The sequence below is a fragment of the Ruegeria sp. CK1 genome (assembly GCF_056536545.1).
This window is the reverse complement of the sequence record NZ_JBQFPX010000008.1, coordinates 57,672-140,714: the sequence shown is the minus strand read 5'-3', so window position 1 is coordinate 140,714 and position 83,043 is coordinate 57,672. Positions and strand designations below refer to the sequence as shown.

At 53.6% G+C, this 83,043-nt stretch carries 91 protein-coding genes, 3 tRNA genes and 1 pseudogene; 34 read left to right on the top strand and 61 right to left on the bottom strand.

Annotated features, from left to right (window positions below):
- Positions 1–300: 300 nt before the first annotated feature.
- The 7 genes from ACR0L3_RS17270 to ACR0L3_RS17240 all read right to left on the bottom strand — a co-directional run bounded on the left by ACR0L3_RS17270 (position 301) and on the right by ACR0L3_RS17240 (position 6,504).
- A complete protein-coding gene (locus ACR0L3_RS17270) occupies positions 301–1,497 on the bottom strand; it encodes an NnrS family protein (RefSeq protein ID WP_480746989.1) in 1,197 nt (398 codons plus the stop codon).
- 70 nt (positions 1,498–1,567) lie between these two features.
- Positions 1,568–1,807, bottom strand: coding sequence for an NnrT protein (locus ACR0L3_RS17265; RefSeq protein ID WP_480746988.1), 240 nt, complete (start codon positions 1,805–1,807; stop codon positions 1,568–1,570).
- Entirely contained in the window at positions 1,804–1,986 is a 183-nt protein-coding gene (locus ACR0L3_RS17260) for a protein NnrT (RefSeq protein ID WP_480746987.1), read from the bottom strand. The genes ACR0L3_RS17265 and ACR0L3_RS17260 overlap by 4 nt, the downstream gene beginning before the upstream one ends.
- Before the next feature lies 1 nt (position 1,987).
- A complete protein-coding gene (locus tag ACR0L3_RS17255; RefSeq protein WP_480746986.1) occupies positions 1,988–3,877 on the bottom strand; it encodes a nitric oxide reductase activation protein NorD in 1,890 nt (629 codons plus the stop codon).
- 5 nt (positions 3,878–3,882) lie between these two features.
- The gene (locus ACR0L3_RS17250; protein WP_480746985.1) at positions 3,883–4,677 is read right to left on the bottom strand and encodes an AAA family ATPase; all 795 of its coding nucleotides are present in this window, start codon (positions 4,675–4,677) and stop codon (positions 3,883–3,885) included.
- Between the two features lie 3 nt (positions 4,678–4,680).
- Positions 4,681–6,030, bottom strand: a complete 1,350-nt coding sequence (locus ACR0L3_RS17245; protein ID WP_480746984.1) for a cbb3-type cytochrome c oxidase subunit I — start codon at positions 6,028–6,030, stop codon at positions 4,681–4,683.
- 21 nt (positions 6,031–6,051) lie between these two features.
- The gene (locus tag ACR0L3_RS17240) at positions 6,052–6,504 is read right to left on the bottom strand and encodes a c-type cytochrome (protein WP_480746982.1); all 453 of its coding nucleotides are present in this window, start codon (positions 6,502–6,504) and stop codon (positions 6,052–6,054) included.
- 119 nt (positions 6,505–6,623) lie between these two features.
- Between ACR0L3_RS17240 and ACR0L3_RS17235 the strand changes: the two genes are divergently transcribed.
- Positions 6,624–6,851, top strand: coding sequence for a DUF1858 domain-containing protein (locus ACR0L3_RS17235; protein WP_480746980.1), 228 nt, complete (start codon positions 6,624–6,626; stop codon positions 6,849–6,851).
- Here ACR0L3_RS17235 and ACR0L3_RS17230 read toward each other — a convergent pair.
- Complete coding sequence (locus tag ACR0L3_RS17230; protein WP_480746978.1) at positions 6,848–7,561, bottom strand: Crp/Fnr family transcriptional regulator; 714 nt, start codon at positions 7,559–7,561, stop codon at positions 6,848–6,850. The genes ACR0L3_RS17235 and ACR0L3_RS17230 overlap by 4 nt on opposite strands.
- 153 nt (positions 7,562–7,714) lie before the next feature.
- On the opposite strand from ACR0L3_RS17230, the gene ACR0L3_RS17225 reads away from it, so the two are divergent.
- The 3 genes from ACR0L3_RS17225 to ACR0L3_RS17215 are packed head-to-tail and all read left to right on the top strand — an operon-like array spanning position 7,715 to position 10,190.
- Positions 7,715–8,146 (top strand): pseudoazurin, encoded by a 432-nt coding sequence (locus tag ACR0L3_RS17225; protein WP_480746977.1) that lies wholly within the window; start codon positions 7,715–7,717, stop codon positions 8,144–8,146.
- A 60-nt stretch (positions 8,147–8,206) separates the two neighbouring features.
- Positions 8,207–9,424, top strand: coding sequence for a copper-containing nitrite reductase (nirK, locus tag ACR0L3_RS17220; protein WP_480746976.1), 1,218 nt, complete (start codon positions 8,207–8,209; stop codon positions 9,422–9,424).
- 16 nt (positions 9,425–9,440) lie between these two features.
- Positions 9,441–10,190: a formylglycine-generating enzyme family protein gene (locus ACR0L3_RS17215; protein ID WP_480746975.1), complete on the top strand. Its 750-nt coding sequence runs from the start codon at positions 9,441–9,443 to the stop codon at positions 10,188–10,190.
- Positions 10,191–10,480: 290 nt separating this feature from the next.
- Here the strand turns inward: ACR0L3_RS17215 and ACR0L3_RS17210 are convergent, their stop codons facing one another.
- Complete coding sequence (locus ACR0L3_RS17210; protein WP_480746974.1) at positions 10,481–11,425, bottom strand: helix-turn-helix domain-containing protein; 945 nt, start codon at positions 11,423–11,425, stop codon at positions 10,481–10,483.
- A 158-nt stretch (positions 11,426–11,583) separates the two neighbouring features.
- Between ACR0L3_RS17210 and ACR0L3_RS17205 the strand changes: the two genes are divergently transcribed.
- From ACR0L3_RS17205 to ACR0L3_RS17175, 7 genes are all read left to right on the top strand, one after another.
- Positions 11,584–13,326 carry an amidohydrolase gene (locus tag ACR0L3_RS17205; RefSeq protein ID WP_480746973.1) on the top strand — a complete coding sequence of 581 codons (1,743 nt, stop codon included), beginning with the start codon at positions 11,584–11,586 and terminating at the stop codon, positions 13,324–13,326.
- 59 nt (positions 13,327–13,385) lie between these two features.
- Positions 13,386–13,817, top strand: a complete 432-nt coding sequence (locus ACR0L3_RS17200) for a putative quinol monooxygenase (RefSeq protein ID WP_480746972.1) — start codon at positions 13,386–13,388, stop codon at positions 13,815–13,817.
- Between the two features lie 67 nt (positions 13,818–13,884).
- Positions 13,885–14,712 carry a hypothetical protein gene (locus ACR0L3_RS17195; protein WP_480746971.1) on the top strand — a complete coding sequence of 276 codons (828 nt, stop codon included), beginning with the start codon at positions 13,885–13,887 and terminating at the stop codon, positions 14,710–14,712.
- A gap of 143 nt (positions 14,713–14,855) precedes the next feature.
- Positions 14,856–15,647 (top strand): DUF3299 domain-containing protein, encoded by a 792-nt coding sequence (locus ACR0L3_RS17190; protein WP_480746970.1) that lies wholly within the window; start codon positions 14,856–14,858, stop codon positions 15,645–15,647.
- 370 nt (positions 15,648–16,017) lie between these two features.
- Positions 16,018–16,395, top strand: coding sequence for a hypothetical protein (locus tag ACR0L3_RS17185; RefSeq protein WP_480746969.1), 378 nt, complete (start codon positions 16,018–16,020; stop codon positions 16,393–16,395).
- Positions 16,396–16,397: 2 nt separating this feature from the next.
- Positions 16,398–16,673, top strand: a complete 276-nt coding sequence (locus tag ACR0L3_RS17180; protein ID WP_480746968.1) for a hypothetical protein — start codon at positions 16,398–16,400, stop codon at positions 16,671–16,673.
- A 207-nt stretch (positions 16,674–16,880) separates the two neighbouring features.
- Positions 16,881–17,609, top strand: coding sequence for a gamma-glutamylcyclotransferase (locus tag ACR0L3_RS17175; RefSeq protein WP_480746967.1), 729 nt, complete (start codon positions 16,881–16,883; stop codon positions 17,607–17,609).
- Between the two features lie 238 nt (positions 17,610–17,847).
- Here ACR0L3_RS17175 and ACR0L3_RS17170 read toward each other — a convergent pair whose 3' ends face one another.
- Positions 17,848–18,267: a DUF3010 family protein gene (locus tag ACR0L3_RS17170; RefSeq protein ID WP_480746966.1), complete on the bottom strand. Its 420-nt coding sequence runs from the start codon at positions 18,265–18,267 to the stop codon at positions 17,848–17,850.
- 414 nt (positions 18,268–18,681) lie between these two features.
- Between ACR0L3_RS17170 and ACR0L3_RS17165 the strand changes: the two genes are divergently transcribed.
- Complete coding sequence (locus ACR0L3_RS17165) at positions 18,682–18,768, top strand: winged helix-turn-helix domain-containing protein (RefSeq protein WP_480746994.1); 87 nt, start codon at positions 18,682–18,684, stop codon at positions 18,766–18,768.
- A 110-nt stretch (positions 18,769–18,878) separates the two neighbouring features.
- Here the strand turns inward: ACR0L3_RS17165 and ACR0L3_RS17160 are convergent, their stop codons facing one another.
- The 8 genes from ACR0L3_RS17160 to ACR0L3_RS17125 all read right to left on the bottom strand — a co-directional run bounded on the left by ACR0L3_RS17160 (position 18,879) and on the right by ACR0L3_RS17125 (position 26,288).
- Entirely contained in the window at positions 18,879–20,396 is a 1,518-nt protein-coding gene (locus tag ACR0L3_RS17160; RefSeq protein WP_480746965.1) for an aldehyde dehydrogenase family protein, read from the bottom strand.
- A 34-nt stretch (positions 20,397–20,430) separates the two neighbouring features.
- On the bottom strand, positions 20,431–20,775 hold the full coding sequence (locus ACR0L3_RS17155; protein WP_010442245.1) for a cupin domain-containing protein: 345 nt from the start codon (positions 20,773–20,775) through the stop codon (positions 20,431–20,433).
- Complete coding sequence (locus ACR0L3_RS17150; RefSeq protein WP_480746963.1) at positions 20,772–21,137, bottom strand: cupin domain-containing protein; 366 nt, start codon at positions 21,135–21,137, stop codon at positions 20,772–20,774. Before ACR0L3_RS17150 ends, ACR0L3_RS17155 begins: the two co-directional genes overlap by 4 nt.
- The gene (locus ACR0L3_RS17145; RefSeq protein ID WP_480746962.1) at positions 21,134–22,420 is read right to left on the bottom strand and encodes a nucleotide disphospho-sugar-binding domain-containing protein; all 1,287 of its coding nucleotides are present in this window, start codon (positions 22,418–22,420) and stop codon (positions 21,134–21,136) included. Before ACR0L3_RS17145 ends, ACR0L3_RS17150 begins: the two co-directional genes overlap by 4 nt.
- A 24-nt stretch (positions 22,421–22,444) precedes the next feature.
- Positions 22,445–23,506 (bottom strand): ABC transporter ATP-binding protein, encoded by a 1,062-nt coding sequence (locus tag ACR0L3_RS17140; protein ID WP_480746961.1) that lies wholly within the window; start codon positions 23,504–23,506, stop codon positions 22,445–22,447.
- A complete protein-coding gene (locus ACR0L3_RS17135) occupies positions 23,503–24,285 on the bottom strand; it encodes an ABC transporter permease (RefSeq protein ID WP_170666106.1) in 783 nt (260 codons plus the stop codon). The genes ACR0L3_RS17140 and ACR0L3_RS17135 overlap by 4 nt, the downstream gene beginning before the upstream one ends.
- Positions 24,285–25,139: an ABC transporter permease gene (locus ACR0L3_RS17130; RefSeq protein WP_480746960.1), complete on the bottom strand. Its 855-nt coding sequence runs from the start codon at positions 25,137–25,139 to the stop codon at positions 24,285–24,287. The genes ACR0L3_RS17135 and ACR0L3_RS17130 overlap by 1 nt, the downstream gene beginning before the upstream one ends.
- Before the next feature lie 78 nt (positions 25,140–25,217).
- Positions 25,218–26,288: a polyamine ABC transporter substrate-binding protein gene (locus ACR0L3_RS17125; protein ID WP_480746959.1), complete on the bottom strand. Its 1,071-nt coding sequence runs from the start codon at positions 26,286–26,288 to the stop codon at positions 25,218–25,220.
- On the opposite strand from ACR0L3_RS17125, the gene ACR0L3_RS17120 reads away from it, so the two are divergent.
- Positions 26,272–27,390, top strand: a complete 1,119-nt coding sequence (locus ACR0L3_RS17120) for a GntR family transcriptional regulator (RefSeq protein WP_480746958.1) — start codon at positions 26,272–26,274, stop codon at positions 27,388–27,390. The two genes, ACR0L3_RS17125 and ACR0L3_RS17120, sit on opposite strands and share 17 nt — an antisense overlap.
- 4 nt (positions 27,391–27,394) lie before the next feature.
- On the top strand, positions 27,395–28,693 hold the full coding sequence (locus ACR0L3_RS17115) for a nucleotide disphospho-sugar-binding domain-containing protein (protein ID WP_480746957.1): 1,299 nt from the start codon (positions 27,395–27,397) through the stop codon (positions 28,691–28,693).
- A gap of 378 nt (positions 28,694–29,071) precedes the next feature.
- On the opposite strand, the gene ACR0L3_RS17110 is transcribed toward ACR0L3_RS17115, so the two are convergent.
- Together ACR0L3_RS17110 and ACR0L3_RS17105 are read right to left on the bottom strand one after the other, a co-directional pair.
- Positions 29,072–29,275, bottom strand: coding sequence for a hypothetical protein (locus tag ACR0L3_RS17110; protein ID WP_058283652.1), 204 nt, complete (start codon positions 29,273–29,275; stop codon positions 29,072–29,074).
- A 236-nt stretch (positions 29,276–29,511) separates the two neighbouring features.
- Complete coding sequence (locus ACR0L3_RS17105) at positions 29,512–30,279, bottom strand: helix-turn-helix transcriptional regulator (protein ID WP_348539544.1); 768 nt, start codon at positions 30,277–30,279, stop codon at positions 29,512–29,514.
- 153 nt (positions 30,280–30,432) lie between these two features.
- On the opposite strand from ACR0L3_RS17105, the gene ACR0L3_RS17100 reads away from it, so the two are divergent.
- The 5 genes from ACR0L3_RS17100 to ACR0L3_RS17080 are packed head-to-tail and all read left to right on the top strand — an operon-like array spanning position 30,433 to position 35,227.
- The gene (locus ACR0L3_RS17100; protein ID WP_245218179.1) at positions 30,433–31,533 is read left to right on the top strand and encodes an ABC transporter ATP-binding protein; all 1,101 of its coding nucleotides are present in this window, start codon (positions 30,433–30,435) and stop codon (positions 31,531–31,533) included.
- A 34-nt stretch (positions 31,534–31,567) separates the two neighbouring features.
- Positions 31,568–32,731, top strand: a complete 1,164-nt coding sequence (locus ACR0L3_RS17095; RefSeq protein WP_093962198.1) for an ABC transporter substrate-binding protein — start codon at positions 31,568–31,570, stop codon at positions 32,729–32,731.
- A gap of 38 nt (positions 32,732–32,769) precedes the next feature.
- The gene (locus ACR0L3_RS17090; protein ID WP_480746956.1) at positions 32,770–33,621 is read left to right on the top strand and encodes an ABC transporter permease; all 852 of its coding nucleotides are present in this window, start codon (positions 32,770–32,772) and stop codon (positions 33,619–33,621) included.
- A gap of 7 nt (positions 33,622–33,628) precedes the next feature.
- Entirely contained in the window at positions 33,629–34,450 is an 822-nt protein-coding gene (locus tag ACR0L3_RS17085; RefSeq protein WP_010442232.1) for an ABC transporter permease, read from the top strand.
- 18 nt (positions 34,451–34,468) lie between these two features.
- Positions 34,469–35,227 carry an SDR family NAD(P)-dependent oxidoreductase gene (locus ACR0L3_RS17080; RefSeq protein ID WP_480746955.1) on the top strand — a complete coding sequence of 253 codons (759 nt, stop codon included), beginning with the start codon at positions 34,469–34,471 and terminating at the stop codon, positions 35,225–35,227.
- 235 nt (positions 35,228–35,462) lie between these two features.
- Here the strand turns inward: ACR0L3_RS17080 and ACR0L3_RS17075 are convergent.
- The 6 genes from ACR0L3_RS17075 to ACR0L3_RS17050 form a co-directional block, all read right to left on the bottom strand.
- Positions 35,463–35,537: transfer RNA gene (locus ACR0L3_RS17075), tRNA-Phe, on the bottom strand.
- 79 nt (positions 35,538–35,616) lie between these two features.
- Positions 35,617–35,799 (bottom strand): DNA gyrase inhibitor YacG, encoded by a 183-nt coding sequence (locus ACR0L3_RS17070; protein ID WP_480746954.1) that lies wholly within the window; start codon positions 35,797–35,799, stop codon positions 35,617–35,619.
- On the bottom strand, positions 35,796–36,818 hold the full coding sequence (locus ACR0L3_RS17065) for a ribonuclease E/G (RefSeq protein WP_480746953.1): 1,023 nt from the start codon (positions 36,816–36,818) through the stop codon (positions 35,796–35,798). The genes ACR0L3_RS17070 and ACR0L3_RS17065 overlap by 4 nt, the downstream gene beginning before the upstream one ends.
- On the bottom strand, positions 36,815–37,393 hold the full coding sequence (locus ACR0L3_RS17060) for a Maf family protein (protein WP_480746952.1): 579 nt from the start codon (positions 37,391–37,393) through the stop codon (positions 36,815–36,817). The genes ACR0L3_RS17065 and ACR0L3_RS17060 overlap by 4 nt, the downstream gene beginning before the upstream one ends.
- A gap of 11 nt (positions 37,394–37,404) precedes the next feature.
- On the bottom strand, positions 37,405–37,623 hold the full coding sequence (gene infA, locus ACR0L3_RS17055; RefSeq protein WP_005978431.1) for a translation initiation factor IF-1: 219 nt from the start codon (positions 37,621–37,623) through the stop codon (positions 37,405–37,407).
- 91 nt (positions 37,624–37,714) lie between these two features.
- Positions 37,715–38,590: a carbon-nitrogen hydrolase family protein gene (locus ACR0L3_RS17050; RefSeq protein WP_480746951.1), complete on the bottom strand. Its 876-nt coding sequence runs from the start codon at positions 38,588–38,590 to the stop codon at positions 37,715–37,717.
- 192 nt (positions 38,591–38,782) lie between these two features.
- Here ACR0L3_RS17050 and ACR0L3_RS17045 point away from each other — a divergent pair, with 192 nt between their 5' ends.
- On the top strand, positions 38,783–39,169 hold the full coding sequence (locus ACR0L3_RS17045) for an ankyrin repeat domain-containing protein (protein ID WP_480746950.1): 387 nt from the start codon (positions 38,783–38,785) through the stop codon (positions 39,167–39,169).
- A 53-nt stretch (positions 39,170–39,222) separates the two neighbouring features.
- On the opposite strand, the gene ACR0L3_RS17040 is transcribed toward ACR0L3_RS17045, so the two are convergent.
- From ACR0L3_RS17040 to ACR0L3_RS17000, 9 genes are all read right to left on the bottom strand, one after another.
- On the bottom strand, positions 39,223–39,816 hold the full coding sequence (locus tag ACR0L3_RS17040; protein WP_480746948.1) for a GNAT family N-acetyltransferase: 594 nt from the start codon (positions 39,814–39,816) through the stop codon (positions 39,223–39,225).
- Positions 39,809–40,207, bottom strand: a complete 399-nt coding sequence (locus tag ACR0L3_RS17035) for a ketosteroid isomerase-related protein (protein ID WP_480746947.1) — start codon at positions 40,205–40,207, stop codon at positions 39,809–39,811. Before ACR0L3_RS17035 ends, ACR0L3_RS17040 begins: the two co-directional genes overlap by 8 nt.
- A 2-nt stretch (positions 40,208–40,209) precedes the next feature.
- Positions 40,210–40,662, bottom strand: a complete 453-nt coding sequence (locus ACR0L3_RS17030) for an arsenate-mycothiol transferase ArsC (RefSeq protein ID WP_480746946.1) — start codon at positions 40,660–40,662, stop codon at positions 40,210–40,212.
- 3 nt (positions 40,663–40,665) lie between these two features.
- A complete protein-coding gene (locus tag ACR0L3_RS17025; RefSeq protein WP_480746945.1) occupies positions 40,666–41,145 on the bottom strand; it encodes a UPF0262 family protein in 480 nt (159 codons plus the stop codon).
- A gap of 328 nt (positions 41,146–41,473) precedes the next feature.
- The gene (hisD, locus tag ACR0L3_RS17020; RefSeq protein ID WP_480746944.1) at positions 41,474–42,775 is read right to left on the bottom strand and encodes a histidinol dehydrogenase; all 1,302 of its coding nucleotides are present in this window, start codon (positions 42,773–42,775) and stop codon (positions 41,474–41,476) included.
- Positions 42,776–42,835: 60 nt separating this feature from the next.
- Positions 42,836–43,354: a GNAT family N-acetyltransferase gene (locus ACR0L3_RS17015; RefSeq protein WP_480746943.1), complete on the bottom strand. Its 519-nt coding sequence runs from the start codon at positions 43,352–43,354 to the stop codon at positions 42,836–42,838.
- A complete protein-coding gene (locus tag ACR0L3_RS17010; RefSeq protein ID WP_480746942.1) occupies positions 43,355–43,831 on the bottom strand; it encodes a DUF2948 family protein in 477 nt (158 codons plus the stop codon).
- Positions 43,831–45,096 carry a UDP-N-acetylglucosamine 1-carboxyvinyltransferase gene (gene murA / locus ACR0L3_RS17005; RefSeq protein WP_480746941.1) on the bottom strand — a complete coding sequence of 422 codons (1,266 nt, stop codon included), beginning with the start codon at positions 45,094–45,096 and terminating at the stop codon, positions 43,831–43,833. The genes ACR0L3_RS17010 and murA overlap by 1 nt, the downstream gene beginning before the upstream one ends.
- A gap of 6 nt (positions 45,097–45,102) precedes the next feature.
- Positions 45,103–45,258, bottom strand: a complete 156-nt coding sequence (locus ACR0L3_RS17000; protein ID WP_480746940.1) for a hypothetical protein — start codon at positions 45,256–45,258, stop codon at positions 45,103–45,105.
- 83 nt (positions 45,259–45,341) lie between these two features.
- Between ACR0L3_RS17000 and ACR0L3_RS16995 the strand changes: the two genes are divergently transcribed.
- Both ACR0L3_RS16995 and ACR0L3_RS16990 read left to right on the top strand, forming a co-directional pair.
- A tRNA-Thr gene (locus ACR0L3_RS16995) sits at positions 45,342–45,416 on the top strand.
- 123 nt (positions 45,417–45,539) lie between these two features.
- On the top strand, positions 45,540–45,680 hold the full coding sequence (locus ACR0L3_RS16990) for a DUF6538 domain-containing protein (RefSeq protein WP_480746993.1): 141 nt from the start codon (positions 45,540–45,542) through the stop codon (positions 45,678–45,680).
- 57 nt (positions 45,681–45,737) lie between these two features.
- Here the strand turns inward: ACR0L3_RS16990 and ACR0L3_RS16985 are convergent, their stop codons facing one another.
- The 4 genes from ACR0L3_RS16985 to ACR0L3_RS16970 form a co-directional block, all read right to left on the bottom strand.
- Positions 45,738–45,938: a hypothetical protein gene (locus ACR0L3_RS16985; protein WP_480746939.1), complete on the bottom strand. Its 201-nt coding sequence runs from the start codon at positions 45,936–45,938 to the stop codon at positions 45,738–45,740.
- Positions 45,939–46,199: 261 nt separating this feature from the next.
- On the bottom strand, positions 46,200–46,769 hold the full coding sequence (locus ACR0L3_RS16980) for a TetR/AcrR family transcriptional regulator (protein ID WP_480746938.1): 570 nt from the start codon (positions 46,767–46,769) through the stop codon (positions 46,200–46,202).
- Positions 46,770–46,861: 92 nt separating this feature from the next.
- Complete coding sequence (locus tag ACR0L3_RS16975) at positions 46,862–47,602, bottom strand: SDR family NAD(P)-dependent oxidoreductase (RefSeq protein ID WP_480746937.1); 741 nt, start codon at positions 47,600–47,602, stop codon at positions 46,862–46,864.
- Positions 47,602–48,027, bottom strand: a complete 426-nt coding sequence (locus ACR0L3_RS16970; RefSeq protein ID WP_480746936.1) for a hypothetical protein — start codon at positions 48,025–48,027, stop codon at positions 47,602–47,604. The genes ACR0L3_RS16975 and ACR0L3_RS16970 overlap by 1 nt, the downstream gene beginning before the upstream one ends.
- A gap of 840 nt (positions 48,028–48,867) precedes the next feature.
- Here ACR0L3_RS16970 and ACR0L3_RS16965 point away from each other — a divergent pair.
- On the top strand, positions 48,868–49,476 hold the full coding sequence (locus ACR0L3_RS16965; protein ID WP_480746935.1) for a glutathione S-transferase family protein: 609 nt from the start codon (positions 48,868–48,870) through the stop codon (positions 49,474–49,476).
- On the top strand, positions 49,416–50,090 hold the full coding sequence (locus tag ACR0L3_RS16960; RefSeq protein WP_480746934.1) for a carbonic anhydrase: 675 nt from the start codon (positions 49,416–49,418) through the stop codon (positions 50,088–50,090). The genes ACR0L3_RS16965 and ACR0L3_RS16960 overlap by 61 nt, the downstream gene beginning before the upstream one ends.
- A 75-nt stretch (positions 50,091–50,165) precedes the next feature.
- Here ACR0L3_RS16960 and ACR0L3_RS16955 read toward each other — a convergent pair whose 3' ends face one another.
- From ACR0L3_RS16955 to ACR0L3_RS16945, 3 genes are all read right to left on the bottom strand, one after another.
- The gene (locus ACR0L3_RS16955) at positions 50,166–51,128 is read right to left on the bottom strand and encodes an asparaginase (protein ID WP_480746992.1); all 963 of its coding nucleotides are present in this window, start codon (positions 51,126–51,128) and stop codon (positions 50,166–50,168) included.
- Positions 51,129–51,279: 151 nt separating this feature from the next.
- The gene (locus ACR0L3_RS16950) at positions 51,280–51,834 is read right to left on the bottom strand and encodes a carboxymuconolactone decarboxylase family protein (protein WP_480746933.1); all 555 of its coding nucleotides are present in this window, start codon (positions 51,832–51,834) and stop codon (positions 51,280–51,282) included.
- Positions 51,835–52,361: 527 nt separating this feature from the next.
- Positions 52,362–53,276, bottom strand: coding sequence for a PhzF family phenazine biosynthesis protein (locus ACR0L3_RS16945; RefSeq protein WP_480746932.1), 915 nt, complete (start codon positions 53,274–53,276; stop codon positions 52,362–52,364).
- 82 nt (positions 53,277–53,358) lie between these two features.
- Between ACR0L3_RS16945 and ACR0L3_RS16940 the strand changes: the two genes are divergently transcribed.
- Positions 53,359–54,282: a LysR family transcriptional regulator gene (locus ACR0L3_RS16940; protein WP_480746931.1), complete on the top strand. Its 924-nt coding sequence runs from the start codon at positions 53,359–53,361 to the stop codon at positions 54,280–54,282.
- A 260-nt stretch (positions 54,283–54,542) separates the two neighbouring features.
- Here the strand turns inward: ACR0L3_RS16940 and ACR0L3_RS16935 are convergent, their stop codons facing one another.
- Both ACR0L3_RS16935 and ACR0L3_RS16930 read right to left on the bottom strand, forming a co-directional pair.
- Positions 54,543–55,298, bottom strand: coding sequence for an SDR family oxidoreductase (locus ACR0L3_RS16935; RefSeq protein WP_480746991.1), 756 nt, complete (start codon positions 55,296–55,298; stop codon positions 54,543–54,545).
- Positions 55,299–55,644: 346 nt separating this feature from the next.
- Positions 55,645–55,734: transfer RNA gene (locus ACR0L3_RS16930), tRNA-Ser, on the bottom strand.
- A 315-nt stretch (positions 55,735–56,049) separates the two neighbouring features.
- On the opposite strand from ACR0L3_RS16930, the gene ACR0L3_RS16925 reads away from it, so the two are divergent.
- The gene (locus tag ACR0L3_RS16925) at positions 56,050–56,553 is read left to right on the top strand and encodes a hypothetical protein (protein ID WP_480682936.1); all 504 of its coding nucleotides are present in this window, start codon (positions 56,050–56,052) and stop codon (positions 56,551–56,553) included.
- A 595-nt stretch (positions 56,554–57,148) separates the two neighbouring features.
- On the opposite strand, the gene ACR0L3_RS16920 is transcribed toward ACR0L3_RS16925, so the two are convergent.
- Complete coding sequence (locus tag ACR0L3_RS16920; protein WP_480746930.1) at positions 57,149–57,616, bottom strand: hypothetical protein; 468 nt, start codon at positions 57,614–57,616, stop codon at positions 57,149–57,151.
- A 235-nt stretch (positions 57,617–57,851) separates the two neighbouring features.
- Here ACR0L3_RS16920 and ACR0L3_RS16915 point away from each other — a divergent pair, with 235 nt between their 5' ends.
- From ACR0L3_RS16915 to ACR0L3_RS16905, 3 genes are all read left to right on the top strand, one after another.
- Positions 57,852–59,960 (top strand): alkyl/aryl-sulfatase, encoded by a 2,109-nt coding sequence (locus ACR0L3_RS16915; RefSeq protein WP_170676892.1) that lies wholly within the window; start codon positions 57,852–57,854, stop codon positions 59,958–59,960.
- A 93-nt stretch (positions 59,961–60,053) separates the two neighbouring features.
- Positions 60,054–60,572 carry a DUF1269 domain-containing protein gene (locus tag ACR0L3_RS16910; RefSeq protein WP_058284048.1) on the top strand — a complete coding sequence of 173 codons (519 nt, stop codon included), beginning with the start codon at positions 60,054–60,056 and terminating at the stop codon, positions 60,570–60,572.
- A gap of 81 nt (positions 60,573–60,653) precedes the next feature.
- Positions 60,654–61,232 (top strand): DUF3611 family protein, encoded by a 579-nt coding sequence (locus tag ACR0L3_RS16905; RefSeq protein ID WP_170621342.1) that lies wholly within the window; start codon positions 60,654–60,656, stop codon positions 61,230–61,232.
- Positions 61,233–61,294: 62 nt separating this feature from the next.
- Here the strand turns inward: ACR0L3_RS16905 and ACR0L3_RS16900 are convergent, their stop codons facing one another.
- The 4 genes from ACR0L3_RS16900 to ACR0L3_RS16885 all read right to left on the bottom strand — a co-directional run bounded on the left by ACR0L3_RS16900 (position 61,295) and on the right by ACR0L3_RS16885 (position 66,151).
- On the bottom strand, positions 61,295–62,155 hold the full coding sequence (locus tag ACR0L3_RS16900; protein WP_480683468.1) for a hypothetical protein: 861 nt from the start codon (positions 62,153–62,155) through the stop codon (positions 61,295–61,297).
- Entirely contained in the window at positions 62,156–63,850 is a 1,695-nt protein-coding gene (locus ACR0L3_RS16895) for a SulP family inorganic anion transporter (RefSeq protein WP_480683467.1), read from the bottom strand.
- Positions 63,851–63,898: 48 nt separating this feature from the next.
- The gene (locus tag ACR0L3_RS16890; RefSeq protein WP_217354426.1) at positions 63,899–65,899 is read right to left on the bottom strand and encodes an alkyl/aryl-sulfatase; all 2,001 of its coding nucleotides are present in this window, start codon (positions 65,897–65,899) and stop codon (positions 63,899–63,901) included.
- Positions 65,900–65,965: 66 nt separating this feature from the next.
- Positions 65,966–66,151 (bottom strand): hypothetical protein, encoded by a 186-nt coding sequence (locus ACR0L3_RS16885; protein ID WP_171122835.1) that lies wholly within the window; start codon positions 66,149–66,151, stop codon positions 65,966–65,968.
- A gap of 274 nt (positions 66,152–66,425) precedes the next feature.
- Here ACR0L3_RS16885 and ACR0L3_RS16880 point away from each other — a divergent pair, with 274 nt between their 5' ends.
- Positions 66,426–68,090 carry an alpha/beta hydrolase gene (locus ACR0L3_RS16880; RefSeq protein ID WP_480746929.1) on the top strand — a complete coding sequence of 555 codons (1,665 nt, stop codon included), beginning with the start codon at positions 66,426–66,428 and terminating at the stop codon, positions 68,088–68,090.
- Between the two features lie 58 nt (positions 68,091–68,148).
- On the opposite strand, the gene ACR0L3_RS16875 is transcribed toward ACR0L3_RS16880, so the two are convergent.
- From ACR0L3_RS16875 to ACR0L3_RS16865, 3 genes are all read right to left on the bottom strand, one after another.
- The gene (locus ACR0L3_RS16875; RefSeq protein ID WP_480746928.1) at positions 68,149–69,966 is read right to left on the bottom strand and encodes an SLC13 family permease; all 1,818 of its coding nucleotides are present in this window, start codon (positions 69,964–69,966) and stop codon (positions 68,149–68,151) included.
- A gap of 48 nt (positions 69,967–70,014) precedes the next feature.
- Positions 70,015–70,935 (bottom strand): ABC transporter ATP-binding protein, encoded by a 921-nt coding sequence (locus ACR0L3_RS16870; RefSeq protein WP_480746927.1) that lies wholly within the window; start codon positions 70,933–70,935, stop codon positions 70,015–70,017.
- Positions 70,936–71,309: 374 nt separating this feature from the next.
- A complete protein-coding gene (locus tag ACR0L3_RS16865) occupies positions 71,310–72,257 on the bottom strand; it encodes a DMT family transporter (RefSeq protein ID WP_480746990.1) in 948 nt (315 codons plus the stop codon).
- A gap of 360 nt (positions 72,258–72,617) precedes the next feature.
- Here ACR0L3_RS16865 and ACR0L3_RS16860 point away from each other — a divergent pair.
- Positions 72,618–72,764: pseudogene (locus ACR0L3_RS16860) on the top strand (IS481 family transposase); the annotation flags it as partial.
- 67 nt (positions 72,765–72,831) lie between these two features.
- On the opposite strand, the gene ACR0L3_RS16855 reads toward ACR0L3_RS16860, so the two are convergent.
- The 8 genes from ACR0L3_RS16855 to ACR0L3_RS16820 form a co-directional block, all read right to left on the bottom strand.
- Positions 72,832–73,029 carry a hypothetical protein gene (locus tag ACR0L3_RS16855; RefSeq protein WP_480746926.1) on the bottom strand — a complete coding sequence of 66 codons (198 nt, stop codon included), beginning with the start codon at positions 73,027–73,029 and terminating at the stop codon, positions 72,832–72,834.
- Between the two features lie 62 nt (positions 73,030–73,091).
- Positions 73,092–73,664, bottom strand: coding sequence for a hypothetical protein (locus ACR0L3_RS16850; protein WP_170336663.1), 573 nt, complete (start codon positions 73,662–73,664; stop codon positions 73,092–73,094).
- A gap of 378 nt (positions 73,665–74,042) precedes the next feature.
- The gene (locus tag ACR0L3_RS16845) at positions 74,043–75,164 is read right to left on the bottom strand and encodes an alanine/ornithine racemase family PLP-dependent enzyme (RefSeq protein WP_480746925.1); all 1,122 of its coding nucleotides are present in this window, start codon (positions 75,162–75,164) and stop codon (positions 74,043–74,045) included.
- A complete protein-coding gene (locus ACR0L3_RS16840) occupies positions 75,161–76,360 on the bottom strand; it encodes an N-acetyltransferase DgcN family protein (protein ID WP_480746924.1) in 1,200 nt (399 codons plus the stop codon). Before ACR0L3_RS16840 ends, ACR0L3_RS16845 begins: the two co-directional genes overlap by 4 nt.
- Positions 76,361–76,452: 92 nt before the next feature.
- Positions 76,453–77,217, bottom strand: a complete 765-nt coding sequence (locus ACR0L3_RS16835) for a hypothetical protein (RefSeq protein ID WP_480746923.1) — start codon at positions 77,215–77,217, stop codon at positions 76,453–76,455.
- 79 nt (positions 77,218–77,296) lie between these two features.
- The gene (locus ACR0L3_RS16830) at positions 77,297–77,650 is read right to left on the bottom strand and encodes a hypothetical protein (RefSeq protein WP_170329075.1); all 354 of its coding nucleotides are present in this window, start codon (positions 77,648–77,650) and stop codon (positions 77,297–77,299) included.
- Positions 77,651–77,653: 3 nt separating this feature from the next.
- Positions 77,654–77,962: a hypothetical protein gene (locus tag ACR0L3_RS16825; RefSeq protein ID WP_170329073.1), complete on the bottom strand. Its 309-nt coding sequence runs from the start codon at positions 77,960–77,962 to the stop codon at positions 77,654–77,656.
- A 447-nt stretch (positions 77,963–78,409) separates the two neighbouring features.
- Positions 78,410–79,162, bottom strand: coding sequence for a Crp/Fnr family transcriptional regulator (locus ACR0L3_RS16820; protein WP_170329072.1), 753 nt, complete (start codon positions 79,160–79,162; stop codon positions 78,410–78,412).
- A gap of 135 nt (positions 79,163–79,297) precedes the next feature.
- Here ACR0L3_RS16820 and ACR0L3_RS16815 point away from each other — a divergent pair, with 135 nt between their 5' ends.
- Positions 79,298–79,531 carry a hypothetical protein gene (locus tag ACR0L3_RS16815; RefSeq protein ID WP_170614873.1) on the top strand — a complete coding sequence of 78 codons (234 nt, stop codon included), beginning with the start codon at positions 79,298–79,300 and terminating at the stop codon, positions 79,529–79,531.
- Positions 79,532–80,401: 870 nt separating this feature from the next.
- Here the strand turns inward: ACR0L3_RS16815 and ACR0L3_RS16810 are convergent.
- Complete coding sequence (locus ACR0L3_RS16810; RefSeq protein WP_480746922.1) at positions 80,402–80,839, bottom strand: hypothetical protein; 438 nt, start codon at positions 80,837–80,839, stop codon at positions 80,402–80,404.
- 309 nt (positions 80,840–81,148) lie between these two features.
- Here ACR0L3_RS16810 and ACR0L3_RS16805 point away from each other — a divergent pair, with 309 nt between their 5' ends.
- Positions 81,149–81,877 (top strand): 3'-5' exonuclease, encoded by a 729-nt coding sequence (locus tag ACR0L3_RS16805; protein ID WP_480746921.1) that lies wholly within the window; start codon positions 81,149–81,151, stop codon positions 81,875–81,877.
- Positions 81,878–82,031: 154 nt separating this feature from the next.
- Complete coding sequence (locus ACR0L3_RS16800; protein WP_480746920.1) at positions 82,032–82,520, top strand: hypothetical protein; 489 nt, start codon at positions 82,032–82,034, stop codon at positions 82,518–82,520.
- The last annotated feature ends 523 nt before the right edge of the window (positions 82,521–83,043 follow it).

Genomic DNA, 83,043 nt, shown 5'->3' with positions numbered 1-83,043 from the left:
TCGGTTAAATGCGTTGCTGCATCCGCTAAGTCCCGACAAGCAAGAACGATGCAGATCAAGCTTGATCTGAAAGCGGAATTTGCGCCCATTGCGTTCAAGTTCGGTTTTGTCCGCACAGCGGTCATTGATGCACTAAGCAGCGAAAGACTGCTTTGAGCCCAACCCGTGAATTCAGAATATGCGCGGCATGCGCGCGCAGCGAAGACAATTCTGCGCCAGCGTAAGTCTGAATGCTTCGGTGCAGCATACGATCCAAACATTGGCAAAATAGAGTGACGAGACCCGGTAGCCTTAGTTTCGCTATTTTCCCGATCTGCATGCCTTTCGCCGCAGAAGCATTGGACCATAAACTAGGACAAACCCTCCGAAGGCCAGCAGCCAGAACACGCCGGAAATGGTGCTCAGGCCCAGATTGAGCGGGGTCAGAAACCGCATCAGCGCCGCTGCAAAGACGCATACAAAGATCGCAACCGTGGCCTTGCCCGCCGTCAATTCGTGGCCCGTGTGCCCCAGTGTGGCCCGGGTCATGACCGCCAGTGTCATCGCCCCGATGGCACCTGCCATCCACAAATGCTGTGCCCCCGCAGTGCCGGGATTGCCTATGATCTGGTCAAGACCAAGCGCGAATGCGCCGAGTGGAATAAAAGCATAGGACGCATGCAAGGCAAAAACCAACGGCTCTCTCAGCGTGTGGTGCCCCTGCCACCTGGTCAGCCGCATCAGGTGCAGTGCTCCGAACACCAGCAGGCAGAGCCCTGCCGTGACTGTATGCGGGGCCAGCGTCCAGATCGCCAGAAACGGCAGGCTGAGCAACAGCGTGAGCTTGTCGAAGAACTGCATCGGTGGGACAGGACGTACGGTACGCTGTTCGCGCACCAGCCAGTTGCGGGTAAAGGACGGAATGATCCGACCTCCAATGACGGCGATCATCATCACAGCTGTCGCCAAGCCCAACCGCAGTCCATAGCCCTGCGCCGCGTATTCACCGATAAGTGCTTCAAAGTGAAAGAGCGCATTGGCCAGCGCAAAGACCGTCAGCAATCCCAGCACAATCAGGTTCCGCCAGTTTTTGCCCGCAATGATTTCGCGCAGGATCAGACCGCCAAGCGCGACGGGGAAAGCGAGATCAATCACTGGAACAATCATGGGCGGAAATGCCTGCGAGAACAGGACGGCCCCGCGCCCGGCGCACCAAAGCGCAAAAAGCACCGCCAGCCGCCAGCCGACAATGGGCAGACGCCCGGTCCAGTTGGGAACTGCCGTCAGCAGGAAACCGGCAAGTACCGCGCCAAGATAACCGAAAAGAAACTCATGCGCATGCCATGACCCACGGTCGAACCGCGTGGGCAGGTCAAGGATCCCCGACAGAACTGCCAGCCAAAGACCCATGGCGACAATGACCCAGACAGATCCAAAGAAGAAAAAGGGCCGAAACCCGAAGCTAAAAAGAGCGAAAGCCTGCCAGCGGCGCATTTGTTCTGAAGATGCCTGTGCCATCATAAAGCTCTTGCTTGCGGTCTGTTGTTTTTTGATACTCTGCCGTCCGCGGGCCGGGTCCGTTGCAGTCTCATGCCTCTGCCCTTTTGTCGGCAACATCCATCAGATGGCGGAGGTGCCGCGCAAAGCACCATGTCGCAGGCACACCGACGATTGCGCCAATGAAGACCGACAAGCTGGTAGACAGCACGGGACCGCCTATCCAACTGAAGATCAGTGAGACAAAGAACACATTGACTGCTGCCGCGCCCGCACCGAACGGGTATAGCGCAACCGCGATTTTGGTTGTGGACCAGCCCTGCCCGGTCATCTGCGCGAGACCAACAATTGCACCGCTACCATGCTCAGAACAAGCGTGATGCAGGCAAGGGCGTACCAGAATTCCGCCGTTGCGGATTGCGCCTGTGGGATCGGGCGGTCGAAGCCTTCCGCGAAGAGGCGCGAGCCTGCTAGGACGAAGATGCCTGTGAGGGAAAGAAAGAAACGCATATCAGGTCTCCTGTGTCAGTGTTCTGTAGATGTCGGGCAGTGCGCGCAGCAAGCGTTCGGGTTTCGGCAAAAGCGTAAACCCACCGCGTCCGAAGATACGCGCGAACCAGTCCTGCCCATCTTCGTCGATCACCACGCCATGCAGGCCCTGGCCCGCAGCGCATGCCTCGCGCACGGCCATGTGGCTGTCTTCGATTCCGTGCTGGCCTTCGTAATGGTCCAGATCGTTGGGTTTGCCATCGGTCAACACGATCAGCAACTTGCGGACGCTCGATTCCTCGGCCAATTGCGCGCTGACATGGCGGATCGCGGCACCAAGCCGGGTGTAGTGGCCGGGCTTCAATGCGCCAATATTGGCGGTGATCGCCGGTGACATCGGATCTTCGAAGCCCTTGCAGCGAGTCAGGAACACTCGATCACGGCGCAGCGATGAGAAGCCCCAGATACCGCAGCGGTCGCCTGCCGCGTCGATCCCGGCGGCCAATGCCGCCATCGTGTCACAGGCCACGTCGATGACGCAAGTGTCGCCGATCGCCGCTTCTGTGGACCGCGACGTGTCGATCAGGAAAGCAACCGACACGTCGCGATCCATTTGCCGCGCGGCCTGCCAGATACGATCTGACCCGCGCCCGGTAGCCACCATGTCGGCACGTGCGGTCAGGACCGCGTCAAGGTCCAGCTCTGCCCCGTCAATCTGGCGCGGCTGCAATACACGGCGCGGGCGCAGGGCCTCAAACTGGCGGCGGACTTCGCGGACATAGCGCTCGTTTGGTGTATAGGTTTCTCCATCGGCTAGGGCCGGCGCATCCAGCACGCGGCAGTGATCTTTCATGTAGCTGCGCGACCGGTGGTTCCATTCCGGGTATGTGTGTTTGCCCGCCAGAGCCTCGTGATCTGCATCAGCCGGCGACAGGTCAAGATGCAGGCGCAGCCGCGTGGCAACCATGCTGTCATGTTTCGACAGGGTGATCCGGTCCTGATCCTCGGCCGACTTCTGAGCGTTTTCGTCATCGTCGTCATCGACGCTGCGGTTGATGTTCATTGATTCAACCCATGACAGGATCGATTCAAACCGGTGAATGATGAAGCTGTCCTTGCGGTTCTGCTGATCCTGATCTTTGCGTTCGCCCAGCTTGCGGCTGCTGAGAGCGGCATCGGGTGCCCGTGCGGCGGAATCGGCTTCGGCATCGTCGGCTGCCTGCCCGCCCGTGCCCGGGTGTTCAAAGCGCAGCCATATGGGGACAGGCGCGCATGGCATGTATCTGCGCGCGTCTGCACCTTTGGCATCAAGCTTGGGAGCCTCGCCACACAGCTGATTGCGGATCGCTTGTTCCACTGCGGCCTCTTGAGCGGGGCGGTGCATGTCCGGCCGGGAATCCGCACAAAACGCAGACATCACGAGGTAATGCTTCCGCAGTCCCGGGCAGGCCAGATAAGCCTTGTCCGCAGCCGCTGCATTCGCGCGAATATGCGCGTAATCCCGTGCGGGGCCTGGCGCACCCGGATCGAATGCACCGACCTCTCTCACAGCGGCAAGTGCCGTCAGCCAGAAAAAGGCAGCACGGTTCAGGTTCGGGTCGGGGAAGGCTTCCATGACGGGTGGCAATGCAAGCCGTTCGCCATCGAAACGCGCCACCCATTCTCGATCCCGCTCGGCCCCAAGCTTGCGGCGCATCACCTGCCGATGCTGCACGACGCTTGGTGCGACTTCGGCCAGTTCGACCCCTGGTGCCCCGCCGAGCGCGCGGAAGAGAACGGCAAGGCTGGGTCGGACTGAGGCCAGCGTGACGCCCGCTTCGGGGTATGTGACGTCAGCCCCGATCCCGCTGGCCATGTCGTGCCAGAGGTTTCCGACCGTCTCTTCGGGTTCCATGAGGTCGCGCAAGTGCATCGCCGTCACCCGTAGATTGTGCTGACCAGATCGCGCAGCGATTGCTGCACATCCGGCTCGTCGCTCAATGGTTCGATGACTGCCGCCTCAAGCGCCTGGGTCACCCCCATACCGCCAGCCATCAGTGTGGCGGCGTATATCAGAAGGCGGGTTGAGACGCCTTCATCAAGATCCATCCCGCTAAGGTTGCGGATATGGCCTGCCAGACGGACTAGCGGCGCAACACGTCCCGGCTCCAGCCTGCTTTCCGATGCGATCACTGCAATCTCGGTTTCCGTGTTGGGAAAATCGAAACTGATCGAAAGGAACCTTTGGCGTGTCGAGGGTTTGAGCCGCTTGAGCACGTTCTGGTAGCCGGGGTTGTAGCTGGCCACCAGCATGAACGCCGCAGGTGCCACCAGTTCTTCGCCCGTGCGGTCGATCATCAGCGTGCGCCGCGTATCCGTCAGCGGGTGCAGTACCACGGTGACATCCTTGCGCGCCTCGACCACCTCGTCGAGGTAACAGATGCCACCCTCTCGCACCGCCCGGGTCAGGGGGCCATCCGCCCAGACGGTTTCGCCCCCTTTGAGCAGATAACGCCCGATCAGGTCCGCCGCCGACAGATCGTCATGACAGGCGACGGTATAAAGCGGCTTGCCCAGACGCGCTGCCATATGTTCGACAAAGCGCGTCTTGCCACAGCCGGTCGGCCCCTTCAGAAGAAGGGGCAAACCATTGTCATATGCCGTCTCGAACAGCTCGCATTCACGCGCGACGGGCTGATAGAACGGCAGGGTCGGAGGAGTTTGAATGTTCATGGCTTACTCTCCGGGAACCGAGCTGGCCGAGCCGGGTGTGATGATCTCTTGCTTGCGCACGACCAGCATCGAGTAGATGAACAGCAGCGCTCCGATCACCACGGCGGCACCCGCGCCGAACCGCATCAGATAGAAGATCGACAGGGCGTCCTGCACATCCATGTAGTAGTCGCCGACCACCCGCTGCATATGGGTCTGGATGGTGCCCGCGAAGGTCAGCACGAAGGTCATAAACGCCATGCCGCCGGTCATCAGCCAGAACGAGGCCATGTTCAGCACCTGATTGTAAGGCGCCCTGCCCCGCAGCATCGGAATCGCATAGGTGAAGACCGCCAGGTTCAGCGCCACATAGGCCCCGTAAAAGGCAAGGTGACCGTGGGCTGCGGTGATCTGCGTGCCGTGGCTGTAGAAGTTGACCCCGTGCAAGGTGTGCAGAAAGCCCCAGACACCGGCGCCAAAGAAGGCCACGGTCGACGAACCCAGCGACCACAGCAGCGCAGCCTTGTTCGGGTGGTTCTTGCGGCCCTTCCAGACCATGACAAAGGCAAAGCTCATCATCAGGAAGAAGGGGATCACCTCGAAGGTGGAGAAGATCGAGCCGACCCACTGCCAGTAGCCCGGCAGACCGATCCAGTAGAAATGGTGCCCGGTGCCAAGAATGCCGGAAAACAGCGCGGTGGCGACGATGACATAGAGCCATTTTTCCACCACTTCACGGTCCACACCTGTCAGCTTGAGAAGCAGGAAGGCGAGGATGGCGGCCATTACCAGTTCCCAGGTCGCTTCGACCCACAGGTGCACGACGAACCACCAGTACATCTTGTCGAGGCTCAGGTTGTCCGGGTTGATGAACGCAAACACCCATAGCAGCGACAGCAGCCACAGGCCCATCAGCAGAACGTTAGTGATCGCTGTCTTCTTGCCCGCCAGAACCGTCATTGACACGTTGAACAGAAAGATCAGCGCTGCGACGAGGATGCCGAACTTGACCCACAGGGGCTGTTCAAGAAACTCACGCCCGCCATGGATACCCACCAGATACGAGCCTACCGCGCCCAGCGTCCCCACCAGAAGGATGATGAGTTGCAGATAGGCCAGCTTGACCGAATAGATCTCGCGCTCGGATTCCTCGGGGATCAGAAAATACGCCGCCCCGAAAAAGCCCAGCAGCAGCCAGACGATCAGCGCGTTGGTGTGGATCATTCGGATGATGTTAAATGGCAGAAGTTCAGACAGGAAGTTGGGCGAGACATAGATCCAGCCAGCCAGAAGCCCGCCCAGCACCTGAATGCCGAACAGGGCTATTGCGGCCAGAAAATAATAGTACGCAACTTTTTGAGATTGGTATTTCATGCGATTTCTCCTTCGTGCCGCTTAGCCAGCGTCATTGGGCGGCCAGCCCTGTGTGTCGGTCTGATCGGCCCAGCGAAGGAACTCAGCAAGGCCGCGCATCTCTTCTTCGGTCAGATCGAAATAGGGCATCTGGCGGCGGCCCTCGGCGCCCGAGGGCTGCGCCTTCATCCAGCCATCAAGGATTTCATAGGCGTCCTCGGGCGAATCCATGACGTCCCAGCGGGTCATGACATTGCCCAGCTCGGGGGCGAAATAGGCGCCTTCGCCATGCAGGCTGTGGCAGTTGATGCAGGAATGGCGTTCCCAGACATGTTTGCCCAGAACGACTTCTTCGCTGAGTTCCATGCCTGCGGTTGACGAATTAACCACGTAACGGTGGCTGTGGACGGTCATCGCCACGAAGATCACGACGAAAAAGATCGAGCCCCCGTAGAAGATGTTTCGCGCCCGCGATTTGGTTAAGATTTCAGCCATGCGTCGGCCTCCTTCAGATCGGGATGCCTATTGCTATCCCGAGCGAAGAAGGCACTGTTTGCGCCAGCGCAACGTTTGGAACGGTTCCAAGCCTAAAGTCGAGGGTGAGAGGAACCCCAATGCCTTGCCCGAACATTAGCGATCCAGACCTGACGCTTGCGGATCTTATGGCGCAATGGCCGCAAACAATTCGTGTTTTCCTAAAGCATGAGATGTTATGTGTCGGATGCCTTGTGAACCCGTTTCACACCATCTCAGACGCCTGTCTGGAATACGATCTGGATGAAACGGATTTTTTGGAAGAGCTGAAGAGCGCAATTTCCAACTGTGCCTTACCGGACGGCTAGCCTTGGCTGAGTTCAACCAGCGCGTGAGGATCACATACTTTGATGCGCTTGCGTTTGCTTTCAACGATACCCTGCTTTTCCCATGCGCTCAGCAATCGGCTGACCGTATGCAGGGTTGTCGCTGTGAGTTCCGAGAGATCCTGCCGGGTGATGGGGAAATCAATCTCAATCCCATCCTCCACCTTGCGACCCGTCTGATTAATCAAACGCAACATCGCATTGGCCACGCGTTGTTCCACCTGTTGCGTCGCAAGCTCGACAATACGGGTGTTCATTTCTCCTACACGGTGGCCAACCGTCTTGTAAGTTTCAGTGGCGAAGCCGTCATATTCGGTGACGAAAGTATCCCACAGTCTGGTGGGCCAGCTCAGCGCGATGGACTCCGTCGCCGTGACCGCCGTGGCCGGATAAGTCTCGCGCCCGATCGCCTTTGCAATTCCCAAAAGTTGACCAGCAGGGATATGCAATGCGGTGACCTGTTCACCGGTCTGCGTAACCCGCACCACTCGGACATAACCATCCAGCAACATAAAGAAACGATCGGCCGGGTCTTCTTCTTCAAAGATGTGCGCGCCCGCTTCATAGCGGCGCGAACTGGCCTGATCCAGAATCGTTCGGATTTGCCGACGATCCAGTTTTGAGAATGGTGGCAAATGCGTCAGCAGGCTTTCATCAAGCCGCGGCAATATTTTCTTGGCTGCTTCCATCATGGCTTACCTGATTTGGCATAATCACAGCCGCAAAACCAGATCGTAACGGTCAGTGTTTCCCGAAAACGCAGCAAACCTTGCGCCAGCGCAAATTGCAGATCGCAGAAATCAATAGAGTCAGGCCCAAGAGATCATTCAGGAAAGGACAATTCGATGATCCGCACGCTTACAACCAGCGTTGCACTGGCCACCCTGCTGGCCGGTGCCACCTTCGCGGAAACCTTCGAGGTGCAAATGCTCAACAAAGGCAGTGATGGCGAGCGCATGGTATTCGAACCGGCGTTCATCCAGGCTGCTCCGGGCGACACGATCAAGTTCATCGCATCGGACAAGGGCCACAACGCTGAAACAGCCAAAGGCATGCTTCCTGATGGTGCCGAGCCCTTCAAGGGCAAGATCAACGAGGAAATCGAAGTCACGCTGGATACCGAAGGCGTCTATGGCGTGATCTGCAAACCCCACTATGCGATGGGCATGGTGATGACCGTTGCGGTGGGGGACGTCGAGGTTCCCGAGGATTTCCTTGAAGGCCGCGTGCCGAAAAAGGCCAAGGCACGGTTCACCGCTCAACTTGAAAACTTCTGATCCCCAATGCGGCAGCGGGATGCTTACCCGCTGCACCCATCCGACCTCAAGGAGGATACCATGACCAAGTTCATCAACCCCGACCTTATGAAAACCAGCCGCCGCAACGTCTTGCGCGGCAGCGTGCTCGCTGGTGCCGCTGCAATGACGGGGGCCGGTGCAATGGCTGCATCGCGTACACCCAAACTGCACGGCATAAACACAGTCTCAAACAACATCTATCGGGTGGCGGGCAAAGAAGAGGCCACAACAGATGCCAAGCCTGCTGATTTGTCGGGCTACACCCGTGTGAAGCAGGAACTCGTACCCCCACCTTTCGCACCTGCACACGAGCAGGTCGCGACTGGCGGCCCGAAGATCGTTGAAATCACCTTGGAAACCGAAGAGCGGCTCATGGTCGTTGACGAAGACAATGGTGCCGAAATCTGGGCGCTGACCTATAACGGGTCTGTCCCGGGTCCGCTGATCATCGTCCATGAGGGCGACATGGTAGAGTTGACGCTGCGCAACCCGACTTCCAGCATGATGGAGCACAACATCGACTTCCACGCGTCGACTGGTGCCTTGGGTGGCGGTGGCCTGACCCATATCTATCCCGGCGAGGAATGCGTACTGCGTTGGAAGGCAACCAAACCTGGTTGCTTCACGTACCACTGTGCTCCGGGCGGCGACATGATCCCGTATCACGTCACGCACGGCATGAACGGTGCCATCATGGTGCTGCCGCGCGATGGCCTGAAGGACAAGGATGGTAACCCGCTGCGCTATGACAGCATCGCCTATTTCGGTGAGCAGGACTATTACCTGCCCAAGGACGAAAACGGCAACTATCGCACATACGAGGCGGCAGGCGACGACTATGCCGACAGCCTTGAAGTGATGCGTGGCTTGATCCCGACCCATTCGGTGTTCAACGGTGCCGTCGGTGCTCTGACCGGCGAAGGCGCAATCAAAGCCAAAGTTGGTGAGACTGTGCTGATGGTCCACAACCAAGCGAACCGGGACTCCCGTCCGCACCTGATCGGCGGGCATGGCAACTATGTCTGGGAAAGCTCGTTCACCGACGCGCCTCTGCAGGACATGGAAACGTGGTTCGTGCGGGGCGGCAGTGCGGTCGCGGTGATGTACACCTTCGAGCAACCGGGCGTCTACGCCTACGTCAACCACAACCTGATCGAAGGTGTGATGCTGGGTGCGACCGCTCACGTGGTGGTCGATGGTCAGTGGGACAATGCTCTGATGGAGCAGGTTGTCGCACCGCGCAGTTTCGAAACCTAAGAGAGGAGGAGGACCGATGTCGACCGCTGCAAACTCAGAGACAAGACCTGGTAAGACGTCCCTTCGTTTCGCCATCTTGGGTCTTGCGGCGGCAAGCATCGCCTGGGTCGCGCTCGCGCAGCGCGGCCCGGATCCAACCTATTTGCCCGCGATGGCCGAGCGGGCCGTCATTTTGCCGGACGGGCGTTCGGTCTACGTGCAAAAGTATGAAGTCACCGTAACCGAATGGAACAGATGCGCGGACGAGGGTGGCTGTCAGCTGACCTTGCGTGCAAGACCAGACCAGAACCCCGATACAACACCGGCAACCGGGCTGAGCTACGTGGACGTTCAGCAATATGTCACCTGGATCAATAAGAGGAGTCGTCACACCTTCCGACTGCCCACTGCTGAAGAATGGAATTCTTTGGCCGCCGCTGTTCTTCCCGAGAAACCCGATCCGATCTTTACGGACCCATCGTTAACCTGGGCATCCAGCTATCTCACTGAAGGCCTGGCCCCACGAGCGCTCAAGCCTCAAGGCAGCTTTTCTGTTTCCCCCGAAGGGGTCGCCGATCTCGACGGCAGCGTGTGGGAATGGACGAAGGAGTGCTACGACGGGACGGAAGATGGTACCTTTCCCGATCGCTGTCCGGCATTCTTCGTCGGAGGCGAGCATTTGGCAGCGATGTCTTATCTGGTCCGTGATCCCGCGCGTGGAGGATGCGCCGTCGGAACGCCTCCTGCCCACCTTGGGATGCGCCTGATAAGCGACACAGCGGTTTAAGCATGAGAGGAGATCTATGCGATCGTCCAATCAAGCTTTGCGCACGAGACGAGAGATTGATCGAACAAAATACTCGAATGACAGCTTCGGGCCGTTAAGGCCCAGAACAACGAACCTGATGCCGCAACTGCAAAGGCTTTCTGCGCAATCAAAAGCCGCGCCTGCACGGGTCCGTTTTGGCCGCAAACCAGACGTTCAGTCGATTTGTTTAAACGTCCGCTTCGAGCCCATAATAGACACTCAGCTAGGACGCGGCGAATGGCCGCCACGAGCCCGAGCGGACTCTCGTCTTACGAAACCCCTGTAGCCGAACCGTTTTTTGATCGACTCGCCGTTTCTATGGGCGTCTCACCGAAGAATTGGCGGTAGACAACTGATGTCCGGCCTAGGTGGCTAAAACCGGCTTCGCCGATGAGTTTCGAAACGACACCTTTCTCATAGGTGCTTTCCAGAAGAAGCGATCTTAGTCGATGCAACTGGACAATCGACTGGAACTTGCTTGGGCCAACACCAAGTTGTTTTTCAAAAGCCAAAAAGAGTGTCCGCCTCGATACCCCGAGTTCGCGACAAAGCTCTTGAACCGTTAGTTTCGTGCCAGCCGGGTTTTCCGAAAAATACTCTTCGGCCGCCACAACGGTCTTCCATTGACTATGGCTCGCTTTTTCTGCGGTCATTTGTGGTTCGGCACGGTAAAGGATTTCACCTGCCAAGTTTTCGAGGTTTACAAGGATGTCATTTAACATCCAAGCATCTGTCCCATCCGCGGTCGTTTGTTTGTGGCAAAGCCACTTCTCAATGCATCGGGCATAAGCATTCAGAGCGTCGGATCTGGACAGGCGGATGGGTGCGTTAAACGTTGCCCATCCACGCTTCTCGACCTGTAGCCACGGAACTTCCAGCAGGTATATCTGAGTGCCAGCTTCGGCCACGTAGTCATACCCTGTTGGCTTTTGCCCTTGCCAGAACACAAGAAACGGATCCTCATATAGAGTTCCCTGAAATCGAACCGGTTCGCCGTTTGGCAAGACTAAACCGAGGAAGACTGTGTTGCCGTGTTGAACTTCTTGGAAACGAATACGCGAAAAATATTCCTCGCAATAAAGGCTGAAACCATTGTGTTGGGCCATGCGCCAATTCAGCTTCGGACCCTGTGGAGAGAGAGCGAGCGCTTCGAGTTGGACGCCAGTGTAATCAGGCAGGTGTTCCACTGAACGTATTTTCTTGGACAGTAACATAGCGCCTCAGTTAACCCTTACTGCGACCAGCTCTGGCAGTAGCACATTGAAATTCAATTATTCATAATAGTTTGCACGATTCGGATAGCCAGGTTTGAACTCAGGTTACACTATCGATCTCGAACACAGAAAACCTGTCAACGTCCTCGGAGTGCCTCATGAAAAAGCTAACACTTTCCATTGCTGCGCTATTGGTATCATCAACGTCTCTCTATGCGCAGGCCGCCGATCTGGTCTTTACCAATGGCTCTGTTCTTACCATGAACGACGATGCGCCGACCGCGCAGGCCGTTGCGGTCACGGGTAACCAGATAAGCTATGTTGGCGATGTCGCGGGGGCAGAGGCGCTGGTTGGCGAAAACACCGAAGTTCTGGACTTGGGCGGGGATACCCTGCTGCCGGGCTTTGTGTCAGGCCACGATCACATCGTTGCATCGGGCTGGACGTCGCGCGGTGTAAGTTTGTTTGGAATTGAAACGCTTGAGGAGGCCTTGGCGGCCATCAAGGAATATGCCGATGCAAACCCCGACGAGGAGTTGATCCTCGGCTATGGGTTCAATCAGGTGGCTTATGGCGGGTGGCCCACAAAAGAAGATCTGGATTCGGTGGTTTCTGACCGTCCGGCCTTTATCCTCGACTTCACAATTCATGACGTTTGGATGAACTCCAAAGCGTTTGAAGCGGGTCAAGTCAGTCCTGACGAAGAGGATCAGGTGCCGGGCGTTATGTTCTGGCAGCGTGACGCGGAAGGCAACCAGACCGGTATCGGCATTGAGTTCCAGTGGGCTGCGGCATTTAGAAATGCAGGCGCTTGGGATCCGGCAGGTGAAATTCCTGACATTCAGAAAAACCTCTACGATCAGGCCGTCAAAACCGGAATTACAGCCGTGCACGTGCCTCTGATGGCTATGCCGACAGTTACCGATCTGTCGCTTGTGAAAGATGACGAAAAACTCGCACTGGCCCACCTACACGAACTTGAAAAGAACGGTGAGCTAACGATCCGCACCTTTGTTGCGACTGGTTTCAAGGACCCGACTGCCACTGCTGACGAAATCGTGGAACACACACTCGAGTTACGCGAGCAATACGACAGCGACATGCTGCGCATCTGGGGCATTAAAATCCATCCAGAAGGGAACTGGAGTTCAAAGACTGCCTGGATGCTGGACGATTACGCCGATGGGTCCGCGACGCGCGGTGCGGCCGCCATTGAAGGCCCAATGATAACTTCGGTCTACCTGCAGGCCAATCAGAACGGACTTCCGGTGGGCACTCACGTCGATGGATCACAAACAGTGCGCAACACGGTGGAAGCGATCATGACCGCGCGCGGAGCTGGCTATGACGTTCCGAACAACCTTTTGCACCACTATTTCTGGGTATCTGATCAGGACCACGAGACTGTTATCGAAAACGAGATCATGGTGAACACGACCCCACTTTTCCACGTTGACTGGGAAGCACAGGATGTAAACGCGTTGGACTTGTTGGGGCGCGCTAAGGTTGAGGCGATTTTTGCCCGCTATTCCTCGCTGATGGCATTGGGGCACAACGTGTCGATTTCTTCGGATGTGCCATCCGCGCCGATTGATCTGATCGGTCCGCTCCTGAACGTTGAAATTGCGATGACCTTGCAGGATCCGCTTAATCCGGACAGCAAACCGTTCCCGTTGTCACGAAAACCGGCCTCATTGGAAGAGTCTTTGAAAGCGGTCACGATCTATCCTGCGGCTCAGCAAGCGATGGAGGACAAAATAGGCTCCATCGAGGTGGGAAAATATGCCGACCTCGTCGTTCTAGATCAGGACATCACCGCAGTCGAACCGCGCGAAATCTCGAACATCAAGGTGTTGGGCACGCTAATGGATGGGCGGTTCACGCATCGAGACGGCATTTGACTGCTGGGGCGCACAACGCCCTTGGCCGTCTCGTGCAAACTCCGGATAGGAGGCCAAAAATGAAACGACTGGTTCGTTGTACAGCTTTTTGGCTGGTTGCAAGTTTTTCAATGTTGACTCAAGCTCACGCTCAAGCAGAGGAAGTTGCTTTTATCGCCATACTGAGCGTTCCGGCTGAAAACGCGCAGGCTTTTGATGCTTTGGCCAGAGACATGGTTGAGGCATCTGCCACCGATGACGGGCTTTTAGTTTACGAGTTCGCCCGAGTTGGCGAGACGGTGTACGGCTACGAACGCTATGTGGATGTGGCTGCCCACGCCCGGCACGAAGCGTTGATCGAGCCCTTCATTCCACAGTTGGTTGAGTTGGCGCAGTTCGAGAAGATTGTCACCCTATCGCAGCTTACGGATGACCATCAGGAACTGTTCCGAAGCATTGGGGCAGAGATTGGCCAACCAATTGCCGCCGCAGCGCAAGGGCCATCCAAATGAATGCGCGGTGGCCAAGAAGGTTCAGAAAAAACTGCAGACAAATCCAAGCGGAACACGGGAGCAAATGATGAAAAGCCGACTTTGCACTTGTGCTGTCGTCTTCGCTGGGCTGATGAGTTTTCAACCCAATGAAGTTCAAGCTTGTGACGCGGCCTGTCAGGCAGCGCGGAAGGCCGCGAACCCGCTTGCAGACACAAAAGCGCTAATCACCGACAACACGATCGCCTTCAGAACCGGGACGAATGACGACGACAGCTACAATTTTCAGCTACAGCCCGTCTATTCAGTTCCACTGACTGACGCCACATTGGTGCTTCGGGGAATTGTGCCGATTCAAGGTGTCCAACCCGGAGCCGTGTTGCCGCCTGGAATTGTCGATCCCTCGGAAGAAGATGATTTGACCTGGGGCATCGGCGATTCAACTGTGCAGGCATTCTATTCACCTACGCCGGGAGAAAGCGGAATCGCATTGGGCTACGGCGTGCAAGTTTCCCTGCCAACGCACACGAATGACGCCTTGCAAGGCGCAGGTTGGGGCGCTGGCCCTGCCTTTGTCATGTTTGGGCAAACCGGTGATTTGTCGTGGGGTGGTGTCATTGCCCATATGTGGGGCGAGAACGATTTCAACGTGACCATCCTTCAACCTATTTTGAACTATGGTTTGGGAGAGGGTTGGTACGTTGGGTACAACAACGTCGTTTCGTACAACTGGAATTCCGCAAGCAATGACGAAGCATGGGCAATTCCATTGGGTTTGACGGCTGGAAAAACGTCCATCATCAATGAAGCCAAAGGCACCGCTATGGATGTCAGTGTGGGATACTACACTCTAGAGCGCAAACCTGACGGCGGGCCGGACAGACAACTTAAACTGGGTTTGTCGTTCTTTTTTTGACGGGCACTTTGGAAGCATAATTCAAGAGACTGCTTTCAGCGACTGGGTGCAACAATTACGCGAGAGTGAACGATCCCTTGTATAGTCGACCTTGGCCGAAACTTGGCTTCGTCGCAACTAAGAGGAACAACTGGAGCTCTGAAATGACAAGCAACCTGATCGCTCTGGTAATTACAGTTTTTGCGTTCGCACACAATCAAGCTGCTCAGGCAGAGGTTGCCCAAGGCCCGCAAGAATCTGCTACCCAAATGTCTCCTTCAGGGGCAAAGCGTTTTGACATGTCTGAGCGCTTACTTGATTTGGCCATTGCCGCAAGCTCCAAAGCGTTAGATGAATCTATTCAGGAGCATGTTGCGGTAAGCTGGAGTGATTTGAAGCCAGCGCTAAAGTCTCTGGAAACGCCATTTGAATCGCTGCCAGATCCGTTGTTGAACGCTATGCGAACGCAAGTTCGTTGGCGAACATCCAGTACCAGTGAGCGCACTGATCCTGATCTAATTAAAGAATACAAGGCGGCCAATGGTGTTCTGTCCGCAAACGATGTCGACGTAGAAAAGCTAATGCTAGAGCGCCGAAAAGTCATTGCGCAAAACAACTCAATCGGGCGCGGTCCAAACTTAGAAAAACTGGGTACGACGATCAGGCTACCCGGGTACATAGTACCACTGACAATCGATGGAGGAGTTGTAACCGAATTCCTGTTTGTCCCGGTTGCAGGTTCTTGCGTTCATACACCTTCGCCGCCACCCAACCAGATCATTCATGTTGATTACCCGAAAGGCGTCGAATTCAAATCGATTTTCGATGCATTTTGGATCGAAGGTGAACTGTCAGATGAACGCAAAACCAGCGATGTTACGTTCTACGACGGCGCAACAAACGTGGAATCCATTTATAAACTCAACGCGCATATTGTTGAAGCATTCACTTATTGATCTCGGGGTAGCACATTCGCCAAAAAAACCAAGAGGATCAGTTGCTTTAGGACGTCGTTCTAAATTAACCCATTGAACGCGCGACTTTCCTTTGCCGCTTACAGTTAGCACAGTTGTTTGCTTCGGCTCCGTTTCCGTTCAAGAACATATTATTGACTCAATAAAGGCTCCAAACACTCGGCCCTTCCTGACGCACTCAAGCCGGACGGGTCATCGCCAAAATCTTCCGCAACCTTTCTGTAAGCTTCTATCATAAACTCTGGGTTTTCGAGGTCCCGTACTATGATACCAACTACCTCTTTCAGATATGGCTGTGAAAGTCTGGTATTGATGCTCATTTCTTCAATCAAAGGACACACGGGAAATGGCAATGCCAAAGCACGACCCGACGGACGACCAACGGCACATTGTCGAAGTTTTGGTTGCAGGCGGCACACCCAAGACCATCATCGCAAAGGCACTGGGCATCGGCATGAAAACACTGCAGCGGCACTATGCGGATGAACTGGAAACAGGTCTCGAACTGGCCAACGCCAAAGTTGTGCGGCGTCTATTTCGCTTGATCGAACAGGGATCTACGCCCGCGACGATCTTTTGGCTGAAGACACGCGCCGGGTGGAAAGAGGGGCAGACGGTGGAGATCGAGCAGAAAGAAACACCGCAAGCGTACGATTTCACGAGGCTATCTGATCAGGAGCGAGCGGACCTGCGCGTGAAACTCGAAACGGTCGTTGGAAGGAGGCACTGACCATGACGGAACAAAAAGAACGGTTTATACTTTCTGGTATGGTGGATGGCGAATTCTGTGTTGTCGACGAGACATACCACAGCAAGCCGGATCACAGTGTTTCGTTTGTGTCGTCAGGACGAACAATTCCAACACTTGAAGCTGCGGTCGGTCTTGCCAAAACAATCGATCCACGCGTTCGCAGGATACGTGTCATGACTTCAGATGCATTCGATCTGATGACACTGTGCATTTTCTGGCTAATCGACGGACGCTGGCAATCACGAACGCTTTGGTGATGCACACGCGCTGAGATTGCCGCTGGGGTGCATCCCGCCATTTGATGACATCACCCCCACAAAACAAGCATTCTGGCGGCCCTGGCGCGCCCTTGTTCGCAATGAGGCACATGTGCATTCGGAGTGCGTCGACACGCTTTTTCGTCGACGGCGCTCTTCAAAGCATTCTACGGTGGTCACGCGGCCAACATTCAACAAGACCTCTTTATGCCTTTTCCCGAACGTGTCTTTAAACACACTCCTGCCCTTCGCGCCCTGATCACTCCACCGGACACTTCGGAGATGCGCTTCGGTCTTGAACGGTTCGCTGAATTGGACAAGCAAGCCGAGGATGAGGGCTGGCCTGCAGGATGGCGCATGGACCACGACGACCGGGAAGCCAATCGCAAAACTGTGCTAGCTGGTCGATGGGATCAGGACCTTTGGGTTTTCGCCTATGGCTCTTTGATATGGGACCCAGCCGTTTATGTCGAAGAATATCGGCGTGGCGTTTTATCTGGATGGCGTCGCAGTTTTTGCATGCTTCTGGAAGGCGGGCGCGGCAGTCATGATCGCCCCGGGCTTATGGCTGCTCTTGATCAAGGTGGGCAATGTGATGGCGTTGTCTTCCGGATAGCAGCGGATTTGGTGGACCGCGAAACCAAGTTCATGTGGCACAGAGAAATGTTCGCGGGCGCTTACCGCCCTGTGTTTCTAGAAGTTGTAACCCCGCAAGGACCAGTAGACGCGCTAGCATTCGTCATGGACCAGACGAACCGCCGCTATGCGCCGCATTTATCAATCGACGAGTCAGCTCGGATGATCGCTGTCGCGGAAGGCGGACTTGGACCCAATTTCGACTACCTCCAGTCATTAGTCACGCACCTGAATGAGTTGGGCATCCGCGACGATGGCGTAAAACAGCTGCATGATTTGGCTTGCACGTATCGAAAGTAGCTTGGCCTAGCGTGCCAATTGCCGTGCGTCAGGACAGAAACTCTTAAGCGACACGAAAACATCACGTCCATCTGTAGTTTGGTGCGCGATCTACATTATCTGTTTTAGATCAATCCACTAAGCAAGATCAGACAGGACAAGGTTTCAAGCCTGGGTGACACATGGGTGACAATCTCTGTATTCCGATTGGTAGCATTACAAACCGCAATACCCCCGAACGCCCAGCCAAGATCTGACATCAGCCCTTGGCCAATGTATAAGCACCAGAAAGAAAGGCGTTCTTTAAATAGACCGGCAGCTTCTCGGGATACTCTTTCACTTCCTTCTTGGCGAAATTGGACAAAGCCACCGGATTGACGAACCTAGTGTGACATCCTTCTGTGAGTTGGATCAGAGTCTCGATTTTGAAAGAGACCGCTCCGCCTGCCATACGGCCTTTCTTTGCGCGCGTTTTGATCGCAAATGTTCCAACCTCGTTTTCGCGAGCAAACTCATCAAGCGCGGCCATGAATGAACGCAGATCTGCCTCGGATGTGTCATCCTCGAGTTCAATCCTTGTGGTTTTCGGTCGGAGCATCTCCACCTTGCCCTCGTCATCCAGGTCGACAACGGCAAGCCGAACCTCCTGTGCCGATATCTCGCAACCGCATACTCTCATATGTCATTCCTTTGTGTGACAGTTCCTCACTAACATTTTTCGAACCAGAATATATGCCACCTATACCGGTGTCCGCGCCCTATCACAGTCAACAAGCTTAGTCATTCAGATCCACAATGCTGGCATAAGACAAGACGGTAGAAGGCGGTCATGCCGCGCCTAAGAGCCCAAAAAGTCCAGCCAAGTCTCTCTGTGAGGTTGTCCGTAGGCGCCGAAAGGAATTTCTAAATTTTGAGTTTTGATCTTGCTTATCTTAACAAAGCGGACATTCACTCAGCTCACATCGAACTTCTGCTCCGCGGACGAAGCTGCCCTTGGGTGCCGCTTAATCAATGTCCGCTTTTGTTGTCGGCGGTGTAATCAAATGCTGCCTCCAGCTCTACACTCAGACTTGCGGCCAAATAAAAAAACTGCCTGCGTCGAAAGTTAGAAACTAATCCCGAAAAGCCGGAAATCATCAGAACCGTTCGCGGAATTGGATACTTGTACGATCCAAAGTAAACTTGATCGCTGTCAGCAAAACCAAGTTGGCCTGCACATTCAGTCAGTGATTGGCCAACGATCCGATTGTTTACCAAGGACGCAGTTCACGAACCGAAATCGACCTGGCGCTAGCCGGTGTGCTTTCTCCCGCCCTGTACGTCATCTGAATAGAACCAGTCGTCGGGATATGGATACCACCATTCCGCCTCCTTCGCCTTTGGATCAATCACGACCATCTTGGGTCGTCTGAAAGCCTCGAGGCCTTGAAGGCCTAGCGTGCGCCCAAGCCCAGAATTCTTGACGCCGCCAAAAGGCAAGGCATCGTTGTCCACGAGCGGGTTGTTGACCCAGACCATCCCCACCTGTAGCTTGTTCACCCCTTGAAATGCCTCGTCCAAGTCGCCGGTAAACAGGCATCCGCCAAGACCGAATTGTGACGCGTTTGCCAGTTCAAGCGCTTGGTCAAAGTCGCTAACTCGAATGACCGAGGCGACTGGCCCAAAAACCTCTTCCTGAGTTAGCGCCATGTCCGACGTCACGCCGGTCAGGATCGTTGGTTCGAAAAACCAACCCGGCCCGGCGTGATCCGGGGTACCGCCTCCTACCTCAACCACCGCGCCTTTCTCGGTTGCATCGCGCACCAGACGCTCGACCTTGTCGCGTGCCTCCTTGGAGGCCAAAGGTCCGATTTCCGCCACCCCCATTCCGTCGCCGATGCGCAGTTTCCGGGTTCGGGTCACGAATTCATCGACAAAACCGTCGTACACGTCATCCACTACAAAAATCCGTTCAGACGATGTGCAAACCTGACCCGACTGCAAAAATGCAGCGGTAACCGCACCGGCAGCAGCGACCGCGATGTCGGCGTGTTTACTGACGATCAGTGGATCGCTTCCCCCAGCCTCGATCACTGCGGGTTTCAGGTTCTCCGCTGCGGCCACTGCGACTGCACGACCTGTCGGCACGGACCCTGTAAAAGCGACCACATGGGTTTTGGGGCTGGCAATCAGCTGTTTGCCCACGTCTGCACCGCCCGGCAGGCAAGCAATCAGGTCTTGGGGCAACGCCCGAAAAAACTCCATGAACGCCATCGTGCACAAAGTTCCTGCGGGTGAGGCTTTCAACACTACACCGTTACCTGCCGCAAGTGATGCGGCCATCGACCAGCAGCCAAGAATGAGGGGGAAATTGTACGGAACCACATGCACGGACACGCCGTAGGGCTCGTATGTCTGATACTGAAAAGATCCAGTTTGCATCGTGCCGGCGATCTTGCCCGCGTCATTGCGCGCCATCTCGGCATAGTAGCGGAAAACCGGCGGGATGTTTGCAATCTCGCCGATCGATTCAGGGTAAGGTTTGCCCGTTTCCAATGTCATCAAGCGGGCGATCTCAGTCATGTCGCCGCTTTCGATGTCGTTGGCGATCTGGTGCAATACCCGCGCGCGAGATTTGCAGTCCATCGCAGACCACCTCCTTTGCGCCGCATTGACCCGGTCCAGGACCTGGTTCACGATCTGCGGCGCCGGCTCACCAAAAACCCCGACGGGCTGCAAGGTAGACGGGTTGATCAGAGTGGTCCCACCACCCTCCAATGGCACATGCTTGGGGTTGAGGTAGTAGGTAGATTTGAACGGGTCACGCATTGGGCAGCCCCCTTGTTTGACAGGCATTGCGCCGTTAGCGGATCATGTACACTTTCTTGACCGTCTCGTGGACAGTGCAAACGCCTTTCCAGTCCTGCGGAAAAAAGGCCGCCGTATCGGGCGTAATCTCAATTACCTCTCCGCTTTCATGGACATAGGTACAGCGGCCCTCCAGAAAGTGGCAGAACTCGTCCTTGGTGACGTGACATTCCCACTTACCGGGAGTGCAGACCCAAAGGCCGCATTCGGACTGGCCGTCAGGCCCCTTGTGGATCAGCTTTCCCGAGGTGCGGGATTGCCCTTCAATCATCGTCGGGATTACCCCCCAATCGACAAGATCAGTCTGCTGGAGCGGGTTTTGCATACGTGGCGTGGTCATGTTTCAGGTTCGCGATCCGTTAGGTAGTAGGTGTTGCGCAATGTTTCCTCGACCGTGCATTCCCCTACCCAACCGGCGGGGAATAGTACGGCCGTTCCGGGCGTAACTTCGATGCTTTCGCCTGCATCCGACCGATAGACCGCGCGGCCCTGCACAAAATAGCAGAACTCGTCACGCGGTATCGTTAGGCGCCAGCGGCCTGGAGTACAGACCCATGCGCCGATCTCCGGCCGGTTGTCAGGACCCTTGTGAACCAGCATACCCGATGAACGCGACTGGCCTTCAATCATGTCCGGCTGTAGCCCCCAGTCCGTGAGGTCGGTGCGGGTCGAAATTTCCGAAAGATGCGGGGCGCTGCTCATTCCGCGGCTTTCAGGAATTCGTCGAGAATACCAGCTGCCTTGGTCGGGCCATGCCGTGACTGCATGTGAGCAGAGGTTGCCGCCATCTTCGCCTGCATTCTTGGATCGTTGATACATTTGTCGAGGGCAATAGCCAATTCATCATCGGTCCAGTCGTATCGGTGAAGCCCGAACCCGTGGCCGGTTTCCTGAACACGGGTGGCGTTATCGTGGCCGTCCCAGACATAGGGCATAATGATTGCTGCTTTGCCGAAATATAGGCACTCGGTGAACGAGTTGTTACCGCCATGATGTATCACCGCGTCAACCTGCGGAATTACCGAAGGCTGGGGATACCAGCTCTGTATGTGCACGTTGTCGGGAATGTCTGTGTATTCGTCAATGTAATCCCCGACATTTACGAGCGCCCGGTAGGGCAACCTGGAAATGGTCGAAATGATCCTCTTTAGCAGGTCGGTGTCGCCTGCGCCAAGCGACCCGAAAGATACATAGAGAAGTGGTTTGTCATTGTTGGACTTAAACGATGGCACCTCAAACGGTTCTTCTTCGCGCACGCAACCTTCAAGATACTGAAACCGGTTTGGGTCCAGTGGGTTCTGCCGTTCGTACTTTGCCGGCTCGGGATAAAGCAGAAGGTTCATTGTGGGCGACGCTTCGAAAAACTCTCCAATCGGATAGGCGTCTTCGTTGCATCTGGCTAGGAACGCATTGTAGTCGTCGTGGATCGGCTTGATCACATCGTGGAACTTTGCCTCATAGGCCTCCATGCCCTCGCGGTCATCCACCCGGCAGCCCGATAAGTGCGGCGGCACAATCGGGTCCGGGATTTCGTTTTCGGAACATGAGATGATCCGCACCCACGGTACGCCGAACTGCTTGATGGCTGGGAACATAATGACATTATCCACGCAGATCATATCTGGTTTGATTTTTGCCAATACCTCGGGCAGATCTTTTTGCGCCCATTTCGCGCTGTCGACGATCGCCTCCCAGCAATCCTTGACGTAGTTATCGATCTGGTCAATCGGGGCTTTGCGAAAATTTGGGATGTGACCGTTGATGAAATCCTCCCAGAACTTTGCCATCGCCTCGGGTTCCATCGGCTCGGACAGGGCAACAGGATGCGCCTCAAACCCATAACCTTCATATACCTCGACAAAGCCGGGATCGCTTAGAAATACAGCCTTATGACCCAGTTTCTCGCAGGCCTGCGCGATGCCAACCGAATTCAGCGCAGGGCCAAAGGCAGCTTCGGGGAAGAAGGCGATGGTTTTCTGTGACATTGTAGGTCTCCGGTTAGATTTGGCTTAGCAGTTGGGAAGGATGCGGGAATGTTTCGCGTCCCATACGCAGTGGACATCCTGACCCGGCTGGATATTTTCACGGTCGGCTTGGCTGGCGGGAACGCGGGCGGAAAGGGTGCTCCTCCCACCGCGAACGCGCACATGCACACCCAGGTCTGATCCGTGATAGGCGACTTCTTCGACAGTGCCGGGAAGGCAGTTGCGCCCATCTTGAGGGGCGGTCTGCATCAGGCTGACCCGCTCCGGGCGCACAGCAATAGTGGCAGCACCGCGCAGCTCGGAAACGCCCCTCAGCATTCCCGCCCCGTGGACATCGACACCGCCGTCGACGGCGTTACCATCCAGAAAGTTCATCACGCCGATAAAATCTGCAACAAAGCGCGATCCGGGGTGTTCGTAGAGCTCGTGAGGAGTACCAACCTGCGCCAGCTTACCATCATGCAAGACCGCGATCCGGTCGGCCATGACCAAGGCCTCTTCCTGGTCATGGGTCACAATTAGAAATGTAATCCCCACCTCGTGTTGCAACCGTTTGAGCTCCAGCTGCATCTCTTCTCGTAGTTTCTTGTCCAGAGCTGAAAGGGGCTCATCCAGCAACAGGACTTTTGGCCTTTTGACCAGCGCGCGCGCCAAAGCAACCCGCTGTCGCTGCCCACCAGAAAGCTGATCCGGCTTGCGCCCGGCAAATCCCGAAAGCTTCGCACTTTCCAGAACCTCGGCCACTCTCGTGGCAATTTCGTCCTTAGGCAATTTCTCCATTTCTAACCCATAGGCGATGTTTTTTTCGACGCTCATGTGCGGAAACAAGGCATAGGATTGGAACATCAGGTTCAGGGGCCGCCTGCTGGGACGTATGTTTGTCACGTTCTGCCCGGCAACGATTACCTGTCCTTCCTGTGGCGTTTCGAATCCCGCCAGCGTCCGCAATAGTGTGGTCTTGCCGCAGCCCGATGGGCCCAAAAGTGCAAAGAACTCGTTATCGCGAATATCTAGTGAAACATTGTCGATCGCGGTCACCAAACCGTATCGCTTGGTTATATTCCTGAGTTGAACGCCTTGGTTCATCGGCTGAAAACCTCTTTGTCGGTACGCTGTGCGAAGAAGACCAGCGTGAATGAAACGAACATGACGATGGTAGCCATCGCATTGATTTCCGGCGTGACGCCAAATCGGATCATTGCGTAAATCTGCATCGGCAACGTGGTCGAGGATTGCCCAGCACCGGCGGTAAAGAAGGCAATAATGAATTCGTCCACAGACAGGGTGAAAGATAACAGCGCCCCGGCGATAACCCCCGGCGCGATGGCGGGTAGCAGGATGCGGCGAAAGGTGGTGAATTCGCTGGCCCCAAGGTCGGCACTGGCCTCAAGTATCGAATGGTCGAAATTGCGCATCCGCGTACGCACCACGGCGACAACAAAGGCTATGTTAAAGACGACATGGCTGAGGATGATCGAATGAAGCCCCAGCGTCATGTTGAGTAGGGTGAAAAAGGACAAGAGCGCGATGGCCAGAACTATGTCGGGGATGATCATCGGTGCGAACAGAACCGCGTCTAGAACTGAAGAATTACGCCGTGTCTCGACACCGACCGCCAAAAGCGTGCCGATTATTGTCGCCAGAACGGTCGAGATTAAGGCCACGATTAGCGTGTTGCGCGCCGCCGACAGTATTGGATCCGCGGTAAACAACTTGCCGTACCATTCCAACGAAAACCCGGTCCATACTGTTGGAAGTCCGGCCCGGTTAAAGCTTAACGCCATGAGCACAAGGATCGGCACATAGAGAAAGGTGTAAAACAAAACCAGGTGCAGCTTCAGGCCCATGTTGGATCGGTCCCGCATCAGTCCTGCTCTCTTTGTCCCGCTGCGCGATTGGTCAATACCGCCTGCGCGAACAAAAGCCCCATCATAATCGCAATCAGGAACATCGACAGCGTTGCTCCGAACGGCCAGTCGCGGGCGCTCAGGAACTGGTCATAGATCAGGTTTCCAACCATCTGAAGTCGCCCGCCTCCAAGCAAATCGGGCGTAATGAAATTGCCGATCGACAATACAAAAACAAAGACACCACCTGCCGCAATGCCGGGAACAGTCTGTGGCAGTATCACCCGGTAGAAAGTGGTCCAAGCGGGCGCTCCAAGATCTTCCGAGGCTTCTATAGTTTCGACATTTATGCGGTTAAGCGACGAGTAGATCGCCAGAACCACAAACGGGGTGTAGTTGTAGACAAGCCCAACGATCACCGCGAAATTGTTATAAAGCAGAGACAGCGGCTCATCGATCAAGCCTGCCCCCTGGAGAGTATTGTTGATCAAGCCCTCGCGGTTAAGCATCACGATCCAGGCGTAAGTGCGGATTAGGTAGTTGGACCAGAACGGCAGGATCACCAAGATCAGCAAACCGGTCTGCCAACGGCGCGACGCCAGCGTGATGGCATAGGCCGCCGGATAGGCGATCAGGATCGCGATTATCGTGGCCAGAAATGCGATCTTGGCCGAGCGTAAGAAGATCCCGAGGTAAAGAGGATCGGCGGCCCGCACAAAATTTTCAAACGTAACGACGTGGTCGATGCCGCCATAGATACCGCGTTCAAAGAACGCATAGGTAAAAATAAGACCACACGGCACCACCATAAGAAGCGCAAGCCAGCCTAGGCCCGGCCCCAGCAAGATCACCGATTTCAGTCGATTGGTCATATACTTGGCAATCTGTAGAGTGATGTCGTACAGGCCCGACCCTTTGTTCGGGTCGGGTTTTGCTCAGGGCTTGATCACTTACTGTGCGGCCATGATTTCGGTCACGGTCCGTGCAAAGGGTTTCTGGCCATTGCCGAGATCGCGCAACTGCTCGTACTTGGTAAGGTCTGCAGGCGACATTCCCATGTTCGGGAAGGTTTCGATCAAGGACGGGTCCAGTGCCTCCATCGCAGCCTTGTTCGGCGTTTTGTAAAGGATATTGCTCGCAACCCAGACACCGACGTCCGCGCCCAAGACATAGTTCACAAAGGCGTGCGCCGCATCTTTGTTTTCAGATGCATCCGCGATGACTAGCGCATCTACCCACAGATCTGATCCTTCTGAGGGTATCGTGTACTTGATGTCCGCGTTTTCACCGATGCCGTAGTTGCACCAGCCATCCCAGGCGTGAACCATCGTTGCCTCGCCTGATACCAACTTCTGATAAAAAGTTGCGTCGTCGTAGGCCAGCAGATCCTGCTTCGCCGCAACCAGCAGGTCCTTTGCAGCCGCCAACGTCTCATCCGACGTATCGTTCAGCGACTTTCCGAGGGTTAGCGCAGCAGCCCCCATTAGCCAGCGATCCGTCGAGAGCATTGTCACTTTGCCTTTAAGTTCGTCAGAGGGTTTGAGCAGATCGTTCCACGAAGTTGGCTCTGCCATCAGGTCTGACCGGTAGCATAAGCCCGTCGTACCCCAAGCGTATGGCATTGAATAGTTGTTGCCCGGATCATGGGCTAGTTCTTTAGCTTCGTCATACAGGTTAGAGGCATTCGGAACCTTGTCGTGGTCGATTGCGGCCACCAACCCCAGGTTGTTTAACGCCTCGGCAAAAGGCGAAGAGACGAAAAGAACGTCGTAACCCTTGCCTCCACCGGCTACGACTTTGCCCATGATTTCTTCGTTAGTGCCATGCACAGAGAGCTCGGCATCGATACCGGTTTCCTTGGTGAAATTCTCCAGCAGGTCCGGCGGCATGTAACCGTCCCAGTTCGAGATAACGATTTTTTCTGCTTGGGCCGCTCCGGCGAATACGCTGAGTGAGCAGGCCGCCCCGGCGGTGAGCCAAGCAAATGGCATACGGAACGAATTGGTGAACTTGTTGGTCATGTCTTCCTCCCTTGACATTCGCGCTCGCTTCTGGGGCGAGATATATGATGCAATCACGGTATTTTTTGATGAAATAAAACTCAACAATTTTTTGAATCATTTTTGTATGGCCCGGAGAAGCCATTTAAGATACCGTTTTTATTGTATATTAACTGGGTATGACGAAAGCCGCCTTCTTATGCCGCAAAGCAAATACTTGAAACTTGCACAAAAAATACTGGATGTTGCGATGGATCTCGATTTGCATCAGGGCGACAGACTGGTGGAAAAAACCCTTGCTGATTCGTGCAGTGTCTCTCGCACTCCGGTTAGATCCGCATTGAGGCTGCTGGAAAAGGAGGGGATGGCACGCAAAGCGGCAGAAGGCGGGTTCGTCCTAGAATGCGAACCCGAAAAGGGGCATTCGATACTCAACCAGCATGCGGTCGGAGCAGGTGTGGATCTCGCAGGTGCCATCCTACGAGATCGCGGCGCCCGACGCCTGGACGGCGCCATCAATGTCACAGACCTGATCCGCAGATACTCGGTTTCCCGCAGCGCTGCACAGCGTGCACTCGAAGCCCTGCTGGCCCAAGGCGTAATTCAGAAAGCCGAAGGTCAATCCTGGGTTTTCACGCGCATGCCGGGAGACCGCTCCGGACGAATAGAGAGCTATGAATTTCGTCTGATACTGGAACCGCAGGCCATTCTGTCCGACGGTTTCAAGGTGGACACCAAGCGCGCCGATCTGGTCCGCAGCCAGACCGAAGCGCTTCTGGCGCAGTCGGAAAACTCTTTCAATAGCCTGGATTTCCAAGACGCGGATCTTGCCTTTCACAAGCTCATCGCTCGATCGTCCGGAAACCAGTATCTTGCTTCTGCTCTCATGGCCCATCATGGGTTGCGCCACCTGCCAGGCGGATCATTCGGTATGATAGACTTTCGGATGAGGCAGGCGCTCGATGAACATCTGCGTATACTTGATTTCATCGAACAGGATCATTTCGATCTTGCGGCGGATCAGATGAGGGTGCACTTGCGGCTTTCAATGCACCAAAGGCCCAGCGTCGCCAATCGTGGTGCTCCGGCGCTAGTCCAAGCAACCCGCGGGTCAATCCGGTGAGTGAATGATGAACCGCAAGGAAGCACCCGTAATCGCTTTTTTCCCCGAAGCTAGTTTTGGGGCTGCACTGAATTGTGTGGGGATCGCTCAGGAACTTCGCGCAATGGGTGCACACCCCGTTTTCCTGACCCACGGTGGCTTTGGTGGCGTATTCGCAGATTACGGTTTTGACGAGTTCGCCATCCCTGTTCAGTCAGAGTTGACAGAAGAGGAAACTCAGACCTACTGGCAAGAATTCCTGAGCCATCATCTGCCGCATTTTAACATGCATCCAACTGACCAACTGACCACCTATGTAGAGCCCGTTTGGAACGCAATCGTCGAGACCGCGGAATCGGTCGAACAGGGGTTGGAAACGGCGCTAGAGCGGATCAACCCAGATGTCGTCGTCCTCGACAACGTCATCATGTTCCCGGCCATCGTACGATCCGAGTGCCCATGGGTCAGGGTTATTTCTTGCGCGGAAACCGAGTTGCCAGACAACTGCCTACCGCCGTACCTGTCCGGTCTGCCGGCATCTGACGCTGCCGGGTGTGCGGCATTCCGAGACCAGTACCTGGAGACACTTGGCCCAATTCATGCTCGCTACAACAAATTTCGCCAGGATAAGGGGCTTGAGCTATTGCCTGAAGGTGAGTTCCTAGAAACATCACCGCATCAAAACCTTCTTTTAGCGCCATCTATCATTCGCCATGATCGTGATCAGGTGCTGGACTCTGGACAATTCACCTTTCTCGAAGGCTGCGTTCGCCAGGAAGGTCCTTACCGTGTACCTCAAATGCCCCGTAACGACGGGCCTCTGGTGTACGTGAGTTTTGGTAGTCTGGGTGCCATGGATGTCCCATTCTTTGAGAGCCTGTTCGACGTATTCAAGACAATGGACATGAGGTTTCTAGTCAATGTCGGGGCCCAAATCGATGCCTATTCCAGAGTCCCAGACAATGTTCATCTGCAGGAATGGTTCCCGCAGCCTTCCGTGGTTGAACAATGCGATCTGTTTATTCACCACGGCGGCAACAACAGCTTTTGCGAAGCGCTGTATTTCGGGGTCCCGTCGCTGATCCTTCCCTATTGCTGGGACGGACACGATAACGCCCAGCGGGCAGTTGAGACCAGTGTCGGACTCAGGGTAAATCGATGGGATTGGACACCGGAGCAGTTGGATAATACGATTAACCAACTACTTGGGGACGCGGAGATGAAGGCCCGGCTGGCTGCGAACTCAGAGATCATGCAGTTGAGAAATTCGGTTCAGTTAGCTGCTCAGAAAATTCTGGATTGTGTAAATCCTAACCGAGTCTAGGTTATTCCCGTCGGTCATCCGTTTTATCATGAAGGATGGAAGGGTGCATCGCAATGACCTCTAAATCACTGAACCTAAAGTGTCGGTTTGGGCTCTAAGCCGTCATCTGACACTTTCAGTTGGGCTTGCAGGCCTCTCGATGGCGTCCAAGGTCGGTTTGGCGGACAAAGCGGTCTGTGGTTCTCCAATCAAATCGGCCGACCTTGGGTTTACAGTACACGGTTGTGGAGAGTGAGAAGGATTAGTTGTCTTCACTTCCGGAAGTATAGTGTCTCAATTGGCACCCTTATTGCATGCTGAGCAGGACGTTATGGCTCACGAGCGTCCAGATACCCTCCGGTTAAGCCCTTTTGAGTGTCAGATGGTATCGTCCCAAAATTAGGTTGTTGGTTGTTCGGGTGCATCACCCAGAGCCAGCAGCAAAAGAATAGCCAAAAGGGGTGATCCAACCAGACCGATCAGGAACCAGATCAAACCAGACCGGTTGCGCCGCCCTGCCATCGTGATCGGCAGGATATAAAGCCAGATCACGACAACCAGCAAGATGAGCATAAAAATCAACTGGATAACTGGTGCGTCCATGAAATTTTGCCTTTCGTATCTTGACGCCATTTTTAAAACGGCTGATCCGGTTAGATAGACAATGGCCCGAAAGCGTTTTCGGGTATTAATTTAGCCCAACATGGGTCCCGGGCGTCCCAACCCTCTCCCTTTGGGTTCCTTGGCTATCAGACAGTGCCGTCCAAATGTTTGGTGTTTTCCGGGTCACAAGGTAGCAAGGTCGGCAAAACGGATAAAGTGGGTGTTCAAGGAACCTTTTAAAGTGCCTTTTCAATGAACTTTGAAAAAAGCTCACCCTGCGAATTGATCCTAAGTTTCGCGTAAATGTTGCGTCTGTGGATGCGGACTGTGCCTGGAGAGATGCCGAGAATTGTGCCGACAGCTTCTGCCGAATGGCCCTTCAACGTGAACTCAACGACTTCGCGTTCTCGTGGTGTCAGAACGCCATCGCCAAATGCCTGGAAAGCAAGATCGACGCGACGACTAACGCCATTCGCTGCGGCGCCGCGGGCCAGTGTTGGAAAGTCACTCCAATGTTTGCAACAGGCTGCCCGAACGAGCGGCCATAGAGCGTGCAAATGACGAATTTCCTTGGCTGAAAAAGGCTTCACTGATCGCATGAGCGAGACCACAACCATCCCAGTGCTCGGGATATCGATAAAGTAGCCAATCTCCTCTGCTAACCCAGTCCTTTTGTAATAGCTGCGATAGTATTCGCCCTGATAGAACCTGTCCGGTGCGATATCGCGCATGCGGTACAGACCCGGTGTTATCGGTTTTGTCGCGGCCAAAAAAAATGGATCAAGTACGTAGGGCCCTGCTTGGTAATCCTCAACAAAAATACGCCGTTTGCTTTTGGGAAAATCGTCGTGAAGGTCTATAGGCGCTTCGGTTCCGACATGGCCAAACACCACCGTAAAATCGAATGGTGCGACCTGCCGCAAGCCATCTGCCAAAGCACATGGAAATTCTGGGGTTCCGATCTTCTCCACGACCCTGCCGGCCTCTTCCATCCAATCGTACACGCGCCGCTCCAGATTTTCGAAAAGCACCTCTATACCCCAATTGTGGTATATACAGTTATTCCGAGTTATTGTTACTTTTTCCTTGTTTGAGTGGTATGCCAACAAATGCCAAAAAATCAAGCAAAAGGAAAACGGCAGTATATGAGCTTTGACATGAGCGTCACCATGCAGACGATTGCGGAACTCCGAGGAGTGACCAAGACCTTCGGGAATGTGGTCGCCGCCAAAGACCTGAATCTTTCCATTGGGAAAGGAGAGTTCCTGTCGTTCTTAGGCCCATCTGGTTGCGGCAAAACCACTGCGCTTAGAATGTTGGCAGGTTTCGAGAAGCCAACCGAAGGTCAGGTGTTGCTCGATGGAGAAGTCGTCAACGACTTGGATGCGCACCATCGCCCAGTCAACATGGTGTTTCAGCACTATGCTCTTTTTCCTCACCTAAGCGTGTTCGACAACATCGCGTACGGCCTGCGCCAACAACGACCACGCGTAGACAAACAAACAATCGCGACAAAGGTTGAGCAAGCGCTGGAAACTGTCCGTCTTGGTGGGTTTGGCCCACGTCGCATCTGGGAGATGTCTGGTGGTCAGCAGCAACGCGTCGCTTTGGCGCGTGCGATCGTAAACGAGCCCAAGCTTTTGCTGCTTGATGAACCAATGGCTGCTCTGGATCGAAAGCTTCGAAAAGAAATGCAGTTTGAACTGCAGAACCTGCAACGACAACTGGGAATAACTTTTGTCCTCGTCACGCACGACCAAGAAGAAGCGCTTTCAATGTCCGACCGAATTTGTGTGATGGAAGGCGGCAGTATTGTGCAGGTTGGCAGCCCACGCGAACTCTATGACATGCCCCGCAGCCGCTACGTGGCTGGATTTGTAGGCACCTCAAATTTCTTTGATGCAACTGTGACTGACTCAGCAGCCGACCAAATCACTGTGCGTTTAGCGAGTGGCCAAAAGGTGCGCGGAACTCCGGAGATTCCAATAGATGCAGGGCAGGAAGTGTGCGTTAGTATCCGTCCTGAACAGATCACGCTGACCCGCGCGCTACCCACAGCTGAAATCGCTCTGCCAGTTACCATTCAAAATCGGATCTTCCTTGGGGAGCACACAGAATACCTTGCGCGCAACGAAGCACTGGGTGATTTCCACGTACTTGTGCCAAGGCAAGCGGAATTGAACGAGGGGACGTTCAATGCAGGAGAGCAGGCCTTTGTTTCATGGGGCGAAGGCGCACTGCTGATCCTGGAAAAATAACAAATCCCGCAATCCAACAACAGAGAGGTTCACAATGACCAAGGATAATGGGACTATTTCCAAGCAAAAGTTCATGGAAGAGCTTCGCCGGTACCAAAAGGGTTCGGTTACACGGCGACATTTCTTAGGCGTGACAGGTCTTGGGATGGCAACGGCCGTTCTGGGCACGGCCATTCCTGGGTTGCGTCCACGCCCGGCATTTGCTGCCGGGGACATTGGCGACCGAGTGATCCTCGCCACATGGCCGAACTACCATGACGAGATGAACTTCGAAGCCTTCACGGAAGCCACTGGCGCCCATGTTCAGGTCAATGTTTTTGGCTCGAACGAAGAGATGTTGGCAAAACTACAGGCTGGAGGGTCTGGCTGGGACGTTTTCGTTCCAACCAACTACACGATCACTACGTATGTGGGTGAAGATCTGATCATCCCGCTCGATACGTCCAAACTGCCAAACTACGACGCAGGTTCATTCGAACAGCGCTTTTCCGATGCCGGTTCTGTCGATGGCCAGCTTTACGCGGTGCCAAAAAACTGGGGCACGACTGGCTTTGCAGTGAACACCAGCAAGCTTGACGGCGCTCCGACTCCAACCACATGGAAAGAGTTCTGGGACCTTACTATGGAAGGTTACTCAGGCCGGACAATGGTGCATGATTACCAACTCACCACCATCGGTAATGCCCTGAAATACTTCGGCTACTCCTTCAACTCGGTCGATGAGAAGGAACTGGCGGATGCCGAGAAATTGTTGCTGGATGCCAAACCGCATCTGTTTGCAATCTCGTCGGATTATCAGCCACCGATGCGTAACGGTGACGCCTGGATGACAATGTGCTGGACAGGTGACGGCAAGCAGATGAATGTCGACATGCCTGAAATCGCCTACGTTCTGGGAACTGAGGGCGGTGAGCTCTGGTCCGACTACTACGCTATTCCTAAGGGCGCACCCCATATGGATGCCGCTTATGCCTTGATCGACTTCCTGCTGAACCCGGAAGTTAATGCGAAAGAAGTCCTCGCTCACGGCTATCCATCGGCTGATGCTCGCACCAATGCGTTGCTGCCGAAGGAACTACTGGAAGATCCGATCCTTTATCCGGCAGCTGACCTTCTGAATGCACTCGAGTTCGGCGCGGCGGCTACACTAACCGATCCAAACCGTGCCGAGTTGCTCGCCCGCTTCAAGTCGGCCTAAGCGGCAAGGCCGCCAATATCGGAAAAGACGAGGACAAAATGACCGAACGAGGCAGAAAAGCACTGTTGCTGGCTCCAGCAGGAATATGGCTTTTGGTAATGCTAGCCCTTCCTCTGCTGGTCGTCTTCGTCTTTTCCTTTGGCGAACGGGGTGCCGCCGGAGGCTACGTTCCAGCGTTCACGTTGGAACAATATGCCAACCTTCCTGCGCGATGGACGGCGTTTAAGAACACTTTGATCCTTGCACCTCTGGGGACTATCGCTGCGTTGGTAATTGCCTACCCGCTCGCCTACTTTCTTGCGGTGCGTTGTTCACCAAAGTGGAGAACTTCGCTGTTGATCCTAGTGATCGTGCCGTTCTGGACATCGATCCTGATCCGGTCATACGCTTGGATTTTCATCCTTGGGGGGCGTGGCTTGCCCGCTTTACTGGAGTCGATCGGCATCGATGATATCCGCCTGATAAATACGCCGTTCGCTGTGCTTGTCGGGATTGTCTATGGGTATCTACCTCTGATGGTTTTCCCGATTTTTGTAAGCTTAGACAAACTGGATAAACGCCTTCTGGAAGCATCGGCTGATCTCGGCTCTACCCCATGGCGTACGTTCCGTCAGGTGACACTTCCTTTGTCGGTACCTGGTATCGCAACTGGCTGCATGCTGGTCTTCATCTTGCTGATGGGCGAGTTTCTGATCCCAGCGATCTTGGGCGGCGGAAAGGTCTTTTTCGTCGGAAATGCGCTGGTGGACCTGTTCCTGCAGTCTCGGAACTGGGCGTACGGATCGGCGGTCGCAATGACTCTGGTTGTCGTAATGCTTGTCACTGTCTCAATTTACATGAAATTCGTCTCGCGCCTGGGTGGCCAGCGCGAAGATGTCTCGCTGATGTGAGGGTCCGATGCGCTTATACGCGATTTGCGTCTACCTTTTTCTCTATATTCCAATCGGCATCATCGCGCTTTTCAGCTTTAATGCCGGACGACACGCAAGCCAGTTCATGGGGTTCTCGACTCAATGGTATGGTAAAGCGCTGAACAACCCATTTGTAATGGACGCGCTCGAGACCAGTCTGCTTGCGGCATTCATAACTGCTTGCCTCGCATCCACTCTCGGAACCATGGCGGCCATCGCTTTACAAGGGGTTAAGGGATGGCTCCGAACTTTGTTTGATGCGATGATTTATATTGCAATAATGATACCCGGTATCGTCATCGGCATCGCGACACTCATTGCCCTGGTCACCGTATTCGGCTGGCTAAACCCGCTTCTTGCAAGCCTATGGCCCGATGGAGCAAATCCCCCGCAACTTTCCATGGGGATGCCCACGCTTGTCGCCGCACACACCATGTTCACAATGGCGCTGGTCATAATCATCGTACGTGCAAGGCTATCGGGTATGGACCGCGCGCTCATGGAAGCTTCGGCTGACCTCTTTGCGACGCCCTGGGGCACCTTTCGACAGGTGACCCTGCCGTTGATAGCACCGGCAATTTTGGCAGGCTTCCTGCTCAGCTTCACTTTCTCATTTGATGATTTCATCATCGCGTTCTTCGTAGCTGGCTCAGAAACAACCCTGCCAATCTACATATTCTCATCCATCCGGCGCGGCGTAACACCCGAGATCAATGCCATCGGCACTATGGTTATGGGCGCGTCGCTCTTGTTGCTCGTAGCAGCGCAGCTGCTTTTGCGCCGAGGCGCCTCAAAATCGAATAATTAAATAAAGGAGCCAAGTGACATGCGGCTTGCAGGTAAGGTCGCGCTCGTGACGGGCGCGGGATCAGGAATTGGTCGGGCGGGTTCAATGGCAATGGCACAAGAGGGTGCGCATGTTGTGGTAACCGATCGCGATGCAACCCTTGCTGAAGTCACTGTGGCCGCGATCGTAGCGCAGGGAAATCAAGCATCTGCCATACAGCTTGATGTGACCGATGACGATGCCCTTACCAGAACCATAGACGAAGCAGTTAAAAACTTCGGTCGGCTTGACGTGTTGCACTCTCACGCTGGGTTGCAGATCGAAGGAACGCTGGAAGAAGTGGAACCAGATGGAATGGATGCTTCTTGGGCATTGAATGTCCGCGCTCACTTCATTGCCGCGCGTGCAGCCGTCGCCCATATGAAATCACAAGGTGGAGGCAGCGTGATCGTCACGGCCTCCAATTCTGGGGTTCAATATGACCGGGGTATGATCGCCTATGCGACTACAAAGCACGCTGCTGTTGCGATGGTCCGGCAGATGGCAGCCGACTACGCTGTCCATGCAATCCGTTTCAATGCCCTATGTCCAGGATTTGTAGACACCCCTTTCAATGCAGGCTTCGAAAAGCAGATGGGAGGCCGTGCCAAACTGGAAAGCTACATCGAGCAGGCGATCCCCATGAGTCGATGGGCGACAGTTGAAGAGATTGGCCATGGGATCGTCTATTTAGCTTCAGATGAATCCGCTTTTATGACGGGGCAAGCCCTGGTTATCGATGGCGGTGAATGCATTTAGTGATGGGTTAGACCGCTCAAGAGAATGTCTATCGCCGCAATTCATTTTGGCGAGCACATTTAAGTCCGCTTTGGGCTCCGAGCAGTCCTTCGCTGCGGTGTCCATCAATGTCTGCTTACAAGAAAACCAGGTGCAAAACTCGTCAGCTGTCACCCAAATTGTCACCCAAACGCGAAAACGCGCTTCGCGTTGAACGCGCGGAATGCGATAAGTATCTGTTTTTGTTTAATTTAAATGGTGCCCGGGGGCGGAATCGAACCACCGACACGAGGATTTTCAATCCACTGCTCTACCCCTGAGCTACCCGGGCACGGGAACGATGTTTATCGTTGGGTGGAGGCCTTCTATGACTTGCATCAAGCAGTGTCCAGAGGCTTTTTTACATTTTTTCAATGCGGGCGCGATTGCTCGATATTACCCTCGTTGGACTCGCTATCCAGGTCCTCTTCGCGCTGCGATGGAACGGCATATGATCCGTTTAGCCACTTGGCCAGATCGATGTCAGCGCAACGTTTCGAACAGAATGGGCGGAACTTGGTCACGGTTTCTTCACCACAGATAGGGCAACTCATTTCAACACCTCCGCCAAAGGAACGCGGCCGCGTTTGCGCTGCAATTCGTAATGCCCCAGCGGAGTCCAGCCGACCAGCGTAGTCTCAATCCCATCGGCCTTGAAACCAGCGCGCAGAGCGGATTCGAACCCGCGTCGATCCTTCTTTGGCATAGGGGCAAGATCCAGCGTGACCTGCCCCCCAAGGCCGCGCACGCGCAGCGCACGGGCCAACGCTTTGGCGCATGCGAAATTTGCTTTTGTGCCGGCAGCGAGGGACGTATCAGAACCAGTGTTAACGTCCACAGCAATCAACGCACGCGTGGGTTGGATATACAGGTGACCTCCGCCCGACAGCGGCTCGGAGATCCCGCGCGCCACGTCCAGCGCATCAAGTACTCCTTGCTCTTCGAAGCCTCCGGCTTTTGTCACAACCTCAGCCGGATCGGTCCAGTCGCGCCAAGCCAGAACGTGGGGGCCGTCGCCTTCAAGCAAAAGTTCAGGTTCAGTGCCGGCGTCGTTGACGACCTGATCGGCATGAGCCAGCATGGCGCTGATGTCCTCGGCAATCTCGCCCGCATCCTCACCCAGACAACAAGAGCGTAGGATCAATCCGTGGGTGCTGCCGTCCATGCATTCATGCGCGATTTCCAAAAGGCGATCACGCTCGTCTTCGTCACGGATAGATCGTGAGATATTCAGACCGGGCGCATCAGGCGTAACGATTGCGTAGCGGCTTTTGAACAGAATCCGATCGGTGACCGGCAGCGCCTTGCCTGGCTCGGCATAGCCTGTGACCTGCACCAGCAACATGGCGCCGGGGGCAAGCCCCTTGACTTGACGCAGAAAGGCAGGGCCATCCGGTGTGGTCAAGAACATGCCGCCCTGCCCTTTAACCGGACGGTCGGCGCGGGCGCGATAGATTGTGCCCGGAGCAGGAGCGTCTGAAGCGATCAAGAAATCGTCCAACTTACCATCCACCATCAAGGCGGCCGCTTCGCGATTTTCGATATGATCCAGAACGATTGTGCGACCCTTCATGATACCTCACGATATAAAGGATAACCGATTCCCTGCAAAAGAGCGGCTGTTTCCGAAAGGGGCAGGCCAACAATGCCGGTGAACGAGCCGGATATCCATGGGATGAAGGCCCCAGCCGAACCTTGAATGGCGTAGGCACCCGCTTTGCCCTGCCAATCTCCAGTCGCCAGATAGGCGTTGATCTCAACATCCGACAGCCGCTTGACCTTGACCCGCGAAACCACGTCGCGTTGCAGCACCTGATCGCCGCGCCGCACGGCCACCGACGTAATCACGCGGTGCCGTCGACCGGACAGGGCATGCAGGAATTCAGCGGCCTGGCCTGCGTTTTCGGGTTTTCCCAAAATGCGGCGACCAAGTGCAACGGTGGTGTCCGCACACAAGGTGACATCGTCGCTATCTGCCTGAACCGCTTGCACCTTTGCACGCGTTATGCGGCTGCAATAGGGCACCGGAAGTTCGCCCTTCAATGGCGTTTCGTCAATATCTGGGGCGCGTATGGCATCGGGCTGCACGCCAAGCTGCGACAGCAGGTCCAGCCGCCTTGGGCTGCCCGATCCTAAGATAAACGCCATTACGGCAGGCGTTACTTAAAGCGGTAGTTGATCCGACCCTTGGTCAGATCATAAGGGGTCATCTCGACCTGAACTTTGTCGCCGGCCAGAACACGGATGCGGTTTTTGCGCATCTTGCCTGCCGTATGTGCGATGATCTCATGGCCGTTTTCCAGCTCGACCCGAAACGTCGCATTAGGCAGGAGTTCCTTCACGACACCGGGAAATTCGAGCGTATCTTCCTTGGCCATGTTGTCTCCATCATTACGTTACGCTCGCAGAATCTGCGAGGATGTGCGCTTAAATGAGCTTATTTTGGGCTTATTTCAAGGCCAGAATCACCTAAAGCCGGGATATTGTGACTGAATTGACTCTGGGGGATTGCTCCTCCCAATGGGTTCGGTTCAGCACGTTCCCGTCCACGCGAACCTCGGCAATTGCCGAAAGGTCAATATCGGCATAGGTCCATCCAGACTGATTCAAGGTGCCCTCAGCAAATACTCCGGTCGCAGGAAAACCTTTGTCGGGCGGACCGAAAATACCGCCAGTGCCAGTATTCATGTCCACGGCTTCGGACCATTCATAGTTGCCGACCAGAGATGCCATCACCGTAACACATTGATTTTCCAACGCTCGCGACATCGCTCCGATGCGAACCCGCCAATAGCCGGCTAGTGCCTCGGTGCAAGAAGGCACAAGGATCAGATCGGCATCCTGTAGGGCACGGCCCAGCAGGGGGAATTCGCTGTCATAGCAAATCAGAACACCTATTTTACCCAACGCGGTATCGAAAAGCTTTAGCGGACCGCCCGGCGCAATGTCCCAGTCTTCGCGCTCGAACCGAGTCATGATCTGCTTGTCCTGATGGTTTTGACGACCATCCGGCGCGTAGAGAGCGGCGCGATTCACTGGACGCCCCGAACCCTCCAAAACCGGGGCGGATGACCCAAGAATGTAAAGGTTGTATTCCTGCGCTAAACGCTGATGCAGGGACTGAGCGTCACCCATCCGATCTGAAACTGCCCGGATCGAATTCTCCAGATCAGCTGCCACTTCGGCCCCATCCAACGTCGATAATTCCATCGCACCGTATTCGGGAAACACCAAAAGATCGGTCCCCTGCCCTGCGGCATCAGACACCCAATGGTTCAGCTTGTCCTCATACTGTGCCCAGCTATCGAGCCAGTCCAGATTGTAGGCGGCGGTCGCGACTCTCATGGCGGCGTTTCCAATTGTGATCTGCTCGGGCGACCTTAAAAGGTTCACCCTCAGCCTGTACAGCCCAACGGCACCGCAGTATGCCCAAAACACTGTTTTACCTAACACGCAAATATGCAAAGTATCCCAAATGCTTGTCTGAATTCACCGAAGTGAGCTTCCGAAACAAAACAGACCAACAGGAATGCCAAAATGGCAAAAAAACCAAAGACGCGGGAAACACTGGAAGAAATCCTCGCCTCGTGCTCGGATTCGCTGTTTCCGGACAAAATGGGCAAGGCGCCCGTGACAATTCACAGTCGCGATGCTGACGGCGACACGCCGCTGCACGTGATGCTGTGGCGCGACAACACCTACGCCATCATGCAGCTTATTGAAGCAGGTGCCGAAGTAAACGAAGCTGGTGATATGTCCGAAACGCCTCTTCATATCGCAGTGAAAAAGCAGAACCTTGCTGCAATCGAGGTATTGTTAAAAGCTGGAGCTCACACGTCTTGTGAGTCAGAATTTGGGCAAACTCCTCAAGACTTGGCAGAACAGCTAGGCGGAGATGTTCTGCGCTTGTTCAAAAACTACTGAACGATTGATGGTTCGCTTACCGCTGCGGTTTGTTGACGTGACGGCCTGTGCTTTCACAGGTCCCTGATCCAGAACTGCAACGGCTTAAGTGTCTCGCCCTCTTGACCGATGTCCTTCCACGAAAACTGTGCGATCACACCGGGTAAAGGCGCGTAACCCCGCGCGCGCCAAAAGGCATCCAACGGTCTGTAGTTTTCCGGTCGCATCGGGTGGTTCGTTGGACGTTGAACACCGCAGAAAGCGCATTTGGTAAAGCCAAGGCTGCGGGCGTGGGCCTCGCGCAAGTCGAAGAATTTATGCCCAACGCCTTGTCCGCGATAACGTGGCAGCAATACGGATTCTGCGCAGTAAAAGATTTCGGACAGGTCAAGCCCAGAGCCGTCGAAGGCAGTAGCAAAATCGTCGGCGTGATCGGTCAAAGGCGCCCCGGTTGACGCGCCGACCAAAGTGTCGCCTTCAAACGCCCCGACCACGATCGCTTTGTTGCTGTCACGATAAGATTGTAGGTATTTCCGCTCGTATTCCAGATCACCATCGTAGAGATACGGCCACGCCCGAAACACTTCGATCCGCAGGCGCGCAACATCGTCCAGAGCGGCCTCCAGCGCCGCTCCGATCACGGGGCGGACGGCAGTAATCTTAGTCACCAGACACCTGTTTGGTCCAATCGGCTAAGTTGTAGAAGGTAGTCACACGGGTGATTTTACCGTCCTTCAGATCAAAGAACGACCCTGCGGGTAAACAATAGCTTTGTCCGTGGGCCTCTGGCAAACCTTCGTCGGTTTCCAGGTAGGTGCCGTTCACGGTGAATTCAGCCGCTGCGCGCGTGCCGCCTTCGGCCTCAAACACGACGATGCCGGTCAAGTTTTCGCGGTAGCAACGATCCATATGGGCGCAAAACGCTGCAAACTGCTCTTTGCCGACACGAATCTGGCCCTCATTTACGTGATGGGCCACGTCATCCGACAAACAGGCCAGCATGGTCTCAATGTCGCCCGCATTGAACGCATTGAAATAGGTTTTTACGGTCTGGTTCATGGTCACTCCGTAGGTTCGCCCCAGCGGTCTTTTAGATGTTTGATAATCTGATCGCGGGTCTGTCGGTAGTGATGTAGCTTTTGTTCGCGGTTCTCACCTAGTCCGGTAGGGTCCATTATTGGCCAATAATCGACATCTAGGTGAAAAATACGGGTCAGTTCCAAAGCTTTACGCTGACTGGCTGGCGATAACGCAACGATCAGATCGAACGAGCTGAGGTCGTCACCCCATTCCTGCATTTCATCGAAAGACCGCGATCGGTGGCGCGACAGCTCAACGCCGATCTCGTGACAGACTGTGATACAAAACCCGTCGATCTCAAGGTCGTTATGCACACCAGCGGACTGAACATAAGTGCCGGTGCCATAGAATTTTTTCATAATGCCTTCGGCCATCGGAGACCGAACCGAGTTGTGGTCGCAACAAAACAGGACCGACTGCGGCAGAGGCGTCACCCGTCACCCCCCGAAGTGCAGCACGCAAATCAGCGTGAACAGACGGCGGGAGGTGTCAGTGTCAATATCCGCCTTTCCTTCAAGCCGCTCCTGTAGAACACGGCTGCCCTCGTTGTGGATACCGCGTCGCGCCATATCTATGGTCTCGATTTGGCTGGGCGGCAAAGACTTGACCGCGTCAAAATAGCTTTCGCAGATTTGGAAGTAGTCTTTGACCACTTGCCGGAACGGCCCTAACGACAAATGAAACTCAGCAGCTTTTTCTTCAGCCTCGGTCGCGATGTCAAAAACTAAACGTTTGTCTCTGATCGACAACTGCAAATGATACGGCCCTTCTGGCACAGTACGGTCACCCCGTTGAGGTAGGGTAAAGCTGTTCTCTTCCAACAAATCATAGATGGCAACCTTGCGCTCCTGCTCGATCTCGGGGGTCGGCGGGGGCAGGTTTCGATCATCCAGTTCGATATGTGAAATGCGGCTCATGTTGTGTGCAGTCCGTTGAGGTTGGGACAGACTTAACCCAACCAAAAAAAATGAACAATCTGGGAATGCATTCGATCGACTGCACGCTCGGGTCAATCCAGTATTTTTTCAGCAAATGATCAAGCAACAAGCCCGATTTAAAGCTTTGCGTTGCTTCAGAATTCGCCGAAGCCACAAGCCGCATAAATGATTCAACATAACGCCTGCCACCCGGGCCGATCCAGTTTCGAAATGTCAGGATCATTCCACAAATTGCGTGAACGTGGCGAGCTTCTATAAACCAAGATAAGCGGCGCTGCTTTTTTGAACGGGTCGAGTACCCGAATGCTTAATCATTTAAACGTTTCAGCCGCGCCCCAACAGACAAACCATGTGCTTCCAAACTTTCCGACTGCGCCAGTTGCTCAGCTGCGGGACCAATCGCGCGCAGTGCTTCGGGCGTCATCTGACTGAGCGTTGTTCGCTTGAGAAAATCCATAACGCTGAGACCGGAAGAAAACCGTGCCGAACGTGCAGTGGGCAACACGTGGTTAGGGCCGCCGACATAATCTCCAATTGCTTCTGGCGTGTACTGGCCCAAGAAGATCGCACCTGCGTGGACGGTTTTTTCGCTGAGCGTTATCGGGTCGGCAACGCACAACTCCAGATGTTCAGGCGCAATACGGTTCGACAAAGCGGCGGCCTCGTCCAGATCGCGCACAGTGATGACGGCCCCAAAATCGCGCCAGCTTGCACCAGCGATGGCGCGCCGTTGCAAGGTTTCCAAACGTGCTTCGATCGCCTGAGACACGGCCGATCCAAACGCCGCGTCGTCGGTGATGAGTATCGACTGCGCGCTTTCGTCATGCTCGGCTTGGCTAAGCAAATCCAATGCGATCCAATCGGGATCGTTGTCCTTGTCAGCAATCACCAATATCTCGGACGGTCCAGCAATCATGTCGATGCCGACCTTGCCGAAAACCCGGCGTTTGGCAGCCGCAACAAAGGCGTTGCCCGGACCGGTAATCTTATCCACCGGCTTGATCGTTTCGGTACCGTACGCCAACGCGGCAATCGCCTGAGCCCCACCAATGCGATAGATCTCGTCTACGCCCGACAGTCGCGCAGCGAGCAAAACCAACGGGTTCACATTTCCATCTGGCGTAGGCACTACGATTGCTAGCCGCGCAACACCCGCGACCTTGGCCGGGATCGCGTTCATCAAAACCGACGATGGGTACGAGGCCAACCCACCCGGTACATACAGCCCAGCTGCGGACACAGCTGACCATCGCCAGCCAAGCATCGCCCCAGTTGCATCGGTCCATTGATGATCTTCAGGCATCTGCTTTTCGTGATACGCACGGATGCGGACAGCAGCCAGTTCCAATGCGTTGCGGTCCGTGTCCGAAACCTGAGCAATCGCAGCATCAATCTCTTCAGCCGAGAAAGCCAGTGTTTCAGGCGTCAACTCAAGCCGGTCGAATTTAGCGGTCAATTCAATGACAGCGGCATCACCGCGAAGGCGCACATCCTCGAGGATCTGCGCCACGGTGGCATCCACGTCCGGGCTATCTTCGCGCTTGGCCGACAGCAGCGCCTGAAAGGCTGCTTCGAACTCTGGCGACGTTGTTTCGAGGAAAACGGGCATTGTCAGGCACTCCGGAGCGTTTCACGGGGACATATCGTCCACTGGGATTGGCCTCAACCCTTAGTCCTTGGGTTGTAGCGATTTGCGCATCGCGAAACAGGAGACGTCACCACGCGCGCCGCATTGGCCTGTCAACTTCCACCCGTGACGCTCATAAAAGCCCTGGGCGGTTCGGGTCGCTTCCAAATGGAGATCTGAGTAACCGGCTGCAACCATCTCTCGCTCCATCCGGTCCAGCAAATCAGCTCCGATACCGTGGCCTGTGTGATCCGGGTCGATATAAAGCAGCGTGATTTCTTCGTTGCGCAGGCCTCCAACGGCGGCTATCTGCCCAGCACGTTCTGCCAGCCAGATGTGCGCGCCACCAGTGATCCAGACCCGGATCGTCTCAGGATCTTTGTTCAAGGTCCACTGCGCGATAGCCTGAGGATCATTATTGTGATCCGCGACGCAAAGCTGAGTGATCGAACGGATCAGCACCCGGCTTAGGTCAAACACATCAAAGACAGTAGCGCGTCGCAGCGTTACTTGGGCCGGGGTTTTTGAGAACACCTGAGATATGCCACGCTTGTTTTGCATCTATTCAGGATGATGTGGGGCTTGACCTGATGTGGCCTGATAAGGGCGCGTGACATCTTTGAGCGTTGCATCCAACGCTTCGACCTTTAGCCGAATGGCCCCATCTCCCGCCAAGGTCAGCAGAATTTGCCCTGCACCATCCTCACCGGCCTCAAAATCAACAGACAAAAGCGACATCACCATGTCCTTGTCGCTGCGGTCGATACCTTGGCTGGCCACGGACAGAACTGAATCGAATACCAGCACGGATTGCACGCGTTCAAAGGGGCGGTCGCGGCGGGTGGCCGCGTCCTTATCTTCCCAACGGAAACGGTTCAACAACAGGCCGAACCGCCGCTGCGACGGGTGCCAGGTCATCTCGGTAATCGGAAACACGGCATCCTGCGTCAAGGTCGAGATCACCTGCAGATCATCTGCATCCTCGGCCCCCAGGTTCAGCGGGGCTTCGCGCCCATCGTGAAAACTTGCGTCAGTCATTAGCTCTTGATCCGTTCGATTTTGGCACCCACACCTTCCAGCTTGCGCACCACATGCTCATATCCGCGGTCCAGATGATAGACCCTGCTTACAGTCGTTTCCCCTTCGGCTGCCAACCCGGCCAGTATCAACGACACCGAAGCCCGCAAGTCTGTCGCCATTACAGGTGCACCCTTTAAACGCTCTACGCCCGTGACTGTGGCCGTGCCTCCGTGCACTTCGATATTCGCGCCCATGCGCACCAGTTCAGGGGCGTGCATGAACCGGTTTTCAAAAATGCGTTCTTCCAGAACTGCGGTTCCTTCGGCCGTGCACATCAATGCCATCATTTGCGCCTGCAGGTCCGTCGGAAAACCGGGGAACGGTTCAGTCACCACATCCACCGACGTTAAACGCCCATTTTTGCGGGCCACCTTCAAGCCGCTGTCGGTTTCCGACACGCTAACACCCGCAGCGTCCAGCTTTTGCGCAAAGGATTCAACCAGCGACATGCGACCGCCCAGCAGCTCGACTTCGCCACCACAGATGGCGGGGGCCAGCATATACGTCCCCAGTTCAATCCTGTCGGTCACAACCTGATGGGTCGCGCCATTTAGACGGTCGACGCCTTGGATTTCGATGGTTGAGGTCCCCTCACCCGAAATCTGTGCCCCCATCTTACGCAGGCACTCGACAAGATCGACGATCTCGGGTTCGCGCGCGGCGTTCTTCAGAACCGTCGTGCCTTTTGCCAGGGTGGCCGCCATGACAATGTTTTCTGTCGCGCCTACGGACGCAAATCGCATCTCATGCACCGCGCCTTTCAGGCCCCCGGGTGCCTCGGCATGCAGATAACCGTCTTTGAGCTCAATCTTTGCGCCCAGTGCCTCAAGCCCCTCAACGTGCAAGTCCATAGGGCGTGCGCCAATCGCACAACCACCGGGCAGAGACACCACCGCTTGCCCAAACCTTGCCAGCAATGGGCCCAGCACCAAGTTTGACGCCCGCATCTTGCGCACAATGTCGTAATCCGCCGTCTGGCTTGTCAGGTTATGGCTGGACATCGCGATAACCTGCCCATCCTGCAACGATGAAACCTCGGCCCCAAGCGATTGTAGCAATGCGGTCATGGTCTTGATGTCGCTCAGCCGCGGCGCGTTGGTTAGCGTCAGCGGTTCTTCGCTCAGCAAGGTTGCGGGCATCAGCGTCAGACACGCGTTCTTAGCGCCCGCTATCGGTATCTGACCGTTCAACGGACCGTTGCCCGTTACCAGAATCGAATCCATCTGCTCTTATCCCTCGTCCTTATCGGCATTGTCGGTTTGCGCCGCTCGCGCTTTGGCCTGCGCCTTGCGCCGCGCCATATTCGACTTCAACGCAGCTTTCAGCCGCTCTTCGCGCGCCTCTGCGGATTTGCCTTGTTTTTTTGGTGTATTTTTATCTGTCATGATCTTTCTCTACAGGAGGTGAAAAAAACCGTCCAGACACCCTTGCGCCGCGTTTCGTTTGAGTCTAATCACCCGCCCACAGCGCTGCTGTAGCTCAGAGGTAGAGCACTCCCTTGGTAAGGGAGAGGTCGAGAGTTCAATTCTCTCCAGCAGCACCATGCTTCCCCGTACACATTAGAAAACTACGCCAAACCAAAGGCTTACGTCGCCCGACTCCTATGCAGGAGTCCTACACAGTGAGCCTGACAATGCCCTAACCGACCAAAGACAAGAATAGCGGTATTTTTTACCTTCGGGTGCGCGTTCCGGCTGATTTGACACGACTCACTGGGAAAGCCGAGGTAACAACATCGCTTCGCATCCGAGAACCAGCAGAAGCGAAAGAGCGGCTTAGATCGGCAGTAGCGTCAAAAGCGGTTTGATCTCACCAGCTAAATTGCCACCTGTTTTTCGGGAAGCGGTGACGACCAGTGGCGCGACTACGACTTGCGAATAAAGTTGATTATCACCGCCCCCACACAAACCATGAAAGCCCCACCTATGGAGGCTCCAATGGCCTGAGCGATACCTGCTGAAAAGTTATCTACATGCGTGTTTCCTATGGCAACTTGCGCCCCCAAGAGTGCAACCCCGGCCAAGGCACCTACACTTGCCGCACGTTTTAAGCTAATTTTTTCCATTCTATCTTTCTCGTTGCCACCTACAGTACCCAGCCCGTCTGAGACGTGATTTGGCCGCTGGCGTCTCTAGGTGTTTGTATCGACCAACGGAAAACCGAGCGCAACCAAGAGCGTGTCCTGCGGCGATAACAGCGGCTCCTATGCCCTGCCTATCGGCATAACAAACACCAACGCAACGGTCGTGTGTGCATTCCCCATTTTTTATGCACAAGGCGGATTTGCAGCGCGCCACATTCACAAGCGCTTCGTTACGCAAACAGATCAGATTATCGCGCAAAGCCCCCCGATATGATCGTCTACAACCTTTTTCGGGCTGCGTGATCTGATCAGCAATCCAAGCGTGTACATGCCGTTTGCCAGCAGTCCCGCCTTCCGAGCATTATCGTCGTCAGACGAATTCGGTTTCGCTGATCGCAAGAAATCAGAAAAGGCATCCGTCAAAAGTTTGCGGTTTTTTGCAGCCAATTCTGCCGCCACTTCATCTGTCCCAGTGACCTCAACCATGCAGTTGCACACAAAACACCCAAGTGGTTCACCCTTGGGGGTCAGTTGGCGCATGGCAAGATCCAAAAATTTCCGGAAACCTTGCGCATTGGATTCCAGCTTTGAGATTTGACTGACGAGGGGCTTGGTTACTTCTTGATTGTACCGCTCGAATGCAGACAGAAACAATCCATGCTTCGACCCAAAGACAGAGTACAATCCGTAGTTATTGACGCCAGTACCAGCGATTAGGTCTTTAATAGACGCATCGTGGTAGCCTTTGCGCCAAAAGACCTCTAGCGCGTCTTCAACCGCTTTATCCGGATCAAATTCTTTTTGTCTTCCCATGGCACTATTCCGTTGGTTTTGATGCGCACTTACATCTTAGACCAGGAAACTTCCAGTTGGGGTCTGGCAGCACCGCCAGACCCGCAACAAAGTTACCATTTTTCCGCAAAGGGGCGGATCGTAGTTTCAAACGACCACGTGGTCTTATGCTGGTGCGTCAGGTGATAAATCTCCTCGGCGATACCGTCAGGATGCGCGAAAAAGTCTTCTCGCTCGTGCGGCCAGTCTTTCGGTGGTATTAGCCATCTTGGTCGATCTTCATCGCCTAGGCCCAACCAATTCACATCAATTGCGGCATCAATAGTCAGGTAACTGACATGGATTCCTTCTGGCCCCAAATCACGCGCCAGCGCCTCGCACAGGCTTCTTTGAGCAGCCTTTGTCGGAGCGAACAACGCATAGTTTGGAACGCCGCGCAGAGAAGCCGTGTTCCCGGTAGCCAAGATCGACCCACCGCCATTCGACACAATCTTGTCCGCAAAATAGCGTGCGAAAATCAAGAGTGCGGTCGTATTGACGCGGAAGTTTCTCTCAATATCGAGCGGTTCCAAGTCGCGGAACCGACCGAAGCTGTGCGACACTGCGTTGTGAATAAGGACCTTTGGACAGCCCAATTCAGCTTCGATACGCCCCAGGCATGCCTCAAACTGCTCCAAGTCTGAGACATCGCAAACGAAGGCGTGAACGCTATCGATCTCGCCCTCAAGTGCTTTAAGGCGCTTCTCGTTGCGTGCGATCATGGCAACGCGATAACCCTGCTCAACGAATTTTCGCACGGTCGCGCTGCCAGTCGCATCACCTACGCCGGTAATTACGCAAAGAGGCTTGTCCACTAGGACGCTCTCCTCATCCCTTTTTTCGAAGTGTAAGGCGCGCCGTATTTTTGGTTTGTCTCACCCTCAGTGATCACAGTCATGATTTCTGGATCGTATTCGTAGGTCCGGATCCACTGGCGAACACCCTGATCCTTGGGCATGTTCGAATGCGGCGACCGTGCTTTTTGAGTGTACTCAACCTCGACCATCCGACAGGCTTGACCGCCAAACCCGTAGGAATAATCGGTGTCTCCCGGTCTTACAAATCTAGCTTGGTAAAGCTTCCAGTACTGGCCATCATGCTTGAATATGGCAAAAGTCATCTCATGTGTGTCGTACTGCCAGTGCCACGTTTCGTCTTGGTAAATTTTTTCCCAATCAGCGTAGTGGCTGCCGTCGGCGAATGTTTGGCCTTCAATGACCCAACCCAGAGTGTCAGACATTGTCACAGTTCCTTTTCATAACGTTCGATATGAAAATAACGAAGTCGGGCCACAATTCAAGATAGTTTTCGCATTTTTTGCTTAACAGGTTGATGTGCATGATTACTTTCGGGAACGTGAAGCAAAGTTTCCCGTGCGATTTCGACCCCAGACCTCGGAGTCAAAACTCAGCATCAGAATCTGAAGGGCTGAATAGCCAGTGAACAGATTTCACAATTTGCAAAGACTAAAAATCCAGCCAAAGCAGGCACTGCATTGGGCGACAATACCGGGGAATAAGTGAGGCTTTCCCCATCAATTAAGAAACATGGCTCATTAGTCGGCGTTACGACCGCATGCAAAATCGGCGGATCACGACATTATCCTTGCTTTGCCGCAATGCTTACTACGGCTGCATTAGCATGTGCAGATTATAGCCGCGCAGATACAGATTGGGTGAATTGGCTTTGCATCCTGAAAACCAATTACTCAGGTAAATTTCAGCGTCCCAAGCCCATTGGGCTCGATTCTCTTGGGTTTAAATTAATGATCCATATTCATGGATTAATTAATGTTCTGCACGCTCCCGTTAGCCTATTATTAGGTCAATCCGAAGCTTTGGGTAATCAAGTTGATCGCAATAGCTCCCGGCATCACTTGACCTTCAGGCGTCGGATTACCGCTTCACTCTAGACTACCGCTCGTAGCTTTCAAACGACAGCGCACGAGCAACCGAAACCGAAAGCAGTGGCCCCGGCTGCTTATACACAAGCCCAGTATCCGGTGCCCGCAGGAAAATACTCTGGAACGAGCTGACAGACCAGCTCTGCGTTGGAACCGCCATTTGCAGGATTAGAAGACATGATCGAATTGTTGGGTTGGACGACGGGCAATACCTACCGCGTTCTGATCGCGCTGGAAGAAGCTGCGCTGCCTTACCGCGTGAAGGCGATCAACCTACGACAAAAAGAACAGCACGAACCCAGTTTCGCCTCGCTGAATTCAATGAAACAAGTGCCAGTAATCATTGATGACGACGGATTGGGGGGCGGCAGGCTAACGCTGACCCAATCGACCGCAATTCTACTGTATCTTGCTGAGAAATCCGGGAAACTGCTGCCCGAAAGTTTGCCCGAGCGTTTTCGCACTCTTGAGGCACTGAGCCTGGTAATGACCGACTTGGTCGCTCCGATTAACTTTGGCCTCAGCATGGAACGTGAGGAAGATACACGGGATGCGCTGATCTTCGGAGAGGCAAAGGCGATGAGCGCGGTGTCCGCCATTGAGAAGCGCCTAAATAGCCAACAACACCTAAGCGGAGACGATTTCGGAATAGCGGACTGTGCTGCTTACCCGATGATCAACTTGCTTGGAGCCGACAAGCTCAGCGAGTTTCCAGCAACTTTGAATTGGTACCGAACCGCGACACGCCGTCCAACGGTTCGCAACGCACTGAACGTGCAATTCTAACTTGGAGAAAGGAGACCATCATGTGTGGGGACCATCAAAACTTCGATGAATTCGCTTTTTCTAAACAACCAGGGTTCGACGAATCCGCTGTTCGAAAAGAATTCGCTAAGGCTGTGCCGCTAAAAACTGTTGTAGTGTATTGCTACGACCCTCGCATTGCCCAAGTACCGCAACTCGTTGCTGAAGAACTTGGCCAAACTCACCCTGGCGAAATCGTCACTGATGAGAATGGCAACAAAATAGCTTCCACTACGAACGTATTCGAAGTTTGCGTTGCAGGGGGCCGCGCCTTTGACGCCCTTCGCTCTGTGACAGTAGCCCAGCATCTGTTTGGCATCGAAAACGTTGTCATTGTGCATCACACGCATTGCGGTGCCACATCATTCACCAAAGATGGCATCATCGCTGCATATAAAGACGAACACGATGCGGATATCGAACCACTCTATCCCGCAAAAAGTATTTGCATCAGTGACTATAACGAGTCGCTGGAGCATGATGTGCAGATGATGCGGCAATCAGCCGGCACGCCCAAGCACGCCAACATCTTTGGCTACCTGTACGACATTGATGAAGAAAAACTGATCAAAGTCACAGAGTCTTTGGCTGCTTAAACCTGTGCCTGTGGCCATCAGTTCACCTGGTGGCCACAGTGCCCGTCTCTGGAGTTTCCAGCCAACCCAAAACGGCTATGCGTACTCCGCAAAATACCTTTCGATTTCTGCTGTTGTCGCACCATTCATAATGGCACCTGCCAGCAAAATCCTTGCTTTCTGAGGCGTAAGGTTCTGAGCACCAATGAGACCCTCAATCTCGTTTTGCAGCAATGCTGGGGTTGGACCAGTAATTGCGCGAGAGGACATCACAACCTGAACGCCGGAGGCTCTTGCTCTTTTCAGCTCACTACGCTGATCCGGGGTCGCGTATCCAGGTGCCAACCCTGCGACAACCAAGCCGGACACACCCGCCGCAACAGCTGATGTTATCTGAGCTCCGTCGGCACCGGCATATGACGGAATTATATCCACTCGTGGAAGGCACTCATCATCAGGCCACTCAAGCGTGAAGCTTTTGGTCTTTCGTTTACGCCTGAAAACAACAGATGCGCCTTCTATCGATCCTTCGGCTCCAGCCGGATGAGATTGAAACGCATTTAACGAAAAATTCGCCGTCTTCGAAACTTCCGGTGCAGCGTGGACCTGACCATCCATAACGACCAAAACACCGCGACTTCGGGCTTGTTCATGCGCGGCAACACTGAATGCGCCCCAAAGATTGTAGGCTACGTCTGACGAAAGTGTGTTGTGAGGTCGCTGAGCGCCTGTAAAAACAATCGGCAACTCAAAGTTCGAAAACAGGTCAATAGCAAAGGCGGTCTCTTCAAGTGTGCCGGTGCCGTGGGTCACCACTACACCATTAGCTGCGCTGCCTATTGAAGCCAGCTCTGCAAGCAAATCCTTCCAAAATTTCTGATCGACTTCTGTACTGGAGACCGGTTTGAAATTGGAGCACGTTATGTCAAAGGAATTCGCCAATTGAGGAAAAGTAGTCAGCAAAGCCTCGGCAGATAGCCTCTGACCTGACATAGGGTAATCCCAGTAGTCAGTCGGCGTTCGAGCTACGGCTGAGATGGTTCCGCCTGTGCCGATCAATCGTAGCTTTGGTCGCAAGCTCGCACCTCTCTCATCTGAATGTTTAGATTGACTATGTTTGTCCAGTACTTGCTAGTTCCTCAAGAGCTTTGAGCGGAAGTTCTGTTAAGCGCGGGCTTGGCGAGATGTACTCGCAAACCCGCGCCCAGTCTTAGCTAGCTTTCTTCAGAGCCGATTCCAGCAATGGTGCATAGCCTTTTTCCGCGAGCGATTTACCGACCATGCGGAAGTAGTTTTCGTTGCCTTCAATACCGAGAGCATCAACCAGACGGTTAACGTAGCTGAACAAAGAAACGACGTTGATCGCATCTTCGATAGCTTGCTCGCTCCAGCCTTCTTTGACCAGTTCGGCGATGTCACCCTCGCCTACTTCTTCTGGCTTGCTGGCTAGTTTTGCAGCAAACTTCAGCAGTGCAAGAAATTCAGGGCTAAGTTTGTCCGTGTTGGGTGCAGCCGCAAGCCCGTCAATGGTTTCCCAATCCACATTGAGAGCAGCCAAAGTCCAGCGGTGCGCGCCAACGCAGAAGTCGCAACCATTGATCCGCGACACATGCTCGGCAATCATTTCACGATCTGCTTTGGACAAATCAGACGGGCGGGTCATTACACGCTCGATAAAGTCCAGCATTGGGGCATAGAGCGCAGGATCTCTTAGAAAGACATCTGCAACACCGGGCATTCCCTTTGTGTAGCTCAGGTACGACATAGGATTTTCCTTTTCATAACGTACATTATGAATCGCATCTAATTGGGCTGTTGAAAAGTTTCAATGGCTGCGCACTGAGTAATCTTAATTGAGGTGTGTTCAGTAAAATTCAGGATTGAAACGGTGCTTTCAACAAGCCCGATGCCACACATCACCTTTTGCTTTTTGCGTTAAAATAGGTGGCAAAAACGAAGTGGCAGAATAACATGAAAGCTCGAATATTTTTCAGCGCCACTTTGCTAAACGTATGAAATTTCAGCCTGAAAACAAGAAGAGAAACCTCAACGGCCAAATCACGTTTTTTCGTCGCGCCTAGATTGCACATACCCGTCGCGTATAGCGCCTAGACACCTTCCCACTGCAAATAAATTTCACCGAATTAGGGGAATGTGGCGCTTGTCCGCGTACCATAGGATGCTTTACGTTACATTGGTTGATCTTAATTCATCTAACGACCTTGATCGCGCATCATACTGCAGCCAAGTGAGCAATCCCACTTAGCTGCAATAAACGTGACAAAACTCGTTTTAGCTGTAACGAATTTCCATCTCTTTCATCACACTACCGTAGCCACCGGCCATCAGGCTTGCGATCTTTCCGTCGTTGATCTCAAGGCTCACGGTGATAATGCTTGGAGACGCGGGCTTCATAAAATCGCCTTGAGCAATGGTCAGATCTTCCTGCTTCACTCCGATTTTATCGTACAGCAAACAGGCAAGTGGGCCAGCGGCCATACCTGTCGCGGATTCTTCATCAATCGCGTACCGGGGCGCGAACATTCTGGTTGTTGCACTTACCTCGCTCGACCCTGTGTCCATCGCAAAAACGTAATAGCCAATGAGGTCAAGCTTTTCGCTGATTTCGTTGATGGCAGATTGATCCGGTTCGATGTCTGCGAGGATTTTGGAGTCTTTCACTCCAACGACAACGAAACTGTTTCCAGTGTTCACCAAAATAGGCTCGCCATCTGTCAGAAGATCATCGCGGCTCAAGCCCAAAGAGTTCAGGACGTCCCCTTCGCTAACCCCTCTGCCGGCCCAACTTGAGGACTCTTCATACTTGGGCGCTAGCTGCTCCATATAAGCTGCGCCTTCACGCAGAATTATTCTCCGCGGGCCATCGACCGTTTCTTTGGACGTATTTCCGTCCTGTGCTCGATCGATCTCGGAAAGATAGCTGAACGTTGCGATTGTTGCGTGTCCGCAATGCGCAATACGGCGGTTTGGTGTGAAGAAATCCAGCTTGAAACCTTCCGTTTCCGACGCAGAAACGAACGCTGTTTCAGAAAGGCCAACTTTCTGAGCGATTTCAAGCATCTGTTGTTCAGAAAGATTGTCTGCATCAAGGACCACACCCGCGGGGTTGCCCCCATATGCGGCGTCGGAACCCGACGCAGGTGTCACAAACCCATTGACAATGCGTGCTGTAATGCTGTGTGTCATAACATCACCCTTTATTATGTTCAATTTAGAAAGTAATACTACTAATAAGAGGTATCCACTTATATATTCATAAGGATTAATTATGAATGAGTCACAGGAGCTTGCTCGGAAACTTGCTGCCAATGCTGATTTGTTGGCCGCTATTTTTGAACGTGGGACCTTTACCGGGGCGGCCGAACAAGTCGGAATTGCTCAGCCCGCCGTAAGCCAACGTATTCGAGGTCTGGAAGAGGCGCTCGCTACGCCACTATTTGACCGCACCACTCGCAAACTCAAACTTACACCAATAGGTGAAACAGTTTGCAAGGGCGCAGTCGAGAGCACCGCGCATTGGGAGAAAATCGTTGATAGCATTGAAGAACTTCGGAACCCACAAGCAATAAGGATCTCCGCGTCTTCCTCACTGGCGATGAAGTGGATAATTCCAGCTTTGCCCCGCTTGATGGCTGGCGGCATAGAAGCCGTGGTCAAGGCTGACGACGGTGTTGTTGACCTCCGTCAAGGGGGTGATCAGTTGGCTATAAGGTATGGCATTGGACCGTACCCAGGCAACCATAGTGAGGTGCTTTGCTCCTCTCGCCTAGTTCCTGTCGCCGGGCCGAAATCGTCCGTTCCGGAATTGGCAGAAGACACTTTCTCACTAAATCCAAAAATCTTGATCTCTGACAGTTCAGGCGCGACTGATGGGACTGAGTTTAGTTGGGCCAGTTATTTCAAAGCACGTTCGTGGGACGCAACCTTGCCAAGTGGAGGTCTAAATTTTGCGCGGGCAGATCTCGCGCTTCAGGCCGCAATTTGCGGTATGGGTTTTGCACTTGGTCGCACGCTACTGATTGAGGACGATTTGCAGAATGGCTTTCTAGTACAAATGGGAAAAAGTGTAGAGACCAAGGCCAAATACTGGATCGTGACAACAGCGTCGTTTTCTACCACGCCCGCCTACAAGATCGTACGTGACTTCCTGAAAGCGGAAGTTAAGCGCAGCCAAAGCAAATACAGTCTGTAATCGTGCGAGCCCAACAGTAAAGAGCGACCTTTGTGACCCTGACTTGGTGTTGGCTATACTAAGCAAGGTCATTTTTTCGCGCATTTGGGAATTCGAAGTCCGCGGCGGCATTGGCAAATGCAGACACGATGTAGCCCCTTACCAATTGCCGCGCTTTAGAGCGGTCACAGCCCCCAGTGGGAATTGACAACACAGCATCGCCCCGCCCGGAAATAAGCAACAGAATTGCCGTTGGCCGCGTAGCAACCAACGGCAAATATTCAAAGCAGTCGGGTTGCCATACCACCATCAACGGCTAGCGGAGAACCTGTCACAAAGCTCGCCCTGTCTGACAACAAGAACAATGCAGATTGAGCAACTTCCTTAGGGTCCGCCATTCGTTTCATGGGATGCAAACCAGCAATGAACTCGTGCGTTTCTAAATCAACACCAGCCATTTCAGTTTTTGTTCCACCCGGCAGAATAGTGTTGACCCGTACTGCCATAGAAGCGTGGTCAACTGCCAGAGACTGTGCGAGCCCGATCAATCCTGCCTTGGACGCAGCATAGGCACCCATTCCAGGCATTCCCCCATTGCTGTAGCCAACAAAACTCCCAGTGAAAACGATAGATCCCCCGCCTCGTTTCTCCATAGCAGGGATCTGAGCTTTTGCTGCGTAGTAGGCGCTGGTAAGGTTTGTTGAAATTACAAACTGCCAATTACCTGAATCCATTTCAGGAATCGGCTCCATGTCCCCTATAACGCCTGCATTGTTCAAAGCTCCATCCAGTCCACCAAAGTTCTGCTCGGCCAATTCAACAAGATCTTTGGAATATTCTTCATTTGTCACGTCACCTGCGAGATAGACCGCACACCCGTTGCTCTGCGTTATTTGCCCAGCGATCCTGCTTAAATGAGACTCTCGGCGGGCACCCAACACGACGTTAGCCCCTTCGGAAGCGAACAAAAGTGCTGCCGCAGCGCCTATCCCGCTGCTAGCGCCAGTTATGATGATGGTTTTATCTCTCAGCTCCATGGTCATGCCTTTCAATTGTTGCATGCCGTTCAGCTAGTGGATGTGGCGCGTTTTAAGCGACCCGATTAATGCGATTGTTCAGGAATCGAAATTGAATGCGCAAGAAACGGATCGCTGTAAATCCAACGATCGGAATCCAGCGCAAAGCTATATTGCTAAATCCGAAGTCTTGGGAGAAAAGCCTATGCGCAATTTAGATACGATGTACTTAGCCGCCAATGGATTGCAGTTGGGCATAACTGATTCATCCGTTGCATGAGGTGGCAACCAAGCGCATTTGGGATGGTGGTTTATTGGTAGTTATCGTAACTAGATTCTAAAAATACCATTTTAATTCTATGGTATATGGCGGAGACGAAGGGATTCGAACCCTCGAGACGGTTTCCCGCCTACTCCCTTAGCAGGGGAGCGCCTTCGACCACTCGGCCACGTCTCCGCCGACGGGTATATCCTTGCAAGCAACGGGAATACAAGGCGAAATTTCCATTTTGTGTCTCACTCCGGCAAAATTGCTGAACCCGTTGAAATTACGGTAAAACACACCGATTTACGTGGATTATGGGCAAGATTTGGACAATTTTTTCTGAGGCATTTCCCAGCGCCGAACCATCCAGCCGTCAGGTTCGAAACACCACAACACATCGAATCCCCATTCTGCATCGCCGCGCCGATTGAGAGATCATTATCTGCCAACGAAGAATTTCTCCTGTTTCGGTTCGAACCCATCTCCTCCGGGCATCGGAGGTAGCGCATGTCAAAACAAACGGAAAAAGGTGTGAACTGTGCTGGTACACAAGCTGAATATGATGCGCACAACTTAGCTATCGCCATTAGACAGAACCCTTCGCCGCTCTTGACCGTTCGTTGCTTAGCTAAGCGCTGGCGCTGCAGCCGATCTTCAGTTGAACGATTTCGCAAGCTTCATGGCCTGACGCCTGTTTCTGTTCCTGGTGAGCACCCCTGCTTCGACCTGCTCGATGTACTGCGGCTTGAAGAGGTAGACGATCCGATCTTGTTATGGGCGTTTGGAGGCAGTGAGGGCCGCAAAGTCCTTCTTGCACCGTTGCTATCAATCGAGGACCTGCGGTTGCTCGACCGGCGGTTTGTCAAGTGCCACCCGGAGACATTTCGACGTTTGGCGCGAAATGGTCAACGCCACGGTTTTAAGCTTGGGCGGCGATGGCTTTTCCGCCCGAACATCGAAGAAATTGAGCGTTTGAATTTTCTGAACTCAGGCAAGAGGGCTGGAAAATGACAAGACCATACAGCAGTGAACACATCCTGCTTCACGGCGCGACAATGAAGAAAACACCCAAAGGGATTTCCGGACGAAACACCATTGGGTGTTTTCTTCATTCATCCGCTCCTTTGCTTCACAAGCCAATTTTTTCGTCAAAACCAACAGAAGGCAAAGACCGTCGTTCTTTCGCGCAACGACGGTCTTTCCCCCTGATTGGAGACAAACAATGACAGCGAACGAACAAACTCAGCTGACACCTCCGACGCTTCGCGACGCACTGCTGGCGGCCAATGCCGGCGTCCTTGATCTGCCTCTTTCCTGATCCAGTTCACTAAAAATGGCTCTTGAGGACGATGCCGATGCTGATTTGTCCGTGGAACCGAGAACGGCATTGTCCGCAGCACCTTCGACCGCGGCACGGAACCGATCAACGGCAACTTCCAAGTCGCTCACAATTTTCAAAGCCGCGGTCCGGACATCGCTGTCTGCGGGCGAAATAGCCTTATTCAAGGCGGGTCTCAGCGTATTGGGCTCCAGAAATGATGGTGCTAAATCAGACGATCCGTCCAACAAGAAAGTGACCGCCGTTATCGTCGCAATTACTGGCATATCATAACTCCAAGCTGGTTCCCGAGGCGACTATGTCTGCCTTTTCGTACAGAATTTTAGCAACTTCCGGCCAGTACTCTTCCGGGATTGCCGCCTGCAATTGCCCCTGCAATACCAGCAGGTTATCGCGTTGCGAACGGCGTTCGGCGTCATATCTGTCTGAAACAGCTATCAACTCGGCACGTGATACCGAACGGTTGGCAGACAACTGATTAAATTCTTCAATAAAGGCCGCGTGCGCCCGGATCATTTGTGTTGAATTCGCCTCAATCTCCCGGGCAATCTGAACCAGATCTGAGCCATCATCAGAAGGTATCCGTTCCAACGCGGCTGCGAGCTCAGAATTTATGTCGCCGATCGAACTACTGCGGTCGAATGGGGCGCAACTTGAGTTGCAACAAAGAGAAGCAGCAGCGGCCAGATTTATAAAATCTCGCCTCGACAGAGAGGCATTGCAGGTAGCTGCCATCGTGTTTCCCCCTGATCTGTGATCCACCTATTTTTAGATCGCGTCCTTTGTTGTTGGGCTCACTGAAGACGGCCCAATCGTCAGAAAATACTCAGGTATTCAATACATCCGCGAGCCGTGCTGGATGTTGAGCCATGCAAGACTGCCTAAATCTTAATCGTAGCACAATGACATTTAAATGTTAGGATGTGAGGCAGTGCTTTTCAGACAGCTTGATCAAAAGGGGAAAAATTTGATGGCACCTAATCGACGCGACTTCATGAAAACTGTTCCTGCAATTGGGGCTGCCTTTGCGGTAAGTCCTACTTTTTTGTCGGAAGAAGCAGCAGCACAAACCACATCGACAGCCGCGCCATTAGAAGGCCACTTTCACCCTAAAGGAAAAGCACCGTCCGAGCACACGCTCAAAATCCTGGCCGAAGCGAAAGAAACACTGCCTTTCTCAGACACTCAGGACTTTGACGAAGTTGCCAAGGGTTTCATTGCCCAGATGCCGGAACCTCAAATAATGGCAGACGCGGGCAATGTCGCCTGGGACCGGGGCGCATTTGATTTCATCGACGAGCAAGACGAGTACGACAGTATCCACCCGTCATTGATGCGTATCAGCAAGCTGAATCAGAACTATGGTCTGTACGAGGTAATACCCGGCATCTATCAGGTGCGCGGGTTTGATTTGTCCGACATCTCATTCGTGCGCGGTAAAACGGGTTGGATCGCCATTGACCCGCTGGTTTCGGCCGAAACGGCGCGAGCCGCATGGGAATTGTTCTCGGAACACAAAGGCGAAGGGTTGCCGATTACGGCCGTGATCTATTCTCATTCCCACGGCGATCATTGGGCAGGCGTTCGTGGCATCGTTTCGCAGGAGGACGTCGATTCCGGGAATGTCGAAATCATTGCTCCGCGCGATTTCATGGAACACACAATTTCCGAGAACGTGTTCGCGGGCAACGCAATGAACCGCCGGCTATTTTACCAATATGGTCTGTTGTTGCCTGTGGCCCCGCATGGGTTCGTCAATCAGGGTCTCGGCAAGCGCGTTTCAGCAGGTGCCACTGGCCTGATCGCGCCAACCCGGATTGTCGAGGATGACATCGAAGAATTCGAGGTCGATGGTGTGCGGATGATCTTCCAGAACACACCCAACACAGAAGCGCCGTCTGAGATGAATACTTACATCCCAGACATGAAGGCCCTGTGGATGGCGGAAAACGTCACGGCCACGTTGCACAACATCTATACATTGCGTGGCGCGCCTGTGCGCGATGCACTTCGATGGTCAAAATACATCTCTCGTGCCCTGTTCCTGTTTGGGCAAGAGGCAGACGTCATGTTCGCTTCGCACCATTGGCCGCGCTGGGGCAATGACCGCGTGCAGCAGGTTCTGAGAGATCAGCGCGACCTTTATGCCCATATGAATAACCAGACCCTGCATCTGGCCAATCAGGGCGTGACGATTAACCAGATACATCACCACTATGAGCCGTCACAGGGTTTGCAGCAGACATGGCATACACGTGGCTATCACGGCTCACCTCAGCACAATTCGCGCGGCGTTGTTCAGCGGTTCCTTGGATTCTGGGATTGCAATCCCGCGACCCTGATACCGTTAGAACCAGAAGCTTCAGCTCCGCTCTACGTCGAGATGATGGGCGGCAAAGATCCAATTATGGCCAAGGGTTTGGAACTACACAATGCAGGGCAATATTTCGAAGCGTCCGAGATTCTGAACAAACTGTTCCTGTCGGATCCATCAGATCAGGAAGTAAAAGATTTGTTAGCAGACGTTTACGAACAGCTTGGCTACCAGCAAGAGAACCCGGGCCTGCGGAACAGCTTCCTGTCCGGTGCCTATGAACTTCGTTCTGGCATCCCCACCGGTGAAACGGCCGACACGTCCAGCCCAGAGGTGATACGCGCGATGTCGACTGAGCTGTTCCTTGATTTCCTTGCGATCAAGATGGACAGCCGCAAGGCCGAAGGCATCGAGTTTACGATGAACCTAAGCACACCCGACAATGGTGAGATGTTTGCGATCGAGCTGGCCAAGGCAACACTCACAAATGTCGAAGGTTTCGCCTTCGATGAGCCAGATCTGACTCTAACCTTGAACCGATCCGATTTGGAACTTGTGATGACCGGAGAGGCTGATTTCGAGGACTTGCTGGCCGACGGTCGCGCAACGGCTGATGGTGACGTCAGCGTTCTGATCAAACTCGCTGGAGCCATGGTTGAGTTCGATCCTCTGTTCGAAGTTTTGCCTGGGACAAGTACCGGTCCAACCGAGGTAGCAGAGGCCGAGCCGTTGCAGGCGGTGACTGGTCAGGTCGTTATCGAATGATGTTTTGCGCGGGTCCCTTCGGACCCGCGTTACCCACTTTTACACTCCAATACGATTTTAACGATGTAATCCAAATCACCCGAGGAGACTCCAATGGCTGATCTTGTTGTTCTTTCATTTGATGGTGTCGACAGTGCAGATGCTGTTTTGACAAAACTACGACAGCTCAAAAAACAGGAATTGATCGACCTGCTGGACGCCTGCGTCGTTGTGCGACCCGAAGAGGGAGACATACACATTAAGCAGTCAGTGAACATGACCCGAATTGGCGCCAGTACGGGCCTGAGCACCGGTGCAATAGTTGGTATGTTGGCCGGTATTCTTGTTCTCAACCCACTCGCCGGCATGGCAGTGGGAGGTTTGGCCGGGGCGGCAATGGGAGCGCTTGGAGGGTCCCTTTCCGATTACGGCATCAATGATGATTTCATCAAAGAACTGGGCGAGACCATCCAACCAAATTCATCGGCTCTGTTTCTGCTTGTCGCCAAGGCCACACCGGACAAAGTGATCGCCGAGATCGAACAATACGACCCGAAGATACTTCAGACGTCCCTATCGCAGGAACAAGAAGACAAACTCCGCGAAGCGCTCGCCGCTGCGCATAGCCAGTGATTTTTGATAGAGATCGGTCGCCAAGCCAAAGTGCGGACGACCTTCTTCAAATCATAGGGTTTAGGTTGGGAGCACTGCAATATGGTAGGCGAATCCGCTAATTGGCATGGGGAAAACACCGGGCGCGTCGCAGATGCGCTCGTCAAGCTTGGCCAGATCGGTTTCTGGGTTCAGCTGGTTTTTTTGATCATTGTCGTTGTACTGGGCGGCGTTGTCCTTGGCGTTGTCGGAGGTGGCGCAGGCGTGGGCAACGTGTTGTCCTTCTTGGGTTTGATCCTGCCCGCTTTCACCACATTTTGGTGTTGGCATTATTTGTCTTTGGGACGAAAGCTGAAAGAGACTGGAGATGACCCCTCAGCCGCCCGGCTTCAAAGTCGCGTGTGGATCGGCGTTTGGGTCGGAACGATCGGCGCTGTTCTGACAATTGTTTCATTGTTTGGAGCAGCTTTTGCGCTTCTGGTCACAATGCTGGCCAACCCTCAAGTTGGCTTGCAGATATCCGCAGCTGAAACCGGTGCCAGCCCCTACACGATTTCGGCGGTTGATGCAGTAAGCATCATGACCCTACTCTTAACGCTGACCGCTGAGTTGCTTGTTGTGGCGATTTCTTTGCGTATCGTTTTCCTGATCTCTCGTTCTCTGGGCGGAAAAGACGCCTGAATAGGCAATGCACTTGCTTTCGCGAAACCTTACCGAATTCCAGAGTAGGGCAGATAGTCGTGCTATGAGCCACCCAAAAACCGCTTGAACACGACCGAGGCCGGTAAAGCCATACAAACCCCGATCAGCGCAAAAAGCAGGATTGTTGGAATTGCCGGGTAAGATATTTCGGACTGTTCAGCAATATAGAGAGACAATCCTATGTTCCTCGCAATTGTTGCGATGGCAAGGCCCGCTCTTTTCGATCTGACCGGCCCCCCAAGCGTGTAGCCACTCGCTAACGCGACGGCACAAAGTATGACGACCGAAAACGCGGTGGCCCACCCAATTGCAAGTGATTGCCGTAGGTCCGTCAAAAGCGCCAGCGCGGTCAAAAGAGCGGCAAGGAACAAGAGATAAAGTCCCTTGGACACAATCGCCACCACCTTGTTGTGGCGATTTCGCAATCGCGGTACCGCGCGCGCCGATGCCCATCCAAGCACTGCCGGTAGAAAAGTCACCAGCCCGACCTGAGCGGCCACAGTACCCAACGAAACAGGAGTAGCCGCGACCTGGGGCAGATGACTAAATAAGAACAGCGCAAACGGCGTAAAAACCACTGCCAACAGAGCAAGAAGCAACTGCAATGACCCAACATAGTTGAAATCGGCGGCTGCGGCTTCGGACCGGCGCGTTGTGAGAGGCGCACCGGGTGCAGCGGCCAAGATGGCCAAACCCAGAGCAACCTCAGGACGCACGGGAAGCAAAATAATTAGAACGAGTGTTGCCAAAGGCATCACGACGAGAACTGAAATCAGGGAACGAAACAAAAGCGAAGTATCGGACAACAGCGCACGAATGCTTCCAACCTCTTGCCGGGTTCCCAGCCCATACATCTGAGCAAAAACGACAACACCTGTAAAAATCAACACGACTTCGGGCATCTATTTACGTCCTTCTGATCCCGAAATGCTGGATGACTGACTGCGTTTCGCATCGATCCAAATACGGGACTGTTCCATGGCATCATTCAGCGCCGCCCCGATTTCAGGTTGCTCCTCAAAGATGCTCTCTTGCGATAATCGCTTCAGCAGTCCGGTTCGTTTCAATTGCCCTTGCAACTTGTTGTTCACACCGGTCAAAACCAGCTTGCTGTCGTGATGTTCAAGCTCTTTAGAGTATCGGCTTAGCAATCGAATGATCGTGCTTCCCAAGTCGTCAACGTCACGAAGCACCAATAATACCACTGAATGGCGTCCCGTATCTGCTTCGGGCAACTGAGCTTCAAGAGCCTGCGCCGACGCAAAGAACAGTTCTCCGCGAATGCGAAGAACCGTAATTTCGCCTTCCTCAAGAGCGGTCGCACCAGGCCGCTCTATTGGGAAGCCCCCTTCGACCAAGGAGATCTGCCGAACTTCGATCTGGTTAGCGGAGCGCAGAATTTGAAGAACGAAAGAGATTGCGATGCCCAACAGGATTGCAAACTGCAGCGGCAATAACAGCGTTGCCACCAGCGTCGCAGTAAAACCAGCACGGGCCATCGTTCCGGTCCGCCAAATGACGGCAATAGACTTGGGTTGGACATTCTGCACGCCCACTACGAACAAAAGCCCACCCAGACCGGCCATGGGAACAAGCTTGACCATGTCCACGAACAAAAAGACGATCAATACCACTGTTACGCCTGCAAAGATGTTTGACCAGCGCGAACACGCTCCGGCCTGAACACTGACAGCCGTTCCCGACATTGACCCACCTGAAGGGATCGAACCAAACACGCTTGCTGTGAGATTGGCCGCGCCTTGGCCGACGAAATCACGCGAAGTATCTGGAAACCGCCCATCGGGGTTCGGATAGCTTTGACCAACACCGGCGCCCTGTACCAACCCGATCACTGCGATGGCAATGGCGGGCAGGATCAGTTCTGGAAAGTAGCTTAAGTCCGGCAGCATTGGCGTGGGCAAGCTTCGGGGAATGATCGCGACATCTTTCACCAGCACGATCGAGCCGCCTTGAAATAGCGTGGCCAACCCGGTTGTCGCACCCAGAGCAAGGATCAGCGAGAACTTACTTAATCGCGTTTGCTGGATCAGAAAAATAAGGACAATTGTGGCCACGCCGATAGTAACCGAAGCGGTATCGAAACTACGCCAGTTCAAAGCGGTATCGGAAAGGCGCAACAAATGATTTGGCTGTGCGCTCTCGAACCGAGTGATATCAGGAATAGAGCCAAGAATGATCAGAGCTGCAATACCGGTAATGAATCCTGTCATCACCGAGTTGGATACATATCGGACCAGCCGCCCCATACGCAGCAGTCCAAAAATCAACTGCACCATCCCAATCATCATAACCAGGCCAATCAATGCGCCGATCTTTCTATCGTCCTCAACCCCATACAATGCCTCACCGACGGCAACCGATAGTGCGCCAGTCGTTGATACATTCATAAAAACGGAACTGGTGAAGATTGCGCCGACGGGCATGGCGACCATTAGCGCGTAAAGACCAGCGACAGGGTTGACGGTCGCAAGAACAGCATTGGCCATTCCTTGCGGAACGTTGACGATTGCGAACGTGGCACCTGCGACAAGATCCGAAACCACGTTCCTGCGATCAATCTTCAACCCGTCAAGCATGCAGCCGCGATCCAGTATATTTTGGGTATTCGGCGCGGGAGCACCACATCACTCAGGCACCACGCCCTTCAGTTCTTCCGCGTCATAGGGGTCGTGTTCAATGGCTTGTTCATCACTGGCGCGTGTGCCCGGAAAGACTTCGTATTTTGGGTCGAAATCCACCAGCAGACTGGCCAGTGTTTTCAGAATGGAGGGGTCACCCGTGATCTGCGCGGATCCTTCGGCAATGTGTTGCTCAAAACTCTTCTCTCCGGCCAGAGTTTCTTCCAGCTTTGCGCGGTCAATCGCCAGCGTCAGGTCAGCAGTTTCAGCCTGATACCCCTTTGTGTTCGTTAACGTCGCGTTTTCCAGTTCGACAATAAATTCCTCTCCATTATCCGGAGTTCTCAGATTGATCGTAAACCTCAGCCCCTTAGCTTTTTCGCTATCGAGCCGGATTCCGAGGAAGTTCAGGAACAGCTCAGTCGACATGGCGCGCATAACGTCAGGATTGGTTGTTTTGACGGCCTGCCCGGAAGGGATACCGGATCGCAATTCAAAAGCCCCCGCCAAGAATGAGTTGCGAAGCCCAGGGTTTTCCTGCTGATAACCGATTTGCTCGAAGGCATCCGCGAGAAGATCACGAGCGACTTCGTTTTCGGGTTCGGCAAGCGCAACCTTGTTCAGAATTTCAGCAACCATCAAATAGTCACCAGCGTCGTACATTTCACGGCAATTGGCGACAATTGCCTCGGCCCCGCCCATCAGTCGGACGTAAACCGGCGCTGAGTTTTCCGGTGAAGGCGGAATCAGTGTTGCAGGATTACAGTCCCAAAATCCGAGGTATCGCTGGATTACACCACGGCTGTTATGCTCAGGTGAGCCATGGTAACCGCGAGCGTGCCAGTGTTTCTGAAGACCCTCGGGGACTTTGTAGACGTTATGGATTTGGTTGATTGTGACGCCGTTGTTTGCGTGATGAAGAACCTGATTGTTCATATTCGCGTAGATATCGCGCTGCGCCCGCAGCACCTCTTGAATCCTCGCATTTCCCCATCGCGGCCAGTGGTGCGCGGCGAACATAACTTCGGCCTCTTGACCAAATCGGTACAAGGCCTGCGCTATGTACTTTGACCAAACCAACGCATCGCGTACCGGAGCGCCGCGAAGGGTATAGATATTGTGCAAGCAGTGGGTGACATTTTCGGCCATCCACAAAGCCTTCATGCCGGGAATGTAGGTGTTCATTTCCGACGGCGCCTCAGTATCCGGCGTGTTTTGGAAAACCATCGGAATGCCATCCACCTCGAATTCCTCATAGTCTTTTGAGACGATCCGCGTAGGGGCAATCAGAGTCACAGCGCCACGTGATGCAGCCTGCCCCAGACCCTGTGTGACATAGCCATGTGGATCAACGGGTAGTAGAATACCGTACTGGTAATAAGCCCTGCGATTCATAGCGTTACCAGCATAAACGTTTTCGGACACCGTATTGTCCATGAAGCCAACGGGAGCGATGATTTCTACTTTGCCGGCCGCCACATCTTCTTCCGATATGATACCCTTTATCCCGCCCCAATGATCCACATGATTGTGCGAGTAGATCACAGCGGTAATGGGAAGCTCTCCGCCAATATGTGATCGAAACAGTTCCAACCCGGCGCGTGCGGTTTCCGCTGACACCATCACGTCGAAAACGATCCAACCAGTTTTCCCGCGAACAAAAGACATCTGGGACAGGTCGAAACCGCGGATTTGATAAATACCCTCGACGACCTCATATAGTCCGTAATCCTGGTTCAGCTTTGCCTGACGAAACAGCGAAGGGTGAATGCTTTCGTAGCTATCCGCCTCGTCAATAAAATCGAACTGCCCCATGTCCCACGCAACATTGCCTGCATCCGCCATGATTTTAGGATGCTCCATTTTTGCGATCAGACCGCGTTCGCATTCGTCGAAGTCGCGGGTATCTTCGAAAGGCAAGGCATCGTGTGCGGCCTCCAGAACGGATTTGGTGTGCTGTGACGGAGGATTGCCTTTGGCATGAAAATGTGGCCGTTCGCTGGGCATGATCAAATTGCTCCTGATTGTAATGAGAGATTCCTGAACAGAACCGATCCGTGAAGGTTGGATAGTTTATTCGCTTTGGGTTGCATCACCGCCGACGGGAGCGATCCGGGTCGCGCCCTCTGAACGAGTGAATAGATAGACCATGAACAGGACAAAAAGGACTGCGACAAAGCCTACGACGCCGGCCATACCAAAAAGCGGTGCCCGATGCCGTTCATTCTTGTCGTTTGGATCGGTGTTGTTTGACGACATGTTGATCTTCCCCCCGAATGATCATTGTTTCCAAATCCCCGATTGCACCACGTGATAGGTCGCACGGACACAACACGTGCCAATGCAAAGACTGGCATTCGGCAACAAAAGATAATGTATTCTATATGTAAGAATATCATTATGCTTAGGTTTTGTCGTGAATTTTGTGACGGGTCAGTTAGTCAACAACGTTCCTGGCTCGCGCCGCAAACTTCGCGAATTTCGTAGCTGAAGCAGGGCGGACCCAAGCCGTACGATAGGAAGGATGAGGGAAATGGTTCGGTTGCGCGCTTTTATTGCTGGATTGTCCATTCCTTGTTTTCTGCTTGGTCTGATTTTGTTTGCGGCGTCACTGACACCGTCCATGATCCCCCGAGGGCCGATGGCGCAAGGCGTTCTTGGTGGCCTGGTCATGTCGCTTGGATACTTGATAGGGAAAGTGATTGGCTTGATCTGGCTTGCAGCCGACCTGCCTGTAATTCCACGTAAGCTGGCTGTTCTGCGTGATGTGTTGCTTACGGGTACAGTACTGACACTCGCGGTCTGGTCGATCACCCTTAACCTTGAGTGGCAGAACGATTTGCGTAGCAAGATGGGGCTTGCAGCGGCCGAAACCCAATACCTGATGACAATGCTACCCATCGCTTTGCTCACATTTTCCGCCGCCTATCTGATCGGCAAATTGATTGAAGGCATGTTTCGATGGACGCGCGCTAAGTTCTATCGGTTCATGCCGCCAAGGCGGGCCAATATCCTCGGCGCTTTAACAGTGTTCACAGTACTGTTTATCTTAACTCGAGATGGCGTTTTCGATCGGGTAGTCGCTACGCTCGACGAAAGTTATGAGGCGGCTCAGGAACTTTTTGACACCGCGCCACCAAAGCCTGCCAATCCAAACAAAACCGGGTCGTCTGCCTCGCTCATCGATTGGGCGGCTATGGGCAAGCCGGGCCGCGACTTTGTCGAGACCGGGCCGGATGCGGAAGTTATTTCAAAATTTTCTGGCAGACCCGCTTTGGACCCAATAAGGGTTTATGTGGGTCGGGCAAATGCCGACACACCAATGGAGCGGGCGGAATTGGCCTTGGCGGAGCTGAAACGCCTTGGTGCATTTGAACGAAAGATCCTGATTGTTACAAGCCCCACCGGAACCGGTTGGATGGATCCGGGATCGCATGATCCCGTCGAATACATGCACAACGGTGATATAGCGACCGTAAGCGTCCAGTATTCCTATATGCAATCACCACTTGCTTTGGTTCTTGAAACCCGCACTGGCCTGGATCAGGCGACCGCTCTTATGGAAGTTGTGCATGACTATTGGCGAACCCTCCCGAAAGAAGACCGCCCCAGGTTATATGCGCACGGACTAAGTCTCGGGGCCTGGTCGTCGATGTATGCAACCAACCTGTTTCGTCTGGTTGGTGATCCTATCGACGGAGCGTTCTGGGCGGGGCCGCCATTTCCTTCAGACTTTTGGCAGCGTGTGCAGAATTCCCGACAACCGGGCAGCCCTTGGGTTTTGCCTACAATTGGTGATGGTTCGATTGTTCGCCACGCTTCCCACTTTGCGGATGCGTCTGAGGCTGCGGCTGATTGGGGCCAGATGCGAATTGTCTTCTTGCAGTATTCAAGTGATCCAATTGTCTTTTACGATCCGTTTTCCTTCTGGCGCGCTCCTCCATGGATGAAAGAACCGCCCGCGGAAGATGTTTCAGAACACCTTACATTTATACCGGTTGTGACCAAGTTTCAGTTGGCGCTCGATATGGCATTATCTTTCGGGACACCACCTGGACATGGGCATGCCTACTTTGCCGAGGATTACATAGGTCCGTGGGTACAGGTTACTGCACCCGAGAACTGGACTGAAAAAGACACAGAACGCCTCGTTGCTCACTGCGATGTTGGATTCCAGTATGGGTGTGTAAACAATTGACTTCACTTTTCCCCCGAAGTGTCAACTAAAACAACGACATAAATTAGGGAGTAAACCGTTAATAAGGGAACAGCATTGGAGCGATGACCACCGCGACAGTGCCGGTCAAAATTGTGAGTGGCACACCGAGTTTGAGGAAGTCAGCAAAACTATACCCCCCAGGTGCAACGACCAATGTGACCACAGGTGTTGAGATCGGAGTCGAAAATGACGCGGATGCAGCGATCAGAACACACAGCGCAACTGGGTATGGTGAAATCCCAAGTGCTTCGGCGGCTGAAATAGCAATCGGCGCAACAAGTACCGCAGAGGCAGTATTGGATAGGACTAAGCCCAATAGGGCCGTTAAAACAAAGATCGCCGCCATGACTGCGCGCGGACTGGCTTCTCCGACAAGGTAAAGCAGTTGGTCGACGATTATGTCCGATCCGCCCGTAGCTTGCAGCGCGTCGGCAAGTGGCAACATCCCGGCGATCAGAACGAGGCTTGGAAGCTTTACGGCTCGATACGCGTCTTCGGCGGAAAGAGTGCGTAGCAAGACTGCCGCTACCGCGGCCATCAGTACTGCAGTAGTTATTGAGACGAGTTCTGAGACCGTCAGGGCAACCATCGTGGCCATGATGGCAATCGCAGCCCAAAAGCCCTTAGCTGCCGGTGGGACGGATGTCCGCTCATTTGGGAAGGACAGAAGCACCAACATATCATGCCTTTCAACCGCACGATCCAAGTCTTCCCACGATCCGGCAAGCATAAGGCGATCGCCTGATTGCAAAACTGTAGTGTTGGGGTGTTCGACGGGCTCGCTGTTTCTCACCAGGCCAACAATCTCAATCCCTTTGGATTCGAACCCGGGTGCATCATGCATTTGTCGACCAATCACATTAGCCTCGGGGTGGATCAATACATCCGCAAGCCCCAACTGATCGATCCAAACAGCGCTTGATTTCTGAAAACCCAAAGTTTTGGCAAACAACGCATTGGTTGATAACTCCGCCAGTGCGTCTTGGGCTCCTCGAATGAAAACAATGTCACCCGGTAGCAGTTCCATACCTTCGCGAAACATGGCTGCAAGGTACTTTCCTTTGGCGCCAGGTCTCAGTCGAACGAGTATTGCCGTGCCACTTCCCGTCAGCTTTTCAACGTCCTCTGAGAGTATTTTGCCAGTGACCCTGAAAGTCGCGGAATGTACATCCAATCCAAACGTTTCCCACATACCTGCAAGCGTCGTTCCGGAAATTGCGAACTCTTGCTCACCAGGGGTCGACTTGGTTTTCAACCGATAGCGGCCCCAAAACAAGACAAACAGGACGGCAACAACCAGAACCGACGCGCCGATCAGAAAGAAGGAAAACAAACCGAAAGGTTGGTATCCCTGCGCGACCAACTCATCACTCACAACAAGGTTCGGAGGCGTGGCGATCAGGGTCAACATGCCACTTATCAAGGCGGCATAGGACATCGGCATCAAAAAACGAGCCTTGTCGTTTGCCGTTTCTTGAGCAATTCGCAGAATGACCGGTATGAAAATTGCGACGACGGCTGTTGAGCTCATAACGCTCCCCAGAAGTGCCGTGCTGATCATGATGAGCACCAGCAATCCAGTTTCACCACGACCACCGTGCCGCATGATGGCGTCCCCTACTGCGCGAGCAACGCCGGTTCTATCCAACATTTCGCCCAGCACAAGAAGGCAGGCGACAAGGATTACAACGCTGTTCCCAAAGCCCGATAGGCTCTCCCCAATTGTCAGCGTGCCGCTGAGGGCAAGCGCAAGAACAACTATCAAAGCAACGAAGTCATAGCGAACACGGTTGCTTGCCATCAGCACACCCGCGACGGCAATCAGAGCGAACACAAATCCGGCTTCATTCGTCATTATATTACCCCCTTCAAACGATAGGGCGTCTATCCATGCGTGCAAATTTCAGGTGGTCGCGTCAGCCATATCCACGCCTGCTTCCCGCAGCAGTTCAAATTTCACAGCTGTTGCACTGACCTGTCGATAAAAGGCAATCAGCTGCCGCGTCGGGCCCTGAAGACGTGTCAAACCTACGGTGGCGGCGACGACTGTGCCGACATCCGTATTGCCTTCCAGGACCTGCCAACCGCCCACAACAAGAACCCCCACCGTCCCGGCGCCGTTAATGGCACTGAGTACAAATTTCGAAGACAGCTTCCAGACGAATATCCGGGAACGGGTATCGTAGATCTCGTCAAATTTAGGAGTAATCTCCGCTGCCGAGCGATCAGGGTCAACAAGCCAGTTTGTGGCTTTGCGCAATGTGTGAACTCTGTCTGACACAAGGGAGTTTACGCGCGTCTGGACGAGAAGAACAATAAACACCTGAGGGATAATCATACCGATTGCAATCAGCCCCAGAGAGGGTTGATTGGCCGCAATATACCCGACAATCACAACAAGGGTTCCGGCCTGTACGATGGGTTCAGACAAGGCGCTACCGGAGAACTTTCCTACTTGTTCGGCTTCGGCCGACACCATTGTTGCCTTGGCACCGTAGGCAACTTTCTCGGAACCCGCCGGGTTTTCGCGAGACAGGTTGCAAATACGCTTGCGCAGCCTGCGGATCATGTCCTCGCCAAGGACGCTCGAAAGATACCCCAGCACCCATTTCAGCGCGAGGCTCAGGGTTATCACCGCGCCCATAGCAGCACCAAGCCACAGCAAGCCTCCGGGGCTTATGTTCTTTTCGGTCAGACCGTTCACGATTTCCTTCTGGTAGTTCAGTGGAAACGCCGCCAGGGCGGCAATGGCCAGCGACAGCAAGATGTTGACCACCTGACGATGTCCCGTAGTTCTCAAGATAGATTTGTAAAATTCGATCACTCGATCCCCCAAAGTCCAAGAGCACCTTTGCTTGAAGGTGCGGGTACATTGTTGTGACTGCACCCTAACACTCAATCCAATCTGAATATAAATCTACCTATTCTCCGGACTAAACGACTACGCTTGAGACGCTCGAATTTAGGAGCAACGAAATGAGTGCAACACGTACAGTGGGAATTGAGAGCGGCCGCTGAGGTCCAATCCTGGAGAAACGGAGCTGCACCAAATAGACGAGAGATCTCGAACACAATTTGGTGGATTGGTCGACTTACAGGTTGACCGGAATCTGAGATTAGTTCGAATGTCGGCTCTTGATGCTACAACGCAGAATGTGATTGAACGATGAGTGTCCGGAACGGGCCGGGCGAGTAGCCTTAGATTGGAGTTACGGCACGTACGGTGACCAGCTGCCTGGCCGCCACCCTTTCGCGATGTATCATATACAGCCCTGCACCGATGATGATGGCAATGCCAAGCAGGCTAAGCGTGTTCGGGAAATCATTAAAGACAAGATAGCCGAACAAGGTCGCTATCGGCAGCTCAAAATACTGCAGCGGTGCCAGCGTGACGGAAGGCGCAAAAGACAGCGCGTAGGTCATCATCATGTGGCTCACCGTCGCAAAAAAGCCAGCGCCTAAAAGCCACAACAACGCGATATCTGTCGGCCAAACGGGATCAAACAAATCAGAGCAGGAACCTTGGGCAATAATTAGAGCTGGAATGCAAAACAGGCTGGCGATCAGGCCGGTGTGGAATTGCAGGGTCACAGGGTGCACCCGACGCGACAATCCCCGGGTCAACAGAATGTAGAAGGCGAAGGCAATTGCCGTGCCAAGCGGAATAATGGCAACCGCGCCGAAAGCTGCGAAACTGGGCTGGATGACTAACAACACCCCGACAAACCCCACAAGCGCCGCGCCAACGCGACGCGGGCCGACGTCTTCACCAAGATAGAACTTGCCGATCAACAAGACGATGAAAGGGGCAATGAACACGATTGCCAGCGCATCGGCAAGGGGCATCACCCGGATTGCGGCAATGAAACAAAATGTTGCGAACACCAACAGCAATGAGCGGAAAACCAGCACCATCACCTGATCTTTCGCCACGCGCACTGACAGACCCATTATCCAGATGAAAGGCGCCATTAGCGCGCATTGCACCACAAACCGGGCAGCCGTAATCTGCCCAACCGGCACGCTGGTCGACGCGAGTTTCGCAGAAACGTCCAGCAAAGGAGCGGTTAGGCAAAACCCCAGCATCAGCGCAACGCCGACAAGGGTGCGATCCGGAGATTGGGGTATGGTTTCAGCAGAGGTCATCGTTTCATTTAGATATGTCGCCAAATGCGTGTCTGTTCTCAATACGACGACAGGCAAAAATCCCGCAATCCACGAGTTCGGGTTGAATTGGATATAGCGCTCGCGGCGAATGTCTCCTCTGACGGGCCGTACAGCCGCATCAGGTGGCAGGGTCAAAGGCAGCTAAGGGCCGTTTGCTTCTTTGGGACGCCAGGGCGGGATCCGGCCATTCGCCGCCAGTGCGATGAGATGGTGCCAGGACAGTGAGAGCGGACGTTCAGAATGGCCTGAAACCGAGCATCTCGCCGCACGACCGCATGGCAACTCCGAGTCCAACTCGGACATAGCATAATCGTTTTGCGTGCGCTCGCGGCGCAGATTTCGCTGCAAGCCGATCTGGAAGAATGGCTGCACCACTACAACCAAGAGCACACTCATCAGGGCAAAATGTGTTGCAGAAGAATACCCTTCCAGACCATGATCGAGAGCAAAGAGATCAGGAAGCAAAAGATCCGGAACCAAACTTAATCTGGCATACACCACAGGAAAAACGGCCAACTGTCAGATCACATCGGAACCACTACATGTCAGTACATCAGCGACGCCGAGCAAACCCAGGGCTTTCCGATACGCCATTTCGCCACGCGTTCAACCCCTTGCAGCGTCGACAAATCCGCTCTCCGAACCCTTCGCTCCAGAATGGAGTTCTGCAACGAAGACACGGGCGTTCTTGCGGCACGTCATTGTGGGCGCGAGCCATGATCGTATCTGCTTCGTCGTCGGAGTCTTCCATCAGTTCTTAGCCTCGATTTCTGTTTTGGTTTATACAGCGACTGGAAAAGAAAGTTCCGAGCCCTAAGCCTTGAGATTGAAGGAGCTGCCCATTTCAGTCTGTCCAATGGGACGGCCTGTAATCCGAGGGGTTTTAATAGGACGAACCGGCATTCCTTCGTTCTCAGCAGCTTGGACAGCGAAAGTATACCGAGAACCGTTTCCGCATCCTCGCGGTAGGGCTCGTTGATCTGATGATATGTCGTCTGCCTCAGAGATGAGCGACTCCGAGTAGAGGTGCCGAAGTTGAGTCTCTGAAACGCCATCCGCTTCCATAATCAATTGCACCATGGGATCGGCCAAAAGTTGGTCGAGCAAGAACTGCGACAACTGCTTTGAAGACAATTTATCCTTTGCGCGGGCTCTCTCCAAATCAGTAAGAGAAACGGTCAAGGTACGCGCCAGACCGGGGTAAGATTTCCGTGGATGCAGACAGATTAACACCGAGGCCTTCCAGGCTTCTGGGTCCGAATAATCTGGTGGTGCGGAAAGCTCAGTTTCTATGTCGTACTCGCCTGCCGGGAGTAATTCGTCGAAGCCAGGGAAAGTAAACGGCCTGGAAAAGACTGCGATTGTCTTGCTGATTATCTGGTTCATTTGGGTAATTCTCCTTTGCTGATACCGCTCGCTCGGAGATGCAGACAAGAACAAGCCACCCACTCCCGGCAGGGTATTATCAGTTTTGAGGTTTAGGCTTTGGTTTTTCGGGGACGACGTCAGGCGCTTCAGACGTAACTTCTTTTTTCGGCGCGTCCGCATCGTTTTCCTTCAGTGCGGCAGCCGCTCTGGTCGTCAGGTCTTTGAAAGACATCATTTTGATCCTTTGATTGTCCGCAACACCCACGAGCCCAGATAGGGTGTGAAAAGTGAATGCGGCTACGTCCAATATAGGGATTGGGTGCCTCATTTACTACGTAAAGCCGTAGAATAAGACGGATGGCTGAAGCAGAACCGAGGCGGCGGCACCTTGGCGCGCTATTTTCGATTCGAGTATGGGCGATCAGTGTTCGCTGCGTTGCAGTCAACCAAAGCGCTATCACCATGGAAGACTTTTGCTACATCGGGTGCAGCCATGCCGCGCGAGAGCGCGCTATACTTCATTCTCAGCTTCACCTCGCCACCAGGGCGAAGCAGCCAATTGGTGTTTTCTACAACGATATGATCACTGGTGGCTCCGACGAACGTGACGCCAGCAGGGAATATTAGACCCGTCGCATCAGTGTCCTGGAGTCCGATCGCAAGGATCGACCGAGTATTCGAAGGACTGTCTAAAGTCACACACTGCATTGAAGGTATAGGATAATTCATTTGCAAGGGATTTGGATTTGATTTGGTCTTCGTTTCGATCACTTCCGCCCAAAGCGTAAAAACATCTGTGTAAAGCCCGTCGATCGAGTATCCAGAAACGGGATCGGTACCCAGCAGGATGGCCTCACCCAGACGCAGGTTGTTGATCTTTCCGGTCGCCCCCTTGCCAAGCGCCCATGGCAAACTGGCAGAGCCGCCGCCTGACACTGTTTCCAGAGCGGGTCCACTTGCAAGTTCGGTGTCGGCGGCAAGCGACGAAAGCAATTCCATTGCTCCTGCAGAGGGTGCCACATGACCCAGACAGGCAAAATTTGCGCCAATCCCCTTCAGAGAAATCCCTTCCATTCTAAGAATTTGAGACACAGTGCTTTCAAGGTGTTCAGGCAAGATGCCATCCCGCATATCCCCCATTTCCACCATCAGGATAATATTGTGAGTAATGTTCTTCCCCAGCGCCTCGATGGCCAGGCTGGCGATAATGTCCATCTCAGTGTTGAAGCTGACATCGCAGTTATCAAGGACTTGCGCGACCTGGCTCAGCATGGGCGTTCGGATCAAGGATATGGAGCACGAGATTCCAGCATCGCGCATACGCATGATATTGCTGATCCGCGCGTCCGCCAGCCCTGTCACGCCACCTTCAAGCATAGCATTCGCAATCTCAGGATGACCGCAAACGGCTTTTGTCACACCTGTCACCGATATTCCGCGGGGTCTAAGGTGGTCTACCAGGAACCGTGTGTTGTACCGAATTTTGTCCAGATCAACGTCGATACGCAGCTTGCTCATTCAATCGTCGTAACACGTACGGGTTGCAAGCGCGGAAAGGCAGATAGAACCATATTCACCAAGTTTTTTGGAGGACGGTTCAATGCGTCAGTGACCGGGAGATACAATTTGCAGTTGTAGTCTGTGATGGCCTTTGAAATCTCAACATCATTCATTCCTTCATGGTTGATCGTCATGCCAATTACCTCTGTGTTCGCAAAAGCCTCGATCAGGGTGATTTCATCGCAAGGGTCGGGCATAGTCATGTTGGGAAAATCACATCGACGTTTTCGTTTAGGCGCGTGTTGAAGAATAACTGCATGTGGCTGACTGCCTCGCAGAATGAAGGCTGATGTGCAAAAAGCCGGATGGCTTAGCGCGCCCTGGCCCTCGATCACTATTACATCCGGGTGCTCACCCTCGGATGCCGCAACGACAGCGCGCTCAAGTTCGCCACAACAAAATTGCGGCGGCACCGAATCCATCGCGACACCATACTTGGCGCCCTGCATCAAACCAGTTTGGCCGGTGCCGACCAAAACTGTTTTGATCCCATGCGCGTTAAGTGCGCCTGTCAGGATTGTCGCGGTTGTACGCTTTCCAATTGCACAATCGGTGCCGAACACCGCGATGCGGATCGCCTGGACGTCTCCAATACTGCCATCTAACAGGCGCAGGTCGGGATTTGGCCGCGGCTTGCGAATGTCGCGTATCGTGACATCGTGAATTTTGGCAAATCCGGCGAGCTCCTTGTCATCGCTAAGAAATTCATGCAGCCCGCTGACGATGTTCATTCCGAGCGTTATCGCATCCACAACAACTTCGCGATCCTCAAGGGACATTCTGCCGCTGGCCGGCGCCATTCCGTAAATAAAAGTGTCAGGGATCGTAGCTTCATTAGCGACGGCGGCATCAAGATCATCGAAGATGGGAACCTGATTTGCGAAATTATCAAGCACTTTGCCACTGTCACAACCGCCATACGTGCTGTCGATCACCGAAAGAACGCGATAGGCCTGTGAATGTCGAACGAGACCATTAGCCGTCTTGCCATCGATCTTTGCGAAGTTTCCTTCGCAATACACAATTGCAGTCGGTGTATCTGTCACGAGTGTCTTGCGGTGAAGCTCTGGAAAAACTGCTTGTTCAGGCGCCAGCTTTTGCGCATCGCTGGCAATGAACTGCTTGGCATCCGACGCAATGGGTACGGGTTTCATATTTGTTCCTTTTTAGAGTGTGAAACGCGCGTCCTTGGTAAGGACGGGCAAAAATTGTGAAGTTTGGGAAAGTGGGCTTTCTGTCTGAATTCTCACTGGTTCAGAACACACAGCCCTTCTGATCGATGATAGTTTTTGTGGCATTGCCACCCATTGCCGGATCGGTCGATATGGGCATTTGCCGGTAACTCGATTGCGTTGCAGCGATCACCGGACGCCTCGTAGCCACGTTCGCATTTCCATCCAACTCCATGGATCGCGTCATCGTAGAAAGCATTTTCAGGCACAAACACGGCATCGCACCGTCCGTCGCGCTCAAAATACCCACGCTCGCACGTCCAGGGACGCCCGCTGGTTGATGCGTTCAGAAAAGCGTTTTCCGGCACCGCTACTGCCACGCATGCTTCTCCGTCTTTTTCGTAGCCACGGTTGCAACGCCATGCAGATCCATAAGTGCTATTCGTCAGGTAAGCATTATCCGGCACCACGATTTTCTGGCAGCTATCGTCTACTCTTGTGTATCCACGCAGGCACCGCCACCTCTCACCTGATGGATCGAGATATCCACCCTCAGGCACAATCACTTCAGTGCATGAGGTGCCGCCAACTTCAACAAAGCCATGCATACATGCCCACCCTGAGCCATAGGTTCTGTTTGTGGGGTAGGCATTTCCCGGCACGACAATGGCCACGCATTCTTCGCCTTTCAACCGATAGGACAAATCGCATTCCCAACCGTCGCCATACTTTTTGGGATGCGCGTTATCCGGGATCGAATTTGTTTCGGCCGATGCGGGACTTGATGAGATAAAGGAGCCCGCCAAACTGCTGAAGACGACAACAAACAACGCAGCCATTAAGTGAGCGCAAAACCGGTACTGATTTTTTCGATTTGCCCTGATGCAAACGGCGTTGTCCGAATGTTGAGTGATTGAGTTACGATCCATCCAGGTTCAGCCCCTCGATACAGGCCTGCGCCAGGTCTTTGTTAGGAGTTTGGGATCCCGGCACCGTTGCCCAGCCAGCCGCCATGACGGCATCCTTCTGCTTGAAAGAAGAAGCCTCTTTGATCGTCGTTATTTTTTCGGCGCGTTGGGCGTCAGTTCTCGCCATGTCGACGCAGACCGGAACCAACGCAGCGATTACATTGTCGCGGGACATGGCGTTGGCCATCTTGTCCGCGCTACCGCCGGTCATCCATCCACCCCATGAAAATCCAACGACGCCTACGAAAACCCCGCCGATCAGAGCACCGTAGATTCCGGGTTTAAGCCATTCGGGCGTGTTCATAATCTATTCCTCCTGCGGGGAAAGCGCCGCATCGCTGTCATTGTTAGATGTGGCCAAGGTCTGGTCGTGCTTAAGCGCCAGTTCAAAATCTTCTGGGTCAATTGGGCGCATTTCCGTGCGGCCTGGCTTGCTGCCTTTGCCCCGAACTGTCAGGTAGGTTCCGGTTCTGCGATATGCTTCGAAACTCAGGCCCTGCAGTAGCTCTTCTTCGACAACTACTTCATACTCGCCTGCAGGAAGTACATCCGGGTAGCCGGACAAAGAGAACGGATTTGAAAACGTCACCAAAGAACTGGACGATCTTGTGCTCACCTTTGTCCTCCATTTAGTTTGTTGGATCTTCCCCGCGCAGTCTGCCGCGGTACACGCTCGTAAGCGCCGCGGTAGTACTGGCGTTGTAATTTAGAATAATGTGCAAATGGCAGGCGCGCGCTGATCGATGTTAGTCGGCGGGCAATGACCTGAGATTTTATTGGAATCTCAAATGCATTTGGTGCCCGAGGATCAGGCACACTGCCAAAAATTGACTAACCTGCGTCAGTGCAACGATGTTTGGATTCCGGCAACGTGATGTGTGTTGGCGGGATATTTGCTGGCGTGTTCTTAACGAGTAATTGAGAAGCGCAGGAAATCCAGTACCGCAATCGGACTGTATTTATCTTGCGCTTCTTTTTCAGTGAAATCCCAAATCTGCCGAAGCGAATTCCGTCTCTAACAGGCAACGATCATCAAAATCCCGGCATCGCTGTAGGGGTGAACTTATTGCTTCAACAGTGGCCCGGCCTGATCCAGATAAGTGGGGTCAAAACCGGCCAACGTCACCAGTCCTTCATAATCATCAAATACCACTTGCCCGGATTGAAAAGTAACCAGCCCCTTCTCCCGCAGTTGCCGTAGGACACGATTAACATGTACGGCACTCAGTCCCAGTGCATCGGCAAGGTGGTATTGTGTCAGTGGGCAGGCGTATCCCGTCTTGCTTGCCATCCCGACCTGAGTCAGCCTCACACCAAGTTCCAATAGAAAATGCGCCATGCGCTCACCCGCATCTCGCCGTCCTATGTTGACCAGGTGCTCAACCACCATCGCTTCATCTCGAGAGACCGCCCAAAGAATTGCTGTCGCCAGCCGGGGCGTTTGCGCAAATGCTTCCAGGAGATCATCCACTACTACTTCAATGGCTTGGATTTCCATGATTGGTTCTATGCTGTGATCCGAGGTGTGCAGCAGAACGCTTCGCAAGCCCAGAAAGTCACCCGGTATTTGGAAATCGACGATCTGACGCGACCCGTCAGTCTGGGTTTTGTAGGAACAAACCCAGCCCGAGGCCAGAATGTAGGCAGCCTGCTCTGATTGCCCTTGATGCACAAGGTCACGTCCGGCTTCAAAGGTTCTGCGACGCTTGTGCAGGCGTGCCAATGCCGCAAGTTCAACCTCAGTCAGAGCGACGAAGTTTGAAAGCTTTCGGGTGAGTGGACTGTTTTTGATAGTGCGCAAGTGTTCTTCCTTCATCGATGAGCAGCCCGCGAAACTATCCGACGCCAAGACTGCTTTCGATCAGTTAAGTATACAGCAATCTATGCCAGTATGATGCAATTCATTGTGGCGCTTCCTTGCTTGGACGCCTGTTAAAAAAGGACGTCTACCATGGCTGACCGGCAAGACCACTCAGGAATGGCCGCACTCTCAATTTGTGAAGCGCTTTTGCTTGCAATCAAAGATCGTGAGCTCCTGCCCGAACATGAAATTGTGGGAGTTTTGCGTGACGCAGCTGCTGCCCACGAAGCAGCGGTCGGCAATAACGATGAAAAGGATATGCACCAGGCCGTCGCCTTTCTCATTAACCGGATCATTGCTTCCGGCTATCGGGTTCGGCAGTAGCGTAAAGTCCCGTATCGGAAAAACAAGATTATGCTTGTCAAAAAAGCTTAACAGCAAGAAGACACAAAATTGGCGTCTCGTTTCTAATCAGTTCAAACACGAAGCAAAAACCAATGTTTCAATACTTGCCATATCCCGCGTCTTGCTCGTCCGACCGAGCCGCGGCGAAGGTACGGTTCCCGTTAACGCAAATACAACGGCTGCGAATGACCTGATTGGTGACACTTGCCGCGACGCAACAATAAGTATGCCGCGACCGCGAGCAAGTGCTGCTTTAGCGAAGGCTCCAGATCGAAAGACGGCAAAGTCAGCTTACCGTGAGTTCACCAAAGCCCAGATTTCGCTTGCGCAGCGAACGGCAGGAACGCAGGCAGCAGCAGCATCCGAGGGGTGCACTGGATGTCTCCTTTGGGCCGATATTTACTTGAACCGCACGTTAAAGAAATTGAGCAACTTCAAGGAACTCAATGGTCGCGCAGGCTCTGACAACCCAGATGTGCGACCGTTCTAATCATCAGTTGCAATCGGATGCATAAATTTCTGGTCGCAGGTTCAAGTTGAAAAAGGTCACCAGAGTTAATAGGAACGTTCACTTTTACTCCCAATCAAATCTTTGAGGAGATGATATGGCGCGGTTTCCCGAAACTGTTCGACGAGTTCAGGGTCGTGCAAGCGTTCGCGCCCACTCGTTTTTACAAGGTACCGCACGAAAATAAGCATCGCGATTGTCGCTCCAGCGGTCGAGATGTTGAAAATGAATTCCCACACTGTCATTTTGGTATTCTCCTCGATTGATAGAACAACTGACCTGCACTACTTCATGAGTGGGCAATGCCGTACATTGAGCAACACCCTATGCGGCCCAGAAAACTACCCATAGATCTGACTGATCATATGCAACTTTTCGTGCGAAGACGCCGGTTCTTTCCGAAGCGGAATATCCTTCACGTCGCGGCCTTCCCACTTTATCGGAACATCGATGCGGTTTAGTGCAGTTTTCACAAAAGTTTTTACTTCAGACCGCACGCCTTTATCGGCATGAAAAACGGCAAAAGAAGAAACCATAGTCAAATTTCCTGCATAGTGCTGTTCAAACGTTACTACAGCGTCGAATTTGTCTCTTACTATGTCCCTTAAAATCCGCAGTTTCGTGGCCCGCTTTTCCACCATCGCCCGATCAATCTCAATCAACGCTAATACTGCGGCCGTGTAGCTATCTTCTTCAGATGGCATCTCCGCTTTGCTCTCAAGGACAGAACGCTCTTCGTCACTTTCTCCTATGCATTCTACGGGATGGTTGCTTTTCATCTTCCAATCTCCTCGATGGCTGTACGTGCTATTCTTGCCGAACCAGTGAGTTTATTGACCTCTTGGTCGGCGCTGCTTTCCGTACGGCCAGAAGTCAGTAACCCGTTCACTCTCCCGTTGTGTCGATTGCAGTATTTGGCGTAACTCTCTGAATTTGGTACACTATTGGAGCAGGAAAGTATCATTACGACATGATGGACTCAATGAAAACCCTTTTGGTGCAGCCCGGATTCGAAGGGACGATTTGGCAAGCGCCGGCCCCAAGACCCGAAACCGATTAGTTTGAAACTATCTGTGAAGTTTAAAACCATGCCTCGTAGTGACTTGGAAAACCTATTGAACTCGAGCAGCTGTCCGACGCCGGAAGAAGAAGCCTTTTTCTCGAAGCGTCGGGCTCTTGGCCTCGGCGTCGGGTTGGATGAGCATGGAAGTCTTGTCCATCCCAAAAAGCTCATATTCATCGACTTCGAAGCATCGTCCCTGAGTCCCAAAAGCTGGCCGATCGAAGTCGGGATTGCCTGGATCCAAGACCAGGATGTCCTTGTCGAAAGCAAGCTCATACGTCCGAAGCCGGACTGGCCACGCGATGATTGGTCTGACGAAAGCGCCACCGTGCACAAAATTCCGCTCGAGAACTTGAGGGATGCCGAAGCTGCGGAAGCGGTTGCGCTTTGGCTTTTTGAACGTATCGAAAACAACATCCTCGTCAGCGATTGCCCGGAGTTTGATCAGCGTTGGCTTGACCGTCTCTTGTCAACGACTGGCAAGCAGGAAATGTGCGAGATTGATGACTTCGACCGTATCGCTTGGATCTCATTCTCCAAGGAAGACGGAATTATAGCGCCAGGTATGATCGATCAGGTGTATGAAACGCGAGCTGAACGCACACCGGCTCATCGCGCTGGATCAGATGCCGCAGATCTTGCCTGCGCATATAAATCCGGATTGCTACAACGTTCGTCACCCGACTTTTTCGAACCATTGTCCGAAGAAAACCTTCAGTTGTGGGAAGGCGGCGATGACGAAAGCGCAGAGTGAGCTCAACCAAGTGACCGCACATTAGAACGAGGTAGCGATTATCTCGGGTGGCGAAGTATGTGTTCCATTGTTCGATAGTGCTTTGATTTAAAATGATAACCTGGACATTAGAGTCGCGCTTCTTTGCTGATGGGCCTGTCCCCCGGAAGGAATTTTGTTTCGGGACGTTTCAAACACGATGATTGGCCTTTTCATTTTCCACGTTGAACCCACCTCCTGCCAGCCGACAAAACGCTTCGATGAAAGGCAAAGGATGGTTGATAATTTACCTTTTGAAACAGTGATCTATGTCATCACCAATGGAATTCTACTACTTGGCGAAGACCGGCGATCGCTCCGCTTCAAACTGTGCAACAAAAAGTGCTCAGTTTCCGGCCTACTGATCCAAAGGCCTGATTGGTCCGACAAGTTTGGGCGACCAGGCCTGATGCCATTGATTGAAGAGATCGAATACCCTGCGCCCGGCGGTTGGAAGACAATGGCATTTGATGTCGAGGAGAAACTTTCAATCAATGCCTATGATACCCTCGCAAAGAGGCTAAACCCCAACAAGCTGTACGTACGCGCTGAACAAGGTTGGGTCTTGGGCTCAGCACATCCGACCCCGCGGCTCGCTCAGGTCAAGTCATCTCTTGTCAATTGATGCGCTCAAACAGAGCAGCTGAAGTATTTGCATAGGACTTGGGTGGCCCCTCGATTAGAGTGATTCGCGACATGGCCACCCAGTTGGCGGTAAACATTTGGCTGAAGGCATTGTTAGATTATCCACTAAGGTTGAGCGCTGTCGTATGAGATTTGACGTCTATTCGACCCAATCAAACGTGAACGAAGTAGCGTGAGACTTGAGAAATTCTTCGGGGTGAATGACCGCGTTGACGGCAAGTCTTGGCGATGCAACTCTCTGGGCCCAAAACGGCACTGAAGACACTCATAAAATAGATGCGTTATCAAAAAAAATTTTCGAAAAATCTGCTCCTCGCATCAGTTCTTGGTGCCACCGTTCATTGTAGTGACAATCTTTCAACATGCCGTCCTGAAGTTGGAAACGACGAAAAAACAGCCATACCATAGTCAGAAAATTCCGGGCGTTTCCACTGCGAGGCCCAGTTTCCTGGATGTCGCTTGAAAGCTTCAACTCTTTCAACGCAGGTCAGAGGGAGCTGCTC

Bases quoted from the DNA above. Each gene is read 5' to 3' on its own strand.
- ACR0L3_RS17270 (WP_480746989.1), bottom strand. From the start codon at position 1,497: ATGGCACAGGCATCTTCAGAACAAATGCGCCGCTGGCAGGCTTTCGCT.
- ACR0L3_RS17265 (WP_480746988.1), bottom strand. From the start codon at position 1,807: ATGACCGGGCAGGGCTGGTCCACAACCAAAATCGCGGTTGCGCTATAC.
- ACR0L3_RS17260 (WP_480746987.1), bottom strand. From the start codon at position 1,986: ATGCGTTTCTTTCTTTCCCTCACAGGCATCTTCGTCCTAGCAGGCTCG.
- ACR0L3_RS17255 (WP_480746986.1), bottom strand. From the start codon at position 3,877: ATGCACTTGCGCGACCTCATGGAACCCGAAGAGACGGTCGGAAACCTC.
- ACR0L3_RS17250 (WP_480746985.1), bottom strand. From the start codon at position 4,677: ATGAACATTCAAACTCCTCCGACCCTGCCGTTCTATCAGCCCGTCGCG.
- ACR0L3_RS17245 (WP_480746984.1), bottom strand. From the start codon at position 6,030: ATGAAATACCAATCTCAAAAAGTTGCGTACTATTATTTTCTGGCCGCA.
- ACR0L3_RS17240 (WP_480746982.1), bottom strand. From the start codon at position 6,504: ATGGCTGAAATCTTAACCAAATCGCGGGCGCGAAACATCTTCTACGGG.
- ACR0L3_RS17235 (WP_480746980.1), top strand. From the start codon at position 6,624: ATGCCTTGCCCGAACATTAGCGATCCAGACCTGACGCTTGCGGATCTT.
- ACR0L3_RS17230 (WP_480746978.1), bottom strand. From the start codon at position 7,561: ATGATGGAAGCAGCCAAGAAAATATTGCCGCGGCTTGATGAAAGCCTG.
- ACR0L3_RS17225 (WP_480746977.1), top strand. From the start codon at position 7,715: ATGATCCGCACGCTTACAACCAGCGTTGCACTGGCCACCCTGCTGGCC.
- nirK (WP_480746976.1), top strand. From the start codon at position 8,207: ATGACCAAGTTCATCAACCCCGACCTTATGAAAACCAGCCGCCGCAAC.
- ACR0L3_RS17215 (WP_480746975.1), top strand. From the start codon at position 9,441: ATGTCGACCGCTGCAAACTCAGAGACAAGACCTGGTAAGACGTCCCTT.
- ACR0L3_RS17210 (WP_480746974.1), bottom strand. From the start codon at position 11,425: ATGTTACTGTCCAAGAAAATACGTTCAGTGGAACACCTGCCTGATTAC.
- ACR0L3_RS17205 (WP_480746973.1), top strand. From the start codon at position 11,584: ATGAAAAAGCTAACACTTTCCATTGCTGCGCTATTGGTATCATCAACG.
- ACR0L3_RS17200 (WP_480746972.1), top strand. From the start codon at position 13,386: ATGAAACGACTGGTTCGTTGTACAGCTTTTTGGCTGGTTGCAAGTTTT.
- ACR0L3_RS17195 (WP_480746971.1), top strand. From the start codon at position 13,885: ATGAAAAGCCGACTTTGCACTTGTGCTGTCGTCTTCGCTGGGCTGATG.
- ACR0L3_RS17190 (WP_480746970.1), top strand. From the start codon at position 14,856: ATGACAAGCAACCTGATCGCTCTGGTAATTACAGTTTTTGCGTTCGCA.
- ACR0L3_RS17185 (WP_480746969.1), top strand. From the start codon at position 16,018: ATGCCAAAGCACGACCCGACGGACGACCAACGGCACATTGTCGAAGTT.
- ACR0L3_RS17180 (WP_480746968.1), top strand. From the start codon at position 16,398: ATGACGGAACAAAAAGAACGGTTTATACTTTCTGGTATGGTGGATGGC.
- ACR0L3_RS17175 (WP_480746967.1), top strand. From the start codon at position 16,881: ATGCCTTTTCCCGAACGTGTCTTTAAACACACTCCTGCCCTTCGCGCC.
- ACR0L3_RS17170 (WP_480746966.1), bottom strand. From the start codon at position 18,267: ATGAGAGTATGCGGTTGCGAGATATCGGCACAGGAGGTTCGGCTTGCC.
- ACR0L3_RS17160 (WP_480746965.1), bottom strand. From the start codon at position 20,396: ATGCGTGACCCGTTCAAATCTACCTACTACCTCAACCCCAAGCATGTG.
- ACR0L3_RS17155 (WP_010442245.1), bottom strand. From the start codon at position 20,775: ATGACCACGCCACGTATGCAAAACCCGCTCCAGCAGACTGATCTTGTC.
- ACR0L3_RS17150 (WP_480746963.1), bottom strand. From the start codon at position 21,137: ATGAGCAGCGCCCCGCATCTTTCGGAAATTTCGACCCGCACCGACCTC.
- ACR0L3_RS17145 (WP_480746962.1), bottom strand. From the start codon at position 22,420: ATGTCACAGAAAACCATCGCCTTCTTCCCCGAAGCTGCCTTTGGCCCT.
- ACR0L3_RS17140 (WP_480746961.1), bottom strand. From the start codon at position 23,506: ATGAACCAAGGCGTTCAACTCAGGAATATAACCAAGCGATACGGTTTG.
- ACR0L3_RS17135 (WP_170666106.1), bottom strand. From the start codon at position 24,285: ATGCGGGACCGATCCAACATGGGCCTGAAGCTGCACCTGGTTTTGTTT.
- ACR0L3_RS17130 (WP_480746960.1), bottom strand. From the start codon at position 25,139: ATGACCAATCGACTGAAATCGGTGATCTTGCTGGGGCCGGGCCTAGGC.
- ACR0L3_RS17125 (WP_480746959.1), bottom strand. From the start codon at position 26,288: ATGACCAACAAGTTCACCAATTCGTTCCGTATGCCATTTGCTTGGCTC.
- ACR0L3_RS17115 (WP_480746957.1), top strand. From the start codon at position 27,395: ATGATGAACCGCAAGGAAGCACCCGTAATCGCTTTTTTCCCCGAAGCT.
- ACR0L3_RS17110 (WP_058283652.1), bottom strand. From the start codon at position 29,275: ATGGACGCACCAGTTATCCAGTTGATTTTTATGCTCATCTTGCTGGTT.
- ACR0L3_RS17100 (WP_245218179.1), top strand. From the start codon at position 30,433: ATGAGCGTCACCATGCAGACGATTGCGGAACTCCGAGGAGTGACCAAG.
- ACR0L3_RS17095 (WP_093962198.1), top strand. From the start codon at position 31,568: ATGACCAAGGATAATGGGACTATTTCCAAGCAAAAGTTCATGGAAGAG.
- ACR0L3_RS17090 (WP_480746956.1), top strand. From the start codon at position 32,770: ATGACCGAACGAGGCAGAAAAGCACTGTTGCTGGCTCCAGCAGGAATA.
- ACR0L3_RS17085 (WP_010442232.1), top strand. From the start codon at position 33,629: ATGCGCTTATACGCGATTTGCGTCTACCTTTTTCTCTATATTCCAATC.
- ACR0L3_RS17080 (WP_480746955.1), top strand. From the start codon at position 34,469: ATGCGGCTTGCAGGTAAGGTCGCGCTCGTGACGGGCGCGGGATCAGGA.
- ACR0L3_RS17070 (WP_480746954.1), bottom strand. From the start codon at position 35,799: ATGAGTTGCCCTATCTGTGGTGAAGAAACCGTGACCAAGTTCCGCCCA.
- ACR0L3_RS17065 (WP_480746953.1), bottom strand. From the start codon at position 36,818: ATGAAGGGTCGCACAATCGTTCTGGATCATATCGAAAATCGCGAAGCG.
- ACR0L3_RS17060 (WP_480746952.1), bottom strand. From the start codon at position 37,393: ATGGCGTTTATCTTAGGATCGGGCAGCCCAAGGCGGCTGGACCTGCTG.
- infA (WP_005978431.1), bottom strand. From the start codon at position 37,623: ATGGCCAAGGAAGATACGCTCGAATTTCCCGGTGTCGTGAAGGAACTC.
- ACR0L3_RS17050 (WP_480746951.1), bottom strand. From the start codon at position 38,590: ATGAGAGTCGCGACCGCCGCCTACAATCTGGACTGGCTCGATAGCTGG.
- ACR0L3_RS17045 (WP_480746950.1), top strand. From the start codon at position 38,783: ATGGCAAAAAAACCAAAGACGCGGGAAACACTGGAAGAAATCCTCGCC.
- ACR0L3_RS17035 (WP_480746947.1), bottom strand. From the start codon at position 40,207: ATGAACCAGACCGTAAAAACCTATTTCAATGCGTTCAATGCGGGCGAC.
- ACR0L3_RS17025 (WP_480746945.1), bottom strand. From the start codon at position 41,145: ATGAGCCGCATTTCACATATCGAACTGGATGATCGAAACCTGCCCCCG.
- hisD (WP_480746944.1), bottom strand. From the start codon at position 42,775: ATGCCCGTTTTCCTCGAAACAACGTCGCCAGAGTTCGAAGCAGCCTTT.
- ACR0L3_RS17015 (WP_480746943.1), bottom strand. From the start codon at position 43,354: ATGCAAAACAAGCGTGGCATATCTCAGGTGTTCTCAAAAACCCCGGCC.
- ACR0L3_RS17010 (WP_480746942.1), bottom strand. From the start codon at position 43,831: ATGACTGACGCAAGTTTTCACGATGGGCGCGAAGCCCCGCTGAACCTG.
- murA (WP_480746941.1), bottom strand. From the start codon at position 45,096: ATGGATTCGATTCTGGTAACGGGCAACGGTCCGTTGAACGGTCAGATA.
- ACR0L3_RS17000 (WP_480746940.1), bottom strand. From the start codon at position 45,258: ATGACAGATAAAAATACACCAAAAAAACAAGGCAAATCCGCAGAGGCG.
- ACR0L3_RS16985 (WP_480746939.1), bottom strand. From the start codon at position 45,938: ATGGAAAAAATTAGCTTAAAACGTGCGGCAAGTGTAGGTGCCTTGGCC.
- ACR0L3_RS16980 (WP_480746938.1), bottom strand. From the start codon at position 46,769: ATGGGAAGACAAAAAGAATTTGATCCGGATAAAGCGGTTGAAGACGCG.
- ACR0L3_RS16970 (WP_480746936.1), bottom strand. From the start codon at position 48,027: ATGTCTGACACTCTGGGTTGGGTCATTGAAGGCCAAACATTCGCCGAC.
- ACR0L3_RS16965 (WP_480746935.1), top strand. From the start codon at position 48,868: ATGATCGAATTGTTGGGTTGGACGACGGGCAATACCTACCGCGTTCTG.
- ACR0L3_RS16950 (WP_480746933.1), bottom strand. From the start codon at position 51,834: ATGTCGTACCTGAGCTACACAAAGGGAATGCCCGGTGTTGCAGATGTC.
- ACR0L3_RS16945 (WP_480746932.1), bottom strand. From the start codon at position 53,276: ATGACACACAGCATTACAGCACGCATTGTCAATGGGTTTGTGACACCT.
- ACR0L3_RS16940 (WP_480746931.1), top strand. From the start codon at position 53,359: ATGAATGAGTCACAGGAGCTTGCTCGGAAACTTGCTGCCAATGCTGAT.
- ACR0L3_RS16935 (WP_480746991.1), bottom strand. From the start codon at position 55,298: ATGGAGCTGAGAGATAAAACCATCATCATAACTGGCGCTAGCAGCGGG.
- ACR0L3_RS16925 (WP_480682936.1), top strand. From the start codon at position 56,050: ATGTCAAAACAAACGGAAAAAGGTGTGAACTGTGCTGGTACACAAGCT.
- ACR0L3_RS16920 (WP_480746930.1), bottom strand. From the start codon at position 57,616: ATGGCAGCTACCTGCAATGCCTCTCTGTCGAGGCGAGATTTTATAAAT.
- ACR0L3_RS16915 (WP_170676892.1), top strand. From the start codon at position 57,852: ATGGCACCTAATCGACGCGACTTCATGAAAACTGTTCCTGCAATTGGG.
- ACR0L3_RS16910 (WP_058284048.1), top strand. From the start codon at position 60,054: ATGGCTGATCTTGTTGTTCTTTCATTTGATGGTGTCGACAGTGCAGAT.
- ACR0L3_RS16905 (WP_170621342.1), top strand. From the start codon at position 60,654: ATGGTAGGCGAATCCGCTAATTGGCATGGGGAAAACACCGGGCGCGTC.
- ACR0L3_RS16900 (WP_480683468.1), bottom strand. From the start codon at position 62,155: ATGCCCGAAGTCGTGTTGATTTTTACAGGTGTTGTCGTTTTTGCTCAG.
- ACR0L3_RS16895 (WP_480683467.1), bottom strand. From the start codon at position 63,850: ATGCTTGACGGGTTGAAGATTGATCGCAGGAACGTGGTTTCGGATCTT.
- ACR0L3_RS16890 (WP_217354426.1), bottom strand. From the start codon at position 65,899: ATGCCCAGCGAACGGCCACATTTTCATGCCAAAGGCAATCCTCCGTCA.
- ACR0L3_RS16885 (WP_171122835.1), bottom strand. From the start codon at position 66,151: ATGTCGTCAAACAACACCGATCCAAACGACAAGAATGAACGGCATCGG.
- ACR0L3_RS16880 (WP_480746929.1), top strand. From the start codon at position 66,426: ATGGTTCGGTTGCGCGCTTTTATTGCTGGATTGTCCATTCCTTGTTTT.
- ACR0L3_RS16875 (WP_480746928.1), bottom strand. From the start codon at position 69,966: ATGACGAATGAAGCCGGATTTGTGTTCGCTCTGATTGCCGTCGCGGGT.
- ACR0L3_RS16865 (WP_480746990.1), bottom strand. From the start codon at position 72,257: ATGACCTCTGCTGAAACCATACCCCAATCTCCGGATCGCACCCTTGTC.
- ACR0L3_RS16855 (WP_480746926.1), bottom strand. From the start codon at position 73,029: ATGGAAGACTCCGACGACGAAGCAGATACGATCATGGCTCGCGCCCAC.
- ACR0L3_RS16850 (WP_170336663.1), bottom strand. From the start codon at position 73,664: ATGAACCAGATAATCAGCAAGACAATCGCAGTCTTTTCCAGGCCGTTT.
- ACR0L3_RS16845 (WP_480746925.1), bottom strand. From the start codon at position 75,164: ATGAGCAAGCTGCGTATCGACGTTGATCTGGACAAAATTCGGTACAAC.
- ACR0L3_RS16840 (WP_480746924.1), bottom strand. From the start codon at position 76,360: ATGAAACCCGTACCCATTGCGTCGGATGCCAAGCAGTTCATTGCCAGC.
- ACR0L3_RS16835 (WP_480746923.1), bottom strand. From the start codon at position 77,217: ATGGCTGCGTTGTTTGTTGTCGTCTTCAGCAGTTTGGCGGGCTCCTTT.
- ACR0L3_RS16830 (WP_170329075.1), bottom strand. From the start codon at position 77,650: ATGAACACGCCCGAATGGCTTAAACCCGGAATCTACGGTGCTCTGATC.
- ACR0L3_RS16820 (WP_170329072.1), bottom strand. From the start codon at position 79,162: ATGAAGGAAGAACACTTGCGCACTATCAAAAACAGTCCACTCACCCGA.
- ACR0L3_RS16815 (WP_170614873.1), top strand. From the start codon at position 79,298: ATGGCTGACCGGCAAGACCACTCAGGAATGGCCGCACTCTCAATTTGT.
- ACR0L3_RS16810 (WP_480746922.1), bottom strand. From the start codon at position 80,839: ATGAAAAGCAACCATCCCGTAGAATGCATAGGAGAAAGTGACGAAGAG.
- ACR0L3_RS16805 (WP_480746921.1), top strand. From the start codon at position 81,149: ATGCCTCGTAGTGACTTGGAAAACCTATTGAACTCGAGCAGCTGTCCG.